Source organism: Kutzneria viridogrisea DSM 43870 (genome assembly GCF_000525635.1).
Taxonomy (GTDB): Bacteria; Actinomycetota; Actinomycetes; order Mycobacteriales; family Pseudonocardiaceae; genus Kutzneria; species Kutzneria viridogrisea.
Genome location: NZ_CP007155.1, coordinates 5,155,468 through 5,265,436, shown reverse-complemented (window position 1 = coordinate 5,265,436; position 109,969 = coordinate 5,155,468). Strand labels below are relative to the sequence as shown.

The window sequence follows — 109,969 nt, the reverse complement described above, 5'->3', positions numbered from 1 at the left end:
AACTCAAGCGGGTCAGCCTGGAGCTGGGCGGCAAGTCCGCGGCGGTCATCCTGCCCGACGCCGACATCGCCAAGGCGGTCCAGGGCCTGAAGTTCGCTTCCCTGCTCAACAACGGCGAGGCGTGCATCGCGCAGACCCGGATCCTCGCGCCGCGCGACCGCTACGAGGAGGTCGTCGCCGGCCTCAAGGACATGATGGAGTCGCTGCCGGTCGGGGATCCGGCCGAGGACAACACGTTCATCGGCCCGATGGTCCGCCCCGACCAGCAGCAGCGGGTCCGGGACTACATCGAGCTCGGCGTCGAGGAGGGGGCGCGTCTGGTCACCGGCGGCGCCGAGGTGCCTGCGGGGCTGGAGAAGGGCAACTACGTCACGCCGACCCTGTTCGCCGACGTGGACAACTCGATGCGCATCGCCCAGGAGGAGATCTTCGGGCCGGTGCTGGTCGTCATCGCCTACGAGGACGAGGACGACGCGGTCCGCATCGCCAACGACTCGGAATACGGCCTGTCCGGCGGTGTCTGGTCCGCCGACGAGGCGCACGCGCTGAGCGTCGCCCGCCGGATGCGGACCGGGACCGTCACCGTCAACGGCGCCCCGATCGGCTTCGACGGCCCCTTCGGTGGCTTCAAGGCCAGCGGCATCGGCCGCGAGTACGGGGCCGTCGGGCTCACCCAGTACGTCGAATACAAAACCGTCACCCTGTAAGGAAGTCATGACCACGATCGCTCTCGTCACCGGTGCCAACAAGGGCATCGGCCTGGCCACCGTCCGGCAGTTGGTCGAACGCGGCCTCACCGTGCTGCTCGGCAGCCGCGACCTCGAAGGAGGCGAACGCGCCGCCCGGGAGGTCGGGGCGCGGCCGGTGCAGCTCGACATCACCGACGATCGGTCGGTGCGCAACGCCGCCGAGTTCATCGGCAGCGAGTTCGGCCGCCTCGACGTGCTCGTGAACAACGCCGGCCTGCTCGTCCGCAAGCCCGCGCTGGAGGTGTCGGCCGAGGACATGCGGGCCGAGTTCGAGACGAACGTGTTCGGCCTGGTCCGGGTCGTGCACGCCATGCTGCCGCTGCTGCGCCTGTCCGCGGCGGCGCGGATCGTCAACGTCTCCAGCGACTCCTCGCTGTTCTCCAAGACCACCGATCCGGGCTCGATGTTCGCCCAGTCGCACGACTCGTTCGTGTACTCCGCGACGAAGGCCGCGGTGAACATGCTGACCGTCAAGTACGCCAACGCCTTCCTCGCCGACCCGGCGCTGAGGCACATCAAGGTCAACGCCGTCACCCCGGGCTACGTCGCCACTGACCTGAACAACTTCGCCGGTGTGCGCACCACGGACGTGGGAGCCCGCGTCTCGGTGCACTGGGCCACTGTCGGCAGCGACGCCCCGACTGGCGGCTTCTTCGAGGAGGACGGCCCGATGCCCTGGTGACCGCACAGGTCCCGCCAGTCGACTGTCGCATGTGGACACCTCTGCGGAGGTAGGCAGGCCGGGGTGCTGTCGGTCGCCTCGATCCGCTTCCTTCTCGGCCGTCAGGACACCGGTGAGAAGGAAGCGGACTCGGACCAGGTCTCCTGACGCAGGAGTTCGAGCAGGGCCGTCTCGCCCGGGCCCGCGCCGGGCCGGACCACGGCGATGACGGGCTGGGACACGCGGGCGACCGTGGTCGGGTCAGATCGTTGCGCCGCAGCACGTCCAACAGCACGCCGTCGAGCGCGCTGTCGCGGTCGAACCTCACCACGGCTCCGCTGGCAGTTCGCGCGGCTCAACCCGGTCCGCGGCGAGCGGCGCCCAGCACCACGACGAACTCCTCGTCGCCGAGGTGGTGGGCGTCGGCGGGGGACTGCTCGCACGCCGCCATCAGGGCGAGGTGCAGCAGCTCCGCCGCCGCCGTCACCGAGCCCTGCTCGGCAACGGCCAGTATTGGAACGGCGTACGCACCGTGCCGCCGGCGCCTTGACGAAGCTCCCGGTGGCTCCTTGTTCAGCTCTGCGGGCTCAGTCCCGCCACGGCCAACTGGAACAGCCGGTCCGCCCGGGCGGCGGGTTCGGGGCAGTGTTCGGTGGCCAGGGCGATGCCGACGAGCAGCGTGAGTAGATCCGAGACAGTGACGCCACTGGCCACCACGCCGTCCTGCACGGCGCGGCGCAGCAGGGGCTCTGCCGCCTCCTCCAGTGCCGCCGAGCAGCTGTTCTCGTGCACGGGGTCGGACCCGGCGTCGTCGTAGGCCAGCGCGGTTGCCAGTCCCCGGGCGGAGACGCAGTAGGCGAGGACCTCGCTCAGCCATTCCAGCAGCGCGTCGCGGCTGTCACCGGTCAAGCTGTGCGCGCGGACGCGCAGGGCCTCGATCCGTTTCCGGGAGACCGCTTCCAACAGTGCCTGGCGGGTGGGGAAGTGTCGGCGCACGGTCGCTGAGCCAACTCCCGCTGTGCGGGCGATCTGTTCCAGGGAGGCGCCGGCACCGTGGGTGGCGACCTCCTCCTCGGCCACGGCGAGGATGCGCGCGTAGTTGCGCCGGGCGTCGGCGCGCTGGCGATCCACCATGGCGGCAGCTCCAAGCTTGCTAAGTGGCGGGGGCCGCCATATCGTACTCGAAGGTAAACGGCGGGCCCCGCCGTTTAATGCGTTGAGCCTTCGAGGAGCAGCATGTCCACAGATCCCGCGCCCGTCCTGGTCACCGGCGCCACCGGCAGGCAGGGCGGCGCCACCGCCCGTGCCCTGCTCGCGGCAGGGATACCCGTCCGTGCCCTGGTGCGCGCTCCGGCCACCGCCCGGGCCAAGGCCGTCGAAGCACTCGGCGCCGAGCTGGTCACCGGCGATCTTCACGACCGCGATTCCGTGATCCGGGCTGCCAAAGGTGCCCGAGCCGTCTTCTCCGTGCAGATGCCCGGTATGACCGCGGAAGGCTTCGACTTCGAAGGGGAGGTGGCTCAGGGCATCAACCTCATCGAGGGCTCGAAGGCCGCCGGAGTACCGCAGTTCGTGCACACCTCCGTCAGCGGCGCCGGTCAGCACACCGAAACCCCCGGCTGGGCCGAAGGCCGCTGGGCCTCGATGGAAGCCACCCTGGGAGCCAAGAGCGCGATCCAGGACCGGGTCCGCACGGCTGGCTTCCCCCGCTGGACGCTGCTCAAGCCGAGCTTCTTCATGGAGAACTTCCTGCCGTCCATGGCATTCCTGTTCCCGCGCGGCATCGAGGGCGGTCTGGTGAGCGTCGTCAAACCCGATACCCGGTTGTCCCTGGTCGCGGTGGACGACATCGGCAGGGCGGCCGCCGCGGCCATATCCGCGCCGGAGCGGTTCGACGGGGTCGAGTTGGAACTGGCAAGCGACTACCTGTCGATGGCGGAGATCGCTGAGGTCCTCTCCCGCGCTCTGGACACGCACCTGTCCGCGCCGGACATGACCGTGGCGGAGGCACTTGCCGCCGGGATGCCGGCGATGGGTGCCTCGCACGAGTGGATGAACGTGGCCGGCCAACCGGCCCGCCCGCAGTACGCGAGGGACCTCGGCATCCCGCTCACCAGCTTCGACGGGTGGGCGCAGGAGTACCTGCGCCCCATGGCCGGTGACGCCAATGTCCCGTCAAAGTGAAGTCTGCTCGGGGACGATCTGCTGGCGAAGCCGCACGACCACCGGCTAGTGGCTGAGCTGCGCCCGTGCCGCCGCGCCGAGGTCGGCCAGGGTCAGCTGGTGGGCCGGTGGCCGGTCGAGCACCACGTGGCTGGTGACCCGGAGCTGGCCGTCCACGTGCAGTAGTTCGCCGGGGGCGAGTTGGCGCCACGCCGGGTTGTCGTCCATGCGCTCGCTGGCCACGACCACGGCGGGGGAGTCGATGAGGTCCCCGGACCGCACGCGCACGGTGCCCGCGGGGCTGGCGTGCTCCAGGTGCCGTCCCGTGCCGCCGCCGGGTTCGCGGGCCAGCACGTACAGGCCGTGGGTGTCCGGGTAGCGCACCGCCCACAGCTCGGTCGGCATGGTCAGCAGCAGGTTCACCGCGTAGATCGGCAGGTGCCCGGCGACCCAGCGCAGCGCGGTGCGGATGCCCGCGGCCACGTCGCCGCCGTGTTCGGCGATGTGCTTGGTGATCAGCGCGAACAGCCGCTCCGAGTCGGTTTCCCCGTGCACCTGCTCCCGGTACGGCCCGAGTTGCGCCTCCAGCGCGGGCAGGTCCCGCACCACCCCGTTGTGCGCGAAGATCCGGCCGTCTTGCACGAACGGATGGGTGTTGTCCACGGTCAGCGCCCCGGTGGTGGCGTGGCGCACGTGCGCCAGGAACGTGGTGGACTCGCACTGCCTGGCCTCGGCGGCGAACTCCGTGTCCTCGTAGGCCGCCAGCGGCTGCTTGTCCACCCGGGGCGTGCCGTCGGCGTCGAAGGTGCCCAGACCGGTGCCGTCCGGGTTGTGCCTGCTCTGCTCGGCAAGGCTGTCGTTGGCGTCGAGCAGCCAGAAGGTGGCGCGAACCCGGGCGGGGGCGGCGGACATCCCGAACAATCGGCACATCCGTGGCCACCTCCCCTGCGCGGTCGACCCAGGTCTCCTAGCGTGGACCCTATGCCGCTCTCGCACCCCTCGCAGCACAGCGACTCGGGCCGGCCCGAGCTGTCCATCAATCCGATCTTCACCAGGGAACCGCTGTCCGTGCCGCGCAACCGGCTGCCCGACGCGGAGCTGGACCCCGAGACCGCCTACCAGGTGGTGCACGACGAACTGATGCTGGACGGCAACTCCCGGCTCAACCTGGCCACCTTCGTGACCACCTGGATGGAACCCCAGGCGGCGCGGCTGATGGCCGAGTGCGCGGACAAGAACATGATCGACAAGGACGAGTACCCGCGCACCGCCGAGCTGGAGATGCGCTGCGTGCGGATGCTCGCCCAGCTCTGGCACGCCCCGCCCGCCGAGACCGCGACCGGCTGCTCCACCACCGGCTCCAGCGAGGCCTGCATGCTCGCCGGGCTGGCGCTCAAACGCCGCTGGCAGCACGCCCGCCGCGCCCAGGGCAAGCCGACGGACCGCCCCAACCTGGTGATGGGCGTGAACGTGCAGGTGTGCTGGGACAAGTTCGCCAACTACTGGGACGTGGAGCCCCGGCTGGTGCCCATGGAGGGGGAGCGGTTCACCCTGTCGGCGGAGGAAGCCGTCAAGCTGTGCGACGAGAACACCATTGGCGTGGTGGCGATCCTGGGCTCGACCTTCGACGGCAGCTACGAGCCGGTCGCGGAGATCTGCGCCGCGCTGGACGAGTTGCACGAGCGCACCGGGCTGGACGTGCCGGTGCACGTGGACGGCGCCTCCGGGGCGATGGTGGCGCCGTTCTGCGATCCCGACCTGGCCTGGGACTTCCGCCTGCCCCGGGTGGCCTCGATCAACACCTCCGGGCACAAGTACGGGCTGGTGTACCCGGGCGTGGGCTGGGTGGTGTGGCGCGACGCCGAGGCGCTGCCGGAGGACCTGGTGTTCCGGGTGAACTACCTCGGCGGGGACATGCCCACCTTCGCGCTGAACTTCTCCCGGCCGGGGGCGCAGGTCGTCGCCCAGTACTACAACTTCCTGCGCCTGGGCTTCGACGGCTACCGGCGGGTGCAGCAGAGCTGCCGCGAGGTGGCCACCTCGCTGGCCGCGCGCCTGGCCAAGCTCGGCGCCTTCCGGCTGATCACCGACGGCAGCCAGCTGCCGGTGGTCGCCTTCACCCTCGCCGAGGAGGTCACCGGCTACTCGGTGTTCGACGTGTCCGCCGAGCTGCGCCAGCACGGTTGGCTGGTGCCCGCCTACACCTTCCCGCCCGATCGTGAGGACCTGTCGGTGCTGCGCCTGGTGGTGCGCAACGGTTTCAGCCACGACCTGGCCGACCTGTTCCTGGACGACCTGGAACGGGTGGTTGGCCGGTTGCAGCAGCGGAGCGGCCCACAGCGGGGCCCCGAGGCCGCCGGTTTCGCGCACGGGGCCGGGCGCTAGGACTCGCCCCTGGCAGCGGTGGCGCTGCCAGGGGCGAGTTCGTCAGCCCTGCGCGACCGCCCTCGTGGTGCTCGGCGTCGGCTCGGGCGCCTTGGTCGTGCTCGGGGTGACGCTGGGTGCCTTCGAGGTGGTCATCGTGCTCGGCGTGACACTGGGCGCCACTGTCGTCGGCGTGACGCTGGGTGCCTTCGACGTCGTCATCGTCGTCGGCGTGACGCTCGGCGCCTTCGAGGTGGTCACGGTCACGGGCGCCTTCGTGGTGCTGGTGGTCGGGGCCACTGTGGCGGCGCCGTCGGCGAGCGAGGTCGCCGCCACCGCCAGCCCCCCGGTGCCCAGCACGCCGACGGCGACAGCCGCCGCGACCAGGGCTCGACGGGAGCTCAGCACAGTGGGGATTCGCATGGAGTTCCTCCTCGGTGTCACAGCACCGGACCGCGTCTGCCACGGCTCGTCCGGTGTTCTCACACCACTTCCACGCGGCACCCCGCCGATCTGTTGCACCGGGGCCGTGACTTCTCCGGATCAGCCCGCGGCCCCCGCCGCGCTGGTCGTCTGACGGGTGGTCGCCAGCGTGGCCGACGGAGAGGTCGCCGGCGCCGTGGTCGGGCTCACCGTGGTCGTCAGCCCCGTCCGCGGCGTCGGCTCCAGCGTGGTCGGCGACTGCGTGGTCGGCACGGGGGCCGCCGGCGGCTGCTGCTCGGAGCCACCGCGCGGGACGAGCACCAGGCAGACCACCAGGACCGCCAGCACCGCCGCGGCGGCGGCCAGCGGGGCGTACCGGCGCACGGCCGAACGGGAACGGGCCCGCGCGCGGATCGCCGGCCCGGACAGGTTCGAGCGGACCTGGTCGGCACGTGCGGCGAGCATGCGCCGCAGCTGGTCCTCCGGCTCACTCATGGTTCCTCCACGCCCGCTCCGGCATCGCGATCGCCGACCGTAACGCGGCCAGCCCCCGGCTGACGTGCGCCCGCACGGTCGTCTGCCGGCACCCCAGGATCCCAGCGATCTCGGTGTCGTCCAGGTCCTCGTAGTAGCGCAGCACCACCGCCGCGCGCTGCTGCCTGGGCAGCTCGCGCAGCAGCTGCCAGAGCCGTTCGTCGTGCTCGTCGCGCAGCGGGTCCAGGTGTTCCCGCTCGGGCAGCTCGGACCCGGCGGGCCAGATGTGCCGCGTGCTCCAGCGCCGCCGCCAGGACAGGTACTCGTTGGTGATCGCGCGCCGGACGTAGGCGTAGGCCGATCCTGCGGACCCGCTCACCTCGGCCCAGCGCGGGTAGACCCTGGTGAGGACCTCCTGGACCAGGTCCTCCGCGTCCGCGCGGGCGCCCGACAGCAGCACCGCGTACCGGACCAGCGCCTGCTGGTGCTGGTGGACGAACTCGTCGAAGGACGCCGCCTCGTCCAACACCCAACTCCGCTCTCGTGCCGCTGTGACTGGTGCAGGGTAGACGCCGGTGCCCCGGGTCCCGTTGCTCAGGACCTCTCCGGTGCGCGCGGAGCCGTTGTCGCATTGCCGCAATTCGTCCCATGAGACTTCGTCACTTTGCTCTTGATGGACGTCAACGAAAGTTGTCTGGTGCGCGTACAAAGTTGTCGCTGTGTTGACCCTGGGCGTGACTCGCTGTCACGTTTGTTTTGTCGCAGTTATTTCCTGTGAACAATGAGAGGCGCAATCGTGGAAACCGATCGTGTCGGCTTGTTCGTGGTGCCCTGCCTCCCGTGGGACGGGGCGGCCTGAGCGATGCGAGTGCTGATCGCGTGCATCTCGGCGCACGGCCACATGTTCCCGATGATCACGACCGGGTGGGCGCTGCGCGCCGCCGGTCACGAGGTGCTGATCGCCACCGCGGGCGGCCTGGCCCCGGTGGAACGGACCGGCTTGCAGGGTGTGGACATCGCGCCCGGCTTCAGCATGGCGGCCCCGGATACCGAGGAGGACTCGCCCGCGCGCAGCCGCACACCCGAGGTCGAGGAGGGCGCGGACCCGGCCGACCACCTGTGGGCGCACTTCTTCGGCTTCATGGCCGAGATGCTCGTCGACGGGCTGGTGGACCTCGTGCGTTCCTGGCGGCCCGATGTGGTGCTGCACGAGGAAACCCTGCCGATCGGCTCGCTCGCCGCGATCAACGCCGGGGTGCCCTCGATCGCGCACGGTCTCGGTGTCGCGCACGACGTCTCCGGCATGGTCGACTTCTTCACCCCGCAACTGCCGCTGTTCGGCCGGTTCGGGGTGCGGGGACTGCCCGAGCCCTCCGCCGTGATCGACGTCAGCCCGCCGAGCATGGGGACCGTGCACGGCGGTTGGCCGATGCGGTACGTGCCATACAACGGCGCGGGCATGGTGCCGGAGTGGCTGCTGCGCAAGGGATCCCGCCCGCGCGTCGCCGTCACGCTCGGCACCTACGCGCCGCACCGGATCGGGCTGGGGCCGATCGAGCGGGTGGTGCGGGCCGCGCGCTCGGTCGACGCGGAGTTCGTGCTGGCGATGGGGGAGGCCGACACCTCGGGGCTGGGGCAGTTGCCCGAGAACGTGCACGCCATGGGCTGGATCCCGATGAACGCGCTGCTGACGACCTGCTCCGCCGTCATCCACCAGGGTGGGTCCGGCACCACCATGACGGCGCTGGACGCGGGCATCCCGCAGTTGGTGGTCCCCCAGGACGTGGACCTGACCGCGGCCGCGGTGGCCGCGCGGGGTCTGGGCGCCTCGGTCGAGAGCGAGGAGATCACCCCCGAGCTGATCGACCGGCTGCTGGGCGATCCGGACTGGGCCGGTGCGGCCCGGGAGGTGCGGGCGGAAATGCACGACATGCCGTCCCCCGTGAACGTGGCGCACCGGATCGGGGAACTGGTGCGGGCCTGTGCGTGAAACACGGAGGAAATGGACAATGGACAATTCAGGCAAGGGTGCCGCGCCCCACGTTCTGTTGTGGCCGTTCCCAGGTCACGGCCACGTCGACCCGACGCTGCCGGTGGCCGCCGAACTCGTCCGGCGCGGCCTGCACGTCACCGTCGCCACCACCGAACGCTTCGCCGAGGCCGTCACCGCCACCGGCGCCGAGGTCCTGCCCTACGCCTCAGCCCTGGCCGGACGCCCACTACCGGAGGTCTTCGACCCCGACTACCTCGCCCGCGAACCCCTGCGCGCCATGATCGAGGCCATCGCCACCGTGCCCCCGATCCGCAGCCACTTCCAGCACAGACAACCCCCCGACCTGGTGGTCTACGACTCCAGCACCTACGCCGCCGCCCGAGTCGCCGCCCTGACCTGGTCCCGCCCCGCCATCCAGATGTTCCCGACCTTCGCCAGCAACGAGAAGTGGCAACTCGGGCCCTGGATCAAAGACGAGTTCGCCCCCGAGATCGACGAGCACCACCCGGCCCTGCTGGAGTTCTTCTACTGCATGGGCGAACTGCTGTCCGGCTACGGACTCGACGACATCGACCTGGAACGGTTCCACGCCCCCTGCGAGGACCACAACCTCGTCTTCCTGCCCAAGTTCTTCCAACTGGGCAACGAGTTCTTCGACGACCGGCACGAGTTCCTCGGCCCCTGCCTACCCACCAACAGCGGCGGCACGTGGCAGCCCCCGGCCAGCGGACACCCCGTCCTGGTCGTGTCCCTGGGCACCGAGAAGAACAAGGACACGAGGTTCTTCCACGACTGCGCCCAGGCCTTCGCGGACCTGCCCTGGCACGTGGTCCTCACCCTCGGCGGCGGCATGACCGTGGCCGACCTGGGCCCCCTGCCCGCCAACGTCGAGGCCCACCAGTACCTGTCCCACGCCGAGGTCCTGCCGCACGCCACCGCACTGGTCGCCCACGCGGGCATGAGCACCACCATGCGCGCCCTGCACCACGGCGTCGCCCAGGTCCTGGTACCGCACACACCCGAACAACACTTCGTCGCCCGCCGCGCCGCCGAACTGGGCATCGCCCGCCTCCTGCCCCGCGACCAGGTCACCGCCCACGCGGTACGCGAGGCCGTACTCGAACTCACCAGCGACGACCGAGCCCGCACCCGCATCCACGACCTCGCCGAACAAACCCGCGCCGCAGGCGGAACCGAGCGAGCCGCAGACCTGATCCAAACCAGACTCGAAGGACGGCCATGAAGCGCGGAGTTGACGACCTCGCCCTGTTCGGCGGCCACGCGGAGTTCGACCAGACCCTGCTGGTCGGCCGCCCCAGCACCGGCGACCGCACAAAACTCTACGAACGCCTCGACCGCGCACTGGACAACGGCCGCCTCACCGGCGGCGGCATGCTCGTCCGCGAGTTCGAGGACCGCATCGCCCACATGGCCGGAACCCGCCACTGCATCGCGGTCTGCAACGCCACCGCCGCCCTGGAAGTCATCATCCGCGCCCAGAACCTGCACGGCGAGATCATCATCCCCTCGATGACCTTCATCGCCACCGCCCACGCCGTGCGCTACATGGGCGCCACCCCCGTCTTCGCCGACATCGACCCGGTCACCGGCACCATCGACCCCGACCACGTCGAAACCCTCATCACCCCCCACACCACCGCCATCATCGGCGTCCACCTCTGGGGCCAACCCTGCGACGTCGACCGCCTCGCCGACATCGCCCACCGCCACAACCTCACCCTCATCTACGACGCCGCCCACGGCATCGGCTGCAGCCACGGCCCCACCCCCATCGGCGGCTTCGGCCACGCCGAGGTCTTCAGCTTCAACGCCACCAAAGTCGTCAACTCCTTCGAGGGCGGCGCCATCGTCACCAATGACGACGACTTCGCCCTGCGCGTACGCCAGGCCCACAACTTCGGCTTCATCGCCCCCGGCCTGATCGGCGGCCTGGGCACCAACGCCAAGATGAGCGAGGCCTCCGGCGCCATGGGCCTGACCTCCCTGGACGTCTTCGACGAGGTCGTCGCCCACAACAAGGCCGGCTACGACCTCTACCGCGACCTGCTCGCCGGACTCCCCGGCCTGACCGTGCACGCCTACGACCCACGCCACCGCAACAACTTCCAGTACGTCGTGGTCAAGGTCGACCAGGACCACGCCGGCCTGCACCGCGACGTCCTGCTCGACGTGCTGCGCGCGGAGAACGTCTACGCCCTGATGTACTTCTCACCCGCCTGCCACCAACTCGAGCCCTACCGCAGCGAACACCCCGTCACCCTCCCGCACACCGAACGCCTGGCCGAACAGGTCATCGCCCTGCCCACCGGACCGGCCACCACCTCCTCCGACATCCACCGGGTCTGCGAGATCGTCCGCTTCGCCATCGAACACAGCGCCGAGATCGTCGAGGCTTTCGGAAGAATTGATCTGAATTCCTGCAAGAACTGAGAGATATGTAGTTGGCGTGCGAAGGTGCGGCTCGTTGGGGCTTGGGTGTCGCCATCGGCGTGCCGCCAGGGCAGCGCCACGAGTGGCGCCGCCCTGCCCCGGCAGCTGCGCTGGACGGCTGAGCCCGCGCTGAACCGCTGACCCGGCGCTGGCGTGGAGCCGGTCAGCTGGCGTGCTGCCCCGTGAGCAGCAGCAGTTTGCCGGTGGTCTTCCTGGACTCGATGTCGCGGTGGGCGCGGGCCGCCTCGGCGAGCGGGTACCGGCCGCCGATGGTCACTGCCAACCGGCCGTCGGCGATCATCGAGAAGAGGTCGGCGGAGTGGGTCAGCAGCGCCTCCCGGGTGGGGATGTGGTCGCTGAAGACCGGGTAGCAGACCTTGATGCTGTTCGGCAGTTCGCGGATGCCGATCGTCGGTGCCTGCCCGATGAGCACGCCGTAGTAGAGCAGTGTTCCGTTGCGCCGCAACGCCTTCATCGATCCCTGGAAGGTCGTCGCGCCGCCGCCCTCGAAGACCACGTCGACCCCCGCACCGCCGGTGAGCTCGCGCACCTGGTCGACGAAGTCGTCGTCACGGGACACCAGCACGTGGTCGGCACCGGCCCGGCGCGCGACCTCGACCTTCTCCTCCCGTGACACCAGGCCGATGACCGTGCCGCCCCGGAGTTTCACCAGCTGGGTCAGCAACTGGCCCAGGCCGCCCGCGGCGGCGTGCACCAGTGCGGTGTCGCCCGGCCGCACCGGGTAGGCCTCGGTGGCGAAGTGGTGGGCGGTGAGTCCCTGCATCATCACGCTCGCGGCGACCTCGTCGCTGATCCCGTCCGGGACCGGCACCACGTCGGCGGCGGGCATGACGATCTGCTCGGCGTAGCTGCCGTAGGCGAAGACCCAGGCGACCCGGTCGCCCACGGCCAGATCGGTGACGCCGGGACCGAGCCCGCGCACGACACCGGCGCCCTCGACACCGGGCACGATGGGCACCTCGGCACCGGCGCGGCCGTGCTGTCGCGTGCTGGTGTCCATGAAGTTGACGCCCGCGACAGTGATCTCGACCAGGATCTCGCCCGGCCCCGGCACCGGTGCGGGAACCTCCTTCGGCACGAGCGCCTCCGGTCCGCCGAGCTGTTCGACGACGATGGCTCGCATGGTGTTCCGTCCTTCCGTTGGTTGACGAGGCCACTGTCGTCCGATGAAAATGGACCCGCAAGTACAGAAAAAAAGGGGGAGGCCGAGTGCTCACGGCGAAGGGTGCGGCGACCCGCCAGCGGATCATCGAGGCGGCCGCCGCGGAGATCCGCGAACGGGGCGTGACCGCCACCAAGCTCGAGGACGTGTGCCAGCGCAGCGCCACCGGCAAGAGCCAGCTGTTCCACTACTTCCCCGAGGGCAAGGAGCAGCTCCTGCTCGCGGTGGCGCAGCTGGAGGCCGGGCGGGTGATCGAGGACCAGCAGCCGCATCTCGGGCAGCTCACCTCCTGGACGGCCTGGCAGCGGTGGCGCGACGTGGTGGTCGAGCGCTACCGCAGGCAGGGTGTGCACTGCCCGATGGGCGTGCTGATCACCGAACTGGGCAGGCACACCCCGGCGGCCCAGGCGCTGACCGGCCAGCTGGTCGAGCAGTGGCAGCGCCAGGTGCAAGCCGGGATCGAAGCCATGCAGGGCAACAACCAGGTCGGGCCCGGGGTCGATCCCGCGCGCACCGCGGCCGCGATGATCGCCGCCATCCAGGGCGGCGTGACGATCCTCATGTCCACGGGCTCCGCGGACCACCTGGAGGCGGCGCTGGACCTGTGCCTGGACTACCTGCGCGCCAGCGGTCAGTCCACCTGAGACTGTGGGGATCTCCCCAGCACGGGTGAGGTAGGCGTTTCCCCCGGCCGCGCACCGGGTACCAGCCAGTCCTGATCGGACCTGAGTGCTGAGGAGTGGTGACGTGGCGAGTTGGCAGCTGATCGCGGCGGGGGTGGCCGGGGTGATCCTGCTCGGGCTGCTGCTGTGGACGCTGAGCGCGGCGTTCGGAGTGGGCTCGGTGTCGAAGAAGGCCCCCAAGGGCTCGGCGGAAAACCGCAGACTGGGGTGGGCGCAGACCCTCAACGTGCTCGGTCTGGCGGTGTTCACCGAGGGCAAGATCCTGCTGCCCGAGGGCGGCACCCAGTACGCGGCCATCGGGGTGGCCGTGCTGCTGGTGGTGATCGGTGTGTCGATGGTGATCGCCACCGAGAAGCGGCTCAAGGGCGCCTGAGCGCGGGTGCGGCGCGGCGGGGTCGCCGCGCCGCACCGTCGGGGTCTCCCTGGTCGTGCGCGAGTCCACCGGCCCGGTGCGCTGAGCCCGTGGCGGGCTGGCCCGCCCGCCTCAAGTGCGGGCACCCGGGTTTAGCCCCCAACCGATCGGGGGATAGCTGGTGCACTGCGAACGGGAGGTGCGCCGTGAACGAGGATCCGGTGATCCACCACTGGCACGGTCAGCGACCCATGGTGAAGATGCTGACCGGAGAGCTGTTCCTGCAACTGGGTGCGGGCGACGACCGGTACCTGGCGGCCCTGCTGACCGAGTACGGCCGTGGCGACCAGGTGATCGAGCAGCAGCCCGTGCACACCGGCACGCTGTGCGCCATCCGCTTCCCGGCGACCGAGGACCGGGACGAGTTGATCACGCACCTGATCTACGGCGGCTGCTCGGAGTCGCAGGCCCGCGAGCACCTGGTGTCCATCGGGCTCGGCGGCCTGCCCATCGCCTGGGTCTACCCGCCGGACGCCACCATCGAGGCGGGCGGCGACCTGGCCGGTACCGGCAACGAGTTCTGACCGACCCCGGGACGTCAGGAAGGTGCCGTTCGCGACGTTGAACGCCCCAAAGGGCACCTTCGTGACGGGGTCGCCGCCGGTCAGCGCTTGCGGAGCTTGCGCACGGCCTCGCGGACGCGTTGCTGGTTCTTGGGGTCCTGGGCGGCCCGCTTGACCTGCTCGGTCAGCTTGCGGCCCTGGGGGCTGCGCAGGAAGTCGGTCAGCTTGCTCATCAGGGAGGCCATGTCCGTATTATCCCCCTTGTCGTGACTGGCCAAACCTCGGCGCACCGCTACGCTGCCGCAAGTGTGACGACCTTCTCCAGGTGGCTGCCGGTACTCGTGCTGTTGCTGCTGGTGGGCCTCGGTACCGCGGGCGCCGCACCCGACCACGTGGCGGCGAGCAGACTGGACTCGGTGCGCCAGCGCGGGGAGCTGACCGCGTGCAGCACGGGGGACTACCGGCCCTTCACCTACCTCGACCCGGCCACCGGGCAGTGGACCGGCATCGACATCGACCTGGCGGCCGACCTGGCCAAGCGGCTGGGCGTGCGGCTGACCCTGGTGCGGACCACCTGGGCCACATTGCCGGAGGACATCGGGCGGCGCTGCGACCTGGCCGTTGGCGGGGTCTCGGTGACGCTGGACCGGGCGGCGCGGGCCTTCTTCAGCCAGCCCTACCTGCGTGACGGCAAGACCCCGATCACCCGCTGCGAGAACGTCCAGCGCTTCCAGACCCTGGCGCAGGTCGACCAGCCGGGGGTGCGGGTGGTGGTCAACCCCGGCGGCACCAACGAGCAGTTCGCCAGGCAGAACCTGCACCGGGCCACGATCGTGCCGCACGCCGACAACAACACGATCTTCGAGGAGCTGGTGGCGGGCCGCGCCGACCTGATGATCACCGACGCCACGGAGACCCGCTGGCAGGCCAAGCAGCACCCACAGTTGTGCGCGGTGCACCCGGACCAGCCGTTCACCTTCGCGGAGAAGGCGTACCTGCTGCCGCGCGGGGACGTGGTGTGGCAGCAGTACGTGGACCAGTGGCTGCACCTGGCACGCAACGACGGCACGTACGACCGGATCGCGCAGCCCTGGCTGGGCTGACGAGCGGCCCGGTCCCGCCGAGGCCAAGATGAGTTGGTGACCTCTCCCGATCCACGGCGCTGGCGGGCGCTGTCCGTGAGCCTGGCCGCCGGGTTCATGAGCCTGCTCGACGTCAGCATCGTCAACGTGGCCCTGCCCTCCATCCAGCAGGGGCTCGGCGCGTCCTCCGGCGGCGTGCAGTGGATCGTCTCCGGTTACGCGCTGACCTTCGGGCTGTCGCTGGTCGCGGGCGGCAGGCTGGGTGACGTGCTGGGGCGCCGGCGCATGTTCCTGATCGCGCTGACCGGGTTCGTGCTGACCAGCGCGCTGGCCGGGGCCGCGCCCAACGAGGGGCTGCTGGTGGCGGCCCGGCTCGCGCAGGGTCTTGCCGCCGGTCTGCTCACCCCGCAGAACTCGGGCCTGATCCAGGACATGTTCCGCGGGGCGGAGCGCGGCCGGGCCTTCGGCATGTTCGGTGCCACCGTGGGCATCTCCACGGCCACCGGACCGGTGCTGGGCGGGCTGATCCTGGCCGCGTTCGGTGCGGACTCCGGCTGGCGCTGGGTGTTCTACGTCAACGTGCCGGTCGGGGCGCTGGCCTTCGCGCTGGCCTGGCTGTGGCTGCCCAGGGCGGACACCGGCCTGCGCACCCTGCGCCACCAGATCGACTACCGGGGTGCGCTGCTGCTCGGGATCGCCGTGCTCTGCGTGCTGTTCCCGCTGGTGCAGTCCGAGGGCGGCGGCACCCCGTGGCTCTGGCTGCTCGTGCTGCTGGCCCCGGCCTTCGGCTACGCGTTCGTCCGCTGGGAGCAGCGGGTCGCCGGGCGCGGCGGCAAGCCGCTGCTGGACCTGACCCTGTTCACCGCCGTACCGGGTTATCCGCCCGGCCTCGTGCTGGGCACGGTGTACTTCTGCGGCTTCACCGGGATCTTCCTGGTGATGTCGCTGTTCCTGCAGAAGGGCTTGCAGTACACCCCGTTGCAGTCCGGGCTGGCCGTGACCCCGTTCGCGCTCGGCTCGGCGATCACCGCCGTGGTCGCCGGGCGGCTGGTGTCGCGGTTCGGCCGCGGGCTCACCCTCACCGGCCTGTGCCTGGTGACGCTCGGGCTGATCGGTGTGGCGGTGGTGGTGCTGCTGGTGCCCGAGCGGGAACTGGGCTGGGCACTGACCCTGCCGCTGCTGCTCGCCGGTGTCGGCGGTGGGGCGGTGATCTCGCCGAACACCACGCTGACCCTGGAGTGCGTGCCCAACCGGGTGGCCGGCGCCGCGGGCGGGGCGTTGCAGACGGGGCAGCGGATCGGCACCGCGATCGGGACCGCGGTGCTCGCCACCGCCTACTACACCACCGTTTCGGCCACCGGGGGCAGGTACCCGGTGGCCGTGTCGGTGGCGATGCTGTGCGCGATCGGGTTCATGCTGGTGGCCATCACCGTGGCCGTACTGGAGTTGCGCGCACGTCGGCGCCGCGTGGTCGATGCCGACCGGGACGAGGCGCTGGCCGCCGACGTGCAGCGCTAGCGGCTCACCGGCGGCCACGCGGGCGCATAACCGCCACCCGAACCGGGTACGTCCCAGTCGGACAGCCTGGACGGAGGTGGTGGCATGTCCTGGGCCGAGGTGCTCAAGCGCACGGCGCGCGGTTTCGGGCAGCACAACCTGTACGACCTGGCCGCGGCCCTGACCTACTACAGCGTGCTGTCGATCTTCCCCGGCCTGGTCGTGCTGACCGCCGCACTGGGCCTGCTGGGGCCGCGGTCCACGCAGCCCCTGGTCGACAGCATCAACCAGCTCGCGCCCGGGCAGAGCCGTGACCTGCTGATCGGAACCATCGACGACCTGCAACGCTCCTCGGGGCTGGCGGGCCCGCTGGCGGTGGTCGGTGTGCTGGCCGCGCTGTGGTCGGCCTCCGGCTACGTCGGGGCGTTCATGCGCGCCAGCAACACCATCCACGGTGCCACCGAATCGCGCCCGGTGTTGAAGCGCTATGGGCTGCGCCTGGCGCTGACGGTGGTCGCCGTGCTGGTCCTCGCGTTGTGCTCAGCCGGTGCCGTGGCCTCCGGCGCGCTCGCGGAACGGCTCGGAGCCCTGCTCGGTTTCGGCGAGACCGCCGTGCTGGTGTGGGACACCGCGAAGTGGCCGGTGATCGCCGCGCTGGTCGGGCTGGTCCTGGCCCTGTTGTACCGGCTCAGCCCGGACTCGGCTCGCGGCCCGTGGTTCGGCCCCGGCGGGCTGCTCGCGGTGCTGCTGTGGGCGCTGGCCTCAGCGGGGTTCGGCCTGTACGTGGCCAATTTCGGTTCCTACAACAAGACCTACGGCGCGCTGGCAGGCGTGATCGTGTTCCTGGTCTGGTTGTGGATCTCCAATCTCGTCGTGCTGCTGGGCGCCGAACTGGACGCCCAGGTCGCGGCGGAACGGGAAGACCAACACCCGAGCGGCACAGGAAGGCAGGAGATCATGTCCAGCGACATTGGTCAGGCACGACCGCAGGACCAGTCGGTGGCCCAGTTGGTGCACGACGCCTCCGAGCAGCTCTCGCGGCTGGTGCGGGAGGAGATGCGCCTGGCCGCGGTGGAACTGCGGAACAAGGGCAAGCGGGCCGGCGCGGGCGCGGGGCTTTTCGGCGGGGCCGGGGTGCTCGCGCTCTACGGGGTCGCCGTGCTGATCGCGGCGGGCGTGCTCGGTCTCGCACTGGTGGTGCAGCCCTGGCTGGCCGCGCTGATCGTCGGCGCGCTGCTGCTGATCGCGGCCGGGATCGCCGCACTGATCGGCAAGAGCCAGATCCAGGCCGCCGTACCGCCTGTGCCGGAGGAGGCTGTGGACGGGGTCAAGAAGGACGTCGAAGCCGTGAAGGAAGGACTGCACCGATGAGCACCGCTCCGCGCAACCAGTCCGAACTGGACGAAGCCACGCTCCGCGCCGACATCGAACTGACCAGGTCCGAGTTGGGCGACACCGTGGAAGCCTTGGCGCACAAGGTGAATGTCCCCGCGCGCGTCAAGGAGCAGGTGCGGCCGCGGGTGCGGCACCTGGTGAACACCGTGCAGCGGCGGCCGGGGCCGTCCATCGCCGTGGCGGTCACCGTGCTCCTCGCGTTGGGACTGTTGCTGCGTCGCGGCCGGAAGGGGTGAATCCCGTGCTGAAACTGCTCTACAAGCCGCTCGGGCTGGTGGTCAGCGTGCTCGGCGGGCTGGCGGCCAGTGCCGCTTTCAACCAGGTGTGGAAGTTGCTCACGGGGGAGAAGCAGGCGCCGGAGGCCACCGACGAGCAGCGCCGCTGGGGTGAGGTGCTGGCCGCGGCCGCCGTGCAGGGCGCCGTGTTCGGACTGGTCAAGGCGGCCATCGACCGCGGCGGCGCGGCCGGGTACCGCAAGGCGACCGGGGAGTGGCCGAAGAAGTGACGCGGGACGGTCAGCCCGGTGCGACCGCCTGGAGCAGTGCGGCCACGAACAGCAGCAGTGCGGCCGCAACCGCCAGTGCGGTGAGGAACCGCGGCCCCGTGCGATGACGGCCGCGGTGCCGGATGCTGGGGTGCCGGATGCTGGGGTGTCGCCGTGCACGGTGCGCGGTGCTGCCCGCCGCCATCAGCAGCAGTTCCTGCTCTACCGAGGGGCAGCCCTCGGCCATGGCCAGCTCAGCCCTGGCCAACCGCTCGCGCTCGGCCGTGCTGAGGAAGGCCGGTTCCGGTTCCGACATGGCGAAGGTGGTACCCGCCCGCGAGCGGTTCTCCCGCAGATCACCCAGGCTGGTCGGAATTCACCCGTTCGCCGGAGATGATCCGCGATCGACCGGGTAGTCGAGCCCCGGTCATTTGCGCGCGGTCAGACGGGAGTTCTCTCATGGCGGTCTCGCTCGAGCCGGTGGCGGTGCGCCCGTACCCGGTGCGACGCCGGAGCAAGGGCACGGCGTTGTTGCGGCTGTTCAGCACCACTGACCACAAGCAGATCGGCATGCTGTACCTGGTCACCTCCTTCGCCTTTTTCGTGGTCGGCGGGTTCATGGCCTTGCTGATGCGCACCGAACTGGCCGCACCTGGTCTGCAGTTCCTCTCGCCCGAGCAGTACAACCAGTTGTTCACCATGCATGGCACGATCATGCTGCTGCTCTACGCCACCCCCAACGTGTTCGGCTTCGCCAACTACGTGCTGCCGCTGCAAATCGGCTCACCGGACGTGGCCTTCCCCCGGCTCAACGCTTTCGCGTACTGGCTGTACCTGCTCGGCGGGCTGATCGTGCTGGGCGGCTTCCTCACCCCGGGTGGTGCGGCCGACTTCGGCTGGTTCGCCTACACCCCGCTGTCCGACGCCATCCACGCCCCCGGTGTCGGCGCCGACCTGTGGATCACCGGCCTGGTGGTCAGCGGGCTGGGCACCATCCTCGGCGCGGTCAACATGATCACCACGGTGGTCTGCCTGCGCGGGCCGGGCATGGCGATGTTCCGGATGCCGATCTTCACCTGGAACATCCTGATCACGAGCATCCTGGTGCTGATGGCCTTTCCGATCCTGACCGCGGCACTGCTGGGCCTGGCCGCCGACCGGCACCTGGGCGCGCACGTGTTCGACCCGGCCAACGGCGGCGCGATCCTGTGGCAGCACCTGTTCTGGTTCTTCGGCCATCCCGAGGTCTACATCGTGGCCCTGCCCTACTTCGGCATCGTCTCCGAGGTCTTCCCGGTGTTCAGCCGAAAACCCCTGTTCGGCTACAAGGGACTGGTCTTCGCCACCCTGGCCATCGCCGCGCTGTCGGTGACCGTGTGGGCGCACCACATGTTCGGCACGGGGGCGGTGCTGCTGCCCTTCTTCTCCTTCATGACCTTCCTGATCGCGGTCCCGACCGGTGTGAAGTTCTTCAACTGGATTGGCACGATGTGGAGGGGGCAGTTGACCTTCGAGAGCCCGATGCTCTGGGCGGTGGGCTTCCTGCTCACCTTCCTGTTCGGCGGGCTGACCGGCATCCTGCTCGCCTCACCGCCGATCGACTTCCACGTCACCGACACCTACTTCGTGGTGGCGCACTTCCACTACGTGCTGTTCGGCACCATCGTGTTCGCCACCTTCTCGGGCATCTACTTCTGGTTCCCCAAGATCACCGGCCGGATGCTGGACGAGCCGTTGGCCAAGCTGCACTTCTGGACCACGTTCATCGGCTTCCACCTGACGTTCCTGGTGCAGCACTGGCTCGGTGCCGCGGGCATGCCGCGCCGCTACGCCGACTACCTGCCACAGGACGGGTTCACCGCGCTGAACACGGTGTCCACCATCGGCTCCTACGTGCTGGGCGCCTCGGTCCTGCCGTTCGTGTGGAACGTGTTCCGCAGCTACCGGTACGGCGAGGTGGTCGCGGTGGACGACCCGTGGGGCCACGGCAACTCGCTGGAGTGGGCCACCAGCAGTCCTCCGCCCAGGCACAACTTCACCTCGCTGCCGAGGATCCGCTCCGAGCGGCCCGCCTTCGAGTCGCACTACCCGCACATGCGTGAGCGCATCCGCGCCGAAGCGCACATCGCCGGGATGCCCGCGCCCTCCGAAGGGCTGGCCCACTCCGCCCAGTCCGGCAGCGCGCAGGGTGATCCGCGGGCGAAGTGAGGTAGTCCCCTTCCTTCGCGACAGTACTTGCCTGAAGAGAAAGTGCGTACTACTTTCTCTTCAGGCAAGTAGTCGCGAGGAGGCAACATGTTGATGGTGGAGCACCAGACCCAGGTCAAGGGGCTGCCCACGTGGTACTTCGTGCTGGTCGGGCTGCTCGTGGGCAGCCTGGACATCAGCCAGCAGTTCAGCGCCGAGTACCCGCTGGTCAGCCTGCTGCCGCTGACGATAACGGCGGTGCACCTCAGCCTGTGGTTCGGCCTGCTGTCGCGCAGGCGCGAGTACATCCGGGCGGTCTGGCGCTCACCGGGCGCCCGCGTGCTGGTGCTCGCGCTGGTCGCGGTCCGGCTGCTGCTCCAGTGGGGGCTGGGCGCGCTGACCGACTCGGTGGCCCCGCTGCACAGCTACGCGCACCTGGTCATCGGACTGGTGATGGTGGTGCTGACCTCGGTGGGCGCGTGGTTTGATCAGTGGCTGGTGCTGCGCACGCTGAACAGGAAGGTCTGAGCACGGTGTCCCAACCCACGCCGGAAGAAGCTGCCAGGGCGCTGCGCGAGGTGTCGGACCGCCGCGCGCAGGGCTTGCGCGGCACGGTGCACCCCCGCTGGGTGTGGGTCCTGGCCGGCGCGTTCCTGGCTGGGTACCTCGCCGCCATGGACCTGCTCCCCGAGGACGCCCGCGGCTGGGTCAGCTGGGCGTTCGCCGCGGTGATGCTCGTCTACGCCCTTGGTGTGCGCAGTCGATTCGCCTCGACCCTGATGGGCCAGTCCGCCCGGGCGAACCTGGGCTCGGTCCCGGTGCGACCCAGGGTGTTCTACCTGATCGGATTGCTGGTCTGCACCGGGCTGCTCATGCTCGTGCTGCACCTGCTCCAGGTGCCGCACATGATGATCGTCTACGGGGTCGTGGTGGGGGTGTACCTCAGCCTGCTGGGGCCGAGGACGCAGGCCTGGATCCTGGCCGCGAAGGCGCGGGACTGAGCCGTGGACGGACTGGACCCCCTGCTGCTGGACCCGACCCGGCTGGCGATCGTGTCCCTGCTGTCCGCCGTAGAGTGGGCGGAGTTCGGCTACGTGCGCGACTCGGCTGGGCTCTCGGACTCGGCGCTGTCCAAGCAGGTCACCACGCTGGGCAAGGCCGAGTACGTGGAGGTGCGCAAGGGGTACGTCGGCAAGCGCCCGCGCACCTGGCTCAACCTCACCGGCGGCGGGCGGCGCGCCCTCGGCGGGCACGTACTGGCCCTACAGGCCATCGCCGACCGCGCACGCCTGGACGGCGCGAGCCACCAGGCCGAACCGCGTCAGGGCTGACCGCCCGACCTCCTCCTGCCTTATCCTGCTGCGCCCCTGACCCGGGTTCGCGGCCAGCGGCCTCAGGCCGAGGACGAGGGGCCACCGACCAGCACGCCGAAACCGCCGTCCACGCGGAGCATCGCACCGGAGACCGCGCCCATACCCGGGTCGGTGAGCAGGCCGATCACCGAGGCCACGTCCGTCGGCTCCACGATCCGGCCCAGGACCGAGTTCTCGCTCGTGTACTCCTGGCGCTCGGCGGTGAGCGCGGGGGCGCTGGCCTCGGTGCGGACCAGACCCGGCGAGACCGTGTTGACCGTGATCCCGTCCGCGGCGGCCTCGGCGGCCACGTGCCTGCTGAAGGTGTTGAGCGCGGACTTGGCCGTGGAGTGGGACAGCCGCCCGCCGCCGACGTGATCGGCCGCGGTGCTGGACACGTAGACGATCTGCCCGCCGCGCTGGCCGCGCATCACCTCCAGCACGGACTTGGTGACGAAGAAGGCCCCGGCGAGCTCGCCGGTGACCTTGCCGATGAACTCCTCCCAGGGCAGCTCGGACAGCGGGCCGAACCGGGGGTTGACCGTGTTCGCGTTGCACACCAGCACATCGATGCGCCCGTGCTCGGCGAGCACCGCGGCGACCATTGCCCGCACCTGTGCCTGCTCGCAGACGTCGGCCGCGATGGCGGTGGCGGCTCCACCCTCGGCCACGATCTGCTCGACCACCGCCTGTGCCGTGGCGGCACTGCTGCGGTAGTTGACGATCACGTGGTGGCCTCGCCGACCCAGTTCCCGCGCGGTGGCCGCACCCACCCCGCGGCCCGCCCCGGTGACCACGGCGACCGAAGTCGATGTCCGCACGTCCATCCCCTCTCGTTGAGCTATCCGCGGCACCGTAACAAGTGGCGGGGGAGCAGTTCCCGTGCAGCCGACGCCCGGGGGCTGGACTGAACGGCCCATCGGCGGGACAGTGGGCCGGTGTCCTCCCTGCACACCGGCTCGTTCGCGATCACGCTGGACGCGGCCATCGAAGACGCCGGTCTGAGCCTGGACCGGATCAGGCAGCACCTGGCTGCGCGCGGCGTGACCCTGTCCCGCAGCGCACTGTCCTACTGGCGGCACGGTCGTTCCCAACCGGAGCGCGAGTCCTCCCTGCACGCGGTCGGCCAGCTGGAGGAGGTGCTTGGCCTGTCTCCGGGCACGCTGACCTCCCTGCTCGGGCCCAGGGCTCCGCGCGGGCGCTGGCTGGGCCGCCCGGCCGACGCGCTGGAACGCCGCAGATTGTGGCCCTCGCTGCGGCCGGTCTCGGCGGAGCTGAAGCCGCCGCCGGACGGGCAGCTCACGTTCTGGTCGGTGCACGACCACCTGCTGGTGGACGAGCAGGGCCGCGAGCGGGCGCTGCGGGTGCGCATGGTCGCTGAGGCCACTGTGGACGGTGTGACCCGGCTGATGACCTACTACCAGACCGAGGATCTCGCGCGACAGGCCCCGCGCTACGGGGGCGTGCGGTTCTGCCGCCTCGGCAGGGTCCGCACCGACCCGGCGACCGGCCTGATCGTCGGCGAACTGCTGCTGGACCGGGAACTGGCCGCGGGCGAGGTCACCGCGGTGGAGTACGAGCTGGTGTTCCCGCCAGGCGATCCGATCGACTCCTACCACCGCAGGCTCACCCGGCCGATCCCGCAGTACCTCTGCCAGGTGCAGTTCGGCCTGCGCCTGCCAAGGCGGGTGTTCCGCTACGAGCAGCGCGGCCTGGACGGCCCGCGCAGGCGGGTCGGCGAGCTGCCGGTCGGCGCGACGCGCGCCGTCACCCTCAGTGCCCGCGATGCCAGGGCGGGCATTCTCGGCGCCCGCTGGGACTGGTAGCCAATTCTGTTGACACACCCTCGCCACCAGCGGGTTCACCGCTGAGCGCGCGGGGTTTTCACAGCGCCCTGGAAACCGCTGTCCTGTCCTGGTTACCGTCCGCGTTGCTTTGTTCCGTTCCCTGCAACCCCGGAGCAGCGCATGACAAGGAGTCCCTTACTGCTGGCCGCCGTCACGGTGGCCGCGGTCATCTCGGCGCCGCTGGCCTCGGCCGCGCCGCCACCGCTGGTGCCGCTGGGCACCGCACCCGCCCTGCCGTCCGGCGCCACCGCCGACAGCTCGGCCCTGCCCGCCGAACTGACCGTGGCGGTGGCGCTCAAGCCCCGCGACCAGGCGGGTGCCGAACGCTTCGTCGCCGCCACGGCCGACCCGAATTCCCCCGACTACCACCACTTCCTGAGCGCGGCGGAGTACACCGAGCGCTTCGGCCCTACCCCCGCAGCGGTGGACCAGGTGAGCAAGTACCTGTCCGGCAGCGGGTTGCGCGTCACCGAGGTCACCGGCAACCGCCAGGTCATCACGGCGACCGGCACGCCCGACCAGGTGGGACACGCCTTCAGCACCGCGCTGTCCGGCTTCCGCGCCACCTCCGGCGAGCGTTTCTTCAACGCCACCAAGGGCGTTTCACTGCCCGCGGACCTCGCGGGCGTGGTGCGTGGCGTCACCGGTCTGACCGACCGGGCCGCCGCGCACCGGGCCGGGTCACCCGCCGGTCCGGGCGGTCCCGGCGGCGGCTACACCCCGGCGCAGCTGCGCACGGCGTACTCGATGACCGGGCTGTCCGGTTCCTACGACGGTTCCGGCGAGACGGTCGGGCTCACCGAGTTCGACACCTTCAAGCAGTCCGACATCGACGCCTGGACCAAGTACTTCAACCAGCCCAGCGTGACCCCGCAGGTGGTCAAGGTCGACGGCGGCTTCCCCTCGCCCAGCTCCAACCAGCTCGAGGTCACCCTGGACGTGCAGGCCGTGGCCGCGACCGCGCCCAAGGCCGCGCAGATCGTCTACTCCGCACCCAACACCGACGAGGCGTGGGTGCACGAGATGGCCAAGATCGCCTCGGACAACAAGATCACCGTGCTGTCCAACTCCTGGTTGCTCGGTGAGAAGTGCGAGGCGGACCCGATCCCGTCCTCGCACGACTCGTACACGCAGCTGGCCGCCCAGGGCGTGACGATGCTGTCCGCCTCCGGCGACTGGGGCGCCACCGGCTGCGGCTACAACGGTGACAACAGCACCATCCAGGCCGACTACCCGCCCAGCGACCCGCTGTTCACCGGGGTCGGCGGCACCCAGCTGCGCACCTCCGACAGCGCGGGCACCTGGCAGTCCGAGTCCTGCTGGAACCAGGGCGGCAGCGGCAACACCCGGTCCGGCGGCGCCTACTCGCAGATCTACGCCAAGCCCGACTGGCAGCCCGGCAGCAACAAGTACCGTTCGGTGCCCGACGTCTCGCTGGTCGCCGACTACGGCGCTGGCGCGCTCTCGGTGTACATGAACGGCGGCTGGCAGGACGTCGGCGGCACCAGCCTGTCCTCCCCGCTGTGGGCCGGTTACGTGGCGATGCTCAACCAGAAGTCCCTGGCGGGCGGCAAGTCCAGGCTCGGCCAGCTCAACCAGAGCATCTACAAGATCGCGGGCTCGGCGGACTACCCGAGCACCTTCCACGACGTCACCTCGGGCGGCAACGGCACCTACGACGCGGGCACCGGCTACGACCTGTGCACCGGTTGGGGCTCGCCCAAGGCCGACGCCCTGGGCGCCAAGCTGACCGGCGGCGACACCCCGCCGCCCGCCAAGGACTTCACGCTCTCCGCCGCGCCCTCCTCGGGCACGGTGGAGGCGGGCAAGTCGGTCAGCACCACGATCACCGCCACCTCGGCCACCGCGGCGGCGCAGCCCTCCGTGGTCGGCGGCAGCCCGACCACCACCGCCGCGCACCCGTTCATCGTCTCCATGCGCCGCGAGGGTTCCGCCTTCCCCGGCCAGCAGTCCTGTACGGCAACCCTGTTCGGCCCGCGCACCGTGCTGCTGGCGGCGCACTGCCTGCTGGAGAAGCCGGGGCACAAGTGGTTCGTCTACGGGGCCGATGACCTCACCAAGGACACCGGCACCACCGCGGAGATCGCCAGCCAGTGGGTCCACCCCGACTACACCGACTGGTCCGCGGGCGCCGACATCGCCGTGGTCACCCTGGACAGGGATATGCCGGTGCCCGCCGGGACGACCTACCCGAAGCTGGCCACCGACACCAGCCTGGACGCCCCCGGTACCAAGGGGTTGACCATCGGCTGGGGGCAGACCGCCGCCAACACCTACAGCAACGTCCTGCGCCAGGCCGAGGTCCCGATCCAGGCGGACAGCGCCTGCAAGGGCCGGTTCACCGACCCGCAGGGCCAGGAGGAGTACAAGACCCCGGCGATGCTGTGCACCGGCTATCCCGACCACCACGCGGCGGCCTGCGTCGGTGACAGCGGTGGACCGTACCTGGTCGGCAACACCGTGGTCGGCGTGTTCTCGTGGATGTCCACGCAGTGCGACTGGAACGCCGTCTACGCCAGGGTGTCCACCTACGCCGCCGACATCGCACCGCACCTGCCCGACGGCCCGAACCCGCCGCAGACGGGGGCGATCACCCTGTCGGCCGCCGGACTGCCCAGCGGCGCAACGGCTTCGTTCAGTCCGTCCAGTGTGGACCTCGGCGGCAAGTCCACGCTGACCATCACCACCGGTGCGGACACCCCGGCCGGTACCTACCAGGTCACCGTCAGCGGCAAGGGGCCCAAGTCCACGCAGACGACGACCTACTCGCTGACCGTCACCGGCGGCACGCCCAGCGAGTTGACCCTGACCAACCCCGGCAACCAGACCAGCCGCTCGGGCCAGCCGGTGACCCTGCCGCTGAAGGCCTCCGGCGGCAGCACCCCGTACAAGTGGTCGGCCTCCGCCCTACCCGGCGGCCTGTCCATCGACGCGTCCACGGGCGTGATCTCCGGTACCCCAAGGGGATTCGACAACAAGCAGGTCACCGTGACCGTCACCGACTCGGCCGGGAAGAAGGCCACGGCCTCCTTCTACTGGTTCGTGTTCTGACAATCCCTGCACCGAAAGGCACCACAGTGAACCTCACCCGCCTGACCAGCGCGGCTCTGGCCGCCTGCGCCTGCGCCCTGCTGATGGCCAGCCCGGCCACCGCCGCCACGACCACGAGCACCGCCACGGCCACCCCGCACGCCGTGCCCGGCTCGATGGCCGCGGCGTTCGGCACCGTGCTGCCGCAGTCCGCCTCGCCAGCCACGATCGGTGACATCTACCCGGCCAAGTGGCGCAACATCCCGCAGGACAGCGTGGTCGACGACTGGAACATGTACAACCGCGAGTGCGTGTCCTGGGCCGCGTTCAACATCGACCGGCACGGCGAGAGCGCCTCGAACTACGGGGACGCCAAGTACTGGGACGACAACGCCCGCCAGCACGGCTACCAGGTGGACAACAACCCCACGCCCGGGGCCATCGCCCAGACCGACCGCGGTACCTACGGGCACGTGGCCATCGTGGACAGCGCCAGCGGCAACACCGTCACCGTCGAGGACTACAACTGGGACGGGACCGGCCACTACCTGCGGCACAACGTGAACAAGGGCGACTTCCGCTACATCCACTTCTACGGCTGACCGAATACGGCGGTGCCACCTGGCAGGGGTGGCACCGCCCCCTTCGGCCTAGTAGTACCAGTCCTGGTAGGCGCCGTTGTTGCAGGTGAACGTACGGAACCCACCGTCGTTGCTGTCGTCGATACAGCGACCGGTGGCCTGGTTCTTCAGGACCACCCCGCCGCCGTGGCCGATGAAGTACCAGCTCTGGTACTGGGAGAAGTTGCAGGTGTTGGTACGGAAGGCGTAGTCGCTGTCGTCGATGCACCGGCCGGTGACCCTGTTCATCAGCCGGTGGGTGTTGTCAGCCCAGTCGTCCACGCCCCACCGCTGGTAGTTCCCGCCGTTGCAGCTGAACGTGCGGAACCCGCCGTCGTTGCTGTCGTCGATGCAGCGGCCGGTGACCCCGCCGCGCAGGGTCAGGTCGGCGGTGCGCGGCGAGGTCGGTTGCGCCGAGGCCGTCACTGTCTCGCCGAGCAGGGCGAGCAGCACGACCGTCAGCACCGCGACGATCTTGCCCATGGGTGATCGCATCATCACTCCCCTTGATGTGGCCGACCGAGGTGGCCGGCCAGGTCAAGCTAGGGCTGATGCGTTGTTCACGGTCGGGGGTCGAACGCTGAACAGCACGGTCTGAACAGGGACCGGTGTTCAGGTGCGGGCTGCCGGATGCCGACCTGCCGGTGACGGTGGATTGCCCCGGGCGGGTTCGCGCTACGGGCGCCTGCGACCGAAGGCGCGGCCGATGAAGAAGCCGATGATCCCTCCGATGAGGAACACGACCAGCAGGAAGATGAGGATCGCGTTGCGAACCACCTCGAGGAAGTTCGCCGCCACGACGTGTTCGGTCAGCGCGGACAGGTGGAGCACGGACTGGGTCAGCATGCGCCCATCTTCCCACGCCAGGCAGCGCTGTGCCGTCGATCAGTGACCCTCCGCAGTGATCTTCGTCCACCCGGAGGGATGACGACCGGGTTGGTGCGGTCACACCGGGGTATCCCCGCTGGGTGACTACCGGTGCAGATCAGACCGTGCCCCCGGGCGGCGACGGGAGTGCCCCGACCCCAGTGGCGGACCTGCGGGTGCACGCGGTGCCCGCCGCACCCGAGTGGCTGGCGGCCGTCCGGCACGCGCTGGGGGAGTGGGCCGTGCGGGCGGGGCTGGCGGCCGACCAGGTCGCGGACCTGGTGCAGGCCAGCTACGAGGCGGTGGCCAACGTGATCGACCACGCCTACCCGGACACCGCGGGCCGGTTCGACGTGGACGCTGTCTACGAGCGGGAGGAGCAGCGCGTCACGGTCACCGTCACCGACTACGGTCGGTGGCGGGCGCCCCGGCCGGATGCGAGGTCCGTGCGGGGGCGCGGCCTGCTGCTGATCGAGCGGCTGGCACCGGAGTTCGAGCTCATCCCCGAACCCGGGGGCACCCAGGTCTACCTGGGCTGGCCCTGCCCGATCGCCACCGGCGGGGGCCCCAGCCGCTGATGGCGGGCCCGCAGCTCGGTGCGGGCCCGCCGGGGTGGACGCGGTCAGACGCCTGAGGTCTGCCGGATCCAGTCGCGGCCCGCGGCGACGCTGCCGTAGGTCGTGGTGCTGGAGCGGTCGCTGGTGGAGCAGACGCCGACCTGCACGCCGTTGTCCACCATCGGACCACCGGAGTCGCCGCCCGCCACGGCCCCGTTGGGCGTGCTGGCGCTGATCGCCGGGCCACCGTCGTTGTCGGTGGTGTTGGTGTTGGACACCGTGACGGTGGCCTTCTTCAGCACCGGCGACTGGTGGTGGCCCTCGTCGGTGGACTGGGTGGCGCCCCAGCCGTAGACGGTGGCCCGGTCGCCGCGCTTGGCGTCGCTGCTGGAGCTGGCCAGCTTGGCGAAGGTGCTGCCGCCGTCGGTGTCCAGCTCGATCAGCGCGAGGTCCCCGCTGGGGTCCAGGTAGCTGTTGGCCGCCTTGGCGTGCACCCCGCCGCTGGCGCTGTTCGACCCGATGTAGAGGTCGATGTCGGTCAGCACGTCGCCGTTGTTGTCGTGCATGCAGTGCTTGGCGGTCAGCACCCAGCGCGCGGAGATCAGCGTGCTGGTGCAGAAGAAGGTGTAGCCGTTGGCGTGCCCGTTGAACCGCGCGATGTAGCCGGGGTTCTGGGCGGTGCTGCCGCCGATGATGCTGGGCGAGGCGGTGTTCGGCACCGGCGCGGCGCTCGCGGTGGCGGGGACCAGGGCGAGCGAACCGAGCGCGGCACAGGAGCCGACGAGCAGTGCGAGGGCGCGCAGGGGCCCACGACTGTTGTCACGCATGGGTTTCTCCTAGCAAGGAGGACCCGGAACGGAGGTGGTGCTGCAGGGGGTTCCGGGTCTTTCAGCAGGGACCCCACGAATCTAGGTGACCTGCGCGCGCCGGAAATCCGACGCAGGAGGGGTGGGCGTCAACTGGACAGGACCCGACTTCCGGGGGTATTGCGCCGAACGGCGCGTGCTGCTAACGGGAAGTGGTTTCCTTCAGTGTGTTTCAAGAGTTTAGCCGTGCGATCAGTCCCAGTGCCAGCAGATCCCGTACACACCGGCGGGCACGGGTGCCTGGGCCAGGTGCACCGAGCCCGAGGGACTCGCCGTGAGCGGACGAAGGTCCCGTTCGGCACTGTCGAGCGCGTCACGCCGGTACGAGGAGCAGGCGGCCGGAACCGCGCCCGGGTCGAACTGCACCTCCAGCAGGTGCTCGTGCACCGGGTAGCTGAACCTGCGCTCGTAGCGCAGGTCCTGTGCGGTGTCGCGGAACGCGAACTGGTACTCGATGATCGCCGTCTCGCCCTGGGCGATGACCCGGTCGAGCGCCAACTCGCAGACGGTGAGGCACTGCTCGGGCAGGGAGCGCACCTCGACGGGGCTGCAATGGCGGGTCATGACCAGTTCGGGCGGGTCGCCGCCTGGCTGGCCGTACAGCAGCGCGTAGGCGAGGTCCACCGGCCCGTGCGTGGCGCGCACGACCTCGCGCACGTGCACCCCGTGCTGCACCCCGTCCACCCCGACCTGGACCGTCTCGTGCAGGCTCAGCCGGAAGAGCCGTTCCTCCGTGCGCATGCCGACCTCGGCCAGCAGGGACACGGCCGCGGGTGCGTTGGCCCACAACGACTTCGGGCGCCTGGCCCGCGGTTGTCTGCGCGGCGGGCGCGGCGTGTCGAGCAGTGCGCTCAACGCGCCGGACGCCAGCCCGAGAGCGCTTTCCAGGACGGCGAGCGCCCGCAGTGAACTCGCCCGCTCCGGGCGGCTGCGGCCGGTGCGCCAGTAGCTCAGCGTGCTCTTGCTGAGCTGGGTGCCCGTGGTGGCGAGCCGGTGCTGGAGGCGTTGCAGGCTCAGCCCGCTCGCGTCGATCGCCAGGGACAGCGCCCGGTGGAACGGTCCGCGCTGCAACGCCTCGTGCAGTTCGCGGTGGGGCAACGGTGGTGCTGAACCGAAGGGCGCGGCCAGGCGCATCGTGTCCTCGCAGGGTGGGACCAGTTGGTTCAGCAGAGTGTCCGTGATGGTCACGCCCCGGGCAAGCCCCTACGGTTCCTCGATGCGCCTGCCCTGCAACGGAGGGTTGCCCAGCGGGCCGGGGAACACCGTGTGCGAGTAGAAGTTCGGCATGTCCTCGGGGCCGGTGACCTGTTCGGTGCCGCCCCGCTCGACGACCTCCTTGAAGCGCTGGAGATCGCCGTGCACCCGGCGGGTGAGAACACCGAGGGCGGCACCGGCCTTCTCGGTCAGGCCGTGCGATTCGTACTCCATGCGCAGGCTCACCCGGGAGCTGCTGTCCGATGTGGACTCGAAGGTGACCTCGCCGCTGTGTTCGGCGCCATCCTCGCTGCGCCAGGCGATGCGGCCGGGACTCAGCTCGGTGATCCGGGCGTCGAACTCGCGGTGCAGACCGCCGATGCTGGTCTCCCAGTGCATGGTCGAGGAGTTGAGCCGCCGCACCCGGTCCACCCCCGCCATGAAGGAGGGGAACGACTCGAAGTGCGCCCACTGCTCGTAGGCGGTCCGCACGGGGACCTGGACGTCCACGTGCTCGGAGATGGTCGGCATCGTGTGTGTTCCTCTCAGCCGTTGCGGATCAGGTTGATCACCATCAGCGCCACGAGCAGCACCGTGGCCAGTGACACCAGGCCGACGGCGAGGGGTGTGGCGGTGGGGGCGCGTGCGGGATCTGGATCCGGTGGTGTGCTCACCTACTCCGGGTACCCACCGTCCCAGCGGTCAACCGGATCGCACCCGCGCGTTCGGCCGGCGGTGCCCGGCGGTCAAGTAGCTAGCCAGGGAGACCCGCACCCGATCTACCATCCCGGTGTGGCCTACGAAGACGGAGCACTGCTCATCACCGGCCCGGTGGGGGTGGGCAAGACCACGGTGGCGGAGGCCGTCGGCGACCTGCTCGCCGAGGCCAGGGTCCCGCACGCCGTGATCGACCTGGACTGGCTGCGCTGGAGCTGGCCCAGCCCGTCAGATGACCCCTTCAACCTCGGCCTGGAACTGCGCAACCTGGGGTCGGTGGCGCGCAACTACCTCGACGCGGGCGCGCGGCGACTGGTGCTGGCCGGTGTGGTCGAGAGCCGCGCCGACCGGCAGCGGTACGTCGAGGCGCTCGGCGTTGGCCTCACCGTGTGCCGCCTGAGCGCGGACCTGGCCGTCATCCGCGATCGGCTCGTCCAGCGACACGACGGTGACGCCGAGGGCCTGCGGTGGCACCTGGAACGCTCGCGGGAACTCGACAGGATCTTCGATCGCGCCCAGGTCGAGGACTTCGTCGTGGCTGCCGACCGGGCCGTTGCCGAGGTTGCCGAGGCCGTGGCGCGCGCTGCGGGTTGGCGCTGACCGCTGTTCGCCCCTTCCGGGTGGTTTTGCGGTTTGGGTTGGGGGTACTGACCTACGAGCAGTCCACGATGGCCGTTGACTGGTCACGTGCCCGTTCCGAGCGGTCCCCGAGGAGTCAAGCGTGGTCGACGCGCCGTTCTCAGAGTCGCTCGATGCCTTCGAGCGACTGGCGTCCAGCTACCAGGACAGGCTCTACCGGCTGGCGTTGCGCCTGCTCGGCGAGCCCGGCCGTGCCGAGGACGTGGTGTCCGAGGCCCTCATCGACGCGTGGCGGTGCCAGGTCCACCTCCTTGAGGAGGGCGCGGTCTCGTGCTGGCTCTACCGCGCGGTCCTCGCCGGGTGCTCCGCGCTGGCCCACCTCCCGCCGCGGCAGGGCCTGTGCCAGTTGCTGCGCGAGGAGTTCGAGCTGTCGTTCCAGCAGATCGCCGCGGTGCTCGTGACGACCCCGGCCGAGGTGCATGACCACCTGGCCGCGACCGTCGCCGTCGCCTGACTTCCTCCAAGGGGGAATCGTGCAGACACCCATCTTCGACCGCTTGGCGCGGCTGAGCGGGCTGACCTGGTTCGAGGGAAGCGACGGACGACTGTTCGTGGACCTGGGGCCCGCGCCGCGTGCTCCGGAGGCGGACGGGGCAGAGCCCAGGCCACCAGCTGACGAGCAGTACCGCGGGCATTCCCAGTGGACTCCCTGAGAACGGCGCCGAACCCGTCAGCAGGATGCGGCGCATGCAGCGCGCTGAACGGCCGTGTCATCGGCAGTTCCATCCGTACCAACCCTTTCAGGCGGCACCAAAGCCACCCGCACGGCACGAGCCCGGTGTGTCCCAGGCCGTGGGACGCACCAGGCTCGCGTGGTGTCGCAACGATCAGAACCAGTGGGCGCGGCCACCGATCCGGCGCCCGGCATTGCCGAGCAGCGCCAGCACCAGTCCGGCGACGACCAGCACGATGCCGATCGACCACAGGACGGGGATCTGGAGGAGAAATCCGGCGATCAGCAGGATGACACCCAAGGTGATCATGTCTTCAGCAACTCCTTCACGGTTCTCGTCGTTGCGAAGGGGATAGCCCGGGCACGGGTCCGGAAACGGACCGTTCGGAGCAACCTGGCCGCCACCCCTACGGCCGAGGGATGTTGCGCAGGTTCGCGCGGGCGAGCTGGATCATCCTGCCCACCCCGCCGTTGAGCACCATCTTGCTGGTGGCAACGGCGAATCCGGCCATCTGCTCGCCGGTGATGTGCGGCGGGATGGACAGGGCGTTGGGATCGGTGACCACGTCCACCAGCGCAGGACCCTTGTGGCTCAAGGCTTCCTCGAGTGCGCGGCGCACCTCGTGCGGGTCCTCGACCCGGATCCCGTGCGCCCCGGCGGCCCGCGCGATCGCCGCGTAGTCGGTGCCCTGGTACCGGGTGGCGTGCGGTTGCATGCCGGCGACCATCATCTCCAGGTCCACCATGCCCAGCGAGGAGTTGTTGAACAGCACCACCTTCACCGGCAGGTCGTACTGCACCAGGGTGAGGAAGTCGCCCATCAGCATGGAGAAGCCGCCGTCCCCGGACAGGGTGACCACCTGCCTGCCCCGGTCCACCGCCTGCGCGCCGATCGCCTGCGGCAGCGCGTTGGCCATCGACCCGTGGGTGAACGAGCCGATGATCCTGCGGCGGCCGTTCGGCGTGAGGTAGCGCGCCGCCCACACGTTGCACATGCCGGTGTCCACAGTGAACACCGCGTCCTCGGCGGCGACCTCGTCCAGGACGGACGCGACGTACTCGGGGTGGATCGGACGGTGCCGCTCGACCTCCCGCGTGTAGGCGGACACCACGTGCTCCAGTGCGCTGGAGTGCTTGCGCAGCATACGGTCCAGGAAGCTCCGGTCGGTTCGCCGCCGGACCTTCGGCGTCAGGCAGCGCAGGGTCTCGGCCACATCGCCCCACACGCCCAGGTCCAGGCGCGACCGTCGGCCCAGGTGCTCCGGCCGGATGTCCACCTGGACGATCCGCACGTCCTCGGGCAGGAAGGCGTTGTACGGGAAGTCCGTGCCCAGCAACAGGAGCAGGTCGCACTCGTGCATCGCCTCGTAGGCGGCACCGTAGCCGAGCAGCCCCGACATGCCCACGTCGAAGGGATTGTCGTACTGGATCCACTCCTTGCCGCGCAGCGCGTGTCCGACCGGGGACTTGACCCGGTCGGCCAGGGCCATCACCTCCGCGTGGGCACCGGCCGTGCCGCTGCCGCAGAACAGCGTGATCCGCTCCGCCCCGTCGACCAGCCGAGCCAGCTCGTCCAGTTCGGCCTCGCCGGGCCGCACGGTCGGCCGCCGGTTCACCAGCGCCGACCTGCCGGGCCGCACCGGCACCGACTGGCCAGCCACGTCACCCGGCATGCTGATCACCGCGACCCCGGAGCGGCCCACCGCGTGCTGCACCGCGGTCTGCGCCACGCGGGGCATCTGCCCGGGGTGGGAGATCATCTCCGAGTAGTGGCTGCACTCGGCGAACAGCCGGTCGGGATGCGTCTCCTGGAAGTAGCCGGTGCCGATCTCCCCGCTGGGGATGTGCGCGGCCAGCGCCAGCACCGGGGCCATGCTGCGGTGCGCGTCGAACAGGCCGTTGATCAGGTGCAGGTTGCCGGGACCGCAGCTCCCGGCGCAGGCCGTCAGCCGCCCGGTGACCTGCGCCTCGGCCCCGGCGGCGAACGCGGCGGTCTCCTCGTGCCGCACCTGCACCCACTCGATCCGCGAGCTGCGCCGCACCGCGTCGGTCACCGGGTTCAGGCTGTCGCCCACCACCCCGTACAACCGCCGGACCCCCGCTTGCACCAGGATGTCGACGAACTGTTCGGCAACGGTCTGGCTGGCCATCACGTGTTCCTCTCTGGGCGGCTGCACCGTACGGCCCAGTCTGCCGCCTGCTGGCCCAAGCCGCCGGTTTCACCTGTTCGCGTGAAGCATCGGCATGCGCGCGGCCATCGCCGAGCAGCCTTCGATTCGGCCAAACGTGTTGCGCCACAACGGGTTCCACCCGAATGCATACCGAAATCCGGGTAGTAATCCGGATTGACCCGCTTGGGGGCTTCGTTCGTGGGTAGCTTGTGGTTGCGGACGGAGGTCGCTGCAGAGGGAGAGAGATGGAACTGCTCACCGCGAACTACAGCAACAACGGCGGTACGTGGCGCGTGAGCGTGGAATCGCTGGGCAGGAGACAGGAATTCACGGCCACTGGTGTGCTCGACGCACGCAGTCGGGTGGACCAGCTGATGGACCAGATCAGGGACGCGGGTGTGCTGCCACGGACGGTGCACCTGCTCAACGGGAGCGCTGCGGAGTTCACCCACGCGTACCTGGCCGCGCAGTTCACCGAGGCTGCGCGGCGGGCGTCGGTGCCGCCTCCGGAGGGCAAACCCCTGGCCGGGTGAACCTGGTCCCGTGTGCGAGGGCACGCGGGATCAGTACCGGTGGAAAGGGGGTACCCAATCGTGGTGGAACCTGTGCGAGCGCTCAACCAGATCGCGTTCCTGCTGGAGCGGGCGGGGGAGTCCAGCTACAAGGTGCAGGCGTTCCGGCGTGCCGCTGCCAAGGTCGCCGACCTGCCGGAGGAGGAGCTGCGCGGCTACGTCCGGCAGCGCACGCTCACCCGGTTGCCCGGTATCGGCACGGCCATCGCCGGGGTGATCAGCCAGGCCGTGCGGGGTGAGGAGCCCGAGTACCTCACACGTCTGGCGGAGCAGGAGCCGCCGGTCGAAGGCGGTGCGGATCTGCGGGCGGCGCTGCGCGGGGACTGCCACATGCACTCCGACTGGTCCGACGGGGGCAGCCCGGTGCGGCTGATGGCGCGGACCGCGCGCGAACTGGGCCACTCGTGGGTGGCGCTGACCGATCACTCGCCACGGCTGACCGTGGCCAACGGGCTGTCCGCCGACCGGCTGCGCAGGCAGGTCGACCTGGTGGCCCAGCTCAACGAGGAACTGGCGCCGTTCCGGGTACTGACCGGGATCGAGGTGGACATCCTCGCGGACGGCTCCCTGGACCAGGACGAGAAGTTGTTGGCACAACTGGATGTCGTGGTGGCCAGTGTGCACTCGGACCTGCGCGCACCCGAGCCGGAGCTGACCCGGCGCATGCTGGCGGCGGTGGCCAACCCGTACGTGGACGTGCTCGGCCACTGCACGGGTCGGCGGCTGACGGGGCGCCGCCGCCCGGAGTCCGCCTTCGACGCCGAGGCGGTGTTCACCGCGTGCCGGGACAACGGGGTGGCCGTGGAGATCAACTCCAGGCCGGACCGGCTGGACCCGCCGATGCGCCTGCTGGACCTCGCCGTGGACCTGGGCTGCACCTTCGCCATCGACAGCGACGCGCACGCCCCCGGCCAGCTGGACTGGCTGGCCTACGGCTGTGAGCGCGCCGAGCGCTGCGGGATCCGGCCCGAGCAGGTGATCAATACTCGCTCGGCGGCGGAACTGGTCGGGGACGCAGGCCGTGGCGGCGCAGCTCCAGGGTGGCCAGTTCGGCGATGACCTCGCGGTCCCGCTCACGCCAGCCCTCGGTGGCGTAGGGCTTGGCGATCGGCCGGTTCACCAGCGCGCGCAGCGCGAGCAGGTCCAGTCCAGGCTCGCCGAGCGCGCGCAGCCGGGCGGCGGCGCTGGCCCGGCGCAGGTAGCGCACCCGCAGCGGCAGCCAGGTCAGCAACAGCAGGAGCAGCGGCAACGCGATCAACCCGAAGGTCAGCCACGAGGCCAGTTCCGCGATCCCGGCGATCTGCTCCCGCCCGGCCGCGATGAGCGTGGCCCCGGCGTCGGAACCCTTGTCCAGCGCCCTGGCCAGCGAGTGGCCGATCAGCGGCACGTCGAGGGCGCTGTTGGCCGCGGAGTCGAACGTGCCCTTGATCCTTGTCCCGGCGTTGACCAGGCCGTCGCCGGGGGCGCGCAGCCGCATCACCTCGTCGTACAGGTCGGAGGCGAGCCACCCCGCCGTGATCATCAGCGCCACGGCGAACAGATCGCTGGCCAGTTGTAAGGCGAATCGGGTCGGGCGTTCGGCGTAGACCTTCATCGAAGTACCCCCTTGGCTCGGCGCGAAGATACCGGTTTTCGCCTAGGTCCAGAGAGGCTTCACAGCATGATCGAGTAGTTGGTGCACATCTTCGGCCGTGACGGTGCCGATCACGACTTGTTGGGTGAGTCCGTCGACAACGGCGTGCAGGGTGCGGGCCTCCAGGCGAGAGTTGAGCCCTGCACGGATCTCGCCGGTGCGGCGGCCGTGGTCGATGATCCACACGAGCAGGTCGAGGGCCTTGGCATGGTGCTCGCGCAGCACGGCGGCGAACTCCTGGCGCACGCCCGCGTGGGCCAGGAACGCGAGCCAGACCCTGGCCTGGGCGCCCTGATCGGTCCCGGCCAGCGCCATCTCCTGGAGCGTGACGGTGAGCAGGACCCTGGCCGAGGAGGAGCCCGCGATGCGCTCGGTGCCGCGCTGTTCCACCTCGGCGATGAGGTGGTCCAGCGCGAACCGCAGCATGCCGCCGTCCTTGGGGAAGGCGCGCTGCACGGCACCCATCGACACCTCGGCGCGCGCGGCGACCTCGCGCAGGGTCGCCGCCTCCACCCCGCGCTCGGCGATCAGCGCGCACACCGCCTCGGCGATCTGGCTGCGCCGAGCCTCGTGGTCGATCTGCCTCGGCATGGGTGGCCTCCACAACTGTAGTGATGCATCTGCATCGGAACCCATGCTAGCGTACTGATGCAAGTGCATCACTACGTGGGGAGGCTGTTGTGACGAGCAAGAACGTCCGGTCGGCGTTGTGGATCGTGGGGTTGCTCTGCCTGGTGCAGGGTTTCGGCTCCGCGCTGACCGAGGTGCTGTGGCACACCTCGTTCGGCGTCTCGGGCATCCTGATCGGCTTGTTCGGTGCGCCGACCTGGATCTCCTGGGTGATCGGCGTGCTCGGTGCCGTGCTGCTGGCCTGGGCCGCGTTCGGCGCCGCGGCAAGCCGTCGCGCGTGATGGCTGAGGCGCGTCTCGTGGCCTGTCGCAGCTCTGGCGAGGTCAGCTGTGCAGCGCTGCCAGGACCTGGTCGGCTGACCTCAGGCGGCCTGCTCGGTGGTACACACCTCGTCTGCTGGGCTGGTCGCTCTGGACCCTCGGTGGGCGGGAGGCCGTCCCAGCCTGATCAGCCATGACGACATCGAGTTCATTGTGGCGACGGCCAAGGCCCGCCCGACACGGCTGGGCCTGCCCTTCACCCACTGGAGCCTGCGCAAGCTCGCCGCCCACCTGGGAAACACTCCCGGACGGCGAATGAGCATCGGCCGGGAACGACTCCGGCAGATCCAGAGCGAGCGGGGCATCTCCTTCCAGCGAACCCGCACCTGGAAGGAATCCAACGACCCGGACTTCGACGCCAAGCTCGACCGCATCGACGAGGTCTTGACCCGCTCCCACAGCGGTGTTTTGCCTTCGACCAGCTCGGACCACTGCCCATCCGCCCGCACCACGGCCTCGGCTGGGCACCGAGTGGCCACCCGGATCGACTACCGACGACCTACCGGCGCACCCACGGCATCCGCTACTTCCACGGCTGCTACTCCATCGTGGACGATCGGTTGTGGGGCGTGACCCGGCGCCGCAAAGGCGCCAATCACAGCCCGGCCGCTCTGAAGTCGTTCAGGGCGGCCAGACCGGACGGCGCACCCGTCCACGTGATCATGGACAACCTGTCGGCGAACAAGACCCCGACGATCAGGGTCTGGGCCGCACGCCACAAGGTCGAACTCTGTCTGACCCCGACCTACGCCTCCTGGGCCAACCCGGTCGAGGCCCAGTTCGGCCCACTGCGCACCTGCACCATCGGCAACTCCACTCACCCGAACCACACCGTGCTGGCCCGTGAACTCCAGGCGTACCTGCGATGGCGCAACGCCAACGCCCGCCATCCCGATGTCCTGGCCGCCTCACGCCGCGAACGAGCACGAGTCCGTAGCCAACGCCAGCAACGCTGAGGCCGTCCCCGAGCGGCTTGACCAACCCGACAAACCTAAATGACCACCGCACTAGTGCACGCAGGTGCTCCGTGTGAGTGGCGCCAACCGATGGCCCTGGTACTCCGGCTGCGGCTGCAACACACCTGCGTTCGTGACGGACAACGAGCAGCAGGCCGTGGATCAGGTGGCAGGCTCGATCGAGGCGCCGATGCTAGACGCGAAGGCGAGTCCGCGCGCTCCGGGACGTCGACGATAAGGCGGTCGCTTCAGCCATCAAGCTCCGACAAAATTCGATGCCTCCTGCCCTGCAAGGCTTCGACGACGCGTTCTGACGGTCCCAGCTCCTGAGGTCGGCAAGCCAGGGCGCGGCCGAATTTTGTCAGTGACGGATTTTCGCCACCTGAGTGGGACGCGTTGCTGATAGCATTACAAACCGCCCATCGCGAACATGCATGCTACTCACCAAGGTGACCGGCATGGATTCGATGCCACGCGGCCAATCACGATCGTTCCTGCACCTTGCCGCCCCCTGTTTTATTGATGCGGCCTTGCGGGAACGCTGAGCGTGAATGGTGGTCGGTGTGCGCGCTTCGCGCCCTCATGTCGCACCCGACGGGCGTTTCACTTAACAGTTTTAGGAGTTTTAGGATGAACGTCCCGGAAATGCGTTGGATACTCGCTTTTGATGCGTCGTGCGAGAAATGCCTCAAGATCTCTAGCGCGGTCGCACAAGCGTGCGACGGAAAACTTGAGTTACTTCCACTAGCTCATCCGGATGTGGGTCGGTGGCGGGAACAAAGTCTAGGTTCTCAAGCGCCATGGACGCCAACACTAATAAAGGTCCAAGCTGACAAGATTCGTTCCTGGACTGGAACGGCGATGGGAATCCCCTTGGCCTGTCGGCTAGGCCCACGATCAACAATGCGCGTGTTGCGTTCCTTGGGGCAGTTGCGCCGCCAGGCGGGCGAGCACCCGTCCGAAGAAGGAGCTGGCGAGAGGACGGTGGGACGAAAGAAATTTCTTCAGCTCGGCACCGGTATCGCAGTAGTGGCAGGAATGATACTCGCAGGCAGAACTACCGCCTTTGCGGAGCGGAAATGCGCCACCATAGATTCCTGGATTGAAGCGAACAAAGAGCGCCTCCCGGAGCACTACGACGCTATCATTGCTTACCCTATGGAATATCGGATGGCCATCTTTTCGGCGCTGTCGACGGAATCTAAGAGCCGGTTCTGGTTGGAGCACCTGAACCGCTACTGTACGACACATCCCGGACTCACGGCAGAACAGGTGAAGGTTCTCGACAGCGCCACCGCGATTGCGGGCACACAGTCCACATTTGAACGAACCCTCGACCCTGATATGTCACGACGCCTCGGCGACCTCAAAGAAGCCGCAGTGGAGGCATTTGGATACAACGAGGCCCGCGCGCTGATTGCAACACTTGGACCTCCCGACGAGTCGGCCGCCTCGCGCGCTTCGCTTCTGGATAAGCCGTCGTGTCAGTGCTCCGATCGGGACAACTGGTGCAGTAACAATCAGTACTGTGGAAAAACCAACAACTGTCAACGCCATAAGGGGTGTGGCTCGTTGGGCTTGTATGTGTGTAACGGCCTCTGCAAGAATCCATAGGAACGTTAATATTACGTGCGCGCGACGGCCTCAATTCTAATTGGCGCGTCTTACGAACTTGGCGGGACGAGGGGTCTGTCGATGCCGAAGGTGACGCTTTGTGATGGAATCTGGGTGTGCAACCCATCGCGCAGGGCTCGCGCAGCTCTTCGTGATCATGACTGTTGTCTAGACAGTCGATCATGAAGAGCTGCGATTTTATTACATCACGATACAACGTTGTCACTGGGGGAGGGAACAGTATATTTGCTGGCCGGGGTCGAGGTAGATCTGGATGGCTGCCGAGTGGTGTATTTCCCCACGGCGGGCCGGACGCCGCCCACATGTTTCTCCTGTTGAGTGCATTCGGCCTCGATGAAGGGATGGGTACGAACCAGGCCACGCAATATACGGCCAGCGGTCACACCCACCTCAGCTGACAGGCTCGGTTACTTGGTCTGCGCTGAACAAGCGCATTCTCGTGAGTGTGCTCCTATTGTAGCCACCGAGTGTAGACCGTCAGGCTGGAGTTGCGGCGGCAGCGGAACCGCGAATCACCTCGAGCGTTGCCTGCGTAGGTGGGCGACCGTGAGGTACGTCAGCGCGGCGACGATCAGGTATGCGGGGATGAGGAGGACGGCGTCGGGTGTGGTGAATTCGGCGGACCAGCCGGCCCCACGCTGCTGCCCGAAGAGAGTGACACGGTTGATGGTCAGGAATGTGAGGTGCGTGCCGACGCAGGTCCACAGCGATGCCGACGATGTGGCCGTGCGCGCCGCGACCAACGTCAACCCGAACACGGTGAGCAGCACCAGGTAGGAGAACGGGTCCTCGCCTGCCGGGGCGATGCCGATCGGAGACGGGCCGCCACCGAGGACCGCGGTGACCGCCGCGGACACCACGCTGGCGGCGCCGGGGATGGCGAGGAACAGTGCGGTCGTCAGCAGCGTGGCGAGGACGGCCCGATGTCGTTCGCACAGTGAGGTCCAGGCGTAGCCGCGCAGGGTCACTTCCTCCGGCAGCGCTTCGAGCAGCAGCGCGATGACACCGTTGGTGAGCACGAACGCCAACAAGGCGGTGAGGTCGAGCGGACCCCAGCGCACCCAGCCAATGGTTGTGCCGGCCCCGAGCACGGCAGCAGCGCTGCCCCCGGTGACCACGACGCCGAGCAGCAAGGCTGCCATGCTCTCGCGCGGACCCGTGAGACCAATTCCGGTCAGGGACCTGTGATCCCATCGCACGCGCAGGACGAGCACGAGGGGAACGGCGATGGAGCTGCACAGCAGCGCGGGCAGCAGCCGCGCGCCGAATCCAGTGATACCCAACGCGTCGGTGACGGCAGTGCCTATCCCGGTGCCTGCGCCGAGCGCGAGGGCCACCACGCCCGCGCCGACCACCGCGCGGCCCAGTCCGGCTGCGCGGCCCCCGCCACTGACCTCCTGCGCCACGCGCTTAAGTCCTCCTCATCACCGGAATCGAGGTGACCCTCTTGTCCAGAGTGGTGGTGGCCGGGGCAGCTCGCACCGCTCCCACACCAACTCGTCCAACGCCACTCGGGTCGCTACCGCCGGCACTGTCATCTGATCATGTGAACGAGGCGTGGAAGTCGCCGTTGCGTAACGCATCTTCGTCAGTGCCGCCGCGATTCCTCGGCCGATCCATGCGTCTCGGTTCAATGCCGCTATGCACGGAGAAGTCCACGCAGTGTCCACCCTGAACCACCCAATGTAGACAAGCACAAGGCTGGCCAACGGCCAAAGTGCGCCATGAACCATGGTGCGTCACGTAGTCGAGTGGCGGTGACGACCTTTGCCGGGCGTGAGCTGTGGCGCAAGACCGCCACTGGCACGTAGCCGTCCCGTAACTGCGGTCTCAACGGGTCACCCCAACACCGCGTTTCTCCAGGTAGAGAGGACGTGGTGGATCATGGTGAGGAGTGCGTTGTTGCCGGCGGAGATCGATGAGGTCTGGCGGCGATGGTGGTCAGGGCAGGCAGTTGAGGCTCTGACACGGGCGATGCGGCTGCATCCCTCAACAGTTCGTGGGAGTTACAGTTGTCGCTGGCTGAACGGGAAGAGATCTCTGGCCTGGTCGCCCGGTCATACCGGCGATGGCGAGACGCGAGCGGCGTTGTCCTTCAGGTGCGAGACTTGCCTGCGCGTGTTCCTGTCCTAGGGAGGCCCACCCGTTGGACCACATGTTCCTACGTGATGGTGCGATGACGGCTGCCATTCTTGGCTTCTTCGCCTCCGTATGGTTCGGGTGGGCTCAGGAGCGGCCACCGGCGGCGTGGAAGGCGGCGCTGATCACCGGCTCAGTTCTCAGTGTGATCACCGCGATCTCGGGTGGCATCCTCGCCTGGCAGAACTGGCACAGTGGGTCGGTCCTCGCCAACGACGGCGCGATTCGGGCCTACCTGATCATCTTGGGCATCGAGTTCGGGGTGGCGGCTCTTGGGGCGGTCTTGCTGGTGATCCGCCGCAAACCCGAGTACCTGGCGCCGTGGATCTGTCTCGTGGTCGGGATACATTTCTATCCGATGGCTTCGGTACTCCAGTACGCCAGCCTGTACGTACTCGCCACGGTCCTGACGGTTGGGGCACTCCTCGCGGTTCCCCTCGCCCGACGCTGGAACCTCACGATCAGCGCGGTTACCGGAGTGGGGGCTGGCTCGTCACTACTTCTGTTCGCTGTCTGGTCGATGATCACCCTGGCGTTCTGACCAGGACCCGTATTTCTGGTGCTTGGGGCCCAGCCTGGGGAGACGACGCTCGGACGGCACGCCAAACACGCTGGCATAGCACACGTCCACGCCACGAACAGCACTCTTCCGCCGCGTGCAGGGTGGTCTCCAGCCGCGTCAACAACATCCGCAACGACGCACCCGACCTCATCAAGCCGCTCGACCACAAGTAGTCCAGTTCGATCATTTGTCTCGTCCTGGCCGCTCATGGGCAGGGCAACCGCGCAGGCTGTAGCACCCGTGAGCCGTCACGCGAGGTATTCGGCATGAGCGACTCGACCGCACAGCCCTCGCCGACCGTGCCGGAGCAGGCGAAACTGCCTCCGCTACCAACGAGACTGGTACCCACGGTGGTGGCTGCGGTGGTAGCGATCTCCGGCGCCCTATTACTCGGTTGTTCTGGTGGCTAGTGCTCCGTTCCTCAAAGGAGATAGCCAAACCGGCGTCTCAGCTTCCCGGGTGGAGGAGGCGGACGCCCCCAAACCCACGGCTTGGCACGGGAATTGAGCTGCGCGGTTGCCACTCGGGTGGCGTGGTCGATGTCATCGGGGCCGGCGAAGGACTGGCCAGCCAGGGCGGCACGGCGGAACAGCCGCCACCAGCTCTCTTGGAGGTTGAGCCAGCAGGCGGCCACAGGGATGAACGCGTGCCGGATCCGGGGATGATCAACCAGCCACTCGCGAGTGGACTTGCCGTTGTGGCTGGACAGGTTGTCGGTGACGATCACGATCTCGCCCTCAGGGTTGTCATCCTCGACCAGCTGAAGAAACCGTTGGTAACACACACTGTTACGCGAGGACGCGGTACAGGTGATCTCCTGTCCATCCCGGACACGTAGCCCGCCGTACACCCAGGTCTTCTCCGGGCCGCGAGAGTAGTCCACGTCAGACTTGACCCCATGCCCATCCGGTGACCAGCCTGGCGCGGACGGGAACGCGCGAGGGATCACCGGGCCGAGTTCGTCGGCGCAGACGACAGTCGTATCGTCCGGCGGATCAGTGTAGAGCTCGAGGATCCGTGTCCTTGTGGGACAAAGTCAGGGTCTCTACTGGTGACCCAGGACCTCGTACGCCGCCAGCGCACCCCCTCGGCCAGCAGGATCCGCCGGACCTGGCTGCGGCCGACCTGGATCCCCAAGCCACGGGCGGTCTCGGCCAGGGAGTCCAGCGTACCCACCGGCGGGCCGTCCTCATCGGAGGCCGCCAGGCCCTCCTCCCACGTGCGGGGAAGCAACCGCCCCGGTGGGGTGAGCTTCACCAAGGCGATGATCCGGGACCGTTCATTCTCGGTGATCCGGCGTTTACGTCCACACCGGGGTCGATACTCCCAGCCCGCCCAGGGCCTGGGCGTTGAACCGGCGCAGCCGTCGGCACACCGACTCGGGGTGACACCCCAGCTGGGCGGCGATCGCCGGGCCACGGACCCCGTCCCAACTCAACACGATGATCCGGGCTCGCTGGATCCAATCCCCGGGTGCGTGCCGCGCCCGGGCAAGCTTGCGAACCACGCGTTCTTCCTCGACATCCCGCGCGGCGGACGCGCGAACAACAACTTCGGCATAGCCAGCGCCTCCTCACCATGCACGATGCCCCTAGCCGAAGATCACGACCAGGGGCCAATCGCACGCACATTGAGGAACGGAGCACTAGACGAGTAAGTCCTAAGTCCGGGCGGTGGCTGAAGACGGACGAAGGGTGTTCAAGATCAGTTTGTGAGGACCGACCTGAACACCCTTCTGACCGCACTCTACGTCAAGATCGATGACCACCTCGGCAGGCCCGCCCGGACCGGACGCCCGCCCAAGCTGACTGACGCCGAACTACTCACTCTGGCCGTGGCCCAGGCTCTGCTCGGCATCCGCTCCGAGGCCCGCTGGCTCCGGTTCCTGCCCCGCCACCTGCCCGGCGCTTTCCCGTATCTGCCCCAGCAGTCCGGCTACAACAAGCGGCTGCGCACCGCCGTCCCGCTGCTCAAACGGATCATCCGGCTGCTGGCCCTGGACACCGACCTGTGGACCGACGCGACCTGGATTGTCGACTCCACCCCGGTCGAGTGCGGCCGCTCCCGCGAGACCACCAAACGCTCTGAACTCGCCGGCTGGGCAGGCTACGGCTACTGCTCCAGCCACTCGCGGTTCTTCTGGGGACTGCGCCTACACCTGATCTGCACCCCGGCAGGACTCCCCATCACCTGGGCGCTGGCGCATCCGAAGCTCGACGAACGCCAGGTGCTGATGGCGATCCTGGACCACGACCCCACCGTGCTGGCCGACCGACCCGGTCTGCTGATCATCGCGGACAAGGGCTACGTCTCCCGCGAGCTGGACGCCTACCTGGCCGAGCGCGGGGTGCGGCTGTTGCGCCCGTCGTATCGCAACCGCACTCCGCATCCGGCCCAGCACCTGCTCAAACCCGTCCGGCAGTTGATCGAGTCGGTCAACGACAGCCTCAAAGGTCAGCTCGACCTGGAGTTGCATGGCGGCCGCACCATCGACGGCGTGACCGCGCGCATCGCCCAACGCCTGCTCGCACTGACCGCTGCGATCTGGCACAACCGGGCCACCGGCCAGCCCGTCACCCGATCCCTGATCGCCTACGACCACTGATCAGTTAGGACTTACTCGTCTAGAGGACCTTGCGCGGCCCAGGTCGGTCAGCGCGCGTCCCGCCAGGCCTTGACGGTGTCCGCCACCCAGGCGCGGACCGAGTCCTCGTAGCGCTCAGCGGGGAATCCGCCGTCCCCGGCGACATCGGCGATCGTGGTGTCGAAGGCCGAGGGTGGGTCGACGTCGGGGAACGGCGGTGCCCCGGCGAAGTCCTCGGCCCGCGGGGGCCTTCCCCCGGAGCGGTGGGAGTTGAGCTTGCGGACACGCCGGGTCAGGGCGGCCACCCCGACCTGACCGTCGCGGAGGTAGGCGTGCAGCATCCCCCAGTGCACCGGCCGGGCCCCAGCGGGCTGACGCGCAGAGTGCTGGAGGAAGAAGCAGGCCATCGCGACGCCGTGCAGCGGTCCCCACGGCGCCTGCCGGGCATGGTCCAGTGCCAGCAACTGCTGGTACAGGGCATCGCAGGAGTTCGGCAGGGCGGGAGCTCCGCATTCCGGGCACGATGGCGTCACAGGGTCATTGCACCCGCCGGGCGCGGCACCGCGCAATCCCGGCAGTGCTGGGTTGACTTGAACGCGGTCAATTTCGCGGGGTGTGCGTCGGCCTATGCTCACCACTGTGGCTCTCAACACGTGGGAATGGGACCCGTCGCTGTTCTCCGGCAGTGCCGCTTACTACACGCGAGGACGCCTCGCCTACCCCAAGACCCTCGCGGACGCCCTGGCCGCCGAGTTGCACCTCGACGGTTCTGGTCGCCTCCTCGACGTCGGGTGCGGCCCCGGTTCGCTGACCCTGCCGCTGGCCGCCCTGTTCGAGCAGGCGATCGGGCTCGACGCCGACCGGGACATGATCGACGAAGCCGGTCGGCTCGCCGCCCAGGCGGGGATATCGAACACCCGGTGGCTGTGCCTGCGCGGTGAGGACCTGCCCGCCGGGCTCGGCAGCTTCAGGCTGATCAGCTTCGCCCAGTCGTTCCACTGGATGGACCGGCCCCGGGTCGCCGCGGCGGTGCGCGGCATGCTGGACCCCGCAGGAGCGTGCGTGCACGTCCACGCCACCACGCATCAGGGAGCCGAGGGTGGGGATGCGCTGCCGCATCCTCGGCCGCCGCACTCGTCAATCGCGGAACTGGTGCGCAGCCACCTCGGCCCGGTGCGACGCGCGGGCCGAAGCCTGCTGCCGCAAGGCACGGTCGCGGGCGAGGCGGACATCTACCGGGCCGCCGGGTTCACCGGACCGCGGCGGATCGAGGTGCCGGGCCGCGTCGTCACTCGCGTGACCGATGACATCGTGGCCGCCGTCTTCTCCCTGTCCAGTTCGGCGCCACACCTGTTCGGCGAGCGCCGCGCCGAGTTCGAGGCCGAGCTTCGACGGCTCCTGCACAGCGCCAGCCCGAGCGGGGTCTTCAGCGAACGGACACGCGAGATCGCCATCGACATCTGGCGGCCGTGAGAACCCGGGACGGCGGCTGGTCGGCTATTAGTGGCTCGGCGCAGCCTCGGCCCGGACCGGATACCAGGTCAACGATGCGCGACGCGCCACTAGATCGTGATCCAGTACCGCCGGACGGCGCCGAGTTCGGTGTCCCGGACGCCTTCGAGGAGGCCGCCGTGGCGTTCGATCGTCTTCGCCGAGGCGGTGTTGCCGACCTCGCAGACGATCAGCACCCGGCCCAGGCCGAGCACCCGGGCCTCCTCGAGCATCTGGCCCAGCGCCCAGGTGGCCAGCCCGCGCCTGCGCGAGGACGGCCGGATTCCGTAGCCGATGTGGCCGGCCCGCAGCACGAAGTCGTTGATCCCGTGCCGCAGCGCGATCCCGCCGAGCACCTGCTCGTCCTCGACGATCCACCGGTACGTACAACGCAGCTGCTTGGTTGGATCCGACTCCTCAGCCAGCCGCGCCACCCAGGCCTCGAACCCTGCTGGCGAGTCGACATCATCAGACGGCAGCAGCCCGAAACCATCCTCGTGGACGCCGGGACCCCACTCCTCGTGCGCCTGGAGCCAGGCGGTGTGCAGGCGGGTGGTGGGCGCGATCAGTTCGGGCACACGGCGACGATACCGATCCGAGTGTCGCGCTTCGAGTAGAACGAGGCACGTACTTGCCTTGTGGGTCAACAAGCTCGCTCGTACTCGACCTGGTCGAGGGGGTTGCCGTCGCCGAAGTCGTGGGTGCGCACGGCACCGGTCTCGGTGAAGCCGCACTTGGTGTAGAAGCGGCGAGAGCGCGGGGTGCCGCGCAGCGTCCACAGGTGTACCCGGGCGAATCCGTCCTCGCGCAGGCAGCGCAGCGTCCCGGTCATCAACGCGGCGGCGGCACCGCTGCCCCAGCCGTCGGGGTGGCCGTAGAAGCTGTAGATCTCCGCCAGACCTGGCCGGGTCGAGGACGGGAGGACCAAGGACAGCGCCAGGGGACGGCTGTCGAGCACGGCGAGCAGGATCGTCCCTGTGCCTTCCTCGATCCGCCGGTGCCATCGCGTGCGCCGATCCCGCACGGCCCGCGCGGCGAACCCCGGCTCGAAGAAGGGGGCGTAGGCCGCTTCCCAGGCCGCGGCGTGGATCTCACCGAGCGCGTCCCCGTCGTCCGGGCCCGCGCGACGAACCTCGATCATCCGAGCACCCTAATCCCGCAGCGCGGCAGCTGTTGTCACAACTGGTGTTCCCGATCCGTCAGTGCTGTGACGAGAGGAGAACACCACCATGCAGTCCCGGACCAAGAACCCCGCCCTCGTACTGCCCGAGGCGATGACCGGCATCCAGCACCTGATCAAGGCGATCAACCAGAGCGGCTTGCCCGAGGGCACGCGTGAACTGGTCGGCCTGCGGGCCAGCCAGATCAACGGGTGCAGCGCCTGCGTGTACGGGCACACCAAGCTGGCGAGGAAGTCGGGGGAGAGCGATGACCGGCTGGACAACGTGGCCGCCTGGCGGGAGGCCCCGTTCTACACCGAGGCGGAGCGGGCCGCGCTGGCGCTGACCGAGGCCGCGACGAGGCTGGCCGACCGCACCGGGGACGGCGTGCCTGACGAGGTGTGGCACGCCGCCGCCGAGCACTTCGACGAGCAGCAACTGGCCGGGGTGATCCTGACCATCGCCACGACCAACTTCTTCAACCGCATCAACGTCACCATCCAGGAGCCCGCGGGCACCACCTGGGGCTGATCCCGGCGGCGCCGCCGGTCACTCGCCGGTGGCGCCGTCCAGCAGTTCCCGCAACAGGTCCAGGTGCCCGGCGTGCCGAGCCGTCTCCTTGATCACGTGCAGGTAGACCCACCGCACCGTGTACTGCTTGCCGTTGAAAGAAATCTCCGCGCCCGGGTCGAGCCCGGCGGTGATGCCCCGGTTGATCTCGCACTGCTTCTGGTACTCGGCGATCAGCCGGGACACCGGCTTGTCCAGGGACATCCGGAACTCGGCGTCGTCATCCACCTCGTAGTACTGCTTCCACGCGTCCGGCATGCCGCCGAGCACGACGCCGAACCAGTAGTTCTCCACCTGGTGCAGGTGCCCGAGCAGACCGGACACCGTGGTCAGCTCCGAGGGCAGCAGCACCCGGCGGGCCTGCTCCTCGCTCAGGCCGGTGGCCTTGCGCACCACCGATGCCCGCAGCAGCTCCAGTGTGCCGTCGAGCTGTGAGCGTTCGTCGCCGACCAGGGGTGCGCGGTTCATGCGGCGCAGTCTTGCCCAGCCTGGCCCCGCACTCAACCCGAATAACTCAGCTACCTAGCGGGTTCGGGGTCAGGTTGTGCAGCGCCTCGTCCAGCGAGGGGAACAGGTTCAGCAACTGGTCCACACCGGTCAGTTGTAGCGGCTTGGCCACCAGGGGGCCGCACACCACGCGCAGTTGCAGCCCACGGTCGGTGGCCGCGCGGTGCAGGCGGATCAGCACGCTGAGCGCGGCGGAGCCGAAGAACACGACCTCACTGAGGTCCACCACCATGGCGTGCATGCCGTCGAGGACCACTCTGTCCAGCGCGTCGGCGAAGGCGGAGGTGGTGGCCATGTCCAGCTCACCGGACGCGCTGACCACCACCGCGTTGTCGAGGTGCTGCGTGCGCACGCTGACCAGTGCCGACGGGGTCTCGTTCACCAGCGGCTCCCTCGGTTGGCGTTGCTGACAAACGGGGATACCCGGGGCGGTCGCGCGGCAAACGGCACGAGGGGGTGTGGCCCAGGTCACTATTTAGCATAGCGAAGTTTTTGGGCTACATTCGGTGTCGGGGTGGCTACGCACTGTCGAAGGAGATGCGGGTGGCGAACCAGGCGGACTGGGACATCGTCAGCGGTGTCGGCATCACGGCGCTCGCGGTGTCCGCGGCGCGATCCATCGAGGCCTACCGGCCGGACCCGCTGGTCAGCGACCCGTACGCGGAGTCGTTCGTGCGCGCGGCGCGTCCCGAGCCGCCCATGCCCACCAGGCCGGGCGAGGCCGCGCCGGGCGCCGCCTGGGAGGCCATGGGGACCTACCTGGGTGTGCGGTCACGCTTCTTCGACACGTACTTCACCGAGTCGGGGCTGACCCAGGTGGTGCTGCTCGCGGCCGGTCTGGACACCCGTGCGCACCGGCTCGACTGGCCCACCGGCACCGTGGTGTACGAGCTGGACGTGCGCAAGGTGCTGGAGTTCAAGTCGCAGGTGCTCGCCGAGGGCCACGCCAGGGCGCGATGCCAACTGCGGCCCGTGCACATCGACCTGCGCGAGGACTGGCCCAGGGCGCTGCTGTCCGCCGGGTACGACCGGGACCGGCCCACCGCGTGGCTCGCCGAGGGCCTGCTGCCGTTCCTGCCCGACGACGCCACGGCCCGGCTGTTCGCGAACATGCACGCACTGTCCGCGCCCGGCAGTGCCATCGCGGCGGAGAACATAGAGGGGGACGTCACCGCGCTCGCCGAACAGCCGCCGATGAGCTACATGGTGGAGCAGTTCGGGTTCGACATCACGGAAATGTGGCCCGCCGACAAGCAGTACGAGCCGACGGGCTGGCTCGCCGACAACGGGTGGACCGTGCGGGTGCACGAGGCCGACTCGCTGGGCGAGGCCTACGGGCGGCCGTTCGGTCCCGAGCTCAAGGCCATGCACGCCAGCAGGCTGTTCACGGCACGACTGGGCTCGTGACACGTAGGCTGCACGCGTGCGTATGCGGCCGACCCTGACCTGGACGCCCGCGGGGGAGCCGCTCCCGCGGACCACCAGCCTCGACGAGGTGACCGAGGTGGTCGCCGCGGGTGGCGTGCTGGTGCTCAGTGGCGCCGGTCTGTCCACGGAGTCGGGCATCCCCGACTACCGCGGCAGCACGGGCAGTCTGCGCAGGCACACCCCGATGACCTACCAGGAGTTCGCCACCAGCGAGGACGGGCGACGCCGCTACTGGGCGCGCAGCCACCTGGGCTGGCGCACCATCGCCCGCGCCCAGCCCAACAGTGGGCACCGGGCCGTTGCCCAGATGCGGGCCCGCGGCTACCTCGACGGGGTCCTCACGCAGAACGTGGATGGTCTGCACCAGGCCGCGGGCACACCCGGTGTGGTGGAGCTGCACGGCAGCCTGGACCGGGTCGTCTGCCTGGGCTGCCGTCGCACCAGTTCCCGTGAGGAACTGGACCAGCGTCTGCGCGCCGCCAACCCCGCTTTCTCCGCCGAGGCGACCCAGGTCAACCCCGACGGCGACGTGGAACTGCCCGCCGAGGCCGTGCACGGCTTCACCCTCGTGGACTGCGCCGACTGTGCCGGTGGCGTGCTCAAGCCGGACGTCGTGTTCTTCGGCGAGAACGTGCCCGCCGACCGCGTGCGGCAGTGCTACCAGCTCGTGGACCAGGCCAGCGCCCTGCTCGTACTCGGCTCCTCGCTGACGGTCATGTCCGGCCTGCGTTTCGTCCGCTACGCCGCCAAGGCGGGCAAGCCCGTGCTGATCGTCAACCAGGGCGTGACGCGGGGAGATCCGCACGCGGCGGTCCGGGTCGACCTGCCGCTGGGGCAGGCGCTGACGGAGTTGGCCGGGCGGCTGGCGTGACCGGCCGATACCTCAGCCGCTGGCTAGCGCAGACCTGCGGTACGGGGCCAGGAATTCGCTCAGCGCCGCGAGCATGTCCTGCGGGGCTTCCTCGGCTGGGAAATGGCCGCAGTCGGGCAGCACGACGCTGGTGACGTCCACGGCGGCCGGTGCCATGGTCGCGCCGACCAGTTCGCCGACGGAGCGGGCTCCGGCAATGGTCAGTACGGGCATGGTCAGCTTTTGTTGCCTGCGTAGGGTGTTCTGCTCGATTGTCGTGTCGATCGCGCGGTAGAACTCGAAACTGGCACGGAGCGCCTCGCGGTCGGATGCCAGGGTCTCGATGTAGAGCTCGACCGCGTGCTCCGGCAGCGGTTGCGCCGCCTTGGTCGTGAACTGGTGCCCGAAGAACAGTCGTTCCCTGCCTTGAACGAGCTGCTCGTTGAGCGAGCCGAGTCGATTGAACCCGAAGTGCCACAACCGTTCGATGGCCTCCTGCGGGGCGAACAGCGGTGGGGAGGGCGCGAGGCCGGGGATCACGGCCTCGGCCACCGCCAGCCGCTCCAGCCGTTCCGGGTGGTCCGCGGCCAGTGCGTATCCGGTCCACATGCCGACGTCGTGCCCGACCATCGCGAAGCGGTGGTGGCCCAGGGCGCTCATCAGTCCCACCATGTCGGCGGCCAGGGTCCCGGTGTCGTAGCCCTGGTCCGGCTTGCCGGACAGTCCCACGCCCCGGGGGTCGGCGGCGACCACCGAGAAATCCCTTGCCAGTGCGGGCATGAGCTCCCGCCACGCGTACCAGGTCTGCGGCCAGCCCGCGAGCAGCAACAACGGCGGTCCGTCGCCACCGGTCACGGCGTGCAGGCGCAGGTCGCCGACCTGGACCCAGGCGCTGCGGAACGTGTCGGCGAAGCCGTCGGGCAACCCCGGGGCGCCGCGCACCGAGCCGCGACCTGTCGGGTTGTTCTCTTGTTCTGTCACAGCGCCCACCGTAGGCCATCTTGGAACGATCAGTCCATCATTCTTGTACTGTTCATTCCAGGAAGTAGGTAGACTCACACCGCCGGTGCGGACAGGAGGCGGGGCATGACGGGCCGCAAGCAGTTCGACGTGGACGAGGCCCTGGACAAGGCCATGGCGGTGTTCTGGCAGCGTGGGTACGCCGACGCCTCGCTCGATCTGCTCAGTGCGGCCACCGGCCTGGGCCGCGGCTCCCTCTATGGCACGTTCACCGGCAAGGACGAGCTGTTCCGTCGGGCGTTGGACCGGTACTGCGCGACGTACGGCGCCCGCTACGAGGACGCGCTCACCGCACACCCGGGCGATCCGGTCCGCGCCGTCGAAGCGTTCTTCGAGGTAGTCCTGGCCAGGATCGGTGACCCCGCTGTGCCCAAGGGCTGCCTGGTCGCCCAGTCGGCGGCCCAATCAGAGGTGCTGACCGCCGACAGTGCGACCCACGTCCGCCACCTGCTCGACCGCCAACGTGCACGGATCAGGGCCGCACTGGATGATTCGCACGCCGATCCCGGGACGCTCGACGATCTCGCCACCTACGTCCTCGCGGTCAACCAATCGCTCGCGGTCCTCAGCCGCGCCGGGATCCCGGACGGTGAGCTGCGGGCCGTGGTGCGCCTGACCTGCGAGACCGTGGCGAACCAGCTGACCGCCGTCGGCTGACGCGGCCGGGCTTGGCACGGCTCAGCCCGTGAACCCGTTCTCCGCGAGGATCTTGTTGACGCGGGTGCGATGCGCCTGCTCCCAGTCGTCCAGGGACTCGTCGGACTCCTTGGCCAACTTCGCCTGAGCGCCGCGCAGCACCTCGTCCTGCCGGGCCCGGGGCACGACCACGATGCCCTCCTCGTCGGCGACCACGATGTCGCCGGGGTGCACGGTGACCCCACCGCACCGGATCTGGGTGTTGAGCGGTTCGACGGCGGACTTGGCCCCGGGGATGGGGATGACGCCCCTGGCGAAGACGGGGAAGTCCATCGCGCGGGCCTCGGCGAGGTCGCGGATCAGCCCGTCGAGCACGAACCCGGCGATCCCGCGACGCTGGGCGACGGCACACACGTTGCCACCGGCCAGGGCGTAGTCGAGGTCACCGGACTCGACCACGATGACCGAGCCGGGCTCAGCCCGGTAGATGGCGGCGTGCAGCATGAGGTTGTCGCCGGGTGGGCAGCGAACGGTGAACGCGGGACCGGCGACCCGGCGCGCGGGTGTCCACAGTGGACGGATGCCGATGTCCATGACCTGCTCGCGGCCCAGGAGGTCGGCCAGGGTGGTCGGCGGGATGTGCCCGAATTCGGTGCCTTCGTTCACGTTCGTCCTCTGTGCGTCGGTGTGGAACCGGCGCCGCGACGTGATCCCCCCGGTTCCGGCTCACGGTAGCACCTGAGCAGCAGTGCGGCGCCTGAACCAGGCAGTATGGCCCTGTGCGGAAGGCATGGCGGTGCGCGGTGCTCGCGCTGGGTGGCGACGGACAGGTGGCGGACGAGGCGGCGGCCGAACTCGTGCGGCGGTACGCGCAACCGCACCGGCGGTACCACAACCTGGTGCACGTCGAGGCGGTCGTCCGGGACGCGACGGGGCTGGCGCACCGACTGGGGCTGGCCGAGGTGGAGCGGGCGCTGCTCGTGGTGGCGGCCTGCGCGCACGACGTGGTCTACGACGGACGTCCGGGTGAGGATGAGCAGCGCAGCGCCGACTGGGTCGAGCACTGGCTCACCCGGGCCAGGGTCGCCGCGGTCCACGCCGCCCGCGCGGCCGAGTTGGTGCTGGCGACCGCGGCGCACACGGCACCGGCCGGGGACCTGACCGCGCTCGCGTTGCTGGACGCCGACCTGGCGATCCTCGCGGCGGAGGAGGCCGGTTACGACGAGTACCGTGCCGCGGTGCGCCAGGAGTACTCCGCGTACGACGAGGCCGCCTGGCGGGCGGGCCGCACGAAGGTCCTGACCGAGCTCGTGTCGCGGGAACCGTTGTACGCCACCGAAGCGGGCCGTCAACTCTGGGAGGCGGCGGCGAAGTCCAACCTGGCGAGGGAACTGCGCTCGCTCGCGGCTCAGGACCGGTAGCGGGCCACGGGTTCCGTACCGCGACCACCAGCACGAACTCGGCCTGGTCGACGCCAGGTACGCCTCAGCGGGGCCGTCCACCGGCGCGTCCGGCACGGTGCTGTACTGGCACGTGGACGACTTGGAGGCCGCCGTGCGGCGCCTCCTGAACGCCCCGTGGCCTACGGTGGCAGTGTCATGCGCCACCGGGAGCGCGCTGGAGGGCTGCGATGCACGAGTCGCTCAGATCGGTGGCCGACAGCGCGCTGTTCGAGGCCACCGCGGCCCCGTACCTGGTGCTGGACGCCGGACTGCGGATCCGTGCGGTGAACTCCGCCTACCTGCGGGCCACCCGGCGCACCCGCGAGGAACTGCTGGACCTGCTCCTGTTCGAGGTGTTCCCGGCCGACCCGTGCGCCGAGGGGGTGCGCAACCTCCGTGCCTCGCTGGAGCGCGTGCTGCGGTACGGCAGGCCGGACGCGATGGGCGTGCAGCCCTACGACATCCCGCCGCCCGGCGGCACGGGCGAGTTCGTGTGCAGGACCTGGAGCCTGGTGAACTCCCCGCTGCTGGACGAGGCGGGCCGGGTGGTCGGCGTGCTGCACCACGCCGAGGACGTCACCGCCCTGGCCGAGTCCGCACGGCGCAACGAGATCATCGCGACCTGCTACCGCGGCGCCTACCAGGCGCTGGCCGCCGACGACCCGCTCGCGGGCTGGTTCGGCCTGGCCGAGGCGGTGTGCTCCGCGGCCGTGCAGCGCCTGAACTCCGTGGACGCCGCCGCGCTGTCGCTGCGCACCCCCGACGGGGTCGAGGAACTGCTCGCCGCCACCGACGAGTGGGCGCAGCGGCTGGAGGAACTGCACTACGCGCTCGGTGAGGGGCCCGGGGTCAGTGCCTTCCTCGACGGCCGCCCGGCGCTCGCCCCGGACCTGTCCGACGCCCCGCGCTGGCCGGTCTTCGCCGACGCGGCCCTGGCGATGGGCGCGGTCGCGGTCTTCGCCTTCCCGTTGCAGGCCAACGGTGCGCCACTGGGTACGGTGCGGCTGTACTCGCGCGGACCGGGGCTGCTGGACGGCCAGCAGTCCGCCGACGCCGCGGTGCTGGCGCAGGTCGCCACCGCCTCGCTGCTGGACGAGGGCGCGGCGCACCGGCTCAGCGAGCGGCCCGGCCACTACCAGGACGTCAACCTGGCCGCGGGCATGCTCGCCGCGCAGGGCGGGGTGGGCGTGGCCGAGGCGCTGAGCCGGTTGCGGGCGCACGCCTTCGGCCAGGACCGCAGGCTGCTGGCGGTGGCCGCCGAGGTGGTGGCCGGGCGGCTGCGCTTCGCCGACCTCTCTGATTGATCATGCGCGCAGGTGCTCTAAGCTGGTCCGGCCCTTGCGCGTGAACCGCGCGGGGGCACGGAGTACCGCCGAAAGGCGCGCACTGTCGTCCGGTCCAGCAGAGTGGCCGGAAGGAACGGCATCCCGCCCTGTCGCGACACCGCGGCAGGGTGTTCGGTGTCGGCTCCTTCCTGTGCCGCTCTGGACGCGATCTCCTCACTCGATCACCCGATCAGGAGAGGCGACATGGACCGCACCGAGCCCGCCGACGCGCCCGCACCGGAGGCGCCTGCCTCGTGGCCGGTCGTACTGGACGAGGTCACCGGCGCACTGGAGGCACTCTCGGCCGCGCTGGACACCACCGAGGACTTCCAGGTGCTGCTGCACCAGGCCTGTGAGCAGGTCACCCACGCCGTGCCGGGGGTGCACGCGGCATCACTGACCCTGGTGCGCCAGACCGGCGCGCACACCGCCGCGATCACCGACGAGCGGGTGGCCGAGTTGGACCGCCAGCAGTACAGCACCGGGCAGGGTCCCTGCGTGGAATCCGCCCGCACCGGCAAGCTGGTGCGGGCCGCCATCAGCGAGTCGGGTGAGCGCTGGCCCGGCTTCGCCCGCGCCGCACGTGAAGCGGGCATCAGCAGCGTGCTGGCCGCCCCGCTGGTGGTCGACCACGCCTACTCCGGGGCGCTCAACTGCTACAGCAGGCACGCCGGGGGCTTCGCCGACCTGGACGCGCGGCTGCTGGAGCTCTACACCACCGCGGTGGAGGCCGCGTTGCGCAGCGCCAGACGCTACCAACAGGCACAGGCGAGCAGCGCGCAACTGCGCAGGGCGCTGACCACGCGGGCGGTGATCGACCAGGCCAAGGGCATTCTGATGGCCAACCACCGGGTCACCGCCGAGCAGGCGTTCACCCTGCTGGTGGAGCAGTCCCAGCGGGACAACATCAAGGTGCGGGACCTGGCCGACCGGTTGGTGGCCAGGACCACCGGGGCGCGCTGAGCCCTCGGTGGTCAGGAGGTCAGGTGCCGGAGGCGGCCGGGTTCCGGTCCGACCCGGCCGTGCTGGGCGACTCGCCCACCCGGACCGGAGGGTGAACGAGCGCATCGGAGTGCCCTGGGTCCTCGCGGCCCACGGGCGCGACCCCGCTGCCCGACAGGCGTCGGACTGCTGGCCCCAGGTCCAGGACGATCCTCGGACTGTCCGGTGTGGACCGTGGCCGGGTGGCCGCCCAGGCGATGAAACCCAGCCCCACCAACACGAAGCTGTCCCCGAGCAGGTGCTGCCACCAGCTCCAGGCGAACTCCCTGCCGTAGAAGGTGGGCAGCATCCACTGTGGACCGATCAGGAACACGGCGGTCACCAGGCCAAGGGCCCAGCGGTTGCCGCCGCGGTACCAGCCGATCATCAGCGCGGGCAGTACCCAGACCCAGTGGTGCGACCAGGACACCGGCGAGCACAGCAGCGCGACCGCGGCGGCCACGAGCAGAGCGGTGAGCCGGTCCACCTTGCGCATGGCGATCCACGCGACCACCAGCACCGCGGCGATCAAGCCGATCCACAGCGAGGTCTCCACCAGATCGGGTAGCCCAAGGCGGTGCAGTGCCCCGCGCAGGGACTGGTTGGCGCTGTACTCGGGCCTGCCGATGCGCGTGGAGTCGAACAGGGTGGCGGTCCAGTAGCGCAGGCTGTCCTCGGGCGCGGCCAGCCAGCCGACCAGCGTGGCGACCAGGAACGAGCCGACCGAGGTCAGTGCCGCGCGCCAGTCCTTGCGCGCCAGGAAGTACAGGACGAACACGGCCGGGGTCAGCTTGATCGCGGCGGCGAGGCCGACCAGCAGCCCGCGCGGCCAGCGACGCACCGGCAGCAGGCAGTCCACCAGGACCAGGGCCATCAGCAGCAGGTTGACCTGGCCGAGCATGAGCGTCTCGCGCACCGGGCCGGTCAGCAGGCCGAGGGTGGCCGCGAGCAGCCCGCACGCGGCGGGACGGCCCAGTTCCCGCGCGATCAGCAGGGTGCTGCCGCTGAGCGCGAGCAGGCCCGCCAGGGTGATCACCACGATGCTGACCGGCCAGGAGGCCCAGGCCAGCGGGGCGAAGACCACGGCGGCCACCGGCGGGTAGGTGAAGGGCAGCGGGGAGTCGATGTCGGGCACGTGCGGACCGGGCACCGGGCTGGGGAAACCGGGGCCGTACAGCTCCACCCCGTGTATCCAGGACCAGCCGCCCGCCCGGTAGACCTGCAGGTCGATCAGCCCGCTGATGCCCAGGCCGACCACCACGGCGGTGACCACCGTGATCAGCACCCCCGCAAGCCACCAGATCCGCATTGCAGGAGGGTAGGTAGTCCTGGGGTGGTCGAACATCGTTTCCTGGTATCGGCGTGTCTCCTACTTTGGTCTGACCCGGGACAGCAGAAGGGCTACCGTCCGCGGTCACCGCCCTCTCCCTGGCCAACTCGGGGCCGGTGAGTGTCACCTCGCATTGCTGGATGCTCTCGGCCTCGACGCAGAACTGCACCCGATCGTGTGACACTGAAACCTGGGCCCTCGGCGAGGACACGCATCAGTCCTGCCTCGGGTACTCGTCCTCGGGGTCGTCCAGCGGCGGCTCCTCGATGTCCGGCCCGCCCGGGCCCGACCCGTGCAGCGGCTCGGGCGCCCCGAAGTGCGGGTCACCAATCGGCCGCTCCTCGTCGGGCTGCGGTTCGGGCTCTATCGGTGGAATCGTCATGAGCTGCGGATACCCGCCGGTCCACGGGCTACACCTGCCCAGCGGCGGTCTCAGCCGATGCGCAGCGCCAGCAGGCAGGTGTCGTCGCGGGTGTTGAGGTCGGCGTGGTCGAGCAGGTCGTCGGCGTAGCGCTCGATGTCGCCGACGGTGCGCCCGGCGGTGGCGGCCAACTGGTCGATGGACTCGTCCAGGTCGGCGCCCGGTCGCTCGACCAGGCCGTCGGTGTACATGACCAGCACATCGCCCTCGCGCAGCGGAGTCGAGGTCTCCTCGTACACGGATTCGGTGAAGGCGCCGAGCATGGCGCCGCGGGGCAGCGGCAGCACGGTGCAGGCCCCGTCGCGTATCAGCAGTGGCGGCAGGTGCCCGGCGCGAGCCCACAGCAGTTCGCCGGTGTCGGGGTCGTAGCGCCCGCACACCACGGTGCCGTTCACCCGCTCGGACAGTTCCTGCGCGGCGATGTTCAGCCAGTGCAGCAGCCTGGCGGGCGACTCCCCGGTCACCGCGAGCCCGCGCAGGGCGTTGCGCATGGAGATCATGCCGGTGACCACGCCGATGCCGTGCCCGGCCATGTCCCCGACCACGAGCAGCACCCGGCCGTCGGGCAACCGCACCACGTCGTACCAGTCCCCGCCGACCAGGTGCTCGTGTCCGGCCGGCCGGTACCGCACGGCCACCTCCACGGAGTCCACCTGGATCCGGTGCGGGCTGGGCGGGATGATCGCGTGTTGCAGGCGCAGCGCGAGCCGCCGCTGCTCGGTGAGCTGGTCCTCGGTGGCCGAGAGCACGTACTCGGGGTGGTACTGCGCGGTGACGTCCTGCACCGCCCCGTGCACCGCCGCCACCTCGCCCGCCGCCCCGAGCGCGGGCTCGGCGAAGACCCGCAGGTGGCGGACCGTGCCGTCGGCCCCGCTGCGCCGTAGCACGGCGGTCGCCGCCCTGCGCTGCGCGATGGCGGCGTTGAACAGCCGGTCCAGGGCCTGCACGTCGTGCTCGGCCACCTCGTTGAGCGGCCGGGGACGGCTCGTGTCGAGCAACTCGGCCATCTCGGCGGTCCAGCGCACCTCGCCGGTCGCCAGGTCCTGCCGCCAGCCGCCGACCCTGGCCAGCCGCTGCGCGTGGGCCAGCAGGTCCGCCTGCCGGTCCCCGGGCCGCCAGGTGACGGCTACCCCGTCGAACAGCCGTGCGATGCGCACGTCCACCACCGACCCGTCGGTCAGCGCGTGGCCGTCCAGGCGCTGTGCCTGGCCGGTGGCCAGCACCTGCACCGCGCTGTCGAACAGGCCGCCCGCGACGGCCAGGTGCGGGTAGCTGGCCAGCAGCGAGCTGCCCACGAGCTGATCGGCGCCGCGGCCCTCGCTGTCGACGAAGCCCGCGCTGACGTGGTCCACCACGAAGTCGGCGACCTGGCCGTCCTCCCCGCGTTGGGCGTGGGCGATCAGCACCAGGTCCAGCAGCTGGTCGAGCAGTGCGAACTCGGGGCCGCCCGGGTCGGTGCCGTCCTCGGTGGCCATGGCCAGGGTGCCCGCGCACAACTCGGCGAGCGCGACCAGCTCACCGCGCAGCCCCGGCTGCGGCGTGCGCCCCTCGGGCCATCGGACCTCCAGCACGCCCAACGTCCGGCGCCCGGTCTGCAGCGGCAGCACGGTGCGGTCCAGCCACAGCGCCCGCCCGGTGCGCACCGCCAACTGGTGCGAGGAGTCCAGTTGTGGCGGCAGGTGGTGCCAGCGGCTGGCCTCGGCCGGGCCCAGGCCGTGCTGCCCGACCAGGTGCAGTGCCCCGTCCGGCCGCAGGGCCCAGATGCCCAGCGCGGTCGCACCCAGCGGGGCGAGCACCTCGGTGAACACCGTGGCCGCCATGCCGGTACCGTGCTCGACGCTGAGCAGTCCGGCCTCGGCCAGTCGCAGCCGCACACCCGCCTGGGCCCCGCCGAGTTGGGCACTGCCGGGCTGGCCGCCGAGCACCTCGGCCGCGAGCTCCAGTTGGCTCACCCCGGCCCGGCGCGCCAGCGCCGCCAGGTGCTCCGCCGCCCACAGTCCGTCGCAGCCCAGCCGCTCGGACAGCACGCCCCTGGCCTGCGCCATCACCAGTTCGGCCTGTGCACCGGCGCGCAACTGGACCAGTTCCCGCTGCTGGCAACGGATCACCTCGTTGAGCCGGCGCACCTCACGGTCCACTGCCATCGGCCGAGTGTAGGAGCAACGGGGCAAGCCTGTCGCACCTGCCCGAGCGCGCCGCGCACCAGTAGATTCTCCGACCGGGTCTCATTCTTGGGAGCGCGTTGATGGTTGAGGGCGAGAACGCACACACCCGGCGCATGGCCGACGAGCGTCTCCAGCAACTGCTGGAGGGGCTCAAAGCGGTACGGGACGGGGATTTCAGCACACGCCTGCCCCGGGTGGACGACGTGCTGATGGACGAGATGGCCGATGTCTTCAACGGCATGGTCGACCAACTCGCGCTGTTCACCTCGGAGGTGACACGGGTGGCCCGCGAGGTGGGCACCGAGGGCAAGCTGGGCGGCCAGGCCGCGGTTCCGGGCGTGTCGGGGACCTGGAAGGACCTGACCGACTCGGTGAACGCCATGGCGGGCAACCTGACCGGTCAGGTGCGCGACATCGCGGAGGTGGCCACGGCGGTGGCCAAGGGGGACCTGACGCAGAAGATCACCGTGGACGTCAAGGGCGAGATGCTGGAGCTCAAGGACACCATCAACACGATGGTGGACCAGTTGTCCTCGTTCGCGGCCGAGGTGACCCGGGTGGCCCGGGAGGTGGGCAGCGAGGGCCGGTTGGGCGGTCAGGCCCAGGTGCCCGGGGTCGGCGGCACCTGGCGGGACCTGACCACTTCGGTGAACTTCATGGCGGGCAACCTGACCAACCAGGTCCGCAACATCGCGCAGGTCACCACGGCGGTGGCCAAGGGGGATCTGACGCAGAAGATCACGGTGGATGCGCGCGGGGAGATCCTGGAGCTGAAGAGCACGATCAACACGATGGTGGACCAGTTGTCCTCCTTCGCCGACGAGGTGACCCGGGTGGCCCGCGAGGTCGGCACCGAGGGCAGCCTCGGGGGCCAGGCCCAGGTGCCCGGCGTGGGCGGCACCTGGCGGGACCTGACGACCTCGGTGAACTTCATGGCGGGCAACCTCACCGCGCAGGTGCGGTCCATCGCCCAGGTGGCCACGGCGGTGGCCAAGGGGGATCTGACGCAGAAGATCACGGTGGATGCGCGCGGGGAGATCCTGGAGCTGAAGAGCACGATCAACACGATGGTGGACCAGTTGTCCTCCTTCGCCGACGAGGTGACCCGGGTGGCCCGCGAGGTCGGCACCGAGGGGCGGCTGGGCGGTCAGGCCGACGTGAAGGGCGTGTCGGGCACCTGGAAGGGCCTGACCGAGTCGGTGAACGTCATGGCCGACAACCTGACCGACCAGGTGCGGTCCATCGCCCAGGTCACCACGGCGGTGGCCAGGGGCGACCTGACGCAGAAGATCCGGGTGGACGCGCGCGGGGAGATCCTGGAGCTCAAGGAAACGATCAACACGATGGTGGACCAGCTCTCCGCCTTCGCCGACGAGGTCACGCGGGTGGCCCGCGACGTGGGCACGCACGGGGACCTGGGCGGCCAGGCGATCGTGCGCGGGGTCTCGGGCACCTGGAAGGACCTCACCGACAACGTCAACGTGATGGCCTCCAACCTGACCAGCCAGGTGCGGTCCATCGCCCAGGTGGCCAGCGCGGTGGCCAGGGGCGACCTGTCCCGCAAGATCACCGTCGAGGCGGAGGGCGAGGTCGCCGCCCTGGCGCAGGCGCTCAACACCATGGTGGACACCCTGTCCGCCTTCGCCGACGAGGTGACCCGGGTGGCCCGCGAGGTGGGCAACGAGGGCGTGCTGGGCGGCCAGGCGCGGGTGCCCAACGTGGCGGGCACCTGGAAGGACCTGACCGACAACGTCAACTCCATGGCGCACAACCTGACCAGCCAGGTCCGCAACATCGCGCAGGTGACCACGGCGGTGGCCCAGGGCGACCTGTCCAAGAAGATCGACGTGGACGCGCGCGGGGAGATCCTGGAGCTCAAGACCACGATCAACACGATGGTGGACCAGCTGTCCTCGTTCGCGGCCGAGGTGACCCGGGTGGCCCGGGAGGTGGGCAGCGAGGGCCGCCTGGGCGGTCAGGCCGAGGTGGAGGGCGTGTCGGGCACCTGGAAGCGGCTGACCGAGAACGTCAACGAGCTGGCGGGCAACCTCACCAGGCAGGTGCGGGCGATCGCCGAGGTGACCAGCGCCGTGGCCACCGGGGACCTGACCCGGTCCATCTCGGTGGAGGCCCAGGGCGAGGTGGCCGAGCTCAAGGACAACATCAACGCCATGGTGCACTCCCTGCGCGAGTCCACCCGGTCCAACCAGGACCAGGACTGGCTCAACACCAACCTGGCCAGGATGTCCGGGCTCATGCAGGGCCACCGGGACCTGCGCACCGTCGGCGAGCTGATCATGAACGAGCTCACCCCGCTGGTGGGTGCGCTGCACGGCACGTTCTACCTGACCGGCTCCGACGAGCACGGCGAGCACCTGGTGCTGGTCGCCGCCTACGGCAGACACGCCGACGGGGCGCTGCCGCAGCGCTTCGACCTGGGCCAGTCCCTGGTCGGGCAGGTCGCGCGTACCCGCAAGCCGATCGTGCTGGACCGCATTCCCGCGGACTACCTGACGATCTCCTCCAGCCTGGGCTCCGCCGATCCGGCGCACCTGATCGTGCTGCCGATCGTGTTCGAGGACGCCGCGCTCGGCGTGATCGAACTGGCCTCCTTCGGACCGTTCACCCCGGTGCGCAAGGACTTCCTGGAACAGCTGATGGAGACCATCGGGGTCAACGTCAACACGATCATCGCCAACGTGCGCACCGACTCGCTGCTCGCGGAGTCCCAGCGGCTGACCAGGGAACTGCAGGCCCGCTCGGGGGAGTTGCAGGAGCAGCAGGCCGAGCTGCGCCGCTCCAACGCCGAGCTGGCCAGGCAGAACCGGGACATCGAGGTCAAGAACGTCGAGATCGAGCAGGCCCGGCGGGAGATCGAGGAGCGGGCCCAGCAGTTGGCGCTGGCCTCGAAGTACAAGTCGGAGTTCCTGGCCAACATGTCCCACGAGCTGCGCACCCCGCTGAACAGCCTGCTGATCCTGGCCAGGCTGCTGGCGCAGAACCCGGGGCGCAACCTCACCGGCAAGCAGGTGGAGTACGCCAACGTCATCCACTCGGCTGGCACCGACCTGCTCCAGCTCATCGACGACATCCTGGACCTGTCCAAGGTCGAGGCGGGCAAGATGGACATCCACCCGGAGCGGTTCCGGCTGCGCGAGCTGCTGGACTACGTGCGGTCCACCTTCCAGCCGCTGACCGCGGAGAAGGGCCTGGGCTTCGGGGTGCACGTGGCCGACACGGTGCCCGAGGAGCTGGTCACCGACGAGCCGCGGCTGCGCCAGGTGCTGCGCAACCTGCTGTCCAACGCGGTGAAGTTCACCGAGTCCGGCCGGGTGGAGCTGACCGTGCGCGCCTGCGCGGACACCGTGGTGTTCAGCGTGCGCGACACCGGGATCGGCATCGCCGAGGGCAACCTGGACGCGATCTTCGGCGCTTTCCAGCAGGCCGACGGCACCACCAGCAGGCGCTACGGCGGCACCGGGCTCGGCCTGTCCATCAGCCGCGAGGTGGCCTACCTGCTGGGTGGGGAGATCCGCGCGGAGAGCGAACTGGGAGTGGGCAGCACCTTCACCCTGCACCTGCCGACCACGCTCGCCGCCGAGGACGTGGTCGAGCCGCGTCCCGGCCGGGTGGTGGCCGCCGAGCCGGAGGGCGGGGACGGGCGCCAGCGGCTGGTCGTGGTCGAGGCGGAGAAGGACGGGGTGCTGGGGCTGTTGGCCAAGGCCGTGGCCGCCCAGTCGGCCCGCCCGGTGGGCGTCGCGGCGGTGACCACGCCCGACGAGGCCGTGCGGCTGGTCGCGGGCGGCCCGTGCACCGCGGTGCTGGTCGACCTGAGCCTGCCTGACGCCCGCGCGCTGACCCTGCTCAAGCGATTGGCTGAATCACCCGTGGCACAAGGGGTTCCAGTGCTGGCGCACGCCACCCGCGAGCTGAGCCCCGCGCAGCGCCGACTGCTGGACGCGCAGCGCCTTCCCGTGCAGATCCTGTCCACTGTGGACGATGTGCGGTCCGGTCTCGGCGAGCTGCTCGCCGGTCCCGAACCGACGGGGGAGGAGTTGGCCGGTCGCCGGGTGCTGGTCGTGGACGACGACGTGCGCAACGTGTTCGCCATCGCGGGCGCGCTGGAGCTGGCCGGGCTCACCGTGCTGCACGCCCCCAACGGGCGCAAGGGGATCGAGCTGCTGCTCGGGGACGAACCGGTGGACCTGATCCTGATGGACGTGATGATGCCCGAGCTGGACGGTTACGCCACCACCGCGGCGATCCGGGAGATGCCGCGCTTCGCCGAGCTGCCGATCATCGCGGTGACCGCCAAGGCCATGCAGGGCGACCGGGAGAAGAGCCTCGCCTCGGGCGCCAGCGACTACGTGACCAAGCCGGTGGACGTGGACGAGCTGCTGGACTGCATGCGGCGCTGGCTGCGCGCCACCCGCTGAGGGCCCGCCCGGGTGTGCCGTGAAGGTGGCTTTCACTGCGCTGGGCGCAGTGAAAGCCACCTTCACGGCGGTGTTGGCAGTCGGCGTTAGTGGCGCTACCGTGTGCTGGCCGAGGTCCGGTTCTGAGCCCGTTCGTCGGCGGTGGCCAGCCAGAAGAAGACCGGCGGCAGGACGAGTTCGAGCACCGTGAGCGGCACCTGGAACCAGTGCGGCGTGCCGTGTACGACCAGGGACAGCAGTCGGCCCAGGCCGCCGAGTAGGAAGATGCCCGCGAGCCAGCGTACGGCCCAGGCCGGGATGGGCGACTGGCGGGCGGCCCAGACCCAGGCCAGCCCGAAGCCGAGGAAGATCGCGTTGTAGAACCGTTCCCGGCTGTCGACCGTGGCACCGGCCGTGGTCTCGCCCGGTATCGAGTCGATGCCAAGCACGAGGTGGTACGCGCCGATCGCGGCACAGGCGATGCCCATGATCAGCATGAGCCATTTCAACAGTGCGGCCATGGTTCGCCCCCTGGAGTTTTAGTAGATACGTGTCTACTAACGGGGTGGACACGTGTCAAGTAGCGTGTCCCGGTGACCACTCGCCGCAGGCTCAGCCCCGCAGCGCGCCGCGAGCAACTGCTCGAGGTCGGCGCGCGCATGTTCGCGGCCAAGCCGTACGAGGAGGTGCTCATGGAGGAGGTGGCGGAACGGGCGGGGGTCTCGCGGGCCCTGCTGTACCGCCACTTCCCCGGCAAGCGCGACCTGTTCGCCGGGATCTACCAGCAGGCCGCCGACCGGCTGCTGGCCCAGTCGGAGATCGACCCGGCCGGGCCGATCGTGCAGCAGGTGCGGGCGGCCCTGGACGCACACATCGACTACTTCGAGGCCAACCGGCACGCCGTGCTCGCCGCGAACCGGGAACTGGTCGGCGACCCGGTGATCCAGGCGATCATCACCGACGAATTGGGCGTGCTGCGGGGACGGATGCTCGACGCCACGGGGCTGACCGACCACGCCAGGGAGGTGGTGTCGGCCGCGCTGATGAGCTGGTTGGTGTTCGTGCGCGCGCTCTGCGTGGACTGGCTGAGCGCCGAGGCGTTCTCCCGCACCGAACTGCGCGAGATGTGCGTCGGGGCACTGCTGGGCGCGCTCGGGGCCGTCATCGACCTCGAACAGCTGTAGATTCGAGCCCGTGGATGCTGAGCGGCAGCGGCGTGGGCACGGCGAGCTGGAGGCCGAGGTCCTGGCCGCGCTGTGGGCGGCGGACGAGGCGCTGACGGCGAACCAGGTGCTGGGCGCGCTGGGGTCGGGACTGGCCTACACCACGGTGGTCACGGCGTTGTCCCGGTTGCACGCCAAGGGAGTGCTCAGCCGCGTGCCCGTCGGCAGGGCCTACGCGTACCGGCCGGTGACCGACGAGCCCGGCATGGCGGCGCGGCGGATGCGGCAGGTGCTGGAGTCCGAAGTGGACCGACAGGTGGTGCTGGCCCGCTTCGTCTCGGAGTTGTCCGAGCACGACGAGCAGGTGTTGCGCCAGCTGTTGGGGGAGGGCGGATGAGCACTGACCTGTACCTCGACCTGGCCGCCGCGCTGCTCTTGTCACTGGTGGCCGTCCCGGTGTCCCAACGGCTTTCGGCGCGGGTGCACCCGCGCCGGGCCAGTCGCGTGCTGGTGGCCGTCGCGCTGCTGGCGGCCCTGGCCAGCACCGGGGCGCTGACGGCCCTCGCCGTGGCGGTGGTGGTCGGGGCCGTCCCGCTGGTGCCCGGTGGTGCCGCCTGCGTGGTGCTGGTGGTCCTGCTGGGGCGGTTGGCCGTGGTCGCCGTGGATCGTGGCCGGGCGCTGGCCCGGTGCGCGAAGGCGTTGCGGGGCAGCGCGGTGCACGGTGATCTACAGGTGCTGGCCGAGGAGCGGGCCTTCGCCTGTGCCGTGCCGGGCCGCCCGGGTCGGGTCGTCGTGTCCTCGGGCATGTTGCGCGCGCTGGACGCCACCGGACGGCGCGCGCTGTTGGCCCACGAGCGGGCACACCTGGTCGGCAGGCACCACCGGCTCGTCATCGCCGGTGATCTCGCCGCCGCGGTGAACCCGCTGGTGAGCCCGCTGCGGGCGGCCATCCGCTACGCCGTGGAACGGTCCGCCGACGAGGCCGCCGCCGAGCAGGTCGGCGACCGGCGGGCGGTCGCCCACGCGGTGGCCAAGGCGGCGCTGGTCGGGCTGGGCGCGAGCTGGGGCTCGCCGGTGGCCCTGGCCGCCGCGACCGGGCCGGTGCCGCGCCGGGTCAAGGCCTTGCTGGACACCGGGCCCGCGCCACGAGCCGGGATCTGGGCGGTGCTGGCCCTGCTGCTGCTCGGGCTCGCGCTCGCGCTGGTCACCGACGCCGCGGTGGACCTGCACGAGGTGACGGTTCAGGCGAGCAGCCCGCTGGCGTAGTGGTCGTTGTTGTCCCGGACCCCGGGCAGCACGAAGAAGTAGCCGCCGCCGAAGGGCTTGACGTAGTCGGTCAGCGGCTCGCCATTGAGCCGTTCCTGCACGGCCTCGAACTGCCTGGCGATGTCCTGCTGGAAGCAGCAGAAGATCAGCCCGGCGTCCAGGTTGCCGTTGACCTCGAAGCCGCGGTCGTAGTTGAACGGCCTGCGCAGGATCCGGCTGGGCTCGGTCTTGGCGGTGCGCGGGTTGGCCAGCCGGATGTGCGAGTCCAGCGGGATGACCTTGCCCTCCGGGTCCTTGGCATAGTCCGGGTTGTCGAACTCGGCGCTGCCGTCCAGCGGGGCACCGCTGTCGCGGCGGCGGCCGAACATGCGCTCCTGCTCGCTGATGGAGATCCGGTCCCAGAACTCCACCAGCATCTTGATCAGCCGCACCACCTGGTACGTGCCGCCCGCGGTCCAGGCCGGTTCCGGGCCGCCCGCGGGCACCCACACCAGTGCGTCGCCCTCGGCGGCCTTGGGGTTGACGATGCCGTCCTTGAACCCCAGCAGGTTGCGTGGGGTGCCGCTGGGCCGTGGCGGGGAGGCGAAGCCGTCCAGCCGGTAGCGCGGCTGCATCCAGTCCCGGGTGCTCTTGGCGATGTCGCGCAGCGCGTGGTGCACGGTGTCGGCGTTGTTCGCGCAGACCTGCACCATCAGGTCCCCGTGGCACCAGGCGGGGTCCAGGGCGTCGTCGGGGAAGGTCCGCATGGCGCTCAACCGCGCGGGCTTGCGCGCGGCCAGACCGAACCGGTCGTCGAACAGGGCGGCGCCCACGGAGACGGTGACGGTGAGCCCGTCGGCGGGCACGGTGGGGCCGAGCACCGCGCTGTCCGAGGGCGGCGAGCCGACCCCGAGGTCGGGCGGCGTGCCCCCGGCGGTGAGGAACCGGGCCCGCACCGTGAGCGCCTTGAACAGCTCGACCAGTCCGGCCCTGTCCTTGGCCGTCACGTCGAAGGCCGCGAAGGTGGCCGCGGGCTGGAGAGCGGTGAAGACCCCGGCCTGGTGCGGGCCGTGGAACGGGTAGGACTCCACTGTGGACGGTGCGGTACCGGCGGCGTCGGCGCGCGCACCGACGGCGACCAGGCCGCCGGCCAGCGCGGTACCGGCAACTCCGGCGCCGGTGCCCTGCAGGAATCTGCGCCTGCTCAACGACATGACAGTGATCTCCTTCAGGCGGCGCGGACTTCGAGCAGGGTGGGGATGGCCGACAGGGTCTCCAGCGCGGCACCGAGCCGGGACTGCACCCGCTGCCGATCGGCCAGCGGCGCGCTGTTCGTCCTGCCCTGCAAGGACTCGGCCAGTTCGGACAGCTGCGCACGGGCCTTGGGCAGCAGGTCGGGGCGGCGGGCGGTGAGCAGGTCGGCCAGCCGGTCCAGCACGGCGTTGGTGGCCTCCACGTCGGCGGCGGTCTCCGCGTAGGCCGCACCGGCGCCCTGGTCGGACAGGCCCATCAGGCCCCGGCGCAGCGAGTCCTCCAGGATCTCGTGCGCCCGCAGCGGCAGGTCCTTCACATCGGTCTTGATCGTCGGCAACTTCTGTTGCAGGGCCAGGACGTCCTCGTGCAGCTTGGCCGCGATCGGGGTCAGCTCGGCCGCACCCTGTCCGTGCCAGAGCCCGAACTCGACCCGGTGCAGGCCGGTGAAGCCGGGGTCGGCCGTGCCCTCCGGCAAGCCCTGTGGCAGCCCCGCGATGGCGTTGCCCAGGTCCTCGAAACTGCCGTAGGCGGCGCCGATGCGCTGCCAGGTGAGCTGTGCGGTCAGCCAGGCCGCCTTCGCCCCGTCCAGATCACCGGCGGCCAGCCTCGCCCGCAACTGGTCGGTTTGGGTGGCCAGCGCGGTCAGTTTGTCCGCCACGTAGGCGGTGTAGGACTCGGTCGGGCCTTGCAGGTCCTTTTCGGACACCGGAACCACCGCGGGGACCGCCGCCTGCCCGGAACCGCCGTTGACCGAGGCGGCGGGGGAGACCTGGTCCAGTTCGCCGGGCACCAGGCAGCGCCAGGCGTACTGGCCCGGAGTGAGGTCCACGGTGATCGACCGCTTCGTGCCCGGGCCGAGCCCCTCGATCTCGCCGATCACGGCCCCGTCGGTGGAGCGGATCAGGTAGATCTCCCCGCCGTGCCCGGACTTGTTCAGCACCGTGATCGTGGACCGGCCCGCCGCGGTGCCGGTCCAGTCGCTGGCGCACCCGGTGGCCGTCACGGTGACCTGCTGGTTCGTGCTCGCCTCCGAGGAACTCGTCAGCAGGGCGAAGGCGCCGACGGCCAGCACCGGCACACCGACCGCCGCGCCGACGTACACCCAGCGCGGCAACGGCTTGCGGGCCACCGGCTCTGCCTTGTCCACAGTGGAGTGTTCTGCGGAGGGGCGTCGCAGCAGGGCGTAGAGCACGATCGCGGCGTAGGCGAGGTAGGTGGCGACCTGCAGCACCGTCATGCGGGGCGAGAGGTTGGTGATCCCGCTGATCAGCGAGACCCACCAGCTGTCGGTGGACAGCACCGTGGACAGGTCGAAGGCCAGCCAGTTGCGGCCCGGGATGATCCCGGCGGTCTGCAACTCGCCGAGCCCGTAGGCCAGCACCCCGGCGGCGATGACCACGAGCAGGACCGCCGTGCGGGAGAAGAAGGCGCCGAGGTTGAGCCGCACGCTGCTGCGCACGATCAGCCAGCACAGCAGCAGGGCCACGGCCAGGCCGATCGCGGCGCCGACCAGCGGTGCCACGGTGTCGCCGGAGGCCTGCACCGTGGTCCACAGGAACAGGGCCGTCTCCAGCCCTTCCCTTGCCACGGCGAGGAAAGCGGTCAGCGCGAGTGCCCCGGTGCCCACGCTGAGCGCTTGGCCGACCTGCTCGCGGAGTTCGGCGGACAGCCCGCGTGCCGTGCGCCGCATCCAGAAGATCATCCAGGTGACCAGGCCGACCGCGGCCAGGCTGAGCAGGCCGCCGAACACCGCCTGGGCGGTCAGCGTCAGCTCGGCGCGGGAGAAGGCCAGCACGGCCCCGAACCCCAGCGAGAGCAGGGCGGCGGCGAGCACGCCGAGCCAGATCGGCGCGGTGGACCGGCCGGGGGCGGCCTTGCGCACCGCGGCCAGCAGGATGCTGACCACCAGTCCGATCTCCAGGCCCTCTCTCAGGCCGATGACCAGGTTCGGCACACCGTCAGCCCACACCGCAACTCCATCTGTTCGGCAAGCCTCACCTCACTGAGGCAAGCCTATACTACATATTTGTAGTAGTGCGGGAAGGGGTGCGCTCGATTGGCACCTGGCCGGAGCAACGGCCCTGCTGCTGGTGATCATGCGGTGCCGTGCGTCAGCTTGATCGACTACGGTCCTGTGCGTGACCGAGCCCGATTACCTCAGTACCACCAGGGATTCCTACGACACGGTGGCCGTCGACTACGAGGAGCTGCTGCGCGCCGAGCTCCAGACCAAGCCGTTGGACCGCGCCATGTTGGCGGCCTTCGCCGAACTCGTGAGCGGTCCCGTCGCGGACCTCGGCTGCGGCCCGGGCCGGGTGACCGCCCACCTGCACTCGCTGGGGCTGGACGCGTTCGGCATCGACCTGTCCCCGCGGATGATCGCCGTGGCCCGCGAGCGACACCAGGGGCTGCGGTTCGAGGTGGGCTCGATGAACGCCCTCGACCTGGCGGAGGGCTCGCTGGGCGGCGCGATCGCCTGGTACTCGATCATCCACACGCCGCCGGAGTTGTTGCCGGTGCTGTTCGCCGAGTTCCACCGGGTGCTGGCCCCGGGCGGGCACATCCTGCTGGCGTTCAAGGCCGGGGACGAGCGGCGGCAGCTCGCGCACGCCTACGGCCACGACCTGGCGCTGGACGTCTACTGGCTGCCGCTGGACCAGGTCGTGGGGTTGGCGCGGCGGGCCGGGCTGGTCGAGGTCGCCCGGCTGCTGCGCGAACCCGAGGAACACGAGGCGGGGCCGCAGGGATTCCTGTTGGCGCGCAAGCCTCAGCGGTCGGTGGAGTGCGGTGCCTGAGTGTGCTCCTCGCGGACCGTGCACAGTGGTGCTGGCCTCGCCGTACCGGGTGAGGCCGACCAGATTGTTGCGCACCAACGATGTCCGCGTGCACTCCTGGAGTTGAACGCCCGATGAACCCTGGACTGGTCTTCACAGTCGTACGGCCCCTGTGAATGCTTGGCGGTTCACAACGGACCCGTGACCTGCCTAGCGTGCCCCTCGGATCATCCCTGGCCCCGATCCGAAAGGCGTGACATGTCCTTTTCCTTGTCCTTCAACCGTTTTCTCGTGATCGGTGTGGCGGTGGGGGCGGCGGTGGCCACCCTGCCCGCCGCGACCGCCATCGCCGCACCCACGGCGCCCGCCGCGTCCTGCTCGACCTCGTACCTGCCGCTGCCCGACCCGCACTGCACCCCGGGCGCCACGAACCCGGACGTCACGCAGGCAACCATCAACTCCACGATCTGCGTGTCCGGCTGGACCGCCACCGTGCGTCCGCCGACCTCGTACACCAACGCCCTGAAGAAGCAGGGCATCGCGGACTACGGCTACTCCGACACGAACATGTCCGACTACGAGGAGGACCACTTCCTGCCGCTGGAACTGGGTGGGGCGCCTCGTGATCCGCGCAACCTGTGGCCGGAACCGCACAGCGGGGACAAGAACTCCTACAGCAAGGACTCGGTGGAGAACGCCGTGAAGAAGGCGGTCTGCGCGGGGCAGGCCACGTTGAGCGCGGCCCAGCACGCGATGCTCACCGACTGGACCACGGCCAAGTCGGTGCTCGGCATCTGAAATCCGATGGGCGTGGCCGTGACTTCCCGCTAACCTTCCGCCATGAGACAGGTGGTGTGGGTAGTCGCGGCCGCGCTCGGCGCTGCCGCTGGCCACCCCGTGCTGGCTGTCTGCGTCGTGCTGTTGCTCGCCTGCGTGGGCAGGCGAGCACAGCTCAGGAACCACGCCCCTGCCCGCGTGCCGCACAAGGTGTAGGCGCTCAGACCAGCAGCAGGCTCTTGCCAAGGAAACGCCTAGCCTCGATGTCGGCGTGCGCGGCGGCGGCCTGGGCCAGCGGATAGGTGCGGCCGATCACGGGCCGCAGCCGCCCCGCCGCGGCCAGGTCCAGCACCCGCCTCACCCGGCGCGGGGTCTCCGGCCAGAACTCGGGCAGCTGCGCCATGTCCACCACGGTCAGCCGCCGCCGGTCCGACTCGTCCAGCGCCGTCTCGGCCCCGCTGGTCATGCCGTACCCGGAGAACCGGCCGCCCTCGCGGAGCAGGCCCGCCGCCGCGGCGCCCACGGTGCCGCCGATGCCCTCGAACACCACGTCCAGCGCGGGCACCGCACTGGCCCAGTCCGGGACCGAGTAGTCGAGGACCTCGGCGCCGAGTTCCTTTGCGATGGCGGCCTTCTCCGGGCCGCGCACACCGGCGATCGCGGTGGCGCCCTCGGCGAGGACCAGTTGCACCAGCAGGTTGCCCAGCCCGCCGACCCCCGGTGCGATCAGGACCCGGTCGCCGCGGTGCACGGGGGTCCGCTCCAGCAGGGCGAGCGCCGTGCTGCCGTCGTCCAGCAGCGCGACGGCATCGCGCAGGTCCAGTCCCGGCGGCACCAGGTAGCTCTGCTCCGGCCTGGCGATCGCCGTGTCGGCGTACCCGCCACCGGCCGCCCTGGTGACCACGCGTGCGCCCAGCCAGCCCACGTCCACCCCCGGGCCGACCGCGTCGACCGTGCCCGCCACACCACCGCCGGGCACGTAGGGCGGGCGTACCGGGAACACCGCGGGGCCGTGCCCCGTGCGCAGCGCCGTGTCCAGCCAGCCCACCCCGGCCACCGCCACATTCACCCGGAACTCACCGGCCGCGGGCTCCGGGGTGGGCAGGTCGACCAGTTCCAGCACGGACGGGTCGCCGAATCGAGTAGCCATGATCGCTCGCATGGGCCCAGTCTCGAACCTCGACCTAACTTGAGGTCAAGGCCACCGGTTCCCACTTGCTGGGACGCGGAACAGTTCGGGTCCGCGAGGTGTCGGCACAGGTATGACGATCGGTGTGAGCTTGCAGCCCAGTTCGGTCGAGGCCGGTGGGGTCAACGCGGTGGACGAGGTGGTGGCCCAGGCCCGCGCGGCACGGGAGGCCGGTCTGGGCTCGGTCTGGTTCGGCCAGCGGTTCGACTACGACGGCATCGACCTGGCCGGGCTGGTCGGACGGGAAGTACCGGACCTGCGGGTGGGGACCGCGGCGGTGCCGATCCTGGGGCGGCACCCCATCCTGCTGGCGGCACAGGCCCAGACCGCGCAGGCGGCGACGCACGGCCGCTACACGCTGGGCATCGCGCTTGGCGCCGCCGGTCTGCTCGGCCCGGCCTTCGGCGTGGACAACGAGCGGCCGATCAAGCGGCTGCGGGAGTTCCTGCACGTGCTGCGCTCGATCTTCGACACCGGCTCGGCGGACCTGCGCGGTGAGACGATCACCGCCGTCACACCGCTGCCCGCCGGGCTGGCCGGGGCCAGGCCCAGCGTGCCCGTCCTGGTCGCCGCGATGGGCCCGCAGGCGTTGCGGGCCACCGGCGAACTGGCCGAGGGCACCCTGCCCTTCCTCGCCGGGCCACGGGCGCTTGGCGAGCACATCGTGCCGACCCTCACCGCCGCGGCCGAGGCGGCCGGTCGCCCACGTCCCCGCGTGGTGGCCCTCGTCGCCGCCGTGGTCACCGAGGACACCGCTGCCGTCCGCGAGGCCTCCAACTCCGCGATGGCCCTGTACGAACGGATCCCGTCCTACCAGCGCGTCATCGCCCTGTCCGGTGCCGAGCGGGCCGCCGACCTGGCGCTGATCGGTGACGAGGAGGCGGTCGCCAAGGGGATTCGGCAGTACTTCGAGGCAGGGGCCACCGAGGTGGTCCTGACCCAGACCGGCCTCGGCGGCCCCCTCGCCCAGCAGCGAACCTGGCGGCTGGCCGGCGAGTTGTCAGCGCGGGGCTGACCGCCTCACGCCCGCGTAGTGGGCGGCGATCTCGTCGCTGGTGGTCAGCCACACGCCGGGGTGGTTGGCGATGTGTTCCAGGGCCTGGTCGAGGTACTTGTGCCGGAACGGCTGGCCCACGACGAACGGGTGCAGGGCCAGTGCCATCACCCGGCCGCTGTCGGCCGAGTCGGCGTACAACTGGTCGAACTGGTCCTTGACGATCCGCACGAACTCGGGCCCGCTCAGGCTCTTGCCGACGAACAGGCTGATGTCGTTGACCTCGATCGAGTAGGGCACGCTCAGCATCCCCGGCACGGTCAGCGGGTACGGCTGGTCGTCGTTGCACCAGTCGAGCACGTAGTCCAGGCCCAGTTCGGCCAGCAGGGCGGGCGTCTGGAAGGTCTCGGTCAACCCGGGGCCCATCCAGCCGCGCGGCCTGCGGCCGGTGGCCCGCTCGATCGTGCCCACGACCTCCGCGAGGTAGGCGCGTTCCTGCTCCACGGACATGTCGGCGTGCAGGATCGAGTTGTTCCTGCCGTGCGCCAGCCACGCCCAGTCCCGGGCCAGGCCCGCCTGGATGATCTGCGGGTACCGGGCGCAGACATCGGAGTTGAGCAGCACGCTGGCGCGCAGGCCGTGCCGGTCCAGGCTCTCGATCACCCGCCAGATGCCGACCCGGGGCCCGTAGTCGCGCCAGCCGTAGTTCAGCGGGTCGGGCTTGAGCGCCGAGGTGCCGGCGAAGATGCTGGTGGAGGGCAGGTCCACCTGGTAGTGCTCCACGTTGAGCCCCACGTAGAACGCCACCCGAGCGCCGCCGGGCCACTGGACCGGCGGGCGCTCGGTGATCGGGCTGTAGTCGAACAGTGCGTTGTCCATGCGCCCATGCTCAAACCCTCACACTGATGTGAAGGTCAAGTCCGGGCCTGGATGATCCACGTCGCCGAGTCGAACAACACACCGCGGTCGGTCCGATGCTCGGCCAGGACCGCCCGCAGGGTGTCCAGCGCGCGGTCCCGGTGCGGTGGGTCCAGGTCGCGGACCATCCAGCCGAACTGCCCGGAGACGAACCCGAACGCGTCCTCGGTGTCGCGGCCGAAGTACATCTGCTCACTCAGTCCGGTGATCCGCACCTCGGTGAACCCGGCGGAGGTCAGCAGCGCACGCACCCGGTCCGGCTCGCTCAGGCCGAACGGGCCGGGTCCCACCGGTGGCGGCGGGGCCAGGTCCCGCCCGGCGTCCAGGGCCGCCCGGAAGGAACTCAGCCATTCGTTGTGCGCCAAGGGTTGCCAGGCCATCAGGGCCAGCCGCCCGCCGGGACGCAGTGCGCGCGCGAGGTTGCCGAACGCGGTGGGCGGGTCCCCGAAGAACATGGCCCCGCTGCGGCTGACCACCAGGTCGAACTGCCCCTGCGGGAACGGGTGCAGTTGGGCGTCGGCCTGCTCGAAGGACAGGTTGGCCAGCTGCTCGTCCGCGGCCAGCCGCCTGGCCAGGTCGATCATCCGCGCGGACAGGTCCACACCCAGCGCCGAGCCCGCACCCGCCCGCCGTGCGGCGTCACGGGTGGTCTGCCCGCTGCCGCAGCCCACGTCCAGCACCCGGTCGGCCCGCTCGATCCCCGCCGCCGCCAGCAGGTGTCCCTGGTAGGCCGCGACGCCCTCGTCCAGGCGCCGGGCGCGGGCGGCCCAGAACTCGCCGTCCGCCCCGTCCCACGCCCTCAGCTGCTCCACATTGGACGGATCGATCCGCACGCGCGGTCAGCCCTGCCGCGGGTTCGGGGTCATCACCGCGAACACCGCGCCGAACGGGTCGGCCAGCCAGGCCATCCGGCCCACCTCGGGCACCTCGCTGGCGGGCATCACCACCGAGCCGCCCGCGGCCTGCGCCCGGTCCACCGTGGCGTCCACCCCGGACACGTGGATGTACGGGACCCACCGGGACCGCTCGCCCGCGTTGGGTGCGATGCCGCCGAAGCTGGCGTCCTGTACGTCACCCTCGGCGGTGGACAGCACGGTGTAGGTCATGCCGGGCACGTCCATGTGCTGCGTGCGCCAGCCGAACAGCGAGCCGTAGAACTGTTGCGCGGCAGCCGGGTCGGCGGTGTGCAGCTCCACCCAGAACAGGGTGTTCTCCTCCCAGGTGGCTTGCAGGCCAGGGAAGGCCACCGGCTGCCACAGCGCGAACTCGGCGCCCGCGGGATCGGTCAGGCAGCTCATCCGCCCGGCGTCCATCACGTCGAACGCCTCGACGCGGACCGTGGCACCGGCCTGCTCGGCGGCCTTGGTGGTGGCCTCGGCGTCGGTGGTGTGGAAGTACACCGTCCACGCCGAGCTGGCCCCGTCGTCCAGCGAGCCGATCGCGGCCACCGCACGGCCCTGGTACTGAAGGAAGCCGTACCCGCCCGCCTCGGGTCCGGCGGACTGGAACTCCCAGCCGAAGGTCGCGCCGTAGAACGCGGCCGTGGCGGGGATGTCCGGGCTGCCGAGGTCGAGCCAACTCGGTGCGCCGATGACGAAGTCCGTGCTCAACACTGTGCGTCTCCTCTGCGGTGGCGGCCACTGTGGCGGGTGCGAGTCTGGCACCCTGCGGGCGAACTCCGCGAGCTGGACTGGGATGCTGGTGCCACCATGCCGACCGCGGACGAGATGCTCAGCGCCGAGGCGGTGACCGGGCTCGCCCGGTGCCTGCGCCGCGCGGGCCGCACCCCGACCGCCGTACGACGCAGCGTGCGGGCGTTGCCCGGGACCAGTTTCAGCGAACGCGGTCAGCTGGTGCGCGACGCACTGCTCGCCGACCTGCCCGAGCGCTACGCCGAGGTGGACGCCCTGCTGCGCACGGCGCTGGCCGACCCGGAGTTCACCGGGTGGATGATCTGGCCGGTGACCGAGGCCGTGGCCCGCAGGGCGCTGCCCGACTCCTTCGACGCGGGCATGGACCTGCTCGCGGCGCTCACGCCCCGGCTGACCGCCGAGTTCGCGATCCGCACCTTCCTGGACGCCAACCTGGACCGCGGCCTGGCCAGGGCCCTGGAGTGGACCGGGCACCCCGACGAGCACGTGCGGCGGCTGGCCAGTGAGGGCACCCGCCCGCGACTGCCCTGGGCCCGGCGGGTCCGCGCGATCCTGGACCGCCCGGAGTGCACGGTGCCGGTCCTGGACGCGCTGCACGCCGACGAGTCGGAGTACGTGCGCCGGTCGGTGGCCAACCACCTCAACGACATCAGTCGCGGCGACCCCGCGCTGGCGGTGCGCACCGCGGGCCGCTGGCAGGACACCAGCCCGGCGGTGGTCCGGCACGCGCTGCGCACCCTGGTCAAGCAGGGCGACCCCGAAGCGTTGGCCCTGCTGGGCTTCCGCCCGGTGACCGGCCTGACCGTCACCGGTCCCGAACTGGTCGCCGCCGAGGTCGCCATGGGCGGCAGGCTGGACTTCAGCTTCAGCCTCACCAACACCACCGCCGAGAGCGTGCGCCTGGCCGTTGACTACGTGATCGGCCACCGCAAGGCCAACGGCACCCTGAGCCCCAAGGTGTTCAAGCTGACCACCCGAGTGCTGGACCCCGGGGCCTCGGTGGCGGTGACGCGCTCGCACTCGTTCAGGCCGATCTCCACCCGCGTCTACTACCCGGGCGAGCACACGATCTCGTTGCAGGTCAACGGAACTGCCTACGAGGCGGTCTCCTTCACGCTCAGCTGACCGGTCACCAGCCCGTCCACCACGTCCTCGATCCGGCCGCGGCGGGCGTGTGTTCGGCGCTGCCGCTCGGCCCCGCCACCGTGCTCGCGCAGGTCCGCGAGCTGCTCGCGCACGAAGTCCAGGTCCCCGCTGCCCCGCAACGCCGGGCGGATGTGCCCCACCAGGTGCAGCGCCTGCTCGTGCGCGGGCACGAGGTCGCCGGTTGCCGGGTGGGCGAGCTGCCCCGTCATGCCGTCGCGCGCGGCTCGCCACAGGTGTGCCCGCAACACCTCGTGGGGCAGCCGCGGGGCGGGACGGCCGTCGGCGAGGTCGTGCACGGCGCGGCCCACCAGCCCGCGCACCAGCACCGCGAGCAGCGCGGCGTGCTCGGCGGTCACCGCCACGTCGCAGGGCCGGAACTCCAGGGTGGGGTGCTGCGCGGACAGCCGGATGTCCCAGTACACCATGTGGTCGTCCACCATCGCCCCGCAGCGCAGCAGCGCGTCCACGCTGTGCTCGTAGTGGTCCAGCGAGTCGAACAGCGGTGGCGGACCCGCCGAGGGCCAGCGCGACCACAGCACGTGCCGCCAACTGGCGTACGCGGTGTCGGTGCCCCGGCTGAGCGGGGAGTTGGCGGTGATCGCCAGCAGGGTGGGCAGCCAGGGCCGCAGCTGGTTGCTGACCGCGACCCCGGTCGCCCGGTCCGGTACCGCCACGTGCACGTGGCAGCCGCAGGTGCTGCCCGCGGTCATGATCGGCCCGAACTGCTCGGCGATGTGCAGGTAGCGCGACTCGGGCGTGACATCGGGCCACGCCCGCTCGGGCAGCAGCGGCGTGCCGGAGGGCACCAGGCGCAGACCACGGGCGTGTGCGCGTTCGGCCAGCCTGCGGCGCAGGTCGGTCAGCTGGGCGCGGACCTCGTCGGCCATCGTGCACACCCCGGTCGCCGACTCCACCTGGCAGCGGGAGAGCTCGCGGTGCAACTCGCCCTCGTGTTTGTCCTGGCCAGCGGCCAGTTCCTCGCCGAGGTAGGACAGATGTCCCTGCCCGTCCACGACGAGGAATTCCTCTTCGACCCCGAAGGTCACCGCGTTCACGAGCACGGGTGCCCGTGCGCCCGGTCGGTCAAACCGGGCACACGGGACGGGAATCAGCTGCCGATCTTGCGCGTCAGCTCGATGACCTGGAACAACACCTGCGGGGCCGCGGACGAGTCCAGGGTCTCCACGGTCTTGTGCGTGCCGTCGGTGTACACGACGTCCACCGTGTGCCGGAAGTGGTCGCAGCACTGGTCCTTGGGCACGTACGAGTCGGCCAGACCCTCGAAGTCGGCCCGCTGCACGAGGTCGAACAGCTCGCGGTGGCCCGGGGTGGCGGCGGTGGCGGTGCGCCGTTCGTCGATCCCGGCGAAGCCGCCGGTGGTGTGCACGCTGACCTTGCTCACCGCCGGTTTCGCGGCGGTCGTGTCGGCCACCGGCGCCTGCTTGGCGCTCGCGGAGCAGGTGGTACCGAGGAATCCGAGCAGCAACGCGAGTACCAGCACCAGTTTGTGGTGGGTGGTCTTCACGGGGTGGTCCTCCCAGAGGAACCGGGCAGGGAAGCGGTATCTCCGCTCAGCACTGATCCTGCCGGGTACCGGACAAGTCGGTACAACCGGGTAGCCCAATGGCGGGTGCGCCCAATCACCGGTGCAGGTGTGTCATGAAGGTGCCGTTCACTGCGTTGGGTGCAGTGAACGGCACCTTCATGACATCGCGGGGGCAGGTGTGACTGATCCACTTCGGGGGTAGCCCGGTATGTCGTCTCGGTGAAGACTCGGGAGCCAGGAGGTGCGCGCGGCATGACAGGTTCACCCGACCAGGTGGTGCTGGGTGGGCGGTACCGGCTGGGCGGGGTGCTCGGGCGGGGTGCGATGGCCCAGGTGTACCGGGCCTACGACCTGCGGCTGGGCCGCTGGGTGGCGGTCAAGCGGTTCCGGCCGGGCGGGGACCCGGTGGACCGGCGCAGGTTCGAGACCGAGGCGCAGGTGCTCGCCGGGCTGACCCACCACGGGCTGGTCGCGGTGTACGACGCGTTCCAGGAGCGCGACACCGTCCACCTGGTGCTGCAACTGGTGCACGGCCCGACCCTGCTGCAACTGCTCGGCGCGGGACCGCTGCCGCCGACCGCCGTCGCGCAGTTGGGCGCCAACCTGGCGGCCACCCTGGCGTACGTGCACGGCCGCGGGGTGGTGCACCGCGACATCAAGCCGTCCAACATCCTGCTGGACGAGGACAACCACCCGCACCTGGCCGACTTCGGGCTGGCCCGGCTGATCGACAGCACCGGCTTCACCCGATCCGGCGAGGTCGTCGGCACCGCCGCCTACCTCGCGCCGGAGCAGGTGCGCGGCGAACGCGTCGGTGCCGAGGCCGACGTCTACTCGCTGGGACTGGTGCTGTTGCAGTGCCTGACCGGCCGTCAGGAGTACGACGGCACCCCGGTCGAGGCGGCGCTGGCCCGGCTGAGCAGGCCCCCGGAGATCCCCGCCTCCGTGCCCGTCGCGCTGGCCGACGTGCTCGCCGCGATGACCCGGCTGCGCCGTGCCGCGCGGCCCAAGGCCGCCGCCTGCGCCGCGCTGCTGGAGCGGGCCGCCAACGACCCCGGCACCGCCACCGGCCCCCGTACGGCCCGGATCCGCTGGGCCGCCGCCGCGAGCGGTCTGTCCCTGGCCGCCGTCGCTGGGCTCTTCGCGCTGTTACAACCCAGCGGCGAGTCCTCCGCCCCCGCCACGGCCGATCCGGCCTCGCCGCCGACTACGACGACCAGCGTGGGCGCCAGCCCCACCAGCGCCGTGACCTCCGCCCCGGCCACCGTTGCTGCCACGACAGCGGTGCCCTCCTCGGCCCCCGCCCCGCAGGGCGGCACGGCTGAGGAACCAGCCGCCAGCACCAAGCACGGCAAGCCCAAGAAGGACAAGGGGGACAAGAAGAACAACGACGGCTGACCGCTGCCCGGGTTCGCCGCGCCGCACTGGAGCCGCACGTCCACAGTGGACGGGTCGTACGGGCACCGTTCGGCGGCCTTCTGAATCGTCATCCGTCGGCGGCTGTTTCCCAGGCCCGTGAGGTCCTAGCCTCCTGACCATGACTGGGAACACGAGCAGGGTGCGGTTCGTCTGGCGTGCCGCCGTCCTGTCCGGTGCTGTCGCAGCTGCCACACTCGCCGCTTCCTGGCAGGCCCAGGCAGCCACGGCGGCCGTGCCGTCCGGCGCCAAGTACGTGGCGCTGGGCAGCTCGTACGCAGCAGGGCCGGGCATCCCCCCGACCAAGCCCGGCAGCCCGCCCGCCTGTGCGCGGTCGGCCAACAACTACGCGAGCCAGGTCGCCGCCAAGCTCAAGCTGGCGCTGACCGACGTCACCTGTAGCGGCGCCACCACGGCGAACATCCTCACCACCGCGCAGTCCGGCCAGGGCCCGCAGATCGAGGCCGTCACGGCGGACACGAAGCTGGTCACGGTCACCATCGGCGGCAACGACGTCAACTACGTGGGCAGCCTGTACGCCTACTCCTGCCAGACCAGCGGCGGCTCGGGGTGTGCCGGCGTGGACCAGGCGGCCATGGACACGGCGCTCAAGTCGGTGCACACCAAGATCGGCAACGTGGTCAGCGCGGTGCGGAGGAGGGCGCCGCAGGCCAAGGTGCTGCTGGTCAACTACCTGACCGTGCTGCCGCGTACCGGCCCGGCCTGCACCGGCGTGCCGTTGACCCAGGCCCAGGTCGACTTCGAACGCGGCGTGGCCAGCCGCCTGCGGGACGCCACCGCGCAGGCCGCCTCGGCGAGCGGGGCCTCAGTGATCGACGCCGCCTCGGCCAGCGCCACGCACGACGCCTGTTCGGCCAGCCCGTGGATCGAGAAGTACGCCCCGCCGAACGGACGCGCGGGCTACCACCCGACGCCCACGGGCATGGCCGCCGTGGCCGAACTCGTGGTCCGCCACGAGAGCTGAGCCGGTATCACCTGGAGCAGCGGCAGCCGCCGTGCACCGCCCGGCAGTCGATCACCAGGTCGTGCCGGTGTCGGTGCACGTCGCGGCAGGAGGGCTCCACGCACTCCCGCGAGCCGTCCCCGTGCACGATCAGCGTGCCGTGACAGTGGCTGCGGTGCTGGGTGCACTCGGCACACGCGATGGCTGCCGTCATGATGCCTTCTTCGCTCCTCGTACCACGGCCCTGGCCGACTCGGCCCGGCTCGTCCTCGACCTGCCCGGGGTGTCCGGTTGACGGGTCATCGCGGGCAGGTCCGCCTTGCTCGCCTCCGGTGCGGGTTCAGCTTGCACCACCGCACGGACCCTCCGCTCGCCCTCGACCAGCTTGTTCACCTTGCGGGTGAAGGTGTCGCGGCAGGACTCCGGCCGCCGAAGCCCGCTCGTCGACTCGATCGGCCGGGTTGCCGTGGCCAGCTGCCTGCTGGTCCAGACCATCCGTGCCACGGCCTGCGGGTACCCGGAGGAGGCCCAGCTCAACCCCGATGCGCTCAGCGGTCAGTGCCCACGCCCTGCCACGGGCCCAGGTCGCGTCGTCCACGGGCATGGCGGTGCGGAAGGTCTGCCGTGCCTCGGGGGAGAGCCAGGTCCACGGCGGGATCGCCCACGGCCAGCGTGCCGAAGTCAATGACCGCGCTCAACCGGCCGTCGGAGCACAGCAGGTTGCCCGGCGCGGGATCACCGTGCACCCACATCGGGGGCTCGTCCCAGGCCGGCGCCGCCAGCGCCTGCTCGTACACGGAGGTGGCCGCCCGGTGCTCGCGCCGCACCTGCCGCTGCCCGTGCCGCAGCCGCACCTCTGCCAACGCTCGCCTCCTCGCCGGGGCCGGTGTGCGGGGCCTGCCACACCGTTCCCCGGCGAGGCTGTCCACGCGTTTTCCGCGCCGATCACCTGCCCTGCAGCGACTTCACGGTGTTGCCGAAGGTCCAGTTCCGCGAGCCGTCCCAGTTGAGCGACCAGGTCATCAGGCCCTTCAGCCCGTTGCCGTAGGTGTTCCACGCCTGGGACACCTGCCCGGTGGACATGTAGCCGCCGCCTGCCCCCGGCTGCGCGGGCAGACCGGGCACCTGCTTGTCGTAGGGCACGCGGATCGTGGTGCCCTGCACGACGAGCCCCTTGTTCAGGCAGTCGGTCTGCACGGTGAAGCCCTGCACGGTGCCCGCCTGGTAGGAGTCGCCGGAACAGCCGTACATGCTTCCGTTGTAGTACTGCATGTTCAGCCACCACAGGCGCCCGTTGTCGGCGTACTTCTTCACGATCGGCAGGTAGGCGCCCCAGATCGAGCCGTAGGTGACGCTGCCCCCGGTGACGTAGGCGGTCTCCGGGGCCATGGTCAGCCCGAAGTTGGCCGGCATCTGCCCGAGCACCCCGTCGATGATGCGCTCCAGGTTCTCCTGGGAGGCCGACAGGGTGCCGATGCTGCCCCCGCCGACCAGCCCGGTCTCGATGTCGATGTCGATCCCGTCGAAGTTGTACTTCCTGAGGATCGGCACGATCGTGGCCACGAACCGGTCGGCCACCGCGCTGGAGTTCAGGTCGATGCCCGCCGCCGCTCCGCCGATGGACATCAGGATCGTCGCGCCAGCGGCCTTGGCCTGGCACATCTCCGCCGGGGTCGCCACCTTGACCGTGGAGTCCATGCCGTCCTCCCACAGCACGGTGCCGTCCGACTGGATCACCGGGAAGGCCGCGTTGATGACGTTGTAGCCGTGCGCCGCGATCCGGCTGTCGGTGATCGGGACCCAGCCCAGCGGCGGGTGCACCCCGTTCGAGGCGCCGTCCCAGTTCTCCCAGTAGCCCTGGAGCACCTTGCCCGCCGGTCGCGACTTGACCGCGCAGGTGTCGGCGCGCGGTGCCGCGCCTGCGGGGACCAGACCGGCCAGTGGCACGGCCAGTGCGGCGGCCAGCACGGCGCCGAGCACACGTGAGATCCGTCCGAACACGAGGCAACTCCCAACATCGGGTGGGGGCGGCCCTCGGTCACGATAGCCGGTGGGACGCAGCTGGTCTAGACCAGATTGGAGGTCCGTGGCGACCGCCTGCTGGACTGGGGGAGCGTGCCACTGTGCGGCACCGCTTCGGCCCTGATCGAGCTCGCCGAGCACGAGCACGGGTCTGCGCGACCGTGGAACGGCGATTCCCCTTTTGTGTGAGCGAAAACGCCGGAATATGAGCAAGGCTCGACCATTGGGTTCGTGGGGCGTTGTCGGGCGTCACCACATCCCTGTTGCACATCTGCGCGGAGCGTGCGTATCATCAGTGGCGTCTCGTTCTCGCGGATGTCGGCGTCAAGCCGCCCGCCAGGACTTTTCAGATCCCTCTGCTCCGCCAGCTGACCTCGCTTCGCGCTGAGGTCCTGACGGCCCGTGCCGGTGCGTGTCCACGCCCGGCCGAACCTTCCCAGTCAGGAGTACTTCCCATGTCCAGCAACGACAATCCCGCCATCACTGGCATGATCGACATCCACAGGGACCGCACCGTCCTGCGCGTGGACGGCTACCTGCCCGGACCGCGCGACCTCCAGGTGCCCGCCGCCCTGGTCCGCGAGTACGGCCTGCGCCGTGGCGACACCGTCACCGGCACGGTCGGCACCGCGGCCCGCGGCGACAAACTGCCGCCGCTGACCCAGGTCGAGACCGTGAACGGCCAGCACCCGCGCCACGCCAGGAACCGGCCCGCCTTCACCGACCTGGTGCCGCTCTACCCGAACGAGCGGCTGCGGCTGGAGACCGAGCCGCACGCGCTGACCGCCCGCGTGGTCGACCTGCTCATGCCGGTGGGCAAGGGGCAGCGGGCGCTGATCGTCGCGCCGCCCAAGGCGGGCAAGACCACTGTGCTGCAAGACATCGCGCACGGCATCGCCAAGAACCACCCGGAGTGCCACCTCATGCTCGTGCTGGTGGGGGAGCGGCCCGAGGAGGTCACCGACCTGGCCCGCGCCGTGCCCGCCGAGGTGATCGCCTCGACCTTCGACCGGCCGCCCGCCGAGCACACGGCACTGGCCGAACTGGCCATCGAGCGCGCCAAACGGCTGGTCGAGATGGGCCGCGACGTGGTCGTGCTGCTCGACTCGCTGACCAGGCTGGGCCGCGCCTACAACCTGGCCGCCCCCGCTTCGGGCCGGATCCTGTCCGGTGGTGTGGACAGCACGGCCCTGGTGCCGCCCAAGCGGTTCCTCGGCGCCGCCCGCAACATCGAGAACGGCGGCTCACTGACGATCTTCGCCACCGCGCTGGTGGAGACCGGGTCCGCGGGCGACACACTGATCTTCGAGGAGTACAAGGGCACCGGCAACGCCGAACTGCGCCTGGACCGCAAGATCGCGGGCAAGCGGGTGTTCCCCGCGGTGGACCTGGCGCAGTCCAGTACCCGCAAGGAAGAACTGCTGGTGTCCCCCGCGGAGCTCGCGGCCACCCGCGCCCTGCGCCGTGCGCTGGACGGCCGCGAGGGTCAGTACGGCATCGAGGTGCTGTTGGAGGGCCTGCGCAAGACCAGCACCAATGCCGAGTTCCTCACCCAGCTGCTGACCGCGCCCCGCTAGTGTCGGCGCGGTCGACCAGACCGGCGATGTGCGTGGCGAACACGGGCCACAGCTCCCGCGGGAGGCTGTGCCCCATGCCTTCCAGGACCACCAGTTCGGCGCCGGGGATGGCTGCCGCCGTGGCCCGCCCGCCGCTGATGTCGCACAAGGTGTCGGCGGCGCCGTGCACCACCAGCGTGGGCACCCGCAGCGACCTCAGTCGTTCCGTGCGGTCGCCCGTCGCCAGTACCGCGATGCCCTGGCGCTGGAAGCCGAGGACGTCGTAACCCCGGTCGTGGATCCGCCCGGCTCGCTCGGTCGCGGCGGCAACGTCGAACTCGAACCCCGGTGACGCGCCGATGCGCATGGCTCGCACGTGCCACTCGACGAAGGACTCCCGGTCCTGCGGCGGCCTGCCCAGTTTGGCGAACACCGAGGTGTCACCCTGACCCACACCTGGCTCACCGGTGCTGGACATCATGGAGGTCAGTGAACGGACCCGGTCCGGGTGTTCGATCGCGACCATTTGGGCGATCATTGCGCCCAAAGAGGCACCGACGAGATGCGCACTGTCGATTCCGAGCATCTCGAGCAGACCGACGGAGTCGGCCGCCATGTCCGACAGTGTGTAGGAGGCAGTCGAGAGGTCACCGGCAAAAGCCGCCGTGAAATCCGGTACGGGCGCGTCGGAGAAATGCGTCGACCGGCCTGCGTCGCGGTTGTCGAACCGGATCACCTGCATGCCCCGGTCCACCAGTTCCTGGCAGAACCCCTCCGGCCAGTTGGTCATCTGTGCGCCGCCCCCCATGATCAGCAGGACCGGCGGGGCGCCGGGGTCGCCGAAACGTTCGTAGGCGATCTCGATTCCGGACGGGCCGACATTCAGCGCTTTCAGTTCTGGCATGGTCGCAACGATAGTCAGGCAACGGCGGCGGAAAATCGACCCGTGGTGCGATGTTTTCGGCTTGCCGGGCGGGTCATGGTGAAAGTGGGAGGGGGCGAAGAACTGGTCCGGCGCCCGCTATCGCGATCAACTGCCGTCGAGCCCGGCAAAGGGCCCCATCAACCGATCGGTTGACCGCCGTCTGACAGGTCAGGTGATCCCGGCGGACCCGCTGGCCGGACACGCTGACCTGGTGCTGAAACACATGCTGACAACAGGGCTGGCAGTGCTGCTGGCGGCCTCCTCGGCGCAGGCCGCCCCGCAGCGGGATCCCTCGACCGTGTGGACCGACAGCGGCCCGGTGCACGGACTGGTCACCGCCCAGTACCGGCAGTTCCAGGCCATTCCCTACGCCGCCCCGCCGGTGGGCGAGCTGCGCTGGCGCGCGCCGCAACCCGTGCGGCCGTGGACCCAGCCGCGCGATGCCACGACGGCGGCCAGCGCCTGCGCGCAACCGGCCAATCCCGAGGCGCCGAAAGGCAGCACAGCCGAGGACTGCCTCTACCTCACCGTGACGACCCCCACCACCGACACCGGCAGGCCCAGGCCGGTGCTCGTGTGGATCCCGGGCGGCGGCTTCTACATGGGCGCGGGCGGCAGCTATGGGGCTACGGGGCTGGCCGGTCGCGGCGACGCCGTGGTGGTGACCGTCAACTACCGGCTGGGCATCTTCGGCTTCTTCGGGCTACCGGGCCTGCCCGGTTCCGGCTCGTTCGGCCTGCTGGACCAGCAGGCGGCGCTGCGGTGGGTGCAGCGCAACGCGGCGGCCTTCGGCGGGGACCCGCGCAACGTCACCGTCGCGGGGCAGTCGGCGGGCGCCATGAGCGTGTGCGCGCAGCTGACCTCACCCGGTGCTGCCGGGCTGTTCCACAAGGCGATCATGCAGAGCGGGTCCTGCGAGTTCAACTGGCCCGACAACGGCCAGTACCCGGGGCAGCGGGCGGCCTCGATCTGGTCCACCGAGCAGGAGGTGCAGCGGACCGGCACCGCGACGGCGGCACAACTGTGCCCGGACAGGGCGCCCGCCGAGGTGCTGCCCTGCCTGCGCGGACTGGCCCCGGAGGTGCTCGCCCCGCTGACGACCAACTTCATCCGGCCCGCCCACGGCAACCCCGTGCTGCCCCGCGACCCGGCCCAGGCCCTGCGCGACGGGCAGTTCCACCACGTGCCGGTGTTGTCGGGCACCAACCACGACGAGAACCGGGCCTGGCTCGCGGCGTTCGACAAGGGCACCATCGACGCGGCGCGGTACGAGCAACTCGTCACCGGCGTGGTGCACGGCGACCAGGCGGCGGCCCGGCGGATCCTCGACGCCTACCCGGTTTCCGGCTACGACTCGCCCGCGCTGGCCTGGGGCGCGGTGACCACCGACCGGATCTGGGCCTGTACGCAGCTGGCCGCCGAACGGGACATCGCAGGCCACGCACCGGTGCACGCCTACGACTTCGCCGACCCACACTCGCCGTTGACGAAGTTCCAGCCGACCTCGTACCCGCTGGGCGCCGCACACGCGATGGAACTGCCCTACCTGTTCGAGTTGGGCGGCAAGGCACTGCCGCTGGACCCCGGCCAGCAGCGGCTGTCCCAGGACATGATCGCCTACTGGACGAACTTCGCCCGCGGTGGCGACCCCAACGGGCCGGGCCTGACCGACTGGCCGGGCACCACCGGGCTGCGGCTGGCGCCCGAGGGTGCGGGCGGCGTCCACGCCGAGGACATCGCCGCCGAGCACCACTGCGCGCTGTGGGCGGGTGTTTCACCGGGGACCGGCTCGGGTAAGTGATCGGTACCCCAGTGAAGGGAGCGGTCATGTCCGCCGAGGACAAGGTCAGGGACTCGGTCAAGAGCGTCGCGGACAAGTGATGAGCTGCCCTCGGGTCAGGTTCGGCTACACGCTGCTGACCGAGCAGGCGGGACCGCGCGCCCTGGTGCGGCACGCGGTCTCCGCCGAGCGGGCGGGCTTCGACTTCGCGGTGATGAGCGACCACTACTCGCCCTGGCTGACCGAGCAGGGGCACGCCCCCTACGCGTGGAGCGTGCTGGGGGCGGTCGCCCAGGCCACCGAGCGGGTGGAGCTGATGACCTACGTCACCTGCCCGCTCATCCGGTACCACCCGGCCGTGGTCGCGCAGAAGGCGGCGACCGTGCAGCTGCTCAGCCAGGGGCGGTTCACCCTGGGACTGGGCGCGGGGGAGAACCTCAACGAGCACGTGGTCGGCAGCGGCTGGCCGCCGGTCAACGTGCGCCACGAGATGCTCGGTGAGGCCCTGGACATCATTTCCGGGCTGTTCGACGGCGGGTACCTCAACTTCGTGGGCAAGCACTACCGGGTGGACTCGGCCAAGCTCTGGGACCTGCCAGGGCAGCGTGTGCCGCTGGCGGTGGCGGTCTCGGGGGAGCAGTCGGTGGACCTGTTCGCCGCGCGGGCCGACGCGCTGATCGCGGTGGAGCCCGACGCCGGGCTGTGCGGCCGCTGGCGCACCATCGCCGCCCCGGACGCCAACCGGGCGATCGGCCAGCTCCCGATCTGTTTCGACCCCGACGAACAGGCCGCCGTGCGTCGGGCGCACGAGCAGTTCCGCTGGTTCGGCGGCGGCTGGAAGGTCAACGCCGAGCTGCCCGGCCCCGCCGGGTTCGCCGGGGCGACGCGGTTCGTGCGGCCCGAGGACCTCGCCGGGTCGATCCCGTGCGGCCCGGACACCGAGAAGATCGTCCAGGCGGTCTCGGCCTACTGGCAGGCCGGGTTCACCGATGTCGCCCTGGTCCAGATCGGTGGCGAGCACCAGGACGGGTTCCTGGGCTTCGCCGAGGACGAGCTGCTGCCCGCACTGCGCGCCGCCGCGGCCTGAGCTCAGGCGGCCAGCCGCAGCACCGCCCAGACCACCTTGCCGCCGACCCAGGTCGGCAGGCACCCCCACACCTTCGACAGCCCGGCCACCATCACCAGCCCGCGGCCGCCGGGAGCACCCACGTCGGGCTCCCGGTAGGCGGGCATGGCCGGGCTGTCGTCGCGCACGGCCACCGCCAGCCCGTCCGCGCGCAGCGCCATGCGCAGCCGGGCCCGTGACTCCGCGTGCCGCACCGCGTTCTCCGCCAGCTCGGACACCACCAGTTCCACGTCCGCGATCATGTGTTCGAGGCCCCACCTGCGGCAGGTCTCGGCCACGAAGCGGCGGGCCGCACGCGGGGCGGACACGGAGTGGGTCAGGTGCAGGGTCGCCACCCCGCCGTGCGCCCTGGCGGGCAGGCTGCCCACCGCCGCGGTGACCGTCGCGAAGCAGCGCAGCCCGCAGTCCAGCGGCTGGTCGGCCACGAGCACGACGGGCACGCCCGGCCAGTCGGCGGCCTCCTGGGCGATGGCGGTGAACATGCTCAGCGCCACGCCGGAGGGTACGTGCAGCCGGTCGGTGCGGATGACCACGCCGTTCGGCTCCTCGGCCACGCACCTCAGCAGCGCGGCCCGCAGGGTTTGGCTCCCCACCGCGTCCAGCGTGCCGTGCGGCCGGACGAGTGCCGTTCTGCCCCGGGTCCGCACCTCCACAGCCAGCGCACCGCTCACCACGTGCGTGCGGTGAGGTCACGGAACAGCCGGTGCACGGCTTCACCCCCTGGTGATTTCTCCACTGTGAGTTCGGGACTACCCGTAACGGGTGGCGACTAACCGTGGGATGTCCGGGTAGCCGGATGACCCTGGTCCGAACGGGAGGGAGAAGCGACCGCACCGACATCCGCAACACGGGCGGCACCGTCGTGGACACGCCGGCGCCACTTGACAGCCGTGCCAGCATTGTATCAACGACTCGATACAAACCTGGAGCGATCGTGCACTACCTCGTGCTGGCAGGGGTTCTGGCGGTGTTCGTCGCGGCATGCTCGCTTTTCTCGCCCACGCCGCGGCGCAGCAGGAAGCTGCTCTGGAACTGGGGGGTGGCCGAGCCCACCGAGGAGCAGGGCGCACAGGCGCTGCCCTACCTGCGCAGGCGGTACTGGCTGATTGTGGTGTCAGTGCTGGTGATCGGCCCGGTCGGCGTGCAGCTCAGCGTCGGGATGTTCGCGGGCCCGCTGGTGAGCGTGAGCTCGGTCCTGGTCGCACTGCTGCTGGCCGAGCTGGTCTCGGCGGTGCTGCCGCGGCGTGGCGCCACGCGGGTGGCGAGCCTGACCCGGCGCACGCTGCGCGGACTGGTGCCGCGCTGGGTGATCGCCACCCACCTGGTCCTGGCCGGTGTGGCCATCGCACTCGCACTCGCCGTGCTGGCCGCGCAGCCCTGGGCGGACCGCGCGGCCGCCTCGCTGGACCCGTTGGTACGCACTGGCGCGGGCTTCGACCTGACCCAGGCGCAGCTCCGCGACGAGGCGCTGCCCTGGGTGATCATCACCGAGGTCCTGGTGAGCCTGCTCCTGGTCTACGGCACGGTCGTCCTGGCCATGCTGCGGACAGTGGTCGGCGAGCCCGAGGTGGACGCCGTGCTGCGCGCCCGCTGCGCGCAGATCGTCGTCGGCGTCGGCGCTGTGTACACCGCCTCGGTGGCCAGCGCCGCCGTGTACCGGATCCACCTGGTCGAACAGTCGGCACTGCACCTGCCGCTCCGGCCGGACTGGCTCGCGTGGCTCGGCGCGCTGTCCACGCCCCTGCTGGTGGTCGTGCCGGTGGCCGGGGTCCTGGCCTACGTCCTGCTCGCCACGCCGTGGAAGCTGATGTTCGTGCAGCCGCAAGGCCGTTCAGCGCCCGTGTAGGTCCTCGGGGTGCCGACCGTCCTCGGCGCTGAGCCCGAGCATGTCCAGCAGTTGGGCGCACTCCTGTGGGCTGTCCGCGCTGGCCGCCACGTAGCGGGCGGCCCGGCGCAGCTGGTGCGGCGGGCACTCCGTCACGGACTGCCTGGCCAGCGCCTTGCGCTCGGTTGTCGTCATGTCCGATCAGCTCCTCGGTTCGCGGTGAACTCCTTGCTTGTGCACGGATTGCCGCGGCCCGCCGTCACCGGAGGATCTCTCGCATCGCGCACGCCTTGAGCTCGTTGACTTTTTGACGCACCGTGGAACCCGTGTCCAGGCGGGTACCCCCGCGCCTACGGTTGAACCGACGAGGAGGTGCCGATGGTGCGCATGGACAGGTTCCGCTGCCCGAGCTGCGAGTGGCGGGTGGACGTCGCCGCGGGCAGGCTGGTGCCGCACAAGGACGGCGAGCGGTTCTGCCCCGGCTCGGGACGAGTGGTCTCCGCCGAGGCGTTCGGCCCCGTGCTGGCCGTGATCCCGATGGGGCAGGCCCCCTGCACGGCCTGTGGCAGGCACATCGAGGTGATGACCCTGCACCAGACCGTGCGTGCCCTGTGGCCCTGCGGGGACTCCTTCGCCAACCCCTCGACCGAGTCCGACGACATCCCGGCGCTGCGCAGGCACGTGGCCTCGCTGACCGACTAGGCCTGCTGACGCTCGCCGTGCGTGCGCATGTGTCGTTTGGTGGTGTACAGGTGGGTCCGTCCCCACCTGAATGGCTGAACGGTCGGCACGATTCGTGTGCCGCACCGCAGCGGTCCCTTGCCGGGCAAGCGGATTCTCGTCACGGGAGAGCGGAACTCACCCGGTCAGCGCCTCGTCCAGGTCGGAGTGCACGCGGAACGCCTGGTCGATGCCGGAGATCGCCATCGGGCGGGTGACGATGCGGTTGCCCGCAACCAGGCGCAGGTCGCTGCGGTGCGCGGTGGCGGCGCGGCGGGCCTCGACCAGCACGGCCAGTCCCGCGGAGCCGAAGAAGCTCACCGTGCTCAGGTCGAGCACCACGACGGAGGTCGTGGCGAGCTGGTCCAGCACGCGGGTGCGCAGCAGGGGAGCGGTCAGCATGTCCACCTCGCCGCTGACCGTGAGCACCGACAGCATGGTGGAGGGCTGGTCGAGCACGATCTCGATTTGCTCGGCGATGGCTCTGGCCTCGGTGCCGATCTCGGACTGTGGCATGGTCATTGTCGTGTCTCCCGTGGGCATCGTGTTTCGAGCCCGGATGACCCAGACCGCCAGGTGCAGCGGAAACGGCCCATGTGAACAGGTCGCCTCGCAATGCGGCCCGGATCGGCGGCGTACACCGCCTCACCGGCACGGCTGTGTGCTCAACCGCTGCACCTCCACAGTACGACTGGGTGCCCGTTCGGGCAACACGGGTGGTAACCGGCCGTGCGCTGGGTACCCGTTCCGGCATGGAGAAAGCATCGTGAGCGAACGGGAGCCACCGCAGTACGCGGTGGCCAGGGTGCAGCGGGCCATCGCCGAGGACCCGAGGACGGTCGAACTGGGGGTGCGGGTGACCGTGCGCGGGGACCAGGTGTTCCTGCGCGGGGACGTGACCTGCCAGGCAAGGCGGGACGACCTGACCGAGGTGGTCGCCGAGCTGGCGCCGGAACTGTTGGTGCGCAACGAGATCAGGGTCGTTCCCTCGGGCGCGCCCGAGGGGCGGGAGGAACTGCTGTGATCAGGATCGCCGCCGTGGGTGACGTGCACCTCGGCGAGGACAACGCCGGGTTGCTGCGCCCGGCGCTGGAGGAACTGGGGGACCGGGCCGACGTGCTGTTGCTGGCCGGGGACCTCACCCGGCACGGCACCGTGGCGGAGGCCGGGGTGGTGGCCGGGGAGTTCCGCGACCTGCCCGTACCGGTGATCGCCGTGCTCGGCAACCACGACTACCACGGTGACGCCGAACGGCCCATCACCGATTTGTTGCAGGACAACGGCATCACCGTGTTGGAGGGCACCGGGACCGTGCTGGTGGCGGACGGCCACCGGGTCGGCGTGGCCGGGGTGAAGGGCTTCGGCGGCGGGTTCGCGGGCAAGTGTGCCAGCGCGTTCGGCGAGCGGGAGATGAAGCGGTTCATCCAGCACACCGAACAGATCGCCGACCGGCTGCGGGCCGCCCTGCTGGGGCTGTCCGCCGAGGTGCGCGTCGCGCTGACCCACTACTCGCCGGTCGCCGACACCCTGCACGGCGAGCCGCCGGAGCTCTACCCGTTCCTCGGCTCGTACCTGCTCGCCGAGGCGATCGACGCCGCCGGGACCGATCTCGCCCTGCACGGGCACGCCCACTTCGGCACCGAGTCGGGCAGCACGCCGGGCGGGGTGCGGGTCCGCAACGTGGCCCAGCCGGTGCTGCGTGCGGCCTACGCCGTCTACTGCCTGGAACCCGCCGCCGAGCCCGTGTCACCCAGCCTGTACTGAGACCGCGTGCGGCATCTGCCAGCCCTCGGCGAGCCGGGACGGGCGCAGGGTGTGCCCGCCGCCGAAGAACTCGCAGAACTTCATGATCAGCGGGTCCCAGCCGACCGGGTCCACGTACCGGGTCCCCGGGATGACCAGGTCCTGATCCACGTGTGCCCGCAGCACCTCCGCCTCGAAGGCCGTGGCGAGGTCCGCGCCGCCGAAGGGACGGGCCGAGACGATCCGGCACTCCAACTGGATCGGGCACTGCGCGACGCGCAGCGGTGCGACCAGTTCGGACTCCTGGCCGGTCAGCCCCGAGACGGCGAACTTGTCCGGCACGTACCGATAGCCCTGCTCCACCCGGTACCCGGCCACCACCGGGTTGCCCGTGGTCAGCGCCAACCGGTCCACCGCGTCCACCAGTGCCGAGGAGGGCAGGTTGAGCACGCACTCCCGTTCCCGCAGCAGGTTCGCCGCCGTCTGACTGTTGTTGCCCATGCCGAGCATGCAGTGCTGGCCGAGCCACCAGGCCGAGGACATCGGCGCGAGGTTCGTCGTGCCGTCCTCGTTGCGGGAACTGATCACCACCACCGGCGTGCCGAAGTACAACACCTTCAAACCGGGTACCACATGCATCGCGACCGCCTTTCCTGTGCTGTGCGCCGCGATGATCACTCTTTCTCGCCGGGTGGGCGGTCGCTGGCGGGATCCGGACCTCGCGTTGGCGCTCGAGGCCCTCGATTGATCAGTGAGGCGACCAGTTCGACAATTCCGGGTTCACGCTGAGGAACTCCCGATTGGTCAACAGTCAACTGATCTGGCCCTGGCTGCCAGGCGGTACGTTCGGATCATGATGCGTGTGCTGGTCGTGGGAATTGCGTCATTGTTGGCGGCGGGAATTGTCGCGGCGCCCAATGCGGTCGCCGACACCGGGCTGGAATGTCTGGGGCAACCGGTGTCCGGGCCGCACGTGTCGGTGACCAGATGTGGCGGCGGGGTCGAGGAGTTCGAGGTCCGCGATTCGGGGACCAGCCACGCCACGATCTGGCACCGCGGCGGGGCCGGGGACTGGGAGCAGGTCACCGACCACTACGTGGGCCCCAAGGACTGGGGGCTGACGGCGGCCGAGGACGTGGACGGCACGCTGGAGGTCTTCGCGGTGTTCCAGGGCGGGCTGTTCCACGTCCGGCAGGACCGCGACGGGCACTGGGGCAGGACGGAGGAATTCGGCATCGGCAAGATCCCGTACTTCGGCGGCCCATTCGTCTACCGGGAATTCGACGGGCGGCTGGACCTGTTCAGCTCGGACTCGAATGACAGGATCGTGCACATCCTTCAGGAAGTGCCGGGTGGCGAATGGGGCTCGAAGCGTGCGCTCGACCAGTTCCAGAACCTGCCGCCGAACCGGGTCCTGACCGCACCCGGCAAGGTGCGGCAGTTGCCCGACGGCAGGCTGGACGCCGTGGCGATCCTGTGGGGATCCTCGGGCAGCGCGCCCGAGGACTACTGGCACGCCGTCCAGCTCACCCCGCACGGTGATTGGGGCGCCTGGCAGGCGTGCGCCAGCATCGGGTGTGACTGAGCGGATCAGCGCGGCGGGCGGGTGACGCCGACCGCGTACCGGGTGAGCCGGGTGGGCAGCGTGGCCCGCTCGGTGAACCGGGGCGGGTCAGGCTGCCCGGGATAGCGGCTGTGGACGAGGTCCTCGACGAACTCGCGCACCGATTCGGGATCGGGCAGCAGGTCCCCGCCGAGGTAGGCCAGGGTGACCGGCAGGGCGGCGGGATCGGTCTCCACGCCGATCGACCAGCCGTAGCGCTCGTCCCACAGCAGCATCAGATCGTGCTCGGGGAAGTTGGGGCTGCGGACCGAGAGCGCGAAGTAGGCGCTGCTCAGCTCGCAGACCTCGAAGCCGACGGCGTGTTCGGGGATCTGCAGTGCCTCGGCCACGGCGGCCACGTAGCAGCCAAGGCCCAACGCGCTCTGACTGTGCGGATCGATGGTCATCTCCCGGCGCCTCACCTGTCAGCAGGGACAGCAACGGTCCGGTTTACCCGCTACCTCGACACCTCAACCCTGTTCGCGGACAGGACGAATGTGACCTCCGTCCCATCGGCCCCGCGGCACACCGAGCTGTCCCTGGCCAGCTTGCCGATCAGCTCCAGGCCCCGGCCCCGGCTGCCCTTGTCGGCGGGAACCGGTCGCCAGGCGCCGAAGTCGCGCACCCGGCCGCTGACCGCCCCGTCGGGCAGCGCGCGCAGCTCGTACTCGAACTCGCCGTCGGGCACACCGGGATAGGCGTGCTCCACGGCGTTGGCGGCGGCCTCGCCGAGCACCAGTTGCAGGTCGTCCAGCAGGTCGGCGGCCAGGTTGGCGCTGCGGGCCCAGGCCCGCACGGCGGTGCGCATCGAGGCCAGCACGGCGGGCACGGCGGGCAACCGCTCCCGCAGCGTCACGGGCAGCAGCCGGGCCACGACCAGTGCCACGTCGTCATTGGGTCCCTGGTCGGCGAGCTGGTGGGTCACCAGGTCGGAGGCGACCTGCTCCGCGGGCAGCCCGGCCAGTTCCCGCGCGTTCGCGACGAGCCGGTCCAGGCCCAGGTCCAGGTCCTCGCCGCGCCGCTCCACCAGTCCGTCGGTGTAGAGCAGCACGGTGTCGCCCGGCGCGATCTCCCGCCGTTCCTCGGTCAGCGGCAGCTCCGCGCCCAGGCCCAGCACCGTGCCGACCGCTCCGGTGAGCAGGCTCGCCTCCCCGTCGCGGACCAGCACCGGTGGCACGTGCCCGGCCCGCGCCCAGCACAGCTCGCCGGTACCGCAGTCGATCACCAGGCAGGCCACCGTGCTGGCCAGCGCGGCGGGCACCCGCTCGGCGAACTCGTTGAGGTGGCGCAGGCACTCGGCGGGGGAGTGGCCCTCCAGCAGGTAGGCAGCGACGGCGCTGCGCAACTGCCCCATCACGGCGGCGGCGGTCGGCCCCTGACCGACCACGTCCCCGACCACGATCGCCACCCGGTCGGCGTCCAGCCGCAGCACGTCGTACCAGTCGCCCCCGGCCCTGGTGCCCTCGGCCCCGGGCAGGTAACGGGTGGCCAGCGCCAGCCGGTCCACCTCGGGCAGGCTCTTCGGCAGCAGGCTGCGCTGCAGGACCTCGGCGATCTCGTGCTCGGCCCGGTACATGCGCGCCCGGTCCAGTGCCTGCGCGCACTGCTCGGCCAGCGACAGCACGGCCAGCCGGTCCCCTGGGTCGAACACCCGCTCCACCGGCGCGCCCACCGTGATCACGCCCAGGCAGCGGCCCGCCACGATCAGGGGTACCACCGCGCCGGCCGCGAAACCCGTGGCGCGCATCAGGTCCGGGAACGCGGGGTGCTCGGCGGCGCAGTCCTCCAGCCGCTCGATCCAGACCGGCCGGTGGGTGGACACCGCGTCGGTCACCGGGGACCGGTCGGTCAGGTCGATCCGGGTCCACGAGCGCTGGTGTCCCGGCGGGGTCAGCGGTTCGAGCACCTCGGGATCGCGCAGTTCGAACACGCCGATCTCGCACTCGCCCAGCAGCCGCAGCCCGTGCGCCACGGCCGTGCGGGCCACCTGCGCCGGAGTCGTTGCCGCCGACAGCTCGGCCGTGGCCTGCTGCAACAGCGCCAGCCTGGCCGCGGTGGTCTGTTCCTCGGCCAGCAGCAGGGCGTTGTCCAGCGCGATGCCCGCCCGGCTGGCGATCTCGGTGACCAGCGCCAGGTTGGCGTCGGTGTAGTCGGCGGCCCCGGTGTCGCGGCGCAGCGTGAGCACCGCCAGCGTCCTGCCCCGTGCCCGCAGCGGTACGACCATTTCGGTGCCCTTGCGGCGCGGGCCGTCGGCCTGGTCGGTCCGCCGCACCGTGCACTGGTCGGCCAACCGGGTCTGCACCATCAGGCGGGTCAACCGGTCCAGGCGTGGTACCACACCTGTGGTGTCGTCCAGCTCGGCGCCGAACTGGGCGAGCAGCCGCTGCCGCTCGGTCTCCTGGTAGCGGGCGTTGATGTCCACGCAGCTGGCCACGTGCCCGCTGAACTCCGCGCCCTGCCCGATCGGCACGGCGTGCTCCAGCATCCAGTGGTAGGCCCCGTCCGCGCGGCGCAGGCGGTACTCGATGGACAGCGCCCCGCCGGTGTCCACGGCCGAGTCCAGCGCGGCCCGGTACCGGTCCAGGTCCTGCGGGTGCACCAGCCGCTGCCAGCCCATGCCCAGGGCGTAGGTCGGACCGGTACCGGTGAACTCCGTCCAGCCTCGGTTGACGAACTCCCGGTCGCCCGCACGATCGGCGGCCCAGATGAGGGCGGGTGCCACATCGGCCATACTGCGGAAGCGCTGCTCGCCCTGCCTGCGCACCCGGCCCAACCGCACGTGCGCGTTCACCCGCGACAGCAGCTCGCGCGCCGAGAACGGCTTGACCAGGTAGTCGTCGGCGCCCGCGGTCAGCCCCTCGGCGGAGGCCTCCTCACCGGCCCGTGCCGACAGCAGCAGCACGGGCACGCGAGCGGTTCGCGGGTCCTCGCGCAGCGCGGCCACCAGCCCAAGGCCGTCCAGGCCCGGCATCATGACGTCGCTGATGACCAGGTCCGGCGCGGCCTCGCGGACAGCACGCAGCGCCTGCACCCCGTCGGCCACGGCGACGGTGCGGTACCGGGCCCCGAGCAGCCGGGTGAGGTAGCCGCGCATGTCCGCGTTGTCGTCGGCGATCAGCACCTGGGCCGGTTCGCGCGGGGCCGTCGGCTCGGTGCCGGGCAGCCACTGCTCGGCCTCCTCGACGAACGGGGCGGCACTGTCGGACCGCACGGTGCTGGCGCCCAGGTTCGCCGCGGGCAGGTGCGCGCTGCCCAGCGGGATCCGCACGGTGAACGTGGTGCCCACGTCCACCTCGCTGCTCACCTCGACCTCGCCGCCGTGCAACCCGACCAGCTCGCGGACCAGGGCCAGGCCGATTCCGCTGCCCTCGGTGGAACGGGACCGGGGCTGCTCGATCCGGTGGAACCGCTCGAACAGCCGGGGCAGCTCCTCCTCCGGCACGCCCACCCCGGTGTCGGCCACGGTCAGCACCGCGCAGCCGGCCACGGGGTGCAGGTCCACCCGGATGCTCCCGCTGAAGGTGAACTTCAGCGCGTTGCCGACCAGGTTGAACACGATCTTCTCCCACATGCCCCGGTCCACGTGGGCGGGCGGGTCCAGTGGGGGGCAGTCCACCGCAAGGCGCAGCCCCGCCCGGTCGATGGCCGAGCGGAACAACCCGGCCAGCTCGGCGGTCAGCGTGCCCAGGTCCACCGGCTCGTACGCGGCCTCGACCCGGCCCGCCTCGATGCGGGAGAAGTCCAGCAGGGAGTTGACCAGCTTGCCCAGCCGCTGCGCGTTGCGCTCCACCACGGCCAGCTGCTCGCGCTCGGCGCCCCGCGCGGCCTCGCGCAGTTCCCGCAGCGGTCCGGTGATCAGCGTCAGCGGGGTGCGGAACTCGTGGCTGATGTTGGCGAAGAACGCGGTCTTGGCCTTGTCCAGCTCGGCCAGCTCCTCGGCCCTGCGCTGCTGGAACTCGTAGGCCAGCGCCCCGTTGATCAGCGCGGCGCTCTGGTCGGCGGCCAGCGCGAGGAAGGTCCGGTACGGCTCGTCCAGCGCCCGTCCCGCGCTGGCCGCCAGCACGATCACACCCAGCGGCTCACCGCCGGAGTCGTTGCGCAGCGGGAACACCAGCGCCTCGGTGGGCGGTCTGTCCCAGGCCCCGCCGGGCAGCTCGCCGATGCGCTCGCGCACCTCGTGTACGTGCACCGCGCTGCCCGTGGCCAGCACCTCCGCCACCGGCCAGCCCGCGAAGGCCGGGCCGCTGGCCGCGGTCAGTTCGGGCGGGCCGCCGAGGTAGATCGCCGCGTACGGCACGTCGGGGCCCAGCGAGTCCACCACGGCGCGGCACGCCTGCCCGGCGCTGCGCAGGCCGCCCGCCTTGGCGCCGAGCCCGCGTAGCATCGCCATCCTGCGCTCGCCGACGACCCGTTCGGTGGTCTCGCTGACCGCGGTGAACACGCCCACCACGGAGCCGTCCTCGTCGTGCAGCGGGCTGTAGGAGTACGTCCAGTACGTCTCCTCCCAGTACCCGTGCCGGTCCATCGGCAGCAGCAGGTCGTCGGACCAGGTGGCCTGCCCGGTCGCCAGCACCCCGCGCAGCATCGGGCCGATGATGTGCCAGATCTCGGTCCACACCTGGTCACCCGGCTTACCCAGCGCGGGGTGCTTGCTGCCCAGCAGCGGCAGGTACGCGTCGTTGTAGAGGAAGCGCAGCTCCTGGCCCCACCACACGATCATGGGGAAGCGCGAGGTCAGGCAGATCCGGCAGGCCGTGCGCAGCGCGGCGGGCCAGTCCCGCTGCGGTCCCAGCGGTGAACTGGCCCAGTCCACCTCACGCATCCGGGCGGCCATCGCGCTGTCGCCGGGGAAGGCCAGCGACAGCAGGTCCGCCTCCACGTCTTCGTCCACCAGACCTCCAGCGAGCAGGCTAGCCAGTGGGGCCTGCGGTGGCCACCGACGTGGGTCTACCCGCTCGCGCCGGTGCACGCTCGGGCCGTGCCCGAAAGTCCTTCCGGACTGCCCGCTCACGCCTCGTGCAGGGGCGGCGGGGTCTTGGCGCCCATCACGCCTCCGGTGCGCTCGGGGTAGATCGGGGCGTCACCGATCACCGGGTCGGTCTCCGGCGGGGCGGGCTGGTCGACCAGGCCGCCGCCGGTCTGCGGAGAGGGCTGGACCTCGCCGCGCCACGCCCCGGTCTCGTGGCCCTCGGATTCGATGAACTCCTTGAACCGGTGCAGATCACCGCTGACCCGGTTGCCCACGATGCCCAGTGCGGCCCCGGCCTTCTCGGTGAGCGTTTCCGGCTCGTACTCCATTTGCAGCGTCACCCGCGTGGTGTCGCTGTCCAGGCGGTGGAAGGTCACCACGCCGCCGTGCTCGGGGCCCTCCACGGTGTGCCAGGCCACCCGCTCGTCGGGGTGCTGCTCGGTGATCTGCGCGTCGAACTCGCGGTGCACGCCGCCGACCTTGGTCTCCCAGTGCGTGAGCGTGTCGTCGACCTGCACGACCCGTTCCACGCCCTCCATGAAGTAGGGGAAGGACTCGAACTGGGTCCACTGGTTGTACGCGGTACGCACGGGGACGTGGACGTCGACGGACTTCTCAATGGTCGTCATCGGGTGATTCCTCTTCCTTTGGTGTACTCGGGGGTTACCCGTCCGAGCTCCGCTCACACCTGTGCGTGGCGCAGCAGTGCACCGACCCCGTCGGTCAGCTCCACGTGGCCGTCGGGGACGACCACCTCGGCCCCGGTGGCCGCGGCCAGGCACGGCAACGCCTCGTCCAGCCTGCGCCGGCGCAGCTTCGTGGTACCGGTCGCGGCCAGCTCCTCCTGCTCCAGTGCTGCCTGACCCGGTTCGTCACCGGTCCACAACGGACGGTCGCCCACCAGGGACTGGCTCACCACAACGGTTTCCGCCCTGGCTTCGCGCAGTGCGCTGACTACCGCGGGTAGTCCGTCCACCGCGTCGCCCCGTCCGGCGGCCAGCTCCTCGGTGAACCGGTCCACCAGGTCGTCCTGAATGGACCGTGCGAAGTCCTGCGCGATGGTGGCCAATTCCACCTGTAGGGCGGCCTCGTCCACGCCATCCGCCCGTCCACCGCTCGCCACCTGCACCGCGATCCGTTGGCAGCGCTGGGGGAGTTCCTCCTGCAAGGCGGTGCGGGCCTGCACCTCGCCAGCGAGGATGATCAGTTCGGCGTGCAGGTCGTCAGCCATCGAGACCACCTCGGCGGCCACGGCGCCGACATTGTGCACGGGGTGGTCCTCACCGCGCACGCTCACCACACCGACCAACTCGCCCTCCTGGCCGTAGCCGCGCAGATCCGCACCCAGCCGGTCGGTGATGGCCACGACGTACGGGATGGGCGGTACGGCCTGGGCCACCAGCGGCAGCAGGTGCGGCAGTTCCGAGTAGCGCGCGATCGGCAGCGGCGGGGGCACCGGCAGCCACTTGTCCACCAGCACCCGGCCCGCCGAGGCGATCAGCGCCCGCCCCGCGCGGCCCACCGGCCGCGGTCCGCTGGTCAGCGCGTCGTGCAGGGCTCGCAGTGTCGGCGGGTCGGCGCCCTGCCTGGTCAGTTCCTGTTCCGCGGCCTTCCAGTGCGGTCCGAGCGCGTGTGCGGAGTCCTCGGCATCGTGCGAGGCGTCCAGGTACAACGAGGCGAACGCGCCGGGCGCGGCGGTCAGTTCGCCCAGTTCGGACAGGTTCATGTGACCTCCTTCCTCATGCCGGGGCGTACCCGTGCAGCGCCGGGGCAAACGCGGGATCGGCCGCGACACCGCTCAATACTGTTTACGGGAACGGAAACCGACACCGCCTTCGGTAGGTACTGCCCTGCTTGTCCCGCTGCCTAACATCCGGGCATTCTCCGATTCAGGAGGTCGTGATGTTCGTCCGCCTTGCTGTTCCCGTTGCCGCGCTGCTGTTGTGCGCCACGGCAACCTCCATCGCCGCTCCCGACTCCACCAGCGAGGTCCCGGGCCTGGCCGCCCAGGCCCTGCCCGGGGCCCAGGACCTGGGCCCGGCCTCCGGTCAGCAGCGGGTGGCGCTGACCCTGCGATCCCAGGACGAGATTGGCCTGCAACGGTTCCTGGCCGACCCGCGGCACGCGACGCTCAGTTCCGCGCAGTACCAGGCCGCCTTCGGTCCGTCCCCGGCCGCCGAGCGCGCCGTCCTGGACTGGGCCCGCGGCGCCGGGCTCGAGGTGGCGCACCGGCCCGGCAGTCAGGTCTTCTCGTTGCAGGCAGCGGCGCCGGTGATGGCCGGCGCCTTCCACACCAGCGTGCACCGCTTCCGAGTGTCCGGGTTGGAGGTGCTCGGTTCCACCGGGCCAGGCCGGTTACCGCGCCAGGTCGCCGCGGCCACCGCCGGGCTGGTCGGGCTGGCCGCTGCACTGCCCGCGCAGACAGCCTTGCGGCTCAACGGGGATCGCGTGGCCGCGCCCGCCGACCTCCACCCGATGGGGCCCGACGAGTTCGCCAAGTTCTACGCCATGCCCACGACGCCCACCGGCAAGGGCCAGAAGATCGCCGTCCTCGGCTGGACCGCCATGGACGGGGTGGTCCGGGACCTGGCCGCCTTCCAGGACCGCTACCACCTGCCGAGGGTCCCGATGACCGTGGACTACGTGAGCGGCAAGCCGGACTCGGTCAACGACCAGATGGAGTGGGACCTGGACACCCAGTACGCCACGGCGATGGCCCCCGGCCTGGACGAGATCCACGTCTACGCAGCCAGGTCCAACGAGAACTCGGACCTGACCACCGCCTTCGGCAAGTGGGCCGACGAGAACACCTACCCGGTCGGCAGCGCCTCGCTGGGGGACTGCGAGCAGAACGCCAAGGACTGGGTGGGCGCGCTGGAGCCGGTGCTGCGCAAGGCGGAGGCCCAGGGCCAGACCCTGTTGGCCGCCAGCGGTGACGACGGCACGAACTGCTTCGGCGGCGTGCGCGACCAACGGTCCTACCCGGCCTCCAGCCCGCACGCGATCGCCGTCGGCGGCACCGAGATCACCGACATCACGGGGCACAAGGTCACCGGCTGGCACGGGTCCGGTGGCGGCAACAGCGCACTGCTGGACAAGCCGTCCTGGCAGGACAACGCGGGCGGGGCGTTCACCGGCACCAAGCGCGGCCTGCCCGACCTGTCCTTCGCCGCGACCAACTACAAGATCATCGACAACGGTGGGGACAACACCGTGGCCGGGACCTCGGCCAGCACCCCGGTGGTCGCCGGGCTGCTCGCCAGGGTGCGGGAGAAGAACCCGAGCCTGGGGTTCATCGGGCCGAAGGTGTACTCCGTGGACCGTGCCGTCTACACCGACATCACCACCGGCAACAACGGCAAGGCCGCGGGTCCCGGCTGGGACTACGTGACCGGGCTCGGTGAGCCGATCGTCATCCGGTGGCTGGACGCCATGGCTGGTTCGTGACCGATCAGTACGAGGTCTGGCCGTCCGGGGCACCCGTGTCCTGGACGGCCAGGCCTGGTAAGGGTCAGTACGGGGGCTTGCGGGTCAGCACGCGGCGGCCACCGGCCCAGATGGTCATGGCCACGACCACGCCCAGCACGGCGATCCCCAGGAACAGCCAGTGCGTGGCCCGGCCGGTGGAGCCCTGGGCGATGCCCGAGACGTACAGGGCGAGGTAGCCGACCAGTTGCAGCGCGGCGAAGGGTAGCACCAGCCTGCGCCGCAGGATCACCAGCAGGGCCAGCACCCCGGTGACCAGCACGACCACTGCCTGCCAGGCGGTGAACTGGAACCAGGCGACCTGCCCGGTGGCCAGCCCGATCAGGCCGACCACGAGCAGCAGCACGCCCTCCACCGCCAGCACGATCCGGCTCAGGTCGACCCGGCTGCGCTCGGCGCGGTCGGACGCGGTCAGCTGTTCGTGCTCGCTCATCGGGAAACCCTCCACATCAGCGCCAGTACCGCCGCGACGGTTCCGGCGGCGATCAGCGCCCCGCGGTGCGCCGAGAACCACCACTGCCTGCTGCCGGGCCGTGCGGTGGCGTCGAAAGCGCCGTGTGCGCCGTGGTCCTGCCCCGTCGGCCCGTCGGCGGGGCGCCACAGGTTGCCCTCGTCCGCCGGGGGCGTGCGGTCGCACTGCTGCGAGTCGTAACCGGTCCGCGCCAGGTAGCGGTCGACCAGGCCGCCCGCGAACCGCGAGCCGAGCACGGTGGTCACGGTCGAGGCGCCAACCCAGTACTCGCGCCGTCGCGGGTGCCTGGCCGCGTGCACGATCGCCCGCGCGGCGACCTCGGGCTGGTAGACCGGTGGCACGGGCTGTGCTGGCCGCGGCAGACGGTTCACCAGCCAGTCGAACTGCGGGGTGTTCATCGCGGGCAGGTGCACCATCGTCACGTGCACCCCGCTGCGCTCGTGCAGCAGCTCGCAGCGCAGCGCCTCGGTGAAGCCCTTGACCGCGTGCTTGGCGGCGCAGTAGGCGGATTGCAGCGGGATCGCGCGGTGCGCCAGAGCGGACCCGACCTGCACGATGGCGCCCCGACCACGGGGGCGCATCCGCCACAGGGCGGCCTGGGTGCCGTGCACGTAGCCGAGGTAGCTGACCTCGGTGACGCGCCGGTACTCCTCGGCGCTGATCCGCGAGACCGGCGCGAACACCGAACTGAACGCGTTGTTGACCCACACGTCGATCGGGCCGAACTCCGCCTCCACCCGCGTGGCGGCGGCGTCCACCTGCCCGGGGTCGGCCACGTCCACCTCGATCGGCAGCGGCACGCCACCGGCGGCGCGCACGTCCTCGGCGGCGGCGTTCAGCCCCGTGTTGCCCCGCGCCAGCAGTGCGACGTGGTCGCCGCGGGCACCGAACTGCTTGGCCGTCGCGCGTCCCACTCCGCCCGAGGCTCCGGTGATGACAACGACTTGGCTCATGAGGCGTGGCTACCCGATGTGCCAGGAGCTAACCCAGCCCTGGCAAGGTGGGAGAACGCCTCGTGCGTTCGGCCCGCGGCCCGCACATCTGGTTCGGTCCATTGTGGACATTATCTGCTCCGGGTGGCTCCGCGCGAAGTCCTCGGCCACTCGGCAGCACGCCACGATCGTCGCCGGTGTCCCGGTTACCCCGATCGGCGCACTTCACACCGCGCAGGTTTGGCCGTGACCGCGCGGTGGCACCCGACGTCCGACGCTGGCGGAGGGAGCTGGTCGGAGATGGACACCGAGCGCGTGTTGTTCTTGGTGGCCGGGGTCCTGGTGGTCGCGGTCGTCGGTCGCCTGCTGGTCCACAGCGGGCGGCGCTACCTCGCCACCTCGGAGGCGAGCGCCCATGGCTCGGCCGGATCGGCGGCCGCCCTGGTCTCGACCCTGTTCCACCTCGTGACCCTGGGCCTGGTGGCACTGATCGCGGTGCTGCCCTTCAACGGGGACCTGCAACAGAACTTCTTGCTGCGCATCGGTTTCCTGCTCATCGTGCTGGCACTGGCCTACGGCGTGGCGCTGATGATGCTCAGCCGCCGCAGGCAGGAGCAACTGGCCTCCAGTATCGACTCGCACATCCAGGAGGCCGAACTCCAGCGCTCGGAGCCCGCGCAGGCCGAGAAGGAGACTCCCGGCCAGCGGACCTGAGTGGAGGGAGGCGAGGCGGCTGCCCTGACCCCGTGGTGGGACAGCCGCCTCGCGGCCTCACCGCGCCGCCGCGAGCAGTTCCTCCGACAGGTCCCACAGGCGGTCGGCATTGGCGGTGTCCAGTGCGTAGCGGGCCACGCCCTGAAGCCTGTCGCCGCGCCGGTCGAGCACCTCGGCCTCGTTACAGTCCGCGAAGTACCGCCCGCCGACTCCCGCCAGCAACGGGGACACCGCGAGCAGCACCGAGGTCGCGGCCCCCTGCGCCACGGACTTGATCAACTCGGGCGGCACCGTTCCGCTGCCGCCACCGCCGGTGTGCCGCTGGAGGTTGGTGTAGATCGCGCCGGGCATGAGGGCGTTGGCGGTGATGCCCTCGGCGGCCCAGCGCCGGGTGGCGCCGACCGCGAACAGCACGTTGGCGGTCTTGGACTGCCCGTAGGCCAGCCACGGGTCGTACCGGCGGAACGCGAAGTTCGGGTCGTCGAAGATCACCGGTGAGAGCTGGTGACCGCTGGAGCTGAGGACCACGACGCGGGCCGACCCGTCGGCGGCCAGCGCGGGACGCAGGCCGGTGGCCAGCGCGAAGTGCCCCAGGTGGTTGGTGGCGAACTGCATCTCCCAGCCCTGCGGGGTGTACTGCTCGGGGCAGGCCATCACCCCGGCGTTGGCGACCAGCAGGTGCAGCGGCCCCTGCCAGGCCGCGACGAACGCCGTGACGGAGGCGGGGTCGGCCAGGTCGAGCTGGGCCACGTGCAGGGCCTCGTTGCCGGTGGCGGCGGTGACCTCCTTCGCGGTGCGCTCGCCCGCGGCCAGGTCGCGCACGGCGAGGGTGATCTCGGCGCCGGTGGCGGCCAGCGCGCGGACGGTCTCCACGCCGAGGCCGGAGGAGGCACCGGTGACCACCGCGCGGCGGCCGGACAGGTCCACGCCCGCGGCCACCTCGGCGGCGGTGCTGGCGAAGCCGAACGGGGTCTGGATCGTGCTCACTGCGCGAACTCCCTGATGCTCGAAGAGGTGAGCGGGCTGCCGCTGCGCCAGGGCACCACCCGGCCGAAGCGCACGAGCTCGCCGTGCGTGGCGGGGTCCACGCGCTCGGCGAGGGCCAGGTCGAGCACGGCGCGGGCGGCCTGCTGCGGGGTCTGGGCCTGGCTGTAGTCGGTGAACCACGGCCGCGAGGCACGGGTGTCGACCATGCCGGGGCAGACCGAGGCGACCAGCGTGCCCTCGGCCAGGTCGCGGTCCCGGCGTTCGGCGGCCACGGCCCGCACCGCGGCGACCTGCGCCACCTTGGAGGGCACGTTGATCCAGCGCGGCCAGCCCAGTTCCTCGGCCGTACCGGCGCGCAGGGCCGCACGCCAGGATTGGACGGCCTGCTCGACCTGATCGAGCGAGACGCCGTCGAACAGCGGGTGCAGTGCGGGGTCCAGGTGGCCGAGCGTGCCGAGCGAGCTGGCCACGACCAGCAGCCGCCCGCCGGGGCGCAGCACCGGGCCGAACGAGCGCAGCACCGCGTGGGTGCCGTCGTTGGCCACGGCGATGAACTCCTCGGCCTGCTGCGCCTGCGGCTCGTCCGGCACGAGGCGGGCGACGGCGTTGGACAGGACGAGGTCCACCGCGCCGAGTTCCGCGGCGAGCGCGGCCACGGCCCCGGCGTCGGTCACGTCGAGCACCCGGCCGATGACCTGGCTGCGCGTGGTGGGCGCCTGGTCGACCCGCGCGGCTGCCTCGGCGACCCGCCCGGGGTCGCGCCCGGTGAGCAGGACTCGGTCCCGCGGTCCCAGCCTGGCGGCCAGCCCCTCGGCGAGGGCGAAGCCCAGGCCCTGATTGGCCCCGGTGACCAGGGCAGTGCGTGGAGCTGTCATGACAGCAACGCTAGGAGCGGCACAGCCATGCGTCCAACGAGAGTTGAGCATCTGTGGTATGCGTGATTGTCATGGACTTGCAGGAGGCGTCACTGGTGGGACTGCGGGTGTTCCGCGAGGTGGCCGAGCGCGGCACGCTCACCTCGGCCGCCGCCGCGCTGGGCTACACCCAGTCCGCGGTGTCCCGGCAGATCGCCGCGCTGGAGCGGGCCGCGGGCGCGCGACTGCTGGAACGCCGCCGCGAGGGCGTGCGGCTGACCAGCGCGGGACACGTGGTGCTGCGTAGTGCCGCCGCGGTCCTGGACCAGATCGACGCCGCCACGCGGGAACTGGCTGGCCTGCCCGCCGAGGGCGGCACGGTGCGGCTCGGCTGGTTCGCCAGCGCGGGCGCCGTGCTGCTGCCCAGGGCCGTGGCCGCGCTGCGCCGCAGCCACCCGGCGATCACCGTCACCACCCGTGAGGGCACCACGCCAGCGCTGGTGCGTGCGCTGCGCGCGGGCAGCCTGGACCTCGCGCTGATCTCCTCGGCCCCGCCGTTCCGCCCACCGGACGCCGAATCCCCGCCGCTGGCCCTGCAAGTGCTGGCCGAGCGCAGCCTGCTGCTCGCCGTGCCCGTCAGCCACCCGCTGGCCAGCGGGGACTCCGTGGACCTCGCGCAGTTGCACGGCCAGAGCTGGATCGCCGCCCAGTCCACCGGCGCGGACCAGTTGATGGGCGTGTGGCCCGGACTGGACGAGCGGCCGCGCATCGCGCACACCGCCCGCGACTGGCTGGCCAAGCTCCAGCTCGTCGCCGCCGGGTGCGGGCTGACCACCGTGTCCGCCTCGCTGGCCGCCGCCGCACCGCCCGGCGTGCGGGTCCTGCCGGTGCGCGGCGGACCGCGGGAACGACGGCGCATCCTGCTGGCCCGGCTGCCCGGCCCGCTCCCGGAACCGGCCGCCCGGGTCGCCGAGGCCCTGCGCGCCGCCGTCGAGTCCGGGTAGCGGGCTGCCGAAAGCCCACGGCGGCGATCGGGTGTGCGGCAGACTGGTCCGGACGACCTGGAGAGGGGGACGATGCCCAGGCCCGAACGGCCGCTGAACTCCGAGGACAGCGCCCTGTTGCGGTTCGCGGCCGATCTGCGGCGCCTGCGGGAGAAGGCGGGCAGCCCCACCTACCGCCAGCTG

Annotated in this window: 122 protein-coding genes and 2 pseudogenes (2 of these 124 running past the window's edge); 65 read left to right on the top strand and 59 right to left on the bottom strand. The window is 70.6% G+C overall.

The annotated features are described in order from the left end of the window. Together KALB_RS23320 and KALB_RS23315 are read left to right on the top strand one after the other, a co-directional pair. Positions 1 to 707: the end of an aldehyde dehydrogenase gene (locus KALB_RS23320; RefSeq protein WP_025358123.1), read on the top strand. The gene continues 727 nt to the left of window position 1, outside the view; only the last 707 of its 1,434 coding nucleotides appear in the window; its start codon lies off the left edge, out of view; the stop codon is at positions 705 to 707. A gap of 7 nt (positions 708 to 714) precedes the next feature. Then, positions 715 to 1,431, top strand: a complete 717-nt coding sequence (locus KALB_RS23315) for an SDR family NAD(P)-dependent oxidoreductase (RefSeq protein WP_025358122.1) — start codon at positions 715 to 717, stop codon at positions 1,429 to 1,431. Between the two features lie 334 nt (positions 1,432 to 1,765). Here KALB_RS23315 and KALB_RS49900 read toward each other — a convergent pair whose 3' ends face one another. Continuing rightward, complete coding sequence (locus tag KALB_RS49900) at positions 1,766 to 1,897, bottom strand: hypothetical protein (RefSeq protein ID WP_268872212.1); 132 nt, start codon at positions 1,895 to 1,897, stop codon at positions 1,766 to 1,768. A gap of 86 nt (positions 1,898 to 1,983) precedes the next feature. Continuing rightward, a complete protein-coding gene (locus KALB_RS23305; protein WP_025358121.1) occupies positions 1,984 to 2,544 on the bottom strand; it encodes a TetR/AcrR family transcriptional regulator in 561 nt (186 codons plus the stop codon). Positions 2,545 to 2,646: 102 nt separating this feature from the next. Here KALB_RS23305 and KALB_RS23300 point away from each other — a divergent pair, with 102 nt between their 5' ends. Then, positions 2,647 to 3,594 carry an NmrA family NAD(P)-binding protein gene (locus KALB_RS23300; protein WP_025358120.1) on the top strand — a complete coding sequence of 316 codons (948 nt, stop codon included), beginning with the start codon at positions 2,647 to 2,649 and terminating at the stop codon, positions 3,592 to 3,594. Positions 3,595 to 3,639: 45 nt separating this feature from the next. On the opposite strand, the gene KALB_RS23295 is transcribed toward KALB_RS23300, so the two are convergent. After that, the gene (locus tag KALB_RS23295; RefSeq protein ID WP_025358119.1) at positions 3,640 to 4,503 is read right to left on the bottom strand and encodes a class II glutamine amidotransferase; all 864 of its coding nucleotides are present in this window, start codon (positions 4,501 to 4,503) and stop codon (positions 3,640 to 3,642) included. A gap of 51 nt (positions 4,504 to 4,554) precedes the next feature. On the opposite strand from KALB_RS23295, the gene gad reads away from it, so the two are divergent. Continuing rightward, a complete protein-coding gene (gene gad, locus KALB_RS23290) occupies positions 4,555 to 5,958 on the top strand; it encodes a glutamate decarboxylase (protein WP_042220706.1) in 1,404 nt (467 codons plus the stop codon). Between the two features lie 42 nt (positions 5,959 to 6,000). Here gad and KALB_RS46730 read toward each other — a convergent pair whose 3' ends face one another. The 3 genes from KALB_RS46730 to KALB_RS23275 all read right to left on the bottom strand — a co-directional run bounded on the left by KALB_RS46730 (position 6,001) and on the right by KALB_RS23275 (position 7,360). After that, positions 6,001 to 6,360: a hypothetical protein gene (locus tag KALB_RS46730; RefSeq protein WP_148309586.1), complete on the bottom strand. Its 360-nt coding sequence runs from the start codon at positions 6,358 to 6,360 to the stop codon at positions 6,001 to 6,003. A 120-nt stretch (positions 6,361 to 6,480) separates the two neighbouring features. After that, positions 6,481 to 6,855, bottom strand: coding sequence for a hypothetical protein (locus tag KALB_RS23280; protein WP_042220704.1), 375 nt, complete (start codon positions 6,853 to 6,855; stop codon positions 6,481 to 6,483). After that, a complete protein-coding gene (locus KALB_RS23275) occupies positions 6,848 to 7,360 on the bottom strand; it encodes a SigE family RNA polymerase sigma factor (RefSeq protein ID WP_035971660.1) in 513 nt (170 codons plus the stop codon). The genes KALB_RS23280 and KALB_RS23275 overlap by 8 nt, the downstream gene beginning before the upstream one ends. Before the next feature lie 336 nt (positions 7,361 to 7,696). Between KALB_RS23275 and KALB_RS23270 the strand changes: the two genes are divergently transcribed. The 3 genes from KALB_RS23270 to KALB_RS23260 are packed head-to-tail and all read left to right on the top strand — an operon-like array spanning position 7,697 to position 11,278. After that, positions 7,697 to 8,824 carry a nucleotide disphospho-sugar-binding domain-containing protein gene (locus KALB_RS23270; protein ID WP_025358117.1) on the top strand — a complete coding sequence of 376 codons (1,128 nt, stop codon included), beginning with the start codon at positions 7,697 to 7,699 and terminating at the stop codon, positions 8,822 to 8,824. A gap of 19 nt (positions 8,825 to 8,843) precedes the next feature. Continuing rightward, positions 8,844 to 10,070 (top strand): macrolide family glycosyltransferase, encoded by a 1,227-nt coding sequence (locus KALB_RS23265; protein WP_025358116.1) that lies wholly within the window; start codon positions 8,844 to 8,846, stop codon positions 10,068 to 10,070. Beyond that, a complete protein-coding gene (locus KALB_RS23260; protein WP_025358115.1) occupies positions 10,067 to 11,278 on the top strand; it encodes a DegT/DnrJ/EryC1/StrS family aminotransferase in 1,212 nt (403 codons plus the stop codon). The genes KALB_RS23265 and KALB_RS23260 overlap by 4 nt, the downstream gene beginning before the upstream one ends. A gap of 163 nt (positions 11,279 to 11,441) precedes the next feature. On the opposite strand, the gene KALB_RS23255 is transcribed toward KALB_RS23260, so the two are convergent. Then, complete coding sequence (locus KALB_RS23255) at positions 11,442 to 12,422, bottom strand: quinone oxidoreductase family protein (RefSeq protein WP_025358114.1); 981 nt, start codon at positions 12,420 to 12,422, stop codon at positions 11,442 to 11,444. An 86-nt stretch (positions 12,423 to 12,508) separates the two neighbouring features. Here KALB_RS23255 and KALB_RS23250 point away from each other — a divergent pair, with 86 nt between their 5' ends. The 3 genes from KALB_RS23250 to KALB_RS23240 all read left to right on the top strand — a co-directional run bounded on the left by KALB_RS23250 (position 12,509) and on the right by KALB_RS23240 (position 14,080). Further along, positions 12,509 to 13,105: a TetR/AcrR family transcriptional regulator gene (locus tag KALB_RS23250; protein ID WP_025358113.1), complete on the top strand. Its 597-nt coding sequence runs from the start codon at positions 12,509 to 12,511 to the stop codon at positions 13,103 to 13,105. 103 nt (positions 13,106 to 13,208) lie between these two features. After that, complete coding sequence (locus KALB_RS23245) at positions 13,209 to 13,517, top strand: hypothetical protein (protein WP_025358112.1); 309 nt, start codon at positions 13,209 to 13,211, stop codon at positions 13,515 to 13,517. A 185-nt stretch (positions 13,518 to 13,702) separates the two neighbouring features. Beyond that, on the top strand, positions 13,703 to 14,080 hold the full coding sequence (locus KALB_RS23240) for a hypothetical protein (RefSeq protein ID WP_025358111.1): 378 nt from the start codon (positions 13,703 to 13,705) through the stop codon (positions 14,078 to 14,080). An 80-nt stretch (positions 14,081 to 14,160) separates the two neighbouring features. Here the strand turns inward: KALB_RS23240 and KALB_RS48290 are convergent, their stop codons facing one another. After that, positions 14,161 to 14,304 carry a hypothetical protein gene (locus tag KALB_RS48290; protein ID WP_169743533.1) on the bottom strand — a complete coding sequence of 48 codons (144 nt, stop codon included), beginning with the start codon at positions 14,302 to 14,304 and terminating at the stop codon, positions 14,161 to 14,163. Positions 14,305 to 14,367: 63 nt separating this feature from the next. On the opposite strand from KALB_RS48290, the gene KALB_RS23235 reads away from it, so the two are divergent. The 5 genes from KALB_RS23235 (at position 14,368) to KALB_RS23215 (ending at position 18,538) form a co-directional block, all read left to right on the top strand. After that, the gene (locus KALB_RS23235) at positions 14,368 to 15,162 is read left to right on the top strand and encodes a transporter substrate-binding domain-containing protein (RefSeq protein ID WP_030111693.1); all 795 of its coding nucleotides are present in this window, start codon (positions 14,368 to 14,370) and stop codon (positions 15,160 to 15,162) included. A 33-nt stretch (positions 15,163 to 15,195) separates the two neighbouring features. Continuing rightward, positions 15,196 to 16,659 carry an MFS transporter gene (locus KALB_RS23230; RefSeq protein WP_025358109.1) on the top strand — a complete coding sequence of 488 codons (1,464 nt, stop codon included), beginning with the start codon at positions 15,196 to 15,198 and terminating at the stop codon, positions 16,657 to 16,659. A gap of 84 nt (positions 16,660 to 16,743) precedes the next feature. Further along, complete coding sequence (locus KALB_RS50215; RefSeq protein WP_025358108.1) at positions 16,744 to 18,009, top strand: YhjD/YihY/BrkB family envelope integrity protein; 1,266 nt, start codon at positions 16,744 to 16,746, stop codon at positions 18,007 to 18,009. Continuing rightward, positions 18,006 to 18,269 carry a DUF3618 domain-containing protein gene (locus KALB_RS23220; protein ID WP_025358107.1) on the top strand — a complete coding sequence of 88 codons (264 nt, stop codon included), beginning with the start codon at positions 18,006 to 18,008 and terminating at the stop codon, positions 18,267 to 18,269. Before KALB_RS50215 ends, KALB_RS23220 begins: the two co-directional genes overlap by 4 nt. 8 nt (positions 18,270 to 18,277) lie before the next feature. Beyond that, positions 18,278 to 18,538 (top strand): DUF4235 domain-containing protein, encoded by a 261-nt coding sequence (locus KALB_RS23215; protein ID WP_201772029.1) that lies wholly within the window; start codon positions 18,278 to 18,280, stop codon positions 18,536 to 18,538. 10 nt (positions 18,539 to 18,548) lie between these two features. Here the strand turns inward: KALB_RS23215 and KALB_RS23210 are convergent, their stop codons facing one another. Further along, a complete protein-coding gene (locus tag KALB_RS23210; RefSeq protein WP_025358105.1) occupies positions 18,549 to 18,833 on the bottom strand; it encodes a hypothetical protein in 285 nt (94 codons plus the stop codon). A 143-nt stretch (positions 18,834 to 18,976) separates the two neighbouring features. On the opposite strand from KALB_RS23210, the gene ctaD reads away from it, so the two are divergent. From ctaD to KALB_RS23190, 4 genes are all read left to right on the top strand, one after another. Further along, positions 18,977 to 20,725 (top strand): aa3-type cytochrome oxidase subunit I, encoded by a 1,749-nt coding sequence (ctaD, locus tag KALB_RS23205; protein ID WP_042220701.1) that lies wholly within the window; start codon positions 18,977 to 18,979, stop codon positions 20,723 to 20,725. Positions 20,726 to 20,812: 87 nt separating this feature from the next. After that, positions 20,813 to 21,232 (top strand): hypothetical protein, encoded by a 420-nt coding sequence (locus tag KALB_RS23200; protein WP_025358103.1) that lies wholly within the window; start codon positions 20,813 to 20,815, stop codon positions 21,230 to 21,232. A gap of 5 nt (positions 21,233 to 21,237) precedes the next feature. Continuing rightward, positions 21,238 to 21,705, top strand: a complete 468-nt coding sequence (locus KALB_RS23195; protein ID WP_025358102.1) for a hypothetical protein — start codon at positions 21,238 to 21,240, stop codon at positions 21,703 to 21,705. A 3-nt stretch (positions 21,706 to 21,708) separates the two neighbouring features. Next, positions 21,709 to 22,035 carry a winged helix-turn-helix domain-containing protein gene (locus tag KALB_RS23190; RefSeq protein WP_025358101.1) on the top strand — a complete coding sequence of 109 codons (327 nt, stop codon included), beginning with the start codon at positions 21,709 to 21,711 and terminating at the stop codon, positions 22,033 to 22,035. Positions 22,036 to 22,097: 62 nt separating this feature from the next. Here KALB_RS23190 and KALB_RS23185 read toward each other — a convergent pair whose 3' ends face one another. Next, the gene (locus tag KALB_RS23185) at positions 22,098 to 22,883 is read right to left on the bottom strand and encodes an SDR family oxidoreductase (protein ID WP_030111906.1); all 786 of its coding nucleotides are present in this window, start codon (positions 22,881 to 22,883) and stop codon (positions 22,098 to 22,100) included. A 111-nt stretch (positions 22,884 to 22,994) separates the two neighbouring features. On the opposite strand from KALB_RS23185, the gene KALB_RS46725 reads away from it, so the two are divergent. From KALB_RS46725 to KALB_RS23165, 3 genes are all read left to right on the top strand, one after another. Continuing rightward, positions 22,995 to 23,882, top strand: coding sequence for a hypothetical protein (locus tag KALB_RS46725; RefSeq protein ID WP_025358099.1), 888 nt, complete (start codon positions 22,995 to 22,997; stop codon positions 23,880 to 23,882). Positions 23,883 to 24,023: 141 nt separating this feature from the next. Next, positions 24,024 to 26,975, top strand: a complete 2,952-nt coding sequence (locus tag KALB_RS44125) for a trypsin-like serine protease (RefSeq protein ID WP_081789460.1) — start codon at positions 24,024 to 24,026, stop codon at positions 26,973 to 26,975. 26 nt (positions 26,976 to 27,001) lie between these two features. Continuing rightward, positions 27,002 to 27,556 carry a CHAP domain-containing protein gene (locus KALB_RS23165; protein WP_025358097.1) on the top strand — a complete coding sequence of 185 codons (555 nt, stop codon included), beginning with the start codon at positions 27,002 to 27,004 and terminating at the stop codon, positions 27,554 to 27,556. A gap of 48 nt (positions 27,557 to 27,604) precedes the next feature. On the opposite strand, the gene KALB_RS23160 is transcribed toward KALB_RS23165, so the two are convergent. Both KALB_RS23160 and KALB_RS47690 read right to left on the bottom strand, forming a co-directional pair. Further along, positions 27,605 to 28,069 (bottom strand): RICIN domain-containing protein, encoded by a 465-nt coding sequence (locus KALB_RS23160; protein WP_081789941.1) that lies wholly within the window; start codon positions 28,067 to 28,069, stop codon positions 27,605 to 27,607. A 180-nt stretch (positions 28,070 to 28,249) separates the two neighbouring features. Next, the gene (locus tag KALB_RS47690) at positions 28,250 to 28,420 is read right to left on the bottom strand and encodes a hypothetical protein (RefSeq protein WP_158510790.1); all 171 of its coding nucleotides are present in this window, start codon (positions 28,418 to 28,420) and stop codon (positions 28,250 to 28,252) included. Positions 28,421 to 28,542: 122 nt separating this feature from the next. On the opposite strand from KALB_RS47690, the gene KALB_RS23155 reads away from it, so the two are divergent. Further along, the gene (locus tag KALB_RS23155; protein ID WP_081789459.1) at positions 28,543 to 29,019 is read left to right on the top strand and encodes an ATP-binding protein; all 477 of its coding nucleotides are present in this window, start codon (positions 28,543 to 28,545) and stop codon (positions 29,017 to 29,019) included. A 44-nt stretch (positions 29,020 to 29,063) separates the two neighbouring features. On the opposite strand, the gene KALB_RS23150 is transcribed toward KALB_RS23155, so the two are convergent. From KALB_RS23150 to KALB_RS49895, 4 genes are all read right to left on the bottom strand, one after another. Then, positions 29,064 to 29,825, bottom strand: a complete 762-nt coding sequence (locus tag KALB_RS23150; protein ID WP_025358094.1) for a S1 family peptidase — start codon at positions 29,823 to 29,825, stop codon at positions 29,064 to 29,066. Between the two features lie 231 nt (positions 29,826 to 30,056). After that, entirely contained in the window at positions 30,057 to 31,052 is a 996-nt protein-coding gene (locus KALB_RS23145) for a hypothetical protein (protein ID WP_025358093.1), read from the bottom strand. 15 nt (positions 31,053 to 31,067) lie between these two features. Continuing rightward, complete coding sequence (locus tag KALB_RS23140) at positions 31,068 to 31,589, bottom strand: SRPBCC family protein (protein ID WP_025358092.1); 522 nt, start codon at positions 31,587 to 31,589, stop codon at positions 31,068 to 31,070. 14 nt (positions 31,590 to 31,603) lie between these two features. Then, a complete protein-coding gene (locus tag KALB_RS49895; RefSeq protein ID WP_268872211.1) occupies positions 31,604 to 31,732 on the bottom strand; it encodes a hypothetical protein in 129 nt (42 codons plus the stop codon). A gap of 118 nt (positions 31,733 to 31,850) precedes the next feature. On the opposite strand from KALB_RS49895, the gene KALB_RS23135 reads away from it, so the two are divergent. From KALB_RS23135 to KALB_RS46720, 3 genes are all read left to right on the top strand, one after another. Next, positions 31,851 to 32,375, top strand: coding sequence for a P-loop nucleotide/nucleoside kinase family protein (locus KALB_RS23135; protein ID WP_025358091.1), 525 nt, complete (start codon positions 31,851 to 31,853; stop codon positions 32,373 to 32,375). Positions 32,376 to 32,496: 121 nt separating this feature from the next. Then, entirely contained in the window at positions 32,497 to 32,868 is a 372-nt protein-coding gene (locus KALB_RS23130; protein ID WP_025358090.1) for a sigma factor, read from the top strand. Positions 32,869 to 32,887: 19 nt separating this feature from the next. Continuing rightward, positions 32,888 to 33,067, top strand: coding sequence for a hypothetical protein (locus tag KALB_RS46720; protein ID WP_148309585.1), 180 nt, complete (start codon positions 32,888 to 32,890; stop codon positions 33,065 to 33,067). Positions 33,068 to 33,241: 174 nt separating this feature from the next. On the opposite strand, the gene KALB_RS48275 is transcribed toward KALB_RS46720, so the two are convergent. Both KALB_RS48275 and KALB_RS23125 read right to left on the bottom strand, forming a co-directional pair. Next, positions 33,242 to 33,397, bottom strand: coding sequence for a hypothetical protein (locus KALB_RS48275; protein WP_169743532.1), 156 nt, complete (start codon positions 33,395 to 33,397; stop codon positions 33,242 to 33,244). 97 nt (positions 33,398 to 33,494) lie between these two features. Next, a complete protein-coding gene (locus KALB_RS23125; protein ID WP_025358089.1) occupies positions 33,495 to 35,237 on the bottom strand; it encodes a pyruvate dehydrogenase in 1,743 nt (580 codons plus the stop codon). A gap of 266 nt (positions 35,238 to 35,503) precedes the next feature. Between KALB_RS23125 and KALB_RS23120 the strand changes: the two genes are divergently transcribed. Further along, on the top strand, positions 35,504 to 35,791 hold the full coding sequence (locus KALB_RS23120) for a hypothetical protein (protein WP_025358088.1): 288 nt from the start codon (positions 35,504 to 35,506) through the stop codon (positions 35,789 to 35,791). 63 nt (positions 35,792 to 35,854) lie between these two features. Further along, complete coding sequence (locus KALB_RS23115) at positions 35,855 to 36,889, top strand: PHP domain-containing protein (protein WP_025358087.1); 1,035 nt, start codon at positions 35,855 to 35,857, stop codon at positions 36,887 to 36,889. On the opposite strand, the gene KALB_RS23110 is transcribed toward KALB_RS23115, so the two are convergent. Together KALB_RS23110 and KALB_RS23105 are read right to left on the bottom strand one after the other, a co-directional pair. Further along, positions 36,810 to 37,424 (bottom strand): hypothetical protein, encoded by a 615-nt coding sequence (locus KALB_RS23110; RefSeq protein ID WP_025358086.1) that lies wholly within the window; start codon positions 37,422 to 37,424, stop codon positions 36,810 to 36,812. The two genes, KALB_RS23115 and KALB_RS23110, sit on opposite strands and share 80 nt — an antisense overlap. A gap of 42 nt (positions 37,425 to 37,466) precedes the next feature. Beyond that, complete coding sequence (locus tag KALB_RS23105; protein WP_025358085.1) at positions 37,467 to 38,054, bottom strand: TetR/AcrR family transcriptional regulator; 588 nt, start codon at positions 38,052 to 38,054, stop codon at positions 37,467 to 37,469. Positions 38,055 to 38,143: 89 nt separating this feature from the next. Between KALB_RS23105 and KALB_RS23100 the strand changes: the two genes are divergently transcribed. From KALB_RS23100 to KALB_RS47685, 4 genes and pseudogenes are all read left to right on the top strand, one after another. Next, a complete protein-coding gene (locus KALB_RS23100; RefSeq protein ID WP_025358084.1) occupies positions 38,144 to 38,374 on the top strand; it encodes a hypothetical protein in 231 nt (76 codons plus the stop codon). Positions 38,375 to 38,470: 96 nt separating this feature from the next. Continuing rightward, positions 38,471 to 38,626 (top strand): annotated as a pseudogene (locus KALB_RS49320) (helix-turn-helix domain-containing protein); the annotation flags it as partial. Further along, a complete protein-coding gene (locus KALB_RS49315) occupies positions 38,617 to 39,369 on the top strand; it encodes a transposase (protein ID WP_338033871.1) in 753 nt (250 codons plus the stop codon). The pseudogene KALB_RS49320 and the gene KALB_RS49315, both read left to right, overlap by 10 nt. A 903-nt stretch (positions 39,370 to 40,272) precedes the next feature. Continuing rightward, positions 40,273 to 40,983, top strand: a complete 711-nt coding sequence (locus KALB_RS47685; RefSeq protein ID WP_158510789.1) for a bacteriocin fulvocin C-related protein — start codon at positions 40,273 to 40,275, stop codon at positions 40,981 to 40,983. Positions 40,984 to 41,516: 533 nt separating this feature from the next. Here the strand turns inward: KALB_RS47685 and KALB_RS23090 are convergent. Next, on the bottom strand, positions 41,517 to 42,410 hold the full coding sequence (locus KALB_RS23090; protein WP_025358082.1) for a CPBP family glutamic-type intramembrane protease: 894 nt from the start codon (positions 42,408 to 42,410) through the stop codon (positions 41,517 to 41,519). A gap of 740 nt (positions 42,411 to 43,150) precedes the next feature. On the opposite strand from KALB_RS23090, the gene KALB_RS23085 reads away from it, so the two are divergent. Beyond that, on the top strand, positions 43,151 to 43,684 hold the full coding sequence (locus KALB_RS23085) for a hypothetical protein (protein WP_025358081.1): 534 nt from the start codon (positions 43,151 to 43,153) through the stop codon (positions 43,682 to 43,684). A 442-nt stretch (positions 43,685 to 44,126) separates the two neighbouring features. Here the strand turns inward: KALB_RS23085 and KALB_RS23080 are convergent, their stop codons facing one another. Both KALB_RS23080 and KALB_RS48595 read right to left on the bottom strand, forming a co-directional pair. Then, complete coding sequence (locus KALB_RS23080; protein WP_081789457.1) at positions 44,127 to 44,720, bottom strand: transposase; 594 nt, start codon at positions 44,718 to 44,720, stop codon at positions 44,127 to 44,129. A gap of 285 nt (positions 44,721 to 45,005) precedes the next feature. Then, positions 45,006 to 45,212: a helix-turn-helix domain-containing protein gene (locus KALB_RS48595; protein WP_025358079.1), complete on the bottom strand. Its 207-nt coding sequence runs from the start codon at positions 45,210 to 45,212 to the stop codon at positions 45,006 to 45,008. Positions 45,213 to 45,416: 204 nt separating this feature from the next. On the opposite strand from KALB_RS48595, the gene KALB_RS23070 reads away from it, so the two are divergent. Then, positions 45,417 to 46,310 (top strand): IS982 family transposase, encoded by an 894-nt coding sequence (locus tag KALB_RS23070; RefSeq protein ID WP_025357383.1) that lies wholly within the window; start codon positions 45,417 to 45,419, stop codon positions 46,308 to 46,310. Positions 46,311 to 46,357: 47 nt separating this feature from the next. On the opposite strand, the gene KALB_RS23065 is transcribed toward KALB_RS23070, so the two are convergent. Continuing rightward, complete coding sequence (locus KALB_RS23065; protein ID WP_030108347.1) at positions 46,358 to 46,822, bottom strand: DUF5946 family protein; 465 nt, start codon at positions 46,820 to 46,822, stop codon at positions 46,358 to 46,360. A gap of 106 nt (positions 46,823 to 46,928) precedes the next feature. Between KALB_RS23065 and KALB_RS23060 the strand changes: the two genes are divergently transcribed. Further along, complete coding sequence (locus KALB_RS23060; protein WP_025358077.1) at positions 46,929 to 47,762, top strand: class I SAM-dependent methyltransferase; 834 nt, start codon at positions 46,929 to 46,931, stop codon at positions 47,760 to 47,762. Positions 47,763 to 47,851: 89 nt separating this feature from the next. Here the strand turns inward: KALB_RS23060 and KALB_RS23055 are convergent, their stop codons facing one another. Both KALB_RS23055 and KALB_RS23050 read right to left on the bottom strand, forming a co-directional pair. Next, a complete protein-coding gene (locus KALB_RS23055) occupies positions 47,852 to 48,358 on the bottom strand; it encodes a GNAT family N-acetyltransferase (protein WP_025358076.1) in 507 nt (168 codons plus the stop codon). Positions 48,359 to 48,423: 65 nt separating this feature from the next. After that, complete coding sequence (locus KALB_RS23050) at positions 48,424 to 48,921, bottom strand: GNAT family N-acetyltransferase (protein ID WP_025358075.1); 498 nt, start codon at positions 48,919 to 48,921, stop codon at positions 48,424 to 48,426. An 88-nt stretch (positions 48,922 to 49,009) separates the two neighbouring features. Between KALB_RS23050 and KALB_RS23045 the strand changes: the two genes are divergently transcribed. Continuing rightward, positions 49,010 to 49,471, top strand: coding sequence for a carboxymuconolactone decarboxylase family protein (locus KALB_RS23045; protein ID WP_025358074.1), 462 nt, complete (start codon positions 49,010 to 49,012; stop codon positions 49,469 to 49,471). Positions 49,472 to 49,489: 18 nt separating this feature from the next. Here the strand turns inward: KALB_RS23045 and KALB_RS23040 are convergent, their stop codons facing one another. Together KALB_RS23040 and KALB_RS45535 are read right to left on the bottom strand one after the other, a co-directional pair. Continuing rightward, positions 49,490 to 49,978: a DinB family protein gene (locus KALB_RS23040; protein WP_025358073.1), complete on the bottom strand. Its 489-nt coding sequence runs from the start codon at positions 49,976 to 49,978 to the stop codon at positions 49,490 to 49,492. 46 nt (positions 49,979 to 50,024) lie between these two features. Further along, on the bottom strand, positions 50,025 to 50,399 hold the full coding sequence (locus KALB_RS45535) for an STAS domain-containing protein (protein WP_025358072.1): 375 nt from the start codon (positions 50,397 to 50,399) through the stop codon (positions 50,025 to 50,027). Positions 50,400 to 50,560: 161 nt separating this feature from the next. On the opposite strand from KALB_RS45535, the gene KALB_RS23030 reads away from it, so the two are divergent. Next, on the top strand, positions 50,561 to 51,424 hold the full coding sequence (locus KALB_RS23030) for an SAM-dependent methyltransferase (protein ID WP_236649994.1): 864 nt from the start codon (positions 50,561 to 50,563) through the stop codon (positions 51,422 to 51,424). A 16-nt stretch (positions 51,425 to 51,440) separates the two neighbouring features. After that, positions 51,441 to 52,316, top strand: a complete 876-nt coding sequence (locus tag KALB_RS23025) for an NAD-dependent protein deacetylase (protein ID WP_025358070.1) — start codon at positions 51,441 to 51,443, stop codon at positions 52,314 to 52,316. A 12-nt stretch (positions 52,317 to 52,328) separates the two neighbouring features. Here the strand turns inward: KALB_RS23025 and KALB_RS23020 are convergent, their stop codons facing one another. Then, positions 52,329 to 53,276 (bottom strand): alpha/beta fold hydrolase, encoded by a 948-nt coding sequence (locus KALB_RS23020; RefSeq protein WP_025358069.1) that lies wholly within the window; start codon positions 53,274 to 53,276, stop codon positions 52,329 to 52,331. A gap of 105 nt (positions 53,277 to 53,381) precedes the next feature. On the opposite strand from KALB_RS23020, the gene KALB_RS23015 reads away from it, so the two are divergent. After that, positions 53,382 to 53,972 (top strand): TetR/AcrR family transcriptional regulator, encoded by a 591-nt coding sequence (locus KALB_RS23015; RefSeq protein ID WP_025358068.1) that lies wholly within the window; start codon positions 53,382 to 53,384, stop codon positions 53,970 to 53,972. A gap of 21 nt (positions 53,973 to 53,993) precedes the next feature. On the opposite strand, the gene KALB_RS23010 is transcribed toward KALB_RS23015, so the two are convergent. After that, positions 53,994 to 54,617, bottom strand: coding sequence for an RraA family protein (locus tag KALB_RS23010; protein WP_025358067.1), 624 nt, complete (start codon positions 54,615 to 54,617; stop codon positions 53,994 to 53,996). 113 nt (positions 54,618 to 54,730) lie between these two features. Between KALB_RS23010 and KALB_RS23005 the strand changes: the two genes are divergently transcribed. The 3 genes from KALB_RS23005 to KALB_RS22995 all read left to right on the top strand — a co-directional run bounded on the left by KALB_RS23005 (position 54,731) and on the right by KALB_RS22995 (position 57,681). Then, complete coding sequence (locus tag KALB_RS23005; RefSeq protein ID WP_025358066.1) at positions 54,731 to 55,372, top strand: HD domain-containing protein; 642 nt, start codon at positions 54,731 to 54,733, stop codon at positions 55,370 to 55,372. A 209-nt stretch (positions 55,373 to 55,581) separates the two neighbouring features. Next, positions 55,582 to 56,697, top strand: coding sequence for a PAS domain-containing protein (locus tag KALB_RS45530; protein ID WP_025358065.1), 1,116 nt, complete (start codon positions 55,582 to 55,584; stop codon positions 56,695 to 56,697). A gap of 225 nt (positions 56,698 to 56,922) precedes the next feature. Next, complete coding sequence (locus tag KALB_RS22995) at positions 56,923 to 57,681, top strand: ANTAR domain-containing protein (RefSeq protein ID WP_025358064.1); 759 nt, start codon at positions 56,923 to 56,925, stop codon at positions 57,679 to 57,681. 19 nt (positions 57,682 to 57,700) lie between these two features. Here the strand turns inward: KALB_RS22995 and KALB_RS22990 are convergent, their stop codons facing one another. From KALB_RS22990 to KALB_RS22985, 3 genes are all read right to left on the bottom strand, one after another. Further along, a complete protein-coding gene (locus KALB_RS22990; protein ID WP_025358063.1) occupies positions 57,701 to 59,008 on the bottom strand; it encodes a glycosyltransferase 87 family protein in 1,308 nt (435 codons plus the stop codon). 235 nt (positions 59,009 to 59,243) lie between these two features. After that, a complete protein-coding gene (locus KALB_RS47680) occupies positions 59,244 to 59,411 on the bottom strand; it encodes a hypothetical protein (protein WP_158510788.1) in 168 nt (55 codons plus the stop codon). Positions 59,412 to 59,461: 50 nt separating this feature from the next. Further along, positions 59,462 to 61,594 (bottom strand): PP2C family protein-serine/threonine phosphatase, encoded by a 2,133-nt coding sequence (locus tag KALB_RS22985; protein ID WP_042220694.1) that lies wholly within the window; start codon positions 61,592 to 61,594, stop codon positions 59,462 to 59,464. A 101-nt stretch (positions 61,595 to 61,695) separates the two neighbouring features. On the opposite strand from KALB_RS22985, the gene KALB_RS22980 reads away from it, so the two are divergent. Then, positions 61,696 to 66,051: a HAMP domain-containing protein gene (locus tag KALB_RS22980; RefSeq protein ID WP_042220692.1), complete on the top strand. Its 4,356-nt coding sequence runs from the start codon at positions 61,696 to 61,698 to the stop codon at positions 66,049 to 66,051. Positions 66,052 to 66,146: 95 nt separating this feature from the next. Here the strand turns inward: KALB_RS22980 and KALB_RS22975 are convergent, their stop codons facing one another. Beyond that, the gene (locus KALB_RS22975) at positions 66,147 to 66,551 is read right to left on the bottom strand and encodes a DUF4345 domain-containing protein (protein ID WP_025358060.1); all 405 of its coding nucleotides are present in this window, start codon (positions 66,549 to 66,551) and stop codon (positions 66,147 to 66,149) included. Between the two features lie 72 nt (positions 66,552 to 66,623). Between KALB_RS22975 and KALB_RS22970 the strand changes: the two genes are divergently transcribed. Genes KALB_RS22970 through KALB_RS22960 form a run of 3 tightly spaced genes read left to right on the top strand, consistent with a single transcriptional unit; the run spans position 66,624 to position 68,459 of the window. Continuing rightward, positions 66,624 to 67,214 carry a TetR/AcrR family transcriptional regulator gene (locus KALB_RS22970; RefSeq protein ID WP_025358059.1) on the top strand — a complete coding sequence of 197 codons (591 nt, stop codon included), beginning with the start codon at positions 66,624 to 66,626 and terminating at the stop codon, positions 67,212 to 67,214. Between the two features lie 10 nt (positions 67,215 to 67,224). Then, positions 67,225 to 67,590 carry a BlaI/MecI/CopY family transcriptional regulator gene (locus tag KALB_RS22965; protein ID WP_025358058.1) on the top strand — a complete coding sequence of 122 codons (366 nt, stop codon included), beginning with the start codon at positions 67,225 to 67,227 and terminating at the stop codon, positions 67,588 to 67,590. Then, a complete protein-coding gene (locus KALB_RS22960; protein WP_025358057.1) occupies positions 67,587 to 68,459 on the top strand; it encodes a M56 family metallopeptidase in 873 nt (290 codons plus the stop codon). Before KALB_RS22965 ends, KALB_RS22960 begins: the two co-directional genes overlap by 4 nt. On the opposite strand, the gene efeB is transcribed toward KALB_RS22960, so the two are convergent. Then, positions 68,435 to 69,652, bottom strand: a complete 1,218-nt coding sequence (gene efeB, locus KALB_RS22955; RefSeq protein WP_025358056.1) for an iron uptake transporter deferrochelatase/peroxidase subunit — start codon at positions 69,650 to 69,652, stop codon at positions 68,435 to 68,437. The genes KALB_RS22960 and efeB overlap by 25 nt on opposite strands. Positions 69,653 to 69,666: 14 nt before the next feature. Next, positions 69,667 to 71,661 carry an iron uptake transporter permease EfeU gene (gene efeU, locus KALB_RS22950; protein WP_025358055.1) on the bottom strand — a complete coding sequence of 665 codons (1,995 nt, stop codon included), beginning with the start codon at positions 71,659 to 71,661 and terminating at the stop codon, positions 69,667 to 69,669. Positions 71,662 to 71,830: 169 nt separating this feature from the next. On the opposite strand from efeU, the gene KALB_RS22945 reads away from it, so the two are divergent. The 3 genes from KALB_RS22945 (at position 71,831) to KALB_RS47675 (ending at position 73,459) form a co-directional block, all read left to right on the top strand. Further along, a complete protein-coding gene (locus KALB_RS22945) occupies positions 71,831 to 72,487 on the top strand; it encodes a class I SAM-dependent DNA methyltransferase (RefSeq protein ID WP_025358054.1) in 657 nt (218 codons plus the stop codon). Between the two features lie 270 nt (positions 72,488 to 72,757). After that, positions 72,758 to 73,264 (top strand): hypothetical protein, encoded by a 507-nt coding sequence (locus tag KALB_RS22940; RefSeq protein ID WP_236649993.1) that lies wholly within the window; start codon positions 72,758 to 72,760, stop codon positions 73,262 to 73,264. A 42-nt stretch (positions 73,265 to 73,306) separates the two neighbouring features. Next, positions 73,307 to 73,459 carry a hypothetical protein gene (locus KALB_RS47675; protein WP_158510787.1) on the top strand — a complete coding sequence of 51 codons (153 nt, stop codon included), beginning with the start codon at positions 73,307 to 73,309 and terminating at the stop codon, positions 73,457 to 73,459. A gap of 4 nt (positions 73,460 to 73,463) precedes the next feature. On the opposite strand, the gene KALB_RS22935 is transcribed toward KALB_RS47675, so the two are convergent. Further along, positions 73,464 to 74,393, bottom strand: coding sequence for a zinc-binding dehydrogenase (locus KALB_RS22935; RefSeq protein WP_236649992.1), 930 nt, complete (start codon positions 74,391 to 74,393; stop codon positions 73,464 to 73,466). 112 nt (positions 74,394 to 74,505) lie between these two features. Here KALB_RS22935 and KALB_RS22930 point away from each other — a divergent pair, with 112 nt between their 5' ends. Further along, positions 74,506 to 75,447, top strand: coding sequence for a TIGR03564 family F420-dependent LLM class oxidoreductase (locus KALB_RS22930; RefSeq protein ID WP_025358051.1), 942 nt, complete (start codon positions 74,506 to 74,508; stop codon positions 75,445 to 75,447). On the opposite strand, the gene KALB_RS22925 is transcribed toward KALB_RS22930, so the two are convergent. The 3 genes from KALB_RS22925 to KALB_RS22915 are packed head-to-tail and all read right to left on the bottom strand — an operon-like array spanning position 75,433 to position 77,957. Then, on the bottom strand, positions 75,433 to 76,305 hold the full coding sequence (locus KALB_RS22925; protein WP_025358050.1) for a polysaccharide deacetylase family protein: 873 nt from the start codon (positions 76,303 to 76,305) through the stop codon (positions 75,433 to 75,435). The two genes, KALB_RS22930 and KALB_RS22925, sit on opposite strands and share 15 nt — an antisense overlap. Before the next feature lie 35 nt (positions 76,306 to 76,340). After that, positions 76,341 to 77,177, bottom strand: a complete 837-nt coding sequence (locus tag KALB_RS22920; RefSeq protein ID WP_025358049.1) for a class I SAM-dependent methyltransferase — start codon at positions 77,175 to 77,177, stop codon at positions 76,341 to 76,343. Positions 77,178 to 77,183: 6 nt separating this feature from the next. Continuing rightward, a complete protein-coding gene (locus KALB_RS22915) occupies positions 77,184 to 77,957 on the bottom strand; it encodes a VOC family protein (RefSeq protein ID WP_025358048.1) in 774 nt (257 codons plus the stop codon). Positions 77,958 to 78,053: 96 nt separating this feature from the next. Between KALB_RS22915 and KALB_RS22910 the strand changes: the two genes are divergently transcribed. Beyond that, positions 78,054 to 79,121: a DNA alkylation repair protein gene (locus KALB_RS22910; RefSeq protein ID WP_025358047.1), complete on the top strand. Its 1,068-nt coding sequence runs from the start codon at positions 78,054 to 78,056 to the stop codon at positions 79,119 to 79,121. On the opposite strand, the gene KALB_RS22905 is transcribed toward KALB_RS22910, so the two are convergent. Both KALB_RS22905 and KALB_RS22900 read right to left on the bottom strand, forming a co-directional pair. Then, positions 79,091 to 80,203, bottom strand: coding sequence for a carboxylate-amine ligase (locus KALB_RS22905; RefSeq protein WP_025358046.1), 1,113 nt, complete (start codon positions 80,201 to 80,203; stop codon positions 79,091 to 79,093). The two genes, KALB_RS22910 and KALB_RS22905, sit on opposite strands and share 31 nt — an antisense overlap. A gap of 47 nt (positions 80,204 to 80,250) precedes the next feature. Beyond that, positions 80,251 to 80,667, bottom strand: a complete 417-nt coding sequence (locus tag KALB_RS22900) for a protealysin inhibitor emfourin (RefSeq protein ID WP_025358045.1) — start codon at positions 80,665 to 80,667, stop codon at positions 80,251 to 80,253. Between the two features lie 273 nt (positions 80,668 to 80,940). Here KALB_RS22900 and KALB_RS22895 point away from each other — a divergent pair, with 273 nt between their 5' ends. Both KALB_RS22895 and KALB_RS22890 read left to right on the top strand, forming a co-directional pair. Continuing rightward, on the top strand, positions 80,941 to 82,086 hold the full coding sequence (locus KALB_RS22895) for a serine/threonine-protein kinase (protein ID WP_025358044.1): 1,146 nt from the start codon (positions 80,941 to 80,943) through the stop codon (positions 82,084 to 82,086). A 139-nt stretch (positions 82,087 to 82,225) separates the two neighbouring features. Beyond that, entirely contained in the window at positions 82,226 to 83,089 is an 864-nt protein-coding gene (locus KALB_RS22890) for an SGNH/GDSL hydrolase family protein (protein WP_035968988.1), read from the top strand. Between the two features lie 7 nt (positions 83,090 to 83,096). On the opposite strand, the gene KALB_RS22885 is transcribed toward KALB_RS22890, so the two are convergent. The 4 genes from KALB_RS22885 to KALB_RS22870 form a co-directional block, all read right to left on the bottom strand. Further along, positions 83,097 to 83,282: a hypothetical protein gene (locus KALB_RS22885; RefSeq protein ID WP_035968990.1), complete on the bottom strand. Its 186-nt coding sequence runs from the start codon at positions 83,280 to 83,282 to the stop codon at positions 83,097 to 83,099. Next, positions 83,279 to 83,572, bottom strand: coding sequence for a Ku family protein (locus KALB_RS49310; protein WP_236650443.1), 294 nt, complete (start codon positions 83,570 to 83,572; stop codon positions 83,279 to 83,281). The genes KALB_RS22885 and KALB_RS49310 overlap by 4 nt, the downstream gene beginning before the upstream one ends. Before the next feature lie 44 nt (positions 83,573 to 83,616). After that, entirely contained in the window at positions 83,617 to 83,931 is a 315-nt protein-coding gene (locus tag KALB_RS49305; protein WP_420811782.1) for a phosphotransferase, read from the bottom strand. An 82-nt stretch (positions 83,932 to 84,013) separates the two neighbouring features. Beyond that, on the bottom strand, positions 84,014 to 85,069 hold the full coding sequence (locus KALB_RS22870) for a chitinase (RefSeq protein ID WP_025358040.1): 1,056 nt from the start codon (positions 85,067 to 85,069) through the stop codon (positions 84,014 to 84,016). A 542-nt stretch (positions 85,070 to 85,611) separates the two neighbouring features. Between KALB_RS22870 and KALB_RS22865 the strand changes: the two are divergent. Next, positions 85,612 to 86,667, top strand: a pseudogene (locus KALB_RS22865) (transcription termination factor Rho, short form); the annotation flags it as partial. Here KALB_RS22865 and KALB_RS22860 read toward each other — a convergent pair. Further along, on the bottom strand, positions 86,639 to 87,550 hold the full coding sequence (locus KALB_RS22860; protein ID WP_025358038.1) for an alpha/beta fold hydrolase: 912 nt from the start codon (positions 87,548 to 87,550) through the stop codon (positions 86,639 to 86,641). The pseudogene KALB_RS22865 and the gene KALB_RS22860 overlap by 29 nt on opposite strands. Positions 87,551 to 87,782: 232 nt before the next feature. Here KALB_RS22860 and KALB_RS22855 point away from each other — a divergent pair, with 232 nt between their 5' ends. Then, a complete protein-coding gene (locus KALB_RS22855; RefSeq protein WP_236649991.1) occupies positions 87,783 to 89,372 on the top strand; it encodes a carboxylesterase/lipase family protein in 1,590 nt (529 codons plus the stop codon). Positions 89,373 to 89,451: 79 nt separating this feature from the next. Beyond that, positions 89,452 to 90,438 carry a TIGR03557 family F420-dependent LLM class oxidoreductase gene (locus KALB_RS22850; RefSeq protein WP_025358036.1) on the top strand — a complete coding sequence of 329 codons (987 nt, stop codon included), beginning with the start codon at positions 89,452 to 89,454 and terminating at the stop codon, positions 90,436 to 90,438. 2 nt (positions 90,439 to 90,440) lie between these two features. Here the strand turns inward: KALB_RS22850 and KALB_RS44115 are convergent, their stop codons facing one another. Next, a complete protein-coding gene (locus tag KALB_RS44115; RefSeq protein WP_148309580.1) occupies positions 90,441 to 91,070 on the bottom strand; it encodes an ATP-binding protein in 630 nt (209 codons plus the stop codon). A 341-nt stretch (positions 91,071 to 91,411) separates the two neighbouring features. Between KALB_RS44115 and KALB_RS22840 the strand changes: the two genes are divergently transcribed. Continuing rightward, complete coding sequence (locus tag KALB_RS22840) at positions 91,412 to 92,323, top strand: hypothetical protein (RefSeq protein ID WP_025358034.1); 912 nt, start codon at positions 91,412 to 91,414, stop codon at positions 92,321 to 92,323. Here KALB_RS22840 and KALB_RS22835 read toward each other — a convergent pair. Beyond that, complete coding sequence (locus KALB_RS22835) at positions 92,309 to 92,497, bottom strand: hypothetical protein (protein ID WP_025358033.1); 189 nt, start codon at positions 92,495 to 92,497, stop codon at positions 92,309 to 92,311. The genes KALB_RS22840 and KALB_RS22835 overlap by 15 nt on opposite strands. Before the next feature lie 183 nt (positions 92,498 to 92,680). On the opposite strand from KALB_RS22835, the gene KALB_RS22830 reads away from it, so the two are divergent. Further along, on the top strand, positions 92,681 to 93,004 hold the full coding sequence (locus KALB_RS22830; RefSeq protein ID WP_025358032.1) for a hypothetical protein: 324 nt from the start codon (positions 92,681 to 92,683) through the stop codon (positions 93,002 to 93,004). A 156-nt stretch (positions 93,005 to 93,160) separates the two neighbouring features. Here KALB_RS22830 and KALB_RS22825 read toward each other — a convergent pair whose 3' ends face one another. Next, complete coding sequence (locus KALB_RS22825; RefSeq protein ID WP_025358031.1) at positions 93,161 to 93,544, bottom strand: STAS domain-containing protein; 384 nt, start codon at positions 93,542 to 93,544, stop codon at positions 93,161 to 93,163. Between the two features lie 244 nt (positions 93,545 to 93,788). Between KALB_RS22825 and KALB_RS22820 the strand changes: the two genes are divergently transcribed. Together KALB_RS22820 and KALB_RS22815 are read left to right on the top strand one after the other, a co-directional pair. Beyond that, positions 93,789 to 94,046 carry a BON domain-containing protein gene (locus KALB_RS22820; RefSeq protein ID WP_318296030.1) on the top strand — a complete coding sequence of 86 codons (258 nt, stop codon included), beginning with the start codon at positions 93,789 to 93,791 and terminating at the stop codon, positions 94,044 to 94,046. Continuing rightward, positions 94,043 to 94,786 (top strand): metallophosphoesterase family protein, encoded by a 744-nt coding sequence (locus KALB_RS22815; RefSeq protein WP_025358029.1) that lies wholly within the window; start codon positions 94,043 to 94,045, stop codon positions 94,784 to 94,786. The genes KALB_RS22820 and KALB_RS22815 overlap by 4 nt, the downstream gene beginning before the upstream one ends. On the opposite strand, the gene KALB_RS22810 is transcribed toward KALB_RS22815, so the two are convergent. Beyond that, positions 94,769 to 95,380 carry a flavin reductase family protein gene (locus tag KALB_RS22810; RefSeq protein WP_236650379.1) on the bottom strand — a complete coding sequence of 204 codons (612 nt, stop codon included), beginning with the start codon at positions 95,378 to 95,380 and terminating at the stop codon, positions 94,769 to 94,771. The genes KALB_RS22815 and KALB_RS22810 overlap by 18 nt on opposite strands. A 238-nt stretch (positions 95,381 to 95,618) precedes the next feature. On the opposite strand from KALB_RS22810, the gene KALB_RS22805 reads away from it, so the two are divergent. Continuing rightward, on the top strand, positions 95,619 to 96,350 hold the full coding sequence (locus KALB_RS22805; RefSeq protein ID WP_148309579.1) for a PLL family lectin: 732 nt from the start codon (positions 95,619 to 95,621) through the stop codon (positions 96,348 to 96,350). A gap of 5 nt (positions 96,351 to 96,355) precedes the next feature. On the opposite strand, the gene KALB_RS22800 is transcribed toward KALB_RS22805, so the two are convergent. The 4 genes from KALB_RS22800 to KALB_RS22785 form a co-directional block, all read right to left on the bottom strand. Continuing rightward, positions 96,356 to 96,775 (bottom strand): DUF6292 family protein, encoded by a 420-nt coding sequence (locus KALB_RS22800; protein WP_025358026.1) that lies wholly within the window; start codon positions 96,773 to 96,775, stop codon positions 96,356 to 96,358. A gap of 50 nt (positions 96,776 to 96,825) precedes the next feature. After that, complete coding sequence (locus KALB_RS44110) at positions 96,826 to 101,259, bottom strand: SpoIIE family protein phosphatase (protein ID WP_051912943.1); 4,434 nt, start codon at positions 101,257 to 101,259, stop codon at positions 96,826 to 96,828. 116 nt (positions 101,260 to 101,375) lie between these two features. Continuing rightward, positions 101,376 to 101,966, bottom strand: coding sequence for an SRPBCC family protein (locus KALB_RS22790; RefSeq protein ID WP_025358024.1), 591 nt, complete (start codon positions 101,964 to 101,966; stop codon positions 101,376 to 101,378). Between the two features lie 53 nt (positions 101,967 to 102,019). After that, positions 102,020 to 103,063, bottom strand: coding sequence for a baeRF2 domain-containing protein (locus KALB_RS22785; protein WP_025358023.1), 1,044 nt, complete (start codon positions 103,061 to 103,063; stop codon positions 102,020 to 102,022). Positions 103,064 to 103,239: 176 nt separating this feature from the next. Between KALB_RS22785 and KALB_RS22780 the strand changes: the two genes are divergently transcribed. Beyond that, positions 103,240 to 104,784: a S53 family peptidase gene (locus tag KALB_RS22780; protein WP_025358022.1), complete on the top strand. Its 1,545-nt coding sequence runs from the start codon at positions 103,240 to 103,242 to the stop codon at positions 104,782 to 104,784. 64 nt (positions 104,785 to 104,848) lie between these two features. Here KALB_RS22780 and KALB_RS22775 read toward each other — a convergent pair whose 3' ends face one another. Beyond that, entirely contained in the window at positions 104,849 to 105,256 is a 408-nt protein-coding gene (locus KALB_RS22775) for a hypothetical protein (RefSeq protein ID WP_025358021.1), read from the bottom strand. Further along, entirely contained in the window at positions 105,253 to 106,248 is a 996-nt protein-coding gene (locus KALB_RS22770; protein ID WP_025358020.1) for an SDR family oxidoreductase, read from the bottom strand. Before KALB_RS22770 ends, KALB_RS22775 begins: the two co-directional genes overlap by 4 nt. A gap of 279 nt (positions 106,249 to 106,527) precedes the next feature. Between KALB_RS22770 and KALB_RS22765 the strand changes: the two genes are divergently transcribed. Continuing rightward, positions 106,528 to 106,941 (top strand): hypothetical protein, encoded by a 414-nt coding sequence (locus tag KALB_RS22765; RefSeq protein ID WP_025358019.1) that lies wholly within the window; start codon positions 106,528 to 106,530, stop codon positions 106,939 to 106,941. Between the two features lie 57 nt (positions 106,942 to 106,998). Here the strand turns inward: KALB_RS22765 and KALB_RS22760 are convergent, their stop codons facing one another. Together KALB_RS22760 and KALB_RS22755 are read right to left on the bottom strand one after the other, a co-directional pair. Then, positions 106,999 to 107,928: an SDR family NAD(P)-dependent oxidoreductase gene (locus KALB_RS22760; RefSeq protein ID WP_025358018.1), complete on the bottom strand. Its 930-nt coding sequence runs from the start codon at positions 107,926 to 107,928 to the stop codon at positions 106,999 to 107,001. Then, positions 107,925 to 108,803 (bottom strand): SDR family NAD(P)-dependent oxidoreductase, encoded by an 879-nt coding sequence (locus KALB_RS22755; protein ID WP_025358017.1) that lies wholly within the window; start codon positions 108,801 to 108,803, stop codon positions 107,925 to 107,927. Before KALB_RS22755 ends, KALB_RS22760 begins: the two co-directional genes overlap by 4 nt. 71 nt (positions 108,804 to 108,874) lie before the next feature. On the opposite strand from KALB_RS22755, the gene KALB_RS22750 reads away from it, so the two are divergent. Then, positions 108,875 to 109,786: a LysR family transcriptional regulator gene (locus KALB_RS22750; RefSeq protein WP_025358016.1), complete on the top strand. Its 912-nt coding sequence runs from the start codon at positions 108,875 to 108,877 to the stop codon at positions 109,784 to 109,786. Between the two features lie 72 nt (positions 109,787 to 109,858). After that, positions 109,859 to 109,969 carry the 5' portion of an nSTAND1 domain-containing NTPase gene (locus tag KALB_RS22745; protein WP_052360480.1) on the top strand. 3,729 nt of this gene lie beyond the right edge of the window, so 111 of the gene's 3,840 nt are visible here — the first part of the coding sequence; it begins with the start codon at positions 109,859 to 109,861; the stop codon falls past the right edge of the window.

Bases quoted from the DNA above. Each gene is read 5' to 3' on its own strand.
- KALB_RS23315 (WP_025358122.1), top strand. From the start codon at position 715: ATGACCACGATCGCTCTCGTCACCGGTGCCAACAAGGGCATCGGCCTG.
- KALB_RS23305 (WP_025358121.1), bottom strand. From the start codon at position 2,544: ATGGTGGATCGCCAGCGCGCCGACGCCCGGCGCAACTACGCGCGCATC.
- KALB_RS23300 (WP_025358120.1), top strand. From the start codon at position 2,647: ATGTCCACAGATCCCGCGCCCGTCCTGGTCACCGGCGCCACCGGCAGG.
- KALB_RS23295 (WP_025358119.1), bottom strand. From the start codon at position 4,503: ATGTGCCGATTGTTCGGGATGTCCGCCGCCCCCGCCCGGGTTCGCGCC.
- gad (WP_042220706.1), top strand. From the start codon at position 4,555: ATGCCGCTCTCGCACCCCTCGCAGCACAGCGACTCGGGCCGGCCCGAG.
- KALB_RS46730 (WP_148309586.1), bottom strand. From the start codon at position 6,360: ATGCGAATCCCCACTGTGCTGAGCTCCCGTCGAGCCCTGGTCGCGGCG.
- KALB_RS23280 (WP_042220704.1), bottom strand. From the start codon at position 6,855: ATGAGTGAGCCGGAGGACCAGCTGCGGCGCATGCTCGCCGCACGTGCC.
- KALB_RS23270 (WP_025358117.1), top strand. From the start codon at position 7,697: ATGCGAGTGCTGATCGCGTGCATCTCGGCGCACGGCCACATGTTCCCG.
- KALB_RS23265 (WP_025358116.1), top strand. From the start codon at position 8,844: ATGGACAATTCAGGCAAGGGTGCCGCGCCCCACGTTCTGTTGTGGCCG.
- KALB_RS23260 (WP_025358115.1), top strand. From the start codon at position 10,067: ATGAAGCGCGGAGTTGACGACCTCGCCCTGTTCGGCGGCCACGCGGAG.
- KALB_RS23255 (WP_025358114.1), bottom strand. From the start codon at position 12,422: ATGCGAGCCATCGTCGTCGAACAGCTCGGCGGACCGGAGGCGCTCGTG.
- KALB_RS48290 (WP_169743533.1), bottom strand. From the start codon at position 14,304: ATGGCCTCCCTGATGAGCAAGCTGACCGACTTCCTGCGCAGCCCCCAG.
- KALB_RS50215 (WP_025358108.1), top strand. From the start codon at position 16,744: ATGTCCTGGGCCGAGGTGCTCAAGCGCACGGCGCGCGGTTTCGGGCAG.
- KALB_RS23220 (WP_025358107.1), top strand. From the start codon at position 18,006: ATGAGCACCGCTCCGCGCAACCAGTCCGAACTGGACGAAGCCACGCTC.
- KALB_RS23210 (WP_025358105.1), bottom strand. From the start codon at position 18,833: ATGTCGGAACCGGAACCGGCCTTCCTCAGCACGGCCGAGCGCGAGCGG.
- ctaD (WP_042220701.1), top strand. From the start codon at position 18,977: ATGGCGGTCTCGCTCGAGCCGGTGGCGGTGCGCCCGTACCCGGTGCGA.
- KALB_RS23200 (WP_025358103.1), top strand. From the start codon at position 20,813: ATGTTGATGGTGGAGCACCAGACCCAGGTCAAGGGGCTGCCCACGTGG.
- KALB_RS23185 (WP_030111906.1), bottom strand. From the start codon at position 22,883: ATGGACGTGCGGACATCGACTTCGGTCGCCGTGGTCACCGGGGCGGGC.
- KALB_RS44125 (WP_081789460.1), top strand. From the start codon at position 24,024: ATGACAAGGAGTCCCTTACTGCTGGCCGCCGTCACGGTGGCCGCGGTC.
- KALB_RS23160 (WP_081789941.1), bottom strand. From the start codon at position 28,069: ATGCGATCACCCATGGGCAAGATCGTCGCGGTGCTGACGGTCGTGCTG.
- KALB_RS47690 (WP_158510790.1), bottom strand. From the start codon at position 28,420: ATGCTGACCCAGTCCGTGCTCCACCTGTCCGCGCTGACCGAACACGTC.
- KALB_RS23150 (WP_025358094.1), bottom strand. From the start codon at position 29,825: ATGCGTGACAACAGTCGTGGGCCCCTGCGCGCCCTCGCACTGCTCGTC.
- KALB_RS23140 (WP_025358092.1), bottom strand. From the start codon at position 31,589: ATGCCGACCATCTCCGAGCACGTGGACGTCCAGGTCCCCGTGCGGACC.
- KALB_RS48275 (WP_169743532.1), bottom strand. From the start codon at position 33,397: ATGATCACCTTGGGTGTCATCCTGCTGATCGCCGGATTTCTCCTCCAG.
- KALB_RS23125 (WP_025358089.1), bottom strand. From the start codon at position 35,237: ATGGCCAGCCAGACCGTTGCCGAACAGTTCGTCGACATCCTGGTGCAA.
- KALB_RS23120 (WP_025358088.1), top strand. From the start codon at position 35,504: ATGGAACTGCTCACCGCGAACTACAGCAACAACGGCGGTACGTGGCGC.
- KALB_RS23110 (WP_025358086.1), bottom strand. From the start codon at position 37,424: ATGAAGGTCTACGCCGAACGCCCGACCCGATTCGCCTTACAACTGGCC.
- KALB_RS23105 (WP_025358085.1), bottom strand. From the start codon at position 38,054: ATGCCGAGGCAGATCGACCACGAGGCTCGGCGCAGCCAGATCGCCGAG.
- KALB_RS47685 (WP_158510789.1), top strand. From the start codon at position 40,273: ATGCGCGTGTTGCGTTCCTTGGGGCAGTTGCGCCGCCAGGCGGGCGAG.
- KALB_RS23050 (WP_025358075.1), bottom strand. From the start codon at position 48,921: ATGATCGAGGTTCGTCGCGCGGGCCCGGACGACGGGGACGCGCTCGGT.
- KALB_RS23045 (WP_025358074.1), top strand. From the start codon at position 49,010: ATGCAGTCCCGGACCAAGAACCCCGCCCTCGTACTGCCCGAGGCGATG.
- KALB_RS23040 (WP_025358073.1), bottom strand. From the start codon at position 49,978: ATGAACCGCGCACCCCTGGTCGGCGACGAACGCTCACAGCTCGACGGC.
- KALB_RS23015 (WP_025358068.1), top strand. From the start codon at position 53,382: ATGACGGGCCGCAAGCAGTTCGACGTGGACGAGGCCCTGGACAAGGCC.
- KALB_RS45530 (WP_025358065.1), top strand. From the start codon at position 55,582: ATGCACGAGTCGCTCAGATCGGTGGCCGACAGCGCGCTGTTCGAGGCC.
- KALB_RS22995 (WP_025358064.1), top strand. From the start codon at position 56,923: ATGGACCGCACCGAGCCCGCCGACGCGCCCGCACCGGAGGCGCCTGCC.
- KALB_RS22990 (WP_025358063.1), bottom strand. From the start codon at position 59,008: ATGCGGATCTGGTGGCTTGCGGGGGTGCTGATCACGGTGGTCACCGCC.
- KALB_RS47680 (WP_158510788.1), bottom strand. From the start codon at position 59,411: ATGACGATTCCACCGATAGAGCCCGAACCGCAGCCCGACGAGGAGCGG.
- KALB_RS22985 (WP_042220694.1), bottom strand. From the start codon at position 61,594: ATGGCAGTGGACCGTGAGGTGCGCCGGCTCAACGAGGTGATCCGTTGC.
- KALB_RS22980 (WP_042220692.1), top strand. From the start codon at position 61,696: ATGGTTGAGGGCGAGAACGCACACACCCGGCGCATGGCCGACGAGCGT.
- KALB_RS22975 (WP_025358060.1), bottom strand. From the start codon at position 66,551: ATGGCCGCACTGTTGAAATGGCTCATGCTGATCATGGGCATCGCCTGT.
- KALB_RS22960 (WP_025358057.1), top strand. From the start codon at position 67,587: ATGAGCACTGACCTGTACCTCGACCTGGCCGCCGCGCTGCTCTTGTCA.
- efeB (WP_025358056.1), bottom strand. From the start codon at position 69,652: ATGTCGTTGAGCAGGCGCAGATTCCTGCAGGGCACCGGCGCCGGAGTT.
- KALB_RS47675 (WP_158510787.1), top strand. From the start codon at position 73,307: ATGAGACAGGTGGTGTGGGTAGTCGCGGCCGCGCTCGGCGCTGCCGCT.
- KALB_RS22935 (WP_236649992.1), bottom strand. From the start codon at position 74,393: ATGGCTACTCGATTCGGCGACCCGTCCGTGCTGGAACTGGTCGACCTG.
- KALB_RS22930 (WP_025358051.1), top strand. From the start codon at position 74,506: ATGACGATCGGTGTGAGCTTGCAGCCCAGTTCGGTCGAGGCCGGTGGG.
- KALB_RS22925 (WP_025358050.1), bottom strand. From the start codon at position 76,305: ATGGACAACGCACTGTTCGACTACAGCCCGATCACCGAGCGCCCGCCG.
- KALB_RS22910 (WP_025358047.1), top strand. From the start codon at position 78,054: ATGCCGACCGCGGACGAGATGCTCAGCGCCGAGGCGGTGACCGGGCTC.
- KALB_RS22895 (WP_025358044.1), top strand. From the start codon at position 80,941: ATGACAGGTTCACCCGACCAGGTGGTGCTGGGTGGGCGGTACCGGCTG.
- KALB_RS22890 (WP_035968988.1), top strand. From the start codon at position 82,226: ATGACTGGGAACACGAGCAGGGTGCGGTTCGTCTGGCGTGCCGCCGTC.
- KALB_RS22885 (WP_035968990.1), bottom strand. From the start codon at position 83,282: ATGACGGCAGCCATCGCGTGTGCCGAGTGCACCCAGCACCGCAGCCAC.
- KALB_RS22860 (WP_025358038.1), bottom strand. From the start codon at position 87,550: ATGCCAGAACTGAAAGCGCTGAATGTCGGCCCGTCCGGAATCGAGATC.
- KALB_RS22850 (WP_025358036.1), top strand. From the start codon at position 89,452: ATGAGCTGCCCTCGGGTCAGGTTCGGCTACACGCTGCTGACCGAGCAG.
- KALB_RS22835 (WP_025358033.1), bottom strand. From the start codon at position 92,497: ATGACGACAACCGAGCGCAAGGCGCTGGCCAGGCAGTCCGTGACGGAG.
- KALB_RS22830 (WP_025358032.1), top strand. From the start codon at position 92,681: ATGGTGCGCATGGACAGGTTCCGCTGCCCGAGCTGCGAGTGGCGGGTG.
- KALB_RS22825 (WP_025358031.1), bottom strand. From the start codon at position 93,544: ATGACCATGCCACAGTCCGAGATCGGCACCGAGGCCAGAGCCATCGCC.
- KALB_RS22805 (WP_148309579.1), top strand. From the start codon at position 95,619: ATGATGCGTGTGCTGGTCGTGGGAATTGCGTCATTGTTGGCGGCGGGA.
- KALB_RS22800 (WP_025358026.1), bottom strand. From the start codon at position 96,775: ATGACCATCGATCCGCACAGTCAGAGCGCGTTGGGCCTTGGCTGCTAC.
- KALB_RS22790 (WP_025358024.1), bottom strand. From the start codon at position 101,966: ATGACGACCATTGAGAAGTCCGTCGACGTCCACGTCCCCGTGCGTACC.
- KALB_RS22785 (WP_025358023.1), bottom strand. From the start codon at position 103,063: ATGAACCTGTCCGAACTGGGCGAACTGACCGCCGCGCCCGGCGCGTTC.
- KALB_RS22780 (WP_025358022.1), top strand. From the start codon at position 103,240: ATGTTCGTCCGCCTTGCTGTTCCCGTTGCCGCGCTGCTGTTGTGCGCC.
- KALB_RS22775 (WP_025358021.1), bottom strand. From the start codon at position 105,256: ATGAGCGAGCACGAACAGCTGACCGCGTCCGACCGCGCCGAGCGCAGC.
- KALB_RS22770 (WP_025358020.1), bottom strand. From the start codon at position 106,248: ATGAGCCAAGTCGTTGTCATCACCGGAGCCTCGGGCGGAGTGGGACGC.
- KALB_RS22765 (WP_025358019.1), top strand. From the start codon at position 106,528: ATGGACACCGAGCGCGTGTTGTTCTTGGTGGCCGGGGTCCTGGTGGTC.
- KALB_RS22755 (WP_025358017.1), bottom strand. From the start codon at position 108,803: ATGACAGCTCCACGCACTGCCCTGGTCACCGGGGCCAATCAGGGCCTG.
- KALB_RS22750 (WP_025358016.1), top strand. From the start codon at position 108,875: ATGGACTTGCAGGAGGCGTCACTGGTGGGACTGCGGGTGTTCCGCGAG.